The sequence below is a fragment of the Xanthomonas boreopolis genome, from assembly GCF_046529185.1.
GTDB lineage: Bacteria > Pseudomonadota > Gammaproteobacteria > Xanthomonadales > Xanthomonadaceae > Pseudomonas_S > Pseudomonas_S boreopolis.
Genome location: NZ_CP097162.1, coordinates 509,066 through 620,210 on the forward strand (window position 1 = coordinate 509,066; position 111,145 = coordinate 620,210).

A 111,145-nucleotide genomic window follows, 5' to 3' on the forward strand; every position below is an offset into this window, starting at 1 on the left:
GCACCAGGGCCAGCGCGGCCAGCACCGCCCACTGCCACGGAGGCGTGCGCCGCTGCACCGCGTTGGTGCGCGCGGCACGCGTGAAGCGCGGTGCCTGTTCCCATGGGGCGGGCGACGACGCGGGCGGGGTCTGCTCGACGGCCGGGACCGGCGCGTCCGCGGGGGACGGGGGCACCTGGGCGCCTGCCGCGGCGGACGCATGCGGCGGCGGGGTGTCCGCATCGCCTGCTTCGGCCTGCGCCTTGGCTTCGGGCGCAGGCGCGGGGCCGCGCAGGAACGTGGCCAGCGAATGCGGAGTCTTCTTCTCGTCGCTCATGCGGGATGCGAAAGAGGGCCCGGGCTGGCTATTCAAGCACGGCCTCAGCCGCGGCGGCGCCCGTCGATGCGCATCCAGTCGCCGTCCTGGGTCGTGCGCAGGTCGTCGAACCAGGCGGCGTAGCGTTCCAGCAATTCGCCTTCCTGGCCGTGCAGGATGCCGGAGAGCGCGATTCTCCCGCCCGGTGCGACGCGCAAGAAGGATGCGAGGGAGCGGCGGGAAGACGTGGGATCGTTCATCGGGACGGCCAGCCAACGGGGATGGTCATTCAACCACACGCAGGCGGGATCGCCCGACTGCCGATGTGTGCCGTGGGGTTGCAAATTCTTGCCAAGTGTTGTCAGTATTGTTAACAGTTAGTGAATCTAACTAGGCCGGCGGGGATTCGACGGCCTTCCTTCCAACTTGATCCAGGGGATTCCATGAACAACCGCAAAAATTGGCGCCGCACGGCGCTCACGATGGCGTTGGCAGGCTGCCTGGCTTCCGTCGCCCAGGCGCAAAGCACCACCGGCAGCATCTACGGCAACGCTCCGGAGGGGGCAGTGGTGGTCGTGACCAGCAGTACGGGGCTGAGCCGCACGATTCCGGTGGATGCAGCTGGCAAGTACTCGATCAGCCAACTGCCGGTGGGGACCTATACCGTCACGGTGAAGCAGGGGGATCAGATCATCGGAACCCGCGAAGGCATCACGTTGCGCGTGGGTTCGGGCACGGATGTTTCCTTTGGCGGCGCGACCACGCTGGATACGGTGAACGTCATTGCCGCCACTGTGCCGACGATTGATGTGACCGCGGTCGATACGCGTACGGTCATCACGGCTGAGCAATTGGAACGCTTGCCGATGCGCCGCAGCGCCGAAGCCATAGCATTGCTGGCTCCTGGTGCGAACCCGGGTGCCGCAGGTTTCTCCGCTCTCGCCAATACGGTGTCTTTCGGTGGCGCGGGCGCTTCGGAAAACGCCTACTACATAAACGGCTTTCTCAGTTCCGATCCACTGTCGAACCTGGGTGGGTTCTCGCTTCCCTATGCTTCAATCGCACAACAGGAAACCTATACCGGCGGTTACAGCGCCAAGTACGGTCGTTCCTCGGGGGGCGTGATCAACCAGATCGGCAAGTCAGGCAGCAATGAACTCCACTTCGGAGGGCAGGTCAATTTCGTCCCGAGGAAGCTGCGCGCCGGTGGCGCCGATACATACTTCCCCAACATCGATCTTCCGGAGGGCTACGAATATACCGATGACTCCCTGCCGGGGACCTTGCGCAGTCGGGGCGACAAGTACGAAACCTGGAACAACACCTACAGCGCCTATGTCAGCGGCCCGCTGATCAAGGACAGGCTCTTTGCCTTCGTTTCGGCCGAGGCTTACTCGTCCAACACCGTGAATCCACCGAATTCGCCGGAGTCGGGTGCGGTTCAACGCAGCACCCGCAGCAACGTTGACGATCCGAAGCTCTACGCCAAGTTGGATTGGCAGATCAACGACAACAATCTGCTCGAATATACCTACATGGCGGAGAAGTACGATGCCGAAGGCTCCTACTACGCCTATGACTGGGACAACGCGGCTATCGGCGAAAAGCTCGAGGGCGTCGTGCCGACCCCGGAAGAGCGGAACAGCGAATTTTCCATCATCAAGTACACCGGGTACCTGACCGACAACCTGACCTTGGGTGCGCAATACGGCCACGGACGCTTCGCGTATCGCCAGATCAACCCGTCGATCGTTGCCGGTGTGCCTTATGTAGTGGCCGCCAATCGCAATCCGGCCTACGGCAGCGCCACTGCGCAGTCCAGCGGCGGTTACCAGGCCAAGGACGCAACCGACTATACCGATGGCGTGCGCCTGGACCTGGAATGGGTCGTGGGCGATCACACGATCACCTTCGGCGTGGACAACATGAAATTCGAGGCCAAGAACGAAGGCACCTCCCAGGTTGCCGACTACTGGTCCTACGGGCGCACCACCGGCAACATCAGCAGCAGTCTGGGCGTTGGCAGCCCGGTGAACGCCGACAATCCGCAGGGCTACTATGCCCGGCAACTGCGTTACTTCAACAACACCAACATGGAGTTGAAGCAGGACGCCTACTACGTCGAGGACCGCTGGCAGGTGACGGACAACGTCCTGCTGTCGCTGGGCCTGCGCAACGACCAGTTCACCAACAAGAACGAACTGGGCGAAACCTACATGGACGCCAAGGACCAGTGGGCGCCTCGCATCGGCGCGGCCTGGGACGTGTTCGGGGATTCGACCCTGAAGGTGTTCGGTAACGCCGGCCGCTATTACCTGGCCATGCCGAACAACGTGGCCATCCGCGGCGCCTCGGCCTCGACCTACACCAGCGAATACTTCACTTACACCGGCATCGACCAGTACGGGGCCCCGACGGGGCTGACGCCGGTGCCGGGCGTCAACGGTGCGGCGGCGCCGGGCGCGGTGTCGTCGAACCTTGAGACCGGCGCTCCGGTGGACGTGGCCTCGTTCGCCCCGACGGACCTGAAGAACATGTACCAGGACGAGTTCATCCTCGGGTTCGAGAAGACGCTGGGCAAGTGGTCGTACGGCGCCAAGCTCACCTACCGCGAGTTGAAGTCGTCCATCGACGATTTCTGCGGCTATGACGACCTGATGGAAGCGGCCGGCCTGGAATACCAGGGGATCGACTGGAAGGTCGGCAAGGTGATCGGCGCCGATGCCAACGGCAACAGGTACCAAGTCTCGTCCTGCTACATGTTCAATCCCGGCGGCAGCAATACCTACAGCTTCGCCCAGATCGACGCCGCAGGCGTTCCCACGGGCGACCGCCTCACGAAGAGGATCAGTTCTGCCGATCTGGGTTTCACGCAGGGCGTCAAGCGCGAATACAAGGCGATCGACCTGTTCCTGGAGCGTCCGTGGGACGGCAAGTGGGAAGCCCGTATCGACTACACCTACAGCAAACTGCAAGGCAACAACGAAGGCCAGGTGAAGTCCGAATTCGGTCAAACCAACATTTCCAAGACCCAGGACTGGGACGTGGCCGAACTCATGGCGTTCTCGGATGGCTATCTGGCCAATGATCGCCGCCACCAGATCAAGATCCGCGGCAGCTATGCCCTGAACGACGAATGGCTGCTCAGTGGCAATGCGCGGATCCTGTCGGGCATGCCGATCAGCTGCCTGGGCTTCTACAACCCGGATGGGAGCATCGATGAGGCTTCTGAGGCGGGCGATCCGGTCGGCTACGGTGCCAGCTACCACACCTGCTTCGGCAAGGTTGCCAAGCCGGGCAGCAAGCGCACTCCGTGGACTCACAACTACGACCTGGGCGTGACCTATAGCCCCGTTGCCTTCGATCACAAGCTCCGCTTGAGCCTGCAGGTGCTGAACCTGCTCAATGAGCGCAAGCCGCTGCAGGTCGATGTGACTTCCGAGGACGATCCCTACACGGTGAGCAACACCTATCTGATGCCGCTTGCCTTCCAGACTCCGCGCTATGTGATGTTCACTGCTTCGGTGGACTTCTAGGTCCGGGTAGGTCGTCAGATGCGGTCGGCCCGTCGAAAGGAGGACCGATCCGGCAATACCTCTCGCCGCCTCGACGCGGCGAGAGTTAAAACGGCCGGGCCACGTTCCCGGAAGCTCTCTCTCGTACTGGTCTGGCCGGGCGACCGGCCGGGCCGATTTGCGAAGCGGTCCGGCGCGCGCCGATGCTGCGCTGCGTGCTTTGCCCAGGAAGCCAGTTCGGCAAAGTGCACGCGTTGTCTCGACCGCGCCCCAGGCCGCTTCGCACTTATTTCAAGTTCCGACACGTTCTGGTCGCTTGTGATGGCGGTTATCGAGGTTGGGGACAGAGAGCGGACGGTTCAGCGGCGCGAGCGGCGGCCACGAATGTCCAGCAAATCGAACAGGCCGGACTTTTGGCGGGGTGTTAGTGTCTCGAACAGGTCCAGCAATTGTCGCTGCTGGTCGTTCAGCGGTCGGTAGCTGGGTGCTGGTTCGGCGACCATCGCAGCCGCGGGCCAAAGATCCGTTCGCCGCGTCCGGTGGCCAGGTATTCGAAGCAAAGCCCGCTGCGTTGGGCCAACCCGATGAGATTCTCGACGGATGGGGCCGTGCCGTCGACCATCTCCCATTGCGCCACGGCACTGCGCGTCACTCCGAGTTCCGCGGCCAGCGCGTCCTGCGTCAGCTCGGTAAGACGGCGTGCCTCACGAATGCGTTCGTACAGCTTGCTCACAGTCCACCCGGAGGGAAAAATCGGGGGGCGAGATATAGCGTCACGTGCGTGACGACTGGTTCGTATTGCTTTCCACGTGGCAATTGAAAGCAATACTGGCTGGGCTCCGCCGGCCCGTGCCGTTATCCCGGCAGAATTATGTATGGCCGGCCTCAGCCGCGGCGGCGCCCGTCGATGCGCATCCAGTCGCCGTCCTGGGTCGTGCGCAGGTCGTCGAACCAGGCGGCGTAGCGTTCCAGCAATTCGCCTTCCTGGCCGTGCAGGATGCCGGAGAGCGCGATTCTCCCGCCCGGTGCGACGCGCGCGGCGAGCGTCTCGGCCAGGGCGTCCAACGCCGAGGCGAGGATGTTGGCGACCACCACCGGGTACGTGCGCACCGGCTCCTGCTCGGGCAGGTGGACCGCGAGGCGGTCGGCCACGGCATTGCGTTCGGCATTGTCGTGACTGGCCAGCAGCGCCTGCGGGTCGTTGTCGATGCCGACCGCCCGGGCGGCGCCGAGCTTCAGCGCGGCCAGCGCGAGGATGCCCGAGCCGCAGCCGAAATCGAGCACGTCGTGGCCCTGCAGCGCGCCTTCGGCGGCGAGCCCGTCGAGCCAGCGCAGGCACAGCGCGGTGGTCGGGTGGGTGCCCGAGCCGAACGCCAGGCCGGGATCCAGGCGCACCACCGCGGCGTCGCCGGTGCGCGCCTCGTCGGGCAGCTCGTGGTTCCACGGCACGATGAAGGTGCGCTCGCCGAACCGCATCGGCTGGAACTGGTCCAGCCAGGCGCGTTCCCAATCCTCGTCCTCGACCTGGCGGAAGGACGCCTGGCTCCAGTCCAGGCCGGGATCGAACGCCTCCAGCGCGGCCAGCAGCACCAGCGCGTCGGTATCGGCGGGAAACAGCGCGGTGAGCACCAGCGAGTGCCACAGCGGGGTCTCGCCGACGCCCGGTTCCAGGATCGCGCGCTCGTTGCTGGTATCGGCATCGGCATCCAGCAGGGTCACCGCCAGCGCACCGACGTCTTCCAGCGCGTTCTCGAAGCGCGGCTGGGTGGCTTCCGTGCAGTGCAGGGTCAGTTCGAGGAACGGCATGGCGGTTCTGCGCAGCGAGGGGGTGCACATCCTACTAGAGCGCGTCATCGGCTTTTCATGCGCGCGCGGCCGTGGCCATGCCGGGCGGAGCAGGTGCCGCCGCACCGGGGCGGCGGGCGACCGGGGCGTGCTGCGGACGGCCCGCGGCACCGGCGGCCGGGCATGGCCCGTCACGGCCGGCGGCGGGAACCTGCGCTAGACTGCGCCCCATCGCCGCGGCAGAGGATTCGAGGCCGCGGCGCCTTGCGACCCGTTCCGATGCCGATCATCCGTGCCCGCAACCTGTGGCTGTTGCTCGCGCCTGCCGTGCTCGCGGCGGCGTGGTGGCAGCATGGCGCGTCGCGCCCGGGCGACCTGGCCGCCGCCGTCGGCGGCGAGGTGGCGACGAGCGGCCATGCGCGCTTCCCCGCGCCTGCGCGCGAGCCGGTGCGGCCCGAGCCGCGCCGGGAGACCTCCGTCCCCACCGGCCTGCCGCTCGACCAGCGCGCCGGCCTGGAGCAGGACGCGGACCTGTACGGCTATGCCCAGCAGCTCGCCGCCAGGATCGCCGATGGCGATGCCGACGCCGGCTGGATGCTGAGCCGCGTATACGACTACTGTGCCGGCTACGCGCTCGATCCGGCCGGTTATCTTTCGGACAGCGAGTGGATCGCCCACCAGGGCTCGGCCGGGATGAACGCGATGGTGGGCGCCAGGGCGCGCCTGGCCGCGCGCTGCGCCGGTTTCACGCCCCAGGACGGGCTGTCGGCGCAGCAGGTGCTGGCCCAGCGGGTCCAGGCGGCGCGGTCCGGCAGCCTGGCCGCGGAGGCCGCGCTGCTGTCGGCCGGTCAGCCTCTGGACAGCTCGGTTGCCTATAAACGCAATCTGGTCGAGCGCGTACTGGCCTCGCGCGACCCGGAGGCGTACCTGGCGCTGTCGCTGGCCATGGGCGCGCGCGCCAGCGGCGACGATGCCTACGAAGGGTTCGTCGCCGGCGACCAGTACGCGGAGCTGGCCTGGCAGGTCGCCGCCTGCCGGCTCGGCCTGGAATGCGGCGCGGATGGCACGTTGATGACGAGCTATTGCGCGATCGCCGGGATCTGTTCGCAGGACAGCCGGCAGGATTTCGAATCTTTTGTTTACGACGCAGCGGTGCCACGGCAAGGGGCGAGCAGAATGGACGAGATGATCACTTCGCTGGTCAAGGGTGAGGGAGTGAGGTCATGAATTACCGACGTTGGCTGTACGGTGCCAAGTTCTGGCTGATGGTGACGCTGTTCGTGGCGTATTCCGCCGCGGCGGTCGGCATCGTCATGATCGATACCGCCGAGCACCGCTATAACGAACTCGCCCAGGTGCGCTTGACCAAGGTCGACAGCGACGAGCAGGTGCGACGCGGCGGCGCGGCGCAGGCGGCGGCGATCTACCGGGCGCAGAGCGGCATGCCGTTCTCGTCGCTGCCGACCGGATCGACCTTCCAGATCGTCTGGCCGGACGGCTCCACCGAGACGATGATGATCGTGGACCCGCGTTCCAAGAACGGCATCGTGCCGGTGCCGGGCAGCCAGCAGAAGGCGGCCGTGGCGCGCTGACCCGCGTCCCGGCGCGGGCATGAAAAAAGGCGGGGGAATCCCCGCCTTTTTCGTGTCCGCGACCGATGGCCTCAGACCAGCGCGATCGACTGGTTCTTGCGCTCGGCCAGGCGCTTTTCCAGGTAGTGGATGTTCTGGCCGCCGGCCTGGAAACCCTTGTCGCGCATGATGCGCTGCTGCAGCGGGATGTTGGTCTTGATGCCGTCCACGACCATCTCGCTCAGCGCCACGCGCATGCGCGCGATCGCGGTCTCGCGGTCCGGGCCGTGCACGATCAGCTTGCCGATCATCGAGTCGTAGTTCGGCGGGACCTTGTAGCCGCTGTAGATGTGCGTGTCCACGCGCACGCCGGGGCCGCCGGGCGGATGGAACGCGGTGATCAGGCCCGGGTTGGGCATGAACGTCTCCGGGTCCTCGGCGTTGATGCGGCACTCGATGGCGTGGCCGCGCAGCACGATGTCGCTCTGCTTGATGCTGAGCTTGTGGCCGGCGGCGATGCGCAGCTGCTCGCAGACCAGGTCGATGCCGGTGATGCGCTCGGTCACCGGGTGCTCCACCTGGATGCGGGTGTTCATCTCGATGAAGTAGAAGCGGCCGTTCTCGAACAGGAACTCGAACGTGCCGGCGCCGCGGTAGCCGATGCGGATGCACGCCTCCACGCAGACCTTGCCGATCTCGTTGCGCAGCTCCTCGGTGATGCCCGGCGCCGGGGCCTCCTCGACCACCTTCTGGTGGCGGCGCTGCATCGAGCAGTCGCGCTCGCCGAGGTGGATCGCGTTGCCCTGGCCGTCGGCCAGCACCTGGATCTCGATGTGGCGCGGGTTCTCCAGGAACTTCTCCATGTAGACCTGGTCGTTGCCGAACGCCGCCTTGGCCTCGCTCTTGGTGGTCTCGATCGCGGTCTTCAGCGCGCTCTCGGTGTGCACCACGCGCATGCCGCGCCCGCCGCCGCCGCCAGCGGCCTTGATGATCACCGGGTAGCCGATCTCGCGGGCGATCTTGGTGTTGGCGACGATGTCGTCGCCGAGCGGGCCGCCCGATCCGGGGACGCAGGGCACGCCGGCGGCCTTCATCGCGCGGATCGCCTCGACCTTGTCGCCCATCAGGCGGATCGTGTCGGCCTTGGGCCCGATGAAGATGAAGCCGGACTGCTCCACGCGCTCGGCGAAGTCGGCGTTCTCCGACAGGAAGCCGTAGCCGGGATGGATCGCCTGCGCATCGGTGACCTCGGCCGCGGCGATCAGCGCCGGGATGTTGAGGTAGCTCTCCGACGAGGGCGCCGGTCCGATGCAGACCGACTCGTCGGCCATGGCGACATGCTTGAGGTTGCGATCGACGGTGGAGTGCACCGCGACCGTGCGGATGCCCAGCGTGTGGCAGGCGCGCAGGATGCGCAGCGCGATTTCGCCGCGGTTGGCGATGACGACTTTATCGAGCATGGGAAGGCCGTGATTCGTGATTCGTGATTGGTGATTCGTCCAAGCGCTCGGCGATACGGGATATCAGCGCGTTCAACTTGGCGAAGGTACGGTCCAAGATTTCCTGCAATTCCGTTGGCGGTACGCCGAACTCCAACCGTGCCGCGATGTGAATCTGTGTGTCGAGTTCCGAGAGTGATCCGCGTGCGATCGAAAGAAAGCGATGCAATTCACCGCGTGACCTGCGCGCTGCGCCCTCAGCGATGTTCGAGGGAACACTGATCGCGGCACGCCGCATCTGCGAGGTGAGGCCGAAACGCTCCTCGGCGGGAAACCTCGCCGAGAATGCATAAATCGCGGCGACCAGGTCCATTGCGTCGTGCCATACCTCCAGACGCTGGTGCGGCCGCTTTTCCGAATCACCAATCACGAATCACGAATCCCGGCTCTTCAGCCGATCACAAACAACGGCTGGTCGAACTCGACCGGCTGGCCGCTCTCGCCGAGGATCGCCACGACGGTGCCGGAGACGTCCGCCTCGATCGGGTTGAACATCTTCATCGCCTCGATGATCGCGAGCGTGTCGCCGGCCTTGACGGTCTGGCCGACGGTGACGAACGGCGGCTTGTCCGGCGCCGGCGAGGCGTAGAACGTGCCGACCATCGGCGCGCGCAGCACGTGCCCGTCGGGCAGGGCGTTGCCGGGCTTGGCGGTGCCGCCGGTGGAGGCCTCGGTCGGCGAGCTCATCGGCATGCTGGCCGGGGCCGGCGCGGCGGCCGGGGCGGCCACGTACTGCGGGGCGGGAGCGGCGGCGACCATGCCGCCCTTCGGCGCGCGCGCCAGGCGGACGCTTTCTTCGCCTTCCTTGATCTCGATCTCGGCGAGATTGGATTCTTCGAGCAGGTCGATCAGTTTCTTGATTTTGCGGAGATCCATGACGGCCTCGTGGTAGGTGCAACGGGAAGCGGCAGCCGGGTGCGCGCGAGCGGCGCGGCGGCTATGCCGGGACGGGAAAACGGGACGGGCGGTTCACGCCTCGCGCCCCAGGCGTGCGATCACGCCGTCCAGCGCCAGCCGGTAGCTGTCGGCGCCGAAGCCGCAGATCACGCCCACCGCCTTGTCGCTGAGGTAGCTGTGGTGGCGGAACGGCTCGCGTGCGTGCGGGTTGGACAGGTGCACCTCGACGAACGGCAGGCCGACGCCGAGCAGGGCGTCGCGCAATGCCACCGAGGTGTGGGTGAATGCGCCGGGATTGATCAGGACGAACGCGGTGCCATCGCCGCGGGCGGCATGGATGCGCTCGACCAGGACGTGCTCGGCATTGGACTGCAGCGCCACCAGCTCGTGGCCGGCCGCGGCGGCCTGGGCGATCATCGCCTGGTCGATCTGCGCCAGCGTGGCATGCCCATAGACCTCCGGCTCGCGGGTGCCGAGCAGGTTGAGGTTGGGGCCGTGGAGCAGCAGCAGGCGAGCCATGCGAAGGGTCGGTTGGAAAGGGCGGGAGTCTGCGCCAAGCCGAGGATGCTGTCCAGATCGGCGAAGTTCATCGCGTTTGAAATGGCTGTTTGAAAAATGCCGGGGCCGGCGCGTTCCGCGACGGCGGGTACGCCGCCTAGCCGGCCCGGGTCCCGGGCGACCCTGCGCCGGGGGTGGGGAGAGCGCCGGGCGGTTCGTGCAGCGCGTCCAGGTCGCGCAGGAAGCCGGCGATGAGGGTACGGCTGGCGCCGAGCGCGTGCAGCTTCGCGTCCAGGTCGGCGAGGGCGCGGGTGAGCGCTTCGTGGATCTCGTCGCAGGCCTCGAACAGCGCGCCGGCGTCCGCGCGCATGCAGGGCAGCAGCACGCGGATCGTCTCGATCTTCAGTCCCGAGGCGCTGAGCTGGCGGATGCGCCGCGCCGCCAGCAGTTCCTGCTCGCCGTAGTCGCGGTAGCCGGTTGAGGTGCGCGCCGGCTGCAGCAGTCCGGCCTGCTCGTAGTAGCGCAGCATGCGTTCGCTCAGGCCGCTGCGGCGGGCGAGTTCGCCGATCTTCATGGGGGAACCTCGGGCTTGACCTTGACAGTGCTGTCAGAGTCTAGCCTCCGCGTCCCGATCCTGGCTGGAGTTCTTCCCCATGCAACCGACGCGCGACATCTTCCCGGACGACCCCGCCGCCGGCGCGGTCCTGCACGACGACCGCCCCGCGACCGCGGCGGACCTGGCGCCGCTGGCGTTCGCCGGCTATGCGCACTTCACCGCGATGCAGGTCCGGGACGGCCGCGTGCGCGGCCTGGACCTGCACCTGCAGCGCCTGCGCGAGGCCTCGCAGGCGATGTTCGGCCGCGCCATTCCCGACGAACGGGTGCGCTCGCGGATGCGCGAGGCGTTGGCGCGCTCGGCGCCGGACGCGTCGCTGACCGCGACGGTGTACTCGCGGACCGGCGAGTTCAGCGCGGCCGACGGCGGCGAACTCGGGATGCTGGTGCGCACCGGCGCGGCGGCTCGACCGCCGGCCGGGCCGCTGGCGCTGATGGCGGTGACGCACCAGCGCGCGCTGGCGCGCTACAAGCACGTCGGCGAGGTCGCCAAGACCTGGTACCTGCGCGAGGCGGTCGCCCGGGGATTCGACGATGCCGCCTTCGTCGACCCGGCCGGGCACGTGGCCGAGGCCACGATCTGGAACCTGGCGTTCTGGGACGGCAAGGAAGTGGTCTGGCCGATCGCCGACGTGTTGCCGGGCATCGCCATGGGCATCGCCCGGCGGCAACTGCGGCGCCTGGGCGTGCCGCAGCGCGAGCAGGCGCTTGCATTGGACGATCTGGCCGGGTTGTCGGCGGTGGTGATGAACTCCTGGTCGCCGGGCGTGGCGGTGTCGCGCATCGGCGAAGTGGTATTGCCGCCGGCGCCGGAGTTCGTGCGGCTGCTGCACGAGGCCCATGCCAACGAGCCGTTGCGCTCGCCCTGAGCCCCCACCCGGGACTACCTATGCCGCCAGCGATTCGGCGAGGGCGCGCAGCCGCTCGCGGTACTGGTCCAGGTCGTGCAGGGGGCGAGTGGCGACGCCGCTGTCGATCGCGGCCTGCGCCACCGCCGCCGGCAGCTCGACCAGCAGCTCGGTGTCGAGCGGGTGCGGGATCAGGCGGTCCGGGCCGAACAGGCTGCGGCCTTCGGCGTCGACGTGCTCGCGCGCCAGTCGCGCCAGCGCGTTCACGCAGGCCACCTTCATCGCCGTGTTGATCTGGCTGGCGCCGACGTCCAATGCGCCCCGGAACAGGTAGGGGAAGCACAGCACGTTGTTGATCTGGTTGGGGAAATCCGAGCGGCCGGTGCCGACCAGGGCGTCCGGCCGCACCGCGCGCGCGTCGTCGGGCAGGATTTCCGGATACGGGTTGGCCAGCGCCAGCACGATCGGCGAGGCCGCCATGGTCTTGAGCATGTCCGGCGTCAGCGTGCCCGGGCCGGACAGGCCCAGGAAGATGTCGGCGCCTTCCAGCGCCTCGGCCAGGGTGCGCTTGTCGGTGTCGCGCGCGTAGGCCGCCTTGCTCGGGTCCAGGTTCTGGCGGCCGCTGTGGATCACGCCGGAACGGTCCACCGCCAGCACGTTGCCGCGCTTCAGGCCCAGCGAGACCAGCATGTCCACGCAGGCGACGCCGGCCGCGCCCATGCCGCACACCACCAGCGTCGCGTCCTCGATCGCCTTGCCGACGATGTGCAGCGCGTTGCTGACCGCCGCGCCGACCACGATCGCGGTGCCGTGCTGGTCGTCGTGGAACACCGGGATCTTCATGCGCTCGCGCAGCGCGCGCTCGATCGCGAAGCATTCCGGCGCCTTGATGTCCTCCAGGTTGATGCCGCCGAAGGTCGGCTCCATCGCCGCGACGATCTCGACCAGCTTGTCCGGATCGTTGGCGTCCAGTTCGATGTCGAACGCGTCCACGCCGGCGAAGCGCTTGAACAGCACGCTCTTGCCTTCCATCACCGGCTTGCCGGCCAGCGGGCCGATGTTGCCCAGGCCGAGCACGGCGGTGCCGTTGGTGACGACGGCGACGAGGTTGCCGCGCGCGGTCAGCGCGTGCGCGCGGCCGGGATCGTCGACGATGGCCTCGCAGGCGTAGCCGACGCCGGGCGAATAGGCCAGGGCGAGGTCGTCCTGGGTCGCCACGCGCTTGGTCACGCGGACCTCGATCTTCCCGGGGCGGGAGAACTCGTGGTAGTCGAGCGCGGCCTGGCGCTGGTCGGGCGTGGTGCGGGAAGCGGTCGATGGACTGTCGGAGGACATGGAGGGTTCGCGTGGGAGGGGAAGTCGTCGTGCGGTAGGGCGAAGGCCCGCGCTCAGCGCGCGGCGCGCAGCAGCGCGTCCTCGACCACCGCTTCGGTCAGCACGGTCGGCAGCACGGTCGGCGGCGTGCCGGGGCCGTAGACCACGTACAGCGGCACGCCGACCGCCTGGTGCTGTTCGAGGAAGGCGCTGATCTGCGGGTCGACGTTGGTCCAGTCGCCCTTCATGTAGACCGCGTCGACCCGGCGCAGGGTGTCGCGGAACGCGGCGCTGCTCAGCACGTTCTTCTCGTTGGCCTTGCAGGTCACGCACCAGTCGGCGGTCATGTTGACGAACACCACGCGGTTGTCCGCGCGCAGGCGGTCCAGCAGCTGCGGCGAGTAGGCGACCTCGCCGGCCTCGGCGGCGGCGACCGGCGCGTGCAGGCGGGTCACCCCCCACACCGGCACCAGCGCCAGCAGCAGCATCAGCGTGGACAGCGCCATGCCGAGCCGGCGGCTCTGCCAGCGGCTGCGCTCGAACCACCACAGTCCCAGCGCCAGCAGCGTGGCGCCGACCAGCACCAGCGCGATCGCATCCACGCCGCGCTGCTTGCCGAGCACCCACAGCAGCCAGATCGCGGTGAGGTACATCGGGAACGCGAGCACCTGCTTGAGCGTTTCCATCCACGCGCCGGGCGTGGGCAGGCGCCGCGCCAGCGACGGCACGAAGCCGATCAGCAGGAACGGCAGCGCCAGGCCGAGGCCGAGCGCCAGGAACACCAGCATCGCCAGCAGCGGCGGGGCGGTGAACGCATAGGCCAGCGCCGAGCCCATGAACGGCGCGATGCACGGGCTGGCGACCACGCAGGCCAGCACGCCGGTGAAGAAATCGCCGACCGGGCCGCGCCGCGACGCCAGCGACTGGCCGATGCCGCCGAGGTTGCCGCCGAGCGTGAACACGCCGGTCAGGCTCAGGCCGACCGCGAACATCAGGTAGGCCAGCGCGGCGACGAACCACGGCTGCTGCAGCTGGAAACCCCAGCCGGCCGCCTGCCCGGCCGCGCGCAGGCCGATCACCAGCGCGCCGATCACCGCGAACGACAGCAGCACGCCCAGCGAGTACCAGAGCGCGTGGCTGCGCGCGCGCGCGCGGCTCTCGCCGCTGTGCGCCAGTCCGAGCACCTTCAGCGACAGGATCGGCAGCACGCACGGCATCAGGTTGAGCACCAGCCCGCCCAGCAGCGCCAGCACCAGCACCGCGACCAGGTTGCGCTCGGCATGCGGGGGCAGGCTGCGCCCGGCATTGCCGGCGGAGGCATCCGGCGGCGGCGGGGCCGGCGCCTTGTCCGTGGCGGCGCCGGCGCCGGACAGCGGCGGGATCGGCAGCGGCGCGGCGGTGGCCTGGTCCGGCGGCGAGAGCTTGCCGGCCGGCAGCGCCAGCTTCACCCGGCGCGTCATCGGCGGATAGCAGATGCCGTCGGTCTGGCAGCCCTGGAAGGTCGCCACCAGGGTGATGTCGGCCGCGTCGGTGCGGTCGCGCAGCAGCGGCAGCGCGACCTCGGCCTGGTCGAAGTACACCACCACGTCGCCGAAGTGCTCGTCGCGGTGCGGCTTGCCCGGCGGCCACTGCGGCGCGCCGGTGCGGATGCCGGCCACGCCTTCCAGCGCCAGCGAGGTGCGGTCGCGGTAGAGGTAGTAGCCCGGCGCCGGGGTGAAGCGCAGCAGCAGCGTGTTGCCGTCGCCGGCGATCGCCTCGAACTCGAACGCCTGCTCGGCCGGCAGCGGCAGCGCCTCCACGCCGGCGAGGTTGGCGACGCCGGCACCGGGCAGGCGCGAGGCCAGCGGCGACGGCGCGGTGTTGCCCGCGCTGGGCAGGGTGCCGGAGGGCAGCGCGGCGGCCGCGCCCGGCCCCGGCAGCCTGACCTCCAGGCGGCGCTTCTGCGGCGGATAGCACACGCCGGCATCGGCGCAGCCCTGGTAGCGCACCTCCAGCTGCAGCGCGTCGACGCCGTCGGCGGCCGCGCCGGTGAGCACCGCGGTCACCTCGTCGCGATAGGTCTCCACCTCGCCGAAGAACTCGTCGTGCTTCTTGTGCCCGTCCGGCAACTGCAACGGGTTCTGCTTGAACCCGGGGATCTCGCCCACGCCCATGCGATGGCGGTACAGGTAATAGCCCGGCGCGATCTTCCAGTGCAGCTCGACCCGGCCCGGCGCGGTGGCCCGGGCGCTGAGTTCGAAGGCCTGGTCCACCGGCAGCAGGTCCTTCTCGGAGAAGGCCAGCGCGGACAGCGGCAGCAGCATGAACGCGCACAGCGTGGCGAAGCGGCGCAACAGGGTCATCGGGACATTCATTTCCTGCGGGTCTCGTCGTCGATCCACGCCAGGTACGCCGGCAGCCCGTCCTCGGCGCGCAGGGCGATCGCTTCGGGCAGCTCGTACGGATGCAGCGCCTGCAGGCGCTCGATGGCCGCCTGCAGGCGGGTGGCGGTGGTCTTGATCAGCAATTGGACTTCCTCGCCCCGTTCGATCCGGTCCTGCCAGCGGTAGGTCGAGCGCGCGCCGGGCAGCTGCGTCACGCACGCGGCCAGCCGCTCGGATACCAGCGCATGCGCGATGCGCTCGGCGCTGGCGGCGTCCGGGCAGGTGCTGAGCAGGACGAGAACTTCGCACGGGGAAGGCGTGCGGCGCTCTTGCGAGGGGCTCGCAGCCGGGGAGGTGGAGGGCGGGGAAGGCATGGGTCCGCGAGTGTACCGGCTCGCTGCGCGCGGGGCAGCCGAGCGCGGGCCCGTTGCAGTTGGAACATTCCTTTCGCGTCCCGGGCCGAGGCGTGCGCCCGCAGCGCGGATTCGCGCGGGACGCGGGCCCGTGAGGCGAACGGCGCACGCTCGCCCGGCCCCCCACGCTGGGGAGGGGCCTTCGTTTTCGACGCCGCGGTCAGTTCGGCAACTGGCAACTGGCCGGCCTGGCCGAGGTGAACAGCGCCGCGGTGCCCCACTCGGGATGGTCGATGAAGGGATTGCGGTTGCCCTGGGCGCCGTGGATCACCTCGTTGCGGGCGCGCTCGGCGGTGTCCGGCGGGTCGGCCTGGTGCCAGGCCGGTCGGGCCCGCCGGGCCGAGGCCGCCGCGACGGATCGGGCGCTCCGCTGCGATCCGGCGTTTTTTTGTCCGCCGCCCCCCTTGAAAGGCATTCGGCCGGCTCCATGTCAGGCCAGTCCCGATCCGTCGGGTTTTGTCGTGCGTGATGCTGGCACTCGACATGCGCGAGTGCTAACATCACCAGCCTTTTCCAGACCAATCAATCACTTAAGAGGTCTTTCAATGAGCATCAAGCCGCTTCACGACCGCGTGGTAGTCAAGCCGATCGAAGCCGACGAGATTTCCGCCGGCGGCATCGTGATCCCGGATTCGGCCAAGGAAAAGTCCACCAAGGGTGAAGTCGTCGCCGTCGGCGCCGGCAAGCCGCTCGACAACGGCAACGTCCGTGCCCCGGCCGTCAAGGTCGGCGACAAGGTGATCTACGGCCAGTACGCCGGCAGCACCTACAAGGCCGAAGGCGTCGAGTACAAGGTCCTGCGCGAAGACGACATCCTCGCCGTCGTCGGCTGAGTCTGTATTGCGAGTCCCTCGCAGAGGCGCGGCACATCCGTGTGCCGGGATTCAAAAAGGCGAGTCCCTCGCAAGAGCACGGCACATCCTTGTGCCGGGTTTGAAAGGCGAGTCCCTCGCAAGAACGCTGCCTTCTCTTTCCAAAAACACGAACACTTACTGAGGTAACAGCACATGGCTGCCAAGGATATTCGTTTCGGTGAAGACGCTCGTACGCGCATGGTGCGCGGCGTCAACGTGCTCGCCAACGCCGTCAAGGCGACCCTCGGCCCGAAGGGCCGCAACGTCGTGCTCGAGAAGAGCTTCGGCGCCCCGACCATCACCAAGGACGGCGTCTCCGTCGCCAAGGAAATCGAACTGGCCGACAAGTTCGAGAACATGGGCGCGCAGATGGTCAAGGAAGTCGCTTCCAAGACCAACGACAACGCCGGCGACGGCACCACCACCGCCACCGTGCTGGCCCAGGCGCTGATCCGCGAGGGCGCCAAGGCCGTGGCCGCCGGCATGAACCCGATGGACCTCAAGCGCGGCATCGACAAGGCGGTCACCGCCGCCGTCGCCGAGCTGAAGAACATCTCCAAGCCGACCGCCGACGACAAGGCCATCGCCCAGGTCGGCACCATCTCGGCCAACTCGGACGAGTCGATCGGCAACATCATCGCCGAAGCGATGAAGAAGGTCGGCAAGGAAGGCGTGATCACCGTCGAGGAAGGCTCGGGCCTGGAGAACGAGCTGGACGTGGTCGAGGGCATGCAGTTCGACCGCGGCTACCTGTCGCCGTACTTCATCAACAACCAGCAGAGCCAGTCGGCCGACCTGGACGACCCGTTCATCCTGCTGCACGACAAGAAGATCTCCAACGTGCGTGACCTGCTGCCCGTCCTCGAGGGCGTGGCCAAGGCCGGCAAGCCGCTGCTGATCGTCGCCGAGGAAGTCGAGGGCGAGGCCCTGGCGACCCTGGTGGTCAACACCATCCGCGGCATCGTCAAGGTCGTGGCCGTCAAGGCCCCGGGCTTCGGCGACCGTCGCAAGGCGATGCTGGAAGACATGGCCGTGCTGACCGGCGGCACCGTGATCTCCGAGGAAGTCGGCCTGTCGCTGGAGAAGGCCACGATCAAGGACCTGGGCCGCGCCAAGAAGGTGCAGGTCTCCAAGGAGAACACCACGATCATCGACGGCGCCGGCGACACCGCCGCCATCGAGGCCCGCGTCAAGCAGATCAAGACCCAGATCGAGGACACCTCCTCCGACTACGACCGCGAGAAGCTGCAGGAGCGCGTGGCCAAGCTGGCCGGCGGCGTGGCGGTGATCAAGGTCGGTGCCGCGACCGAGGTCGAGATGAAGGAGAAGAAGGCGCGCGTCGAAGACGCCCTGCACGCCACCCGTGCGGCCGTCGAGGAAGGCGTGGTCCCGGGCGGCGGCGTCGCCCTGGTGCGCGCGCTGGCCGCGATCAGCGAGCTGAAGGGCGCCAACGAAGACCAGACCCACGGCATCCAGATCGCCCTGCGCGCGATGGAAGCCCCGCTGCGCGAGATCGTCGCCAACGCCGGCGAGGAGCCCTCGGTCATCCTGAACAAGGTGAAGGAAGGCAAGGGCAACTTCGGCTACAACGCCGCCACCGGCGAGTTCGGCGACATGGTCGAGTTCGGCATCCTGGACCCGACCAAGGTGACCCGTTCGGCCCTGCAGAACGCCGCTTCGATCGCCGGCCTGATGATCACCACCGAAGCGATGGTGGCCGAGGCTCCGAAGAAGGACGAGCCGGCGCTGCCGGCCGGCGGTGGCATGGGCGGCATGGGCGGCATGGACTTCTGATCCGCCGCGGCCCACAGGCTGCATGCTGTACGGAAAACCCCGCCGCGAGGCGGGGTTTTCTTTTGCCCTGTCCGCGCCCGGCCGCGGGCCGGAACCGCCGGTCCGCCTGCGTCCGGCACGGCTGCGTCCGGGGGAGCCCGCACCACCTGCCAGCCGATGCGGACGGCGCGCTTGCCCGGGTGCGTCGCGGCCGGTCTGCCCACGCGCGCAAATCCGCGGCGTGCGCTGCATCCAGGTTTGCACGGATGCGCATGACATTCCGTTGACAACGATATCAGCGCGGACCTAGGTTCGGCCCGGGGAGCGCGGCTCGCGCAGCGGGCCAGGGGAGGCGACGCCGGCAGGCGCGCTTGCGCGACCGCGACCATATCCGCCGGCCTCGCCGGTTCTTCCGCAGGGGAACCACCCATGAAGTGCCGTAGCCACCGCCTTGCCCTCGGCGTAGCCTTCGCCATCGCCGTCCATGCCAGCGCTGTGCAGGCGCAGAGCGGCGATGCATCCGGGTCCGCCACCGACCTGGATGCCGTGACCGTCACCGGCTCGCGCATCAAGCGCGCCGAAGTCGAAGGCGCGCAGCCGGTGCTGGCGATCAGCGCCGAGCAGATCCAGCAACAGGGTTTCGCCACCGTCTACGACGCGCTGGCGAGCATGAACCAGCAGGGCTCGGTGGAGGCCGACACCCAGTGGGGCTCGCACACCCCGAACGCCTCGCCGATCAACCTGCGCGACCTTGGCCCGGGCCGCACGCTGCTGCTGGTCAACGGCCATCGCGTGGCCGACTACCCGCTGCCGTACGGCGGCGAGAGCAACTTCGCCAACTACAGCAACATCCCGTCGGCGGCGGTGGAGCGCATCGAGATCCTCACCGGCGGTGCCTCGGCGATCTACGGTTCGGACGCGGTCGCCGGCGTGATCAACGTGATCCTCAAGAAGAATTACCAGGGCGACCAGGTGCGCCTGCGCGGCGGCACCTCGACCGAAGGCGGGCGCAACGCCTTCGACGGTTCCTGGACCGGCGGCCGCACCGGCGACAACTGGAGCCTGACCTACGCCTTGCAGGGCACCCGCCGCGATCCGCTGACCGGGCGCGACCGCCCGCAGATGGACGACCAGGAGGACATGGCCTATTCGAACTGGACCGCGCAGAACCGCAAGTACGGCTTCAATCCGTTCACCGGACTGAGCCTGGTCGATGCCGACAACTCCCAGCGGCTGTCGATGCCGTCCGGCACCTGCGAACGCTTCGGCGGCGAGTTCATCGATGCGCAGCGCCTGAGCTACGACCAGAACAGCGGCGTACTGACCAACTACGGCAGCTACTGCGGCATGGCCCACGACTACCAGGACTGGCTGCTCAGCAGCGGCGGCGAGAACTATTCCGGTTATCTCTACGGCACCTGGAAGTTCAGCGAGAACACCGAGGCCTGGGCCACGCTGTCGGTGAACAAGAGCACCGGCTACTGGACCTACGACCCGCCCTACGTCTACCTCGGGCCGTTCCACGATGCCGGCAGCGACCGCTCGCTGTACGCGATCCGCCAGCTCACCCGCCGCGAAGCCGGCGGCTTCGAAGGCCTGGCGAACTACAACAAGGAACTGTCCTGGGACCTGAGCGCGGGCCTGAAGGGCGTATGGGCCGACCGCTTCGACTGGGAGTTCAGCGTCGGCCGTTCGCGCTACACCGTGGACGAGTACATCCGCACCGTCGATCTGCAGAAGGCCACCGACTGGTTCCTGGGCCCGCAACTCGGCACCACCGCCGACGGCACGCCGATCCACGACGTCGACGAGGACCGCTGGTACGCACCGCTGACCTCGGCGCAATACGGCGACCTGGTCGCCAAGTCGCACAACGCGGCCGATTCCTGGGTCAACCAGGCCAGCTTCACGCTCAGCGGCGAACTGCTGCAGGGCTGGGCCGGGCCGATCCGCTTCGCCACCGTGGCGGAGCTGGCCAAGCAGGGCTACCGGCTCAGGCCCGATCCCTGCGCCAACGAGTGCTACTACGTCGACGTGGTCGACAGCGGCGGCGGCGAACGCCTGCGTTCCTCGGCCGGGCTCGAACTGCAGGTCCCGCTGCTGGCGAGCCTGACCGCCAGCCTGGCCGGCCGCTACGACCGCTACGGTTCGTACAAGTCGTACGCCACCGACCTGGCCACCGACATCGGCAGGCAGAGCGACACCACCTGGAGCGCCGGCCTGGAGTGGCGCCCGGTCGATTCGCTGCTGTTGCGCAGTACCCTGGCGACCAGCTTCCGTGCGCCGGACATGCACTACGTGCTCGGCGAGCCCAGCTCGACCAGCCAGACCGTGATCGACCAGTACCGCTGCATTTCCTCAGGCGCCTACCTCACCGGCACCTGCAACGACGAGAACGACGACATCTACTACACCATCGACGTGAACCGCCGCGGCACGCCGGACCTCAAGTCCGAGCACGGACGTTCGTTCACCGCGGGCTTCGTCTGGGACATCGCGCAGGGCCTGTCGCTGACCGCCGACTACTACAAGATCCGCCTCGAGGACATGATCAAGGACCTCGACCGCGACGAGATCCTCAGCGCCGAGGCCGGCTGCCGCACCGGCACGACCACGAGCGGCGGCGCCTGGACCAATCCCGGCGGCGCCGAATACTGCAACACCATCGTCTCGCGCGTGATCCGCGATGCCGACGGCCGGATCGTCGGCATCGAGCGCGGCCCCATCAACCTGGCGCAGGCCGAGACCTCGGGCGTGGACGTCTCGCTGAAGTACCGGCTCGACACCGCGGCCTGGGGCAACTGGCAGTTCTCGCTCGACTACAACAACCTGATCTCCTACTACGAGCAGATCTACCGCACCGACGAGAACAAGAACAAGCGCGACGAGAAGGTGCGCAGCAAGGTGCGCGCGAGCGCGCACTGGGAGAACGGCGGCCCGTGGGATTTCACCGTCTACGCCAAGCGCTTCGGCTCCACGCGCGCGGTCAACTGGGGCACCTGCCGCCGCTTCGACGACGGCTACCAGCCGGCGGCCGGCGACGATTGCCTGGTCACCGACAGCGCCAGCTCGCACTACGGCGAGTCGACCTCGCACTACTACGGCCGGGTCGGGCCGGCGTGGTACTGGAACCTCAGCGGCGGCTACCGCATCACCCCGCGCATGAAGGTCAATTTCTACGTCAACAACGTGTTCAACAACGTGGGCTACAAGCACAAGGAGGCGTACTACGGCTACGCGTTCTTCAACACCACGCTGTTCGACTCGATCGGGCGTGAAATCGCGGCGGAATACGTGTTCGATTTCTGAACGAAGACCCCTGTGGGAGCGGCTTCAGCCGGAGTTTTTATGCAGATCCCTCTGCAACAGCCTGCGCATCCGTGTGCAGGGGTTCAAATGGGAAAGCTCCATCGCGGCTGAAGCCGCTCCCACAAAGGCCGCTCCTGCAGGCAGGCTGCGGCCTTCGTTGCCGATGAAACAGTGGCAATGGCGAAAAAGCCGTGCTATCAATACATCCCATGAACGCAAGCCGTGCCCGCTTTTACTTTTGGTACTACTTTCCGAAGCCGCTGGCGGAGGAAGGATTGCGCTCACCCTGAAGAAAGAAGCTTCAGACGCATCCCGAAAGCCGCCAGCGCAACTGGCGGCTTTTTTGTTGCCGCCATCGCCCTGGGGCACACCGCCAAACCTCACCGAGCCAGACGCCATGCCCCCACATACCGATGACCTCCGCATCCGCAAGATCGAACCGCTGACGCCGCCGGCGCAGCTGCTGTCCCTGCTGCCCTGCGACGAGCGCGCCTCGCAGACCGTGTCCGCCTCGCGCGCGGCGCTGCACGAGATCCTGCACGGCCGCGACGACCGCCTGGCCGTGGTGATCGGCCCGTGCTCGATCCACGACCCGGTCGCGGCGATGGAGTACGCCCAGCGCCTGCGCCCGCTGCGCGAAACGCTCGGCGACGCGCTGGAGATCGTGATGCGCGTGTACTTCGAGAAGCCGCGCACCACCATCGGCTGGAAGGGCCTGATCAACGATCCCGACCTCGACGGCAGCTTCCAGATCAACAAGGGCCTGCGCCTCGCGCGCGGCCTGCTGCGCGACATCAACCACCTCGGCCTGCCGGCCGGCGTGGAGTTCCTCGACATCATCTCGCCGCAGTACATCGCCGACCTGGTGGCCTGGGGCGCGATCGGCGCGCGCACCACCGAGAGCCAGGTGCACCGCGAGATGGCCTCCGGGCTGTCGTGCCCGGTCGGCTTCAAGAACGGCACCGGCGGCGACGTGAAGATCTCGGTGGACGCGGTGGGCGCGGCCTCGCACCCGCACCATTTCCTGGCCGTGACCAAGGACGGGCAGACCGCGGTCGCGGCCACCGAGGGCAACCCGGACTGCCACGTGATCCTGCGCGGCGGCAAGCAGCCGAACTACGATGCCGACAGCGTCGCCGCGGCCGCGCAGGTACTGCAGAAGAACGGGCTGCCGGCGCGGCTGATGATCGATGCCAGCCACGCCAACAGCGGCAAGAACCCGGACAACCAGCCCAAGGTGGTCGAGGACATCGCCCGGCAGCTGGAGCAGGGCCAGGACGCGATCATCGGCGTGATGGTGGAAAGCCACCTGGTCGGCGGCCGCCAGGACCTGGTCCCCGGCTGTGCGCTGACCTACGGCCAGAGCATCACCGACGGCTGCATCGACTGGGACACCTCGGTGCAGGTGCTGGAACGGCTGGCCGAAGCGGTGCGCGCCCGCCGCCGCCGCGCGCTGTCCGCTGCGGCCTGAGCCGGCGCCAAGGGCCGGGCAGGGGGTCCCTGCCCGGCGCGGACACGGCCGTCCGGTCCGGCGCGGCGGGAGGCGGAGAGAGTGGACCCGTCATCGCCGGACGGGATCGATGCTGCGCCCCGCATGTGGCCGCGCTTTGCCGGCCGGTGGGCGGCGCCGGCATCCGGTGCCGCTCAGTGCGGATCGTCGCGATAGACGAACTTGGGCATCTCCCAGCCGAACCGCAGTGCCGCCAGCCGCAACAGGAAGCCGCCGCCGAGGCAGGCCAGGGTGGTCGTGGCCTCGGGCAGGCCGGCCGCCAGCAACAGCAGGTAGGCCGCGCCGGTCAGCAGCGCCACTCCCGCGTACAGCTCGCGCTGGAAGATCAGCGGCACCTCGTTGCAGAGCACGTCGCGCAGCACGCCGCCGAACGCGCCGGTGAGCAGGCCGGCGATCACCACGATCGCAGGGTGGTGGCCGGCCCCGCGCGCGATCGCGCAGCCGATCAGGGTGAAGGCGACCAGCCCGAGCCCGTCCAGGACCAGGAAGGTGCGGCGGAAATGGTGCATCCAGCGCGCCAGCCAGGTCGCCACCAGCGCCGCGCCGATGGTGAAGCCGAGGTATTCGGGATGGCGCACCCAGCCCAGCGGATAGTGGCCCAGCACCACGTCGCGCAGCGAGCCGCCGCCGAGCGCTGTGACGCAGGCGATGATGACCACGCCGAACAGGTCCATGCGCCGGCGCCCGGCGGCGAGCGCGCCGGTCATGGCTTCGGCGCTGATGGCGATGAGGTAGATGATCTGCAGCAACATGCGAAAGGCTCCGGTCGGGGCGTGGACCGGCGCACGCGCGAACGCGCCATGGCGGCCATGGCGCGTTCGGGTGACCGGTTGCCGCTCCCGCTGTCCTTTTGCCTGAGAGTTCGGCGGCGTGGCCGCGTGCCCCTTCGGCGGGCCATCGAAGGCCTCTCTCCAGATCGGCTGTGGGTGGACGCAGTGGATGCCGGCGGGGGCCGGCGGGCCTGAGCGATTATGGGAGCCTGCGCCTTCGGCGGGAGCCTGGCGGCTCCGCTCTCCTGCGTTCCAGGCGAATTGTAGGCGCCCGCCGCCGCCTGCGGAACCGGCGCGCGTTCAGCCGCGCATCGTGCCGGTGTCGAGCCAGCGCTGGTGCCAGGACAGCGCCTCCGGCAACAGGTGCGGCGTGTGCTTGCCGTAGCTGCCGCGGCAGGCGCGGTCGAAGTAGTCCTGCAACGCGTCGCGGTAGTCCGGGTGCGCGCAGCGGTCGATCACCACCTGCGCGCGGCGCCTCGGCGGCAGCCCGCGCAGGTCGGCCAGGCCCTGCTCGGTGACGACGATCGACACGTCATGCTCGGTGTGGTCGACGTGGCTGACCATCGGCACGATCGCCGAGATGGTGCCGTTCTTGGCGGTGGACGGGCTCAGGAAGGTCGACAGGAACCCGTTGCGGGCGAAGTCGCCCGAGCCTCCGATGCCGTTCATGATCCGCGAGCCCATGACGTGGGTGGAGTTGACGTTGCCGTACAGGTCGGCCTCGATCATGCCGTTCATGCCGATGCAGCCCAGGCGCCGCACCAGCTCGGGATGGTTGGAGATCTCCTGCGTGCGCATGACGATGCGCTCGCGGTAGAAGTCGATGTCGCGCTTGAACGCCTCGTTCGCCTCCGGGCTCAGCGCGAAGCCGGTGCACGAGGCATAGCGCAGCACGCCGGACTTGAGCAGGGCGAGCATGCCGTCCTGGATGACCTCGGTGAACGCCTCCAGGTCGCGGAAGCCGCTCTCGGCCAGGCCGGCCAGCACCGCGTTGGGGATGTTGCCCACGCCAGACTGCAGCGGCAGCAGGTTGGCCGGCAGCCGGCCCTTGGCGACCTCGTGCTTGAGGAACTCGATCAGGTGCCCGGCGATCCGCCGGCTGGTCTCGTCGGCCGGCGTGAACGGGCTGTTGCGGTCCGGGCCGTGCGTGCGCACCACCGCGACGATCTTGTCCGGGTCGCAGCGCAAGGTGGCCTGGCCGATGCGGTCGTCGCCGCGCACCAGGGGGATCGGCTTGCGGTGCGGCGGCAGCGCGGTGCCGTAGTAGATGTCGTGCATCCCCTCGATCGCGGCGGGCTGCCAGCTGTTGACCTCGACGATCACCTTCCTGGCCAGGTCCAGCCAGGTCTTGTTGTTGCCGACCGAGGTCGAAGGCACCAGCGTGCCGTCCTCGCGGATCGCCGCGGCCTCCACCACCGCGGTGTCGATCTCGCCGTAGAAGCCGAACCACACGTGCTGGGCGACGTGGCTGAGGTGGATGTCGATGTAGTCCAGCGTGCCGGCGTTGATGCGGTTGCGCGCGTCCGGGTCGCTCTGGAACGGCATCCTCATCGCGATGCCCTCGGCCTTGGCCAGCGCGCCGTCCAGCTCCGGCGCGGTCGAGGCGCCGGTCATCAGCTTGATCTGGAACGCCTGCCCGGCCTGGTGCGCCGCCTCGATCCGCCGTGCCAGCGCCATCGGCACCGCCTTGGGGTAGCCCGAACCGGTGAAGCCGCTCATGGCGACGGTTTCGCCAGGCTGGATCAACGCGGCGGCGGCTTCGGCGGAGACGATGCGATCACGCAGGCGCGGATCGAGGATGCGTTCGTCGGACATGGCGACAGCGGAAAACGTGGGGGTGGCCATTATCGCCCCCGCATCGCGCGTGCAGGCTTCTACCTTCGTGGAATGGCGATGCGTCCGGCGATGTGGCCGATGGTCTGCGCTCCGCGCCTTCGGCGCGCGGCAGGCATCGATCCCGTCATCGCGCTCTCCGTGGGCGCATCGCGTCGAAGGACATCGAGCTGCATGCACGCGGCGATGCGCGCACGCGATTGGCGCGTGCAACGGATCGCGTGCACGTGTGCTTCCGCCATGGATTGCCGGTGCGGCAAAGCGATGTGCAGGCGTCGCGGCTGCGCCGCGTTCGGCGCCTCGCGAGCGTTGGGTGCATCGCCACCGGATGCGGCGGTCCCGCACGCGTCCGGCGGCAGGCGCCGGGAAGGCGCCAAAGGCCGGCCAAATGTACCGGCCGGTATTGTTTTGCACTGCAGCGTGCATCCCGAAATTTTTGTGCGCACTATGGCCCCCGCATCCCGACGTGGGGGAGGGAGCAAGGCCCGCTGGCAGTTCGCTGCAAGCGGGCTTTTTATTGCCCGTTCGTTGCCTGCTAGGCCTGCACTGTGGGCCTGGCCTCGCGGCCGCGGAGTGAAGGACGCGTGCCGGCACCGCTTCGTCTCGGCGGCCCGCGCAGATTGCTGAAGTTTTCAGCACCGAGGCCCGTGGCCGCCCGGTGGTCGCATCAGTCCGGCCCGCGCCAGCACGTCGCTGTGCGGATGCGGCCCTGTATCGGCCGGGATGGCCCGCATGGATGTCAGAATCCGCGCATGCCGTTCGAAACCGATTCCCTGCAAACCCTCGTCGATCGCCACTGCGCCCGCATCCGCCAGGCCGCCGCCGAATGGCCCGCGCGCGCGGGCTTCGACGACGACCTGGCCCGCGTCGTGCTCGCCAGCGATTTCGTCGCCGATACGCTGGCCAGGCAGCCCGCATTGCTGGCGCACTTCGCCGGTCCCGATCCGGCGCCGTTGCCGCTGCCCGCGCTCGATCCCGAACAACCCGCGCAATGGCAGGCGCAGTTGCGCCGCCATCGCACCGCCGAATCGGCGCGGCTGGCCTGGCGCGACGTGCTCGGGCTGGACACGGTCGAGGCCACGCTGGCCGGCGCCACGCGCCTGGCCGAGGACTGCCTGCAACTGGCGCTGGCCGCGCTGGAGCGGCAATTCGCGCAGCGCCATGGCCATGTCGTCGCCGCCGACGGCAGCGTGCAGCGGCTGGTGGTGTTCGGGCTCGGCAAGCTCGGCGGCGGCGAACTGAACTTCTCCTCGGACGTCGACCTGGTCTACGCCTATCCGCAAGGCGGCGAGTCCGACGGCGCGCGCCCGCTGGCCGCGGAGGAATACTTCGCCCGGCTGGGCCAGCAACTGGCGCGCCTGCTCGACGAAACCACGGTGGATGGGTTCTGCCACCGCGTGGACCTGCGCCTGCGCCCGTTCGGCAGCGCCGGGCGCGTGGCGCTGTCGTTCGCCGCGATGGACCAGTACTTCCAGCGCGAGGGCCGCGACTGGGAGCGCTATGCCTGGATCAAGGCGCGCGCAGTGGCCGGCGACGTCGAGGCCGGCGAGGCGTGGCTGCAGGCGCTGCGCCCGTTCGTCTACCGCCGTTACCTCGATTTCACCGCGCTCGACGGCCTGCGCGAGATGAAGGCGGCGATCACCGCCGAGGTCGCGCGCCACGACCGGCTCGACGACATCAAGCGCGGGCCCGGCGGCATCCGCGAGATCGAGTTCCTGGTGCAGGCCTTGCAGCTGATCCGCGGCGGGCGCGAGCCGGCGTTGCGCGAGCGGCGCCTGCTGCCGGCGTTGGCGGCCTTGGTCGCGCTGGGCCAGGTCGAGCCGGCCGAGGGCGAGGCGCTGGCCGGGGCCTACCGCTTCCTGCGGCGCGTGGAGAACCGCCTGCAGATGCTGCGCGACGCGCAGACGCATGCCTTGCCGGTGGACGCGCTGGATCGCGAACGCATCGCACGCGGCCTGGGATTCGCGGGCTGGGACGCGCTGTTCGCGGCGTTGCAGGCGCAGCGCGACCGGGTGGCGGCGGAGTTCGCCGAGCTGCTGGCGCCGCGCCGCCGTTCCGCGGCACCCGATGCGCTGGCGATCTACTGGCGCGGCCTGGCGCAGGCCGGCGATGCCGCGCAGCTGCAGGCGCTCGGCTTCGCCGATGCCGCCGGCGCGGACCAGTCGCTGCGCGACTTCGCGCAGTCGCAAGGCGTGCGCGCGCTGTCCGACGCCGCGCGCACGCGCCTGGACCGGGTGATGCCGGCGCTGCTCGGCGCCGTGGCGCACTCGGCGCAACCCGATGCCGCGTTGCGGCGCGTGCTCGGCCTGCTGCAAGCGGTGCTGCGCCGGACCAGCTACCTGGCCCTGCTCGACGAGCAGCCCACCGCGCTGGCCCGGCTGGTCGACGTGCTCTCGCGCAGCGCGTTGCTGTCCGAGCGCCTGGCGGCCTATCCGCTGCTGCTCGACGAACTGCTCGATACGCGCATCTCCGGGCCGATACCCGGGGCGCAGGCCATCCACGCACTGTGCGCGGAAACGCTCGCCATCGACGATCCCGAGGCGGCTTTGCGCGAACTCAACGAGCGCCGGCTCGCGCTCAGCTTCCGCATCGCATTGGCCACGCTCGACGGCCGCCAGCCGGGCCTGGACAGCACGCGCCAGCTGGCGTGGCTGGCCGATGCGGTGGTCGCCACGGTGCTGGCGATGGCGCGGCGCCAACTGGTCGAGATGCACGGCGAGGTGCCGGGCGGCGCGTTCGCGATCCTCGGCTACGGCAGCCTGGGCGGCAGCGAACTGGGTTTCGGCTCGGACCTGGACCTGGTGTTCCTGTACGACCACGCGGCCGGCGTCGAGGCCTCCGACGGCGCGCGCCCGTTGGAGACCGGCCGCTGGTTCGCGCGCCTGGCGCAGAAGGTGATGGCGCTGCTCGGCGCCGAGACCGGCGCCGGCCGCCTGTACGACATCGACGTGCGGCTGCGCCCGGACGGCGGCAAGGGCGCGTTGGTGTCCTCGCTGGCCAGCTATCGCGAGTACCAGCGCGAGCGGGCATGGACGTGGGAACACCAGGCGCTGGTGCGCGCGCGCGGCGTCGCCGGCGACCCTGCGTTGCTGGCGGCGTTCGAGCAGGCGCGCGGCGACATCCTGGCGCGCGTGCGCGAGCCCGGCGCGCTGCGCGGGGACGTGGTGAAGATGCGCGGGCGCATGCGCGCCGAGCTGGACCGCAGCGACGCGGCGCGCTTCGATCTCAAGCAGGGCGCGGGAGGATTGGTCGACCTGGAGTTCGTGCTGCAGGCCGGCGTCCTGCTGGAAGCGCACCGCCACGCCGGGCTGCTCGAACCGCGCGATACGCCGGCCTTGATCGACGCGCTCGCCGCCGCCGGCTGGCTGCCGGCAGAGCGCGCCGCGGCGCTGCACGCCGCGCACGCCGCACTGCTCGATGCGGGCCTGGCCTGCACGCTGGACCGGCGCCCGCGCCTGACCGCGCCCACGGTGGCGATCGCGCAGGCGCGCAGGACGATCGCCGGCATCGCGCAGGCACAGGACCTGCCGTTTCCGGCCGGCAAGGACTGAGCAGTACCTGCACAATCGGACATGCCGAATGCAGGGGCGGCTTTTGTGGGAGCGGCTTCAGCCGCGACGGGGCTTTCCCTTTGAATCCGCGCACATGGATGTGCGCTGCTCTTGCGAGGGATTCGCGCAAAAGCCCCGTCGCGGCTGAAGCCGCTCCCACAAAGGCCGCTCCTACGGCAGCGGAGGCGCCGATGCGCGCCGGCGCAGCAGCGCGCGGAACGGCGCGAGCAGGAACAGGCCCATGCCCAGCTTCACCATCAGGTCGCCGGTGGCCCAGCTGATCCACGGCAGGCCGGCGCCTGCGAAGGCGATCGACCAGAAGATCGCCGTGTCAAGCGTCGCGCTGCACAGCGTGGACACCGCCGGCGCACGCCACCAGTTGCCCGCGCGCAGGCGATGGAACACCGCGATGTCGAGCAGCTGCGAGCAGATGAAGGCGCTGCACGACGCGGCGGCGATGCGCGGCGTCGCCGCCCAGATCGACAGCACCACGGCGACCACGAAGCCGAACCAGGCCACGCGGCGCGCGACGCGCGGGCCGAAGCGCAGGTTGATCACGTCGCTGACGAGGAATGCGGCGGGATAGGTGAAGGCGCCCCAGGTCAGCCAGTCGTTGATCGGGTACTGCACGAGCACGTTCGACAGCAGCACCACGGCGCCCATCGCGAGGATCGCGAGCAGCAGGGCGCGGATGGTGGGCGAGGCGAAGGTGGGAGTGGGGCCGGGGGGCATGGTGCGGGGAGGGGGGGAAGGGCGCGGATTATCGCTGTTGGGGTGGGTGGGGGCCAGCGACGTCCATGCTGTACGCCCTGTTCGCGCGATCTCGCTATCGCCGCCCCGCGAAAGCGGGGGCGAAGAGCCTCTGCTGGCGAGCCGCGGGCTCACGCGGTACTGAGCGCCACCGGGCTATGCCCGATGGCCGGGGATCGAAGATCCAGGGACTTCGACTTTGCTTCTGGCTTTCAGGGCATTTGGCAATAAAGGCGAAGCTTTCGCCTGGCGGCGAGTTACCTTTCTTTGCTTGTGCACGTGCGCCGCACGGCAAAGCCGCCTGAGGGCGCGGCACAAGGATGTGCCGCGTAAAGAAAAGTAGCCCGAGGAAGCGCTCGCAGCAGCCGAGCGGCTGATCAAGCACCCCCGCCTGCGCGCCCGCAGTTGCGCTGCGAGTCCGCGGAGCCAATGGAATTTTCGGACGCGATTCGACCGCTGCGCGGTCGAGCCCGGGGCATTCGCCGGGCGGCGAATGCCCGCCCGCCGAGACGAGGCAGTGCTTCGCCTTTTTCCGGCGAGCCCATGTGCGCCGCCCTTCGGGTGTTTCCCCATGTCTCCGCCATTAAGAAGGACGCGCACCGCAGTGACACGCGTAGGCCGTAGAGGTTGGCGCGCCGCTGCGCGAGGAAGCGTTGTCCAATCCAGAGCAATAGCAGTTACTGCGCATGTGACCCGTCCAGGGAAAACCACCGGCAGCCGGTCATCGATTCCGTCCCAAGAGCACCGCTTCCCTGCCCGCAACTACCCCAGCAATCTTTCCCGCACCAGCGCCGCGATGCGGGCGGTTTCGCGCAGGGGGATGCGTTCGCCGGTGTCCAGCAGCGTTTCCAGCGGGGCGAGCCGGTCGCGCGCTTGCAAGGCCTCGATCAGGTTGCGCAGGCGTCCTTGCGCGCGTCCGGCGAAGGCCACGGCGACCGGGGCCTTCGTGGCGCAGGCTTCCGACAGCAGGTTGCTGGAATCGGCGGTGCATGCGATCGCGTCGGCCCAGCCGAGCAGGCCGGGGTAGGGGTTGGGGCCGTCGTCCTCGTTGCGCCAGAGCACGCCCGGCAGGTCGCGCAGCCGGGCCTGCAGGGCCAGGGCGACATCCGGCGGGGTGCGGCGCGAGATCGTCGCCAGCACGCTGCCGCCGGCGCGGAGCAGGGCGTGCAGCGTGTCCAGCAGCGCGGCCAGGTCGGCGACCGTCCACGGCACCTGCCGGGTCGGTCCGCCGACCAGCAGGGCCACGCGCGGGCCGGGCAGGGCGCCGAGGGCGGGGAAGGCGGCGCGGCCGGCCGCGAGCCAGGGGTCGTCCACCGGATGCAGGCTGCCGAGCAGGGTCAGTACGTTGCCGCCGCGCAGCGCGTCGTGTTCCGGTACCACCACCAGGTCCCAGTGGCGCGGGGCCAGGCGCGGGTCCAGGATCTGCACTGCCTGGCTGCCGCGGGCCCGGAGCAGCCGGGTCGCCAGCGCTGCCTGGCGGCCGCAGCCGATCGCGATCGCCGGCGGAGCCTGCAATCGCCCGGCGAAGCCCGGCCCGAACGCAGCCCGGTCGCCGGGCAGGCGCCGCGGCGCGCACCAGCGCCAGGGCGCGCGCGGGGCCAGCTCGACCGCGTCCCAGGCCGCGGGCCGCAGCGCGGCCGCCAGCGCCGCGGCCTGGCGGGCGTTGCCGGCGCGTCCGTCGCTGACCGCCCAGCAGGCGTCCGATCGTTTCACATCCGACATAGATTTGTTGCAGCCATGGGCGTGTGTGATGGCAATCTTGCCACTCTACACTGCCCCTTCTTTGCGGACGGCACAGGCCTTCCGCACCCGATACACGAGGAGACTTCATGTCGGACGTGCTCGACGCCGCCGCGCTGGACCAGTTGTTCCGTACCGCCCGTACCCAGAACGCCTTTCTCGACAAGCCGGTCGAGGACAGCCAGCTGCATGCGTTGTACGAGCTGCTGAAGTGGGGGCCGACCTCGGCCAACATGACCCCCGCGCGCTTCGTCTTCGTGAAGTCGAGGGAAGCCAAGCAGAAGCTGGCGCCGGCGCTGTCGGAGGGCAACTACGCCAAGACCATGGCGGCGCCGGTGACGGTGATCGTCGGCTACGACCAGGATTTCCACGAGAAGCTGCCGTACCTGTTCCCGCACGCCGATGCGAAGAGCTGGTTCGACGGTCCGCGCGAACAGCGCTACGAGGCCGCGCTGCGCAACGGCTCCCTGCAGGGCGCCTACCTGATCCTGGCCGCGCGCGCGCTCGGCCTGGATGCCGGGCCGATGTCCGGCTTCGACAACGCCAAGGTCGATGCCGCGTTCTTCGCCGGCACGGCGATCAAGTCCAACTTCCTCGTCAACCTCGGCTATGGTGATCCGGCCGGTGTCTACCCGCGCCTGCCGCGCCTGGGTTTCGACGAGGCTGCCCGCATCGAGTGATGCGGGCGCCTTCGCGGTTCCTCGTCCATCCGTAGTCCCCCGTTCCTCGCTTCCCACCCTTTCCGGAGAACCACCTGCATGAACACCGCGCAGAAGCTGTTGCTCCCGCTGGCCCTGACCCTGGCCATCGCCGCCTGCTCCAAGCCGGCCGACCAGGCCGCCGCCCCGGCCCAGGACGCGCCTGCCGCCGCCGAGGCCGCCGCGCCGGCCACCGCCCCGGCCGCGGACGCCGCCGCGGCAGCGCCTGCCGCCGAGGCGATCAAGGCGGTCTCGGGCACCTACGCGCTCGATCCGACCCACACCGACGTGCTGGTGCAGTGGAGCCACTTCGGCTTCTCCAAGCCCAGCGCGCATTTCGGCATCAGCGAGGGCAAGCTGGTCTACGACGCCGACGACGTGAGCAAGTCCAGCGTCGAGGTCACCCTGCCGCTGAGCGCGCTCGACAGCTTCGTGCCCAAGCTGGACGAGCACCTGAAGGGTGCGGACTTCTTCGATGCGGCCAAGTTCCCGAACGCCACCTTCAAGAGCACGCAGGTGGAGTCGGCCGGGCCGAACAAGCTGCGCGTCACCGGCGACCTGACCGTCAAGGACCAGACCAAGCCGGTCGTGCTGGACGTGACGCTGAACGGCGCCGGCGAGCATCCGATGCTGAAGAAGCAGGCGATCGGTTTCAGCGCCACCGGCACGATCAAGCGCACCGATTTCGGCGTGGGCAATTACGCGCCGAACGTGAGCGACGATGTGCAGTTGAGCATCACGACGGAGGGTGCGCTCGCGGATGCGGCGGCTCCGGCGGCGGAAGAGAAGAAGTAAGCGTCGCTGCTGTTCTTTTGCGATGTGAGAAGGCCCGCCGTTTGGCGGGCCTTCTTCGTTCATGGGGTGGTGTTATTCGGGAAGGTGTGGAGGCGTGGAGGTGTGTGAGATGTAGTCCACGTAATCTCACCGTTTCACGCCATCTCTCTATCGTCATTCCCGCGAAGGTGGGAAGCGCTGTTCAGCAGCCGAACGGCTGATCATCCAGGGACATTGCTTTTGGTTCTTTGGGCCTTTGGCAATAAAGGCCAAAGCTTTCGCCTTTGGCGAGTCACTTTTCTTTGCTTGTGCACGCGCGCCGCAGGAGCGGCGCCGCACGGCGAAGCCGGCCCGAAGGGTGCGGCACAGGGATGTGCCGCGTAAAGAAAGGTAACCCAAAGAAGCGCTTCACAGCAGCCGAAGCGCTTCACAACAGCCGAATGGCTGGTCATGGCTGATCAAGCACACCCCGCCTTCGCGCCCGCAGCTGCGCTGCGGGTCCGCGGAGCCAATGGGATTTTCGGACGCGACCTCCTGTCGCGGCCGAAAACGGCGCACTCGTCCGCTACGCGGCCGAGTCCGGGGCATTCGCCGCGCGGCGAATGCCCGCCCGCCGGGGCGAAGCAGTGCTTCGCCTTTTCCGGCGAGCCCCTGTGCGCCGCCCTTCGGGTGTTTCCCATTGTCTCCGCCGCTTCGGAGGGGCCGCGCCGCAGTGACATTCGTAGGCCATGGAGGTTGGCGCGCCGCCGCGCGAGGAGGCGTTACCCAATCCAAAGCAAAATCACGAGCAACAGCAACAGCAACAGCAACAGCTGCAATTGCAGTTGTTGCCTTAGCTGCAGCCGTCACGCCCGCATCAATCCCTCCACCGTGTCCCGCGCAGGCGGGGGAGAACGCCACTGCTTGCGAGCAGGCCGCGACGGAGGTTTGCCGATAACGCCCATCGCAGTTTATGCCGCTCCTGCAAGGGCCTCGCTCGCTCAGCCTTCTTCCTCGTCCGGTCCAGCCTTCCAATAGCCAGTGGCGCGGATCGAGTGCGGGTCCACCCGCAGGTGGCCTTCGACAAACTTGCGCATCATGCGCGTGCGCCGGGATTCGGTGGCGATCCAGTAGAAGGTGTCGCCGTCGTCCGGCTCGAAATCGCGCAGGACGTCCTCGAGCAAGGTGCTGGTGGCGGCGTCCACGCCGTTGCGCTCCAGCCAGTGGATGCGTACGTCGGCGGCGCTCGCCAGATCCTGGCGCTCGCCAGCGTCGGCGATCTCGATGAAGACCTGGGCCTGCATGCCCTCCTGCATCTCCTCCAGCCAGCGGCCGATCGCCGGCAGCGCGGTCTCGTCGCCGATCAGGACGTACTGGTCGTAGTCGCCGGCGACGACGAACGAGCCGCGCGGGCCGGCGATCGTCAGGGTGTCGCCGGGCCGGGCGCTGGCGGCCCACCCGGAAGCGACGCCGTCGCCGTGCAGCACGAAGTCCAGCGCCAGCTCGCCGGCCCCGGCGTCGTGGTGGCGCGGGGTGTAGTCGCGCATCGGCGAGGGCGCCACGCCCTCGGGCAGGCGCGGGCCCTGCGGCGTCATCGTCGGCACGACGATCTCGCCGTCGGCGTTGGGGAAGAACAGCTTGATGTGATCGTCCGGCGCGGCGCTGTGGAAGCCCTGCAGCTGCTCGCCGCCGAGCACGATGCGGCGCATGTGCGGGGTGACCTGCTCGGTGCGCAGCACCTGCAGGTCGCGGCGCCGGATCTCGTGGCGCACCAGCCGGTTGTCGTGGGTCGTCATGGTGTTTCCTGGGGGAGAACGGTGCCGGCGGCATGCGCCATCGGCACCAGGTGGTAGCCGAGGCGCGCGGCCTGTTCGGCCAGTGCCGCCACGGCGGTGGAACCCGGCAGGCTGGCGTCGGCTGGCAAGGCGGGGAGGGAAGGAGGGGACACGGCCAGGCGCCAGCGCAGGCGGCCGTGCGGCGTCGCCGACACGCTCGCCAGCGCGAGCCGTTCCAGGTCGCGGAGGGCGCGGTAGACGGTGCCCAGGCCGATCCGGGCCTCGTGGTCGCGCAGGCGCCGATGGAGCCACATCGCATCGACCGGCTGCGCTTGCGAGGCCAACGCCTGCAGCACCGCCAGGCGCGGCCGGGTGACGCGCAGGCCGGCCTCCGCCAGCAGGGCGCGCAGGGCCGGCTCGTTCATCGCGGTTCGTCCATGCCGTCGGCGGCCTGGTCGAGCAGGGCCGCCACGCGCGCGATCTCGGCTTCGTCCCAGCGCCCGTGGCGGGCGATCAGGCCGCGCTTGATCCGGCGCAGCGCATCGCGCACCGGCGCCGGCAGGTTGGCCTTGGCGATCTCGCGCGCGCTGCGATGGGTGCGCATCAGCGCGGCCTCGATCGCCTCGCGCTCGGCCTCGGCCTGGGTGCGGCCGGCCGCGGTGATCGCGTAGCGCTTGCGGCCGTCCTCGCTGTCGGCCTCGATCCAGCCATGGCGCTCCATCTGCGCCAGGGTCGGATAGACCGCGCCGGGGCTGGGCGTGTAGACGCCGGCGAACATTTCGGCGATCAGCCGGATCAGCTCGTAGCCGTGGCGCGGCTGCTGCTCGATCAGCGCCAGCAGCAGCAGGCGCAGGTCGCCGTGGGCGAGGGCGCGGCCGCCGCGCATGCGCGCATGCGCCTGGCGGTGCGCGTGCAACAGGCCGGAGAGGAGCTTGGGCGGGCGCATTTCGATATGTCGTATCGGGTGCCTGGACGATATATCGAAATCGGCGATGCCGACAACCGCGCGGCGGTCCCGCCGGCCCCGGCCGTTCAGCCGCCAGTCTTGCTGCACTGCGGCTGGACATCGTCGCGTCGATATAATTATGTTGTGATTACATCAACATCATGATGTCGGAGCGGGCATGAGCCGAACCTGGGACACCCTGGCCGAGAGCCGTCGCCAACGCCTGCAGCGGGCCGCGCCGCTGGCGCGTGGCGGCCACCGTGTCGCCGCCGCCGATGCGGTGGCGCTGCTGGAGGCCGTGATCGAGCCGGGCGACCGGGTCTGCCTGGAGGGCAACAACCAGAAGCAGGCCGACTTCCTCGCCCAGTGCCTGACCCAGGTCGACCCGGCGCGCGTGCACGATCTGCACCTGGTGCAGTCGGTGCTGTCGCTGCCGGCGCACCTGGACGTGTTCGAGCGCGGCATCGGCAAGCGCCTGGACTTCTCCTTCTCCGGGCCGCAGGGCGCGCGGCTGGCGACGCTGGTGGCGCAGGGCGCGATCGAGATCGGCGCGATCCACACCTACCTGGAGCTGTTCGGCCGCTACTTCATCGACCTCACCCCGCGCGTGGCGCTGGTCGCCGCGCAGGCCGCCGACCGCCACGGCAACCTCTACACCGGCCCGAACACCGAGGACACGCCGGTGATCGTCGAGGCCACCGCATTCAAGGGCGGCATCGTGATCGCGCAGGTCAACGAGGTGGTGGACGCGCTGCCGCGCGTGGACATCCCGGCCGACTGGGTCGACTTCGTGGTGCCGGCGCCGCGCCCGCACTACATCGAGCCGCTGTTCACCCGCGACCCGGCGCAGATCTCCGAGATCCAGGTGCTGATGGCGATGATGGCGATCAAGGGCATCTACGCCGAGTACGGCGTGGACCGGCTCAACCACGGCATCGGCTTCGACACCGCGGCGATCGAGCTGCTGCTGCCGACCTACGCCGAGTCGCTGGGCCTGAGGGGCAAGATCTGCCGGCACTGGGCGCTTAATCCGCACCCGGCGCTGATCCCGGCGATCGAGAGCGGTTTCGTCGAATCGGTGCACTCGTTCGGGTCCGAGCTCGGCATGGAGCGCTACATCGCCGCGCGCCCGGACGTGTTCTTCACCGGCGCCGACGGCTCGATGCGCTCCAACCGCGCGTTCTCGCAGACCGCCGGCCTGTACGCCTGCGACATGTTCATCGGCTCCACGCTGCAGATCGACCTGCAGGGCAACAGCTCCACCGCCACGCGCGACCGCATCGCCGGTTTCGGTGGCGCGCCCAACATGGGCTCGGACGCGCGCGGCCGCCGCCACGCCAGCGAGGCCTGGCTCAAGGCCGGGCGCGAGGCGGCGCGCCCGGGCGAGATGCCGCGCGGGCGCAAGCTGGTGGTGCAGATGGTGGAGACCTTCCGCGAGCACATGGCGCCGGCCTTCGTCGAGCGCCTCGATGCCTGGGACCTGGCCGAGCGCGCGCAGATGCCGCTGCCGCCGGTGATGATCTACGGCGACGACGTCACCCACGTGCTCACCGAGGAAGGCATCGCCAACCTGCTGCTGTGCCGCACGCCGGAGGAGCGCGAACAGGCGATCCGCGGCGTGGCCGGTTACACCGCGGTCGGCCTCGGCCGCGACCGGCGCATGGTCGAGGACCTGCGCGACCGCGGCGTGATCCGGCGCCCGGAAGACCTGGGCATCCGCACTCGCGACGCCACCCGCGACCTGCTCGCCGCGCGCACGGTCAAGGACCTGGTGCGCTGGTCCGGCGGGCTGTACGCGCCGCCGCAACGTTTCCGCAACTGGTGAGGGCCTGCCGATGGAGACCCTGAACTACCGTTTCGACGGCCGCGTCCCGGCCAAGGCCGCGCGCGACCATGCGCTGGTCGGCGTGGTCGCCTCCGGCAACCTGGAAGTGCTGATCGAGACCGCGCCGCTGGAGGGCGCGATGGAGATCGCGATCGTCACCGCCGCGCGCGGCTTCGGCGCGATCTGGCAGGCGGTGCTCGACGACTTCGCCGCCCGCCACCCGCTGCGCGACGTGCGCATCAGCATCAACGACGTCGGCGCCACCCCCGCGGTGGTCAGCCTGCGCCTGGACCAGGCGGTGGAAGCGCTGCGGGAGGGCGAGGCATGAATTGCCTGGGTTATGCGGGAGGAAATCGGGTCCCGGTCGTTACCGGAGCAGGCGAGCGCACCGCTGCGTGTTTGTTCTATGTAGGAGGGACCTCAGTCCCGACCGCTTCCGGAGCCGGTGAGCACACCACTTCGCCTGTCGCGACTGAAGTCGCTCCCACAGGGGGGCGTGCGCCGGGACGCGTGGCTGTCTTGCTTTCTGTGGGAGGGATTTCAATCCCGACTGTTTCCGGAGGCGGTGAGCGCACCGCTTCGCCTGTCGCGACTGAAGTCGCTCCCACAGGGGTTCGTGCGCCGGAACGCGCAACTGTCTTGCTTTCTGTGGGAGGGATTTCAATCCCGACTGTCTCCGAAGCCGGTGAGCGCGCCGCTTCGCCTGTCGCGACTGAAGTCGCTCCCACAGGAGTTCGTGCGCCGGGGCGCATGGCTGGCTTGCATTCTGTGGGAGGGATTTCAGTCCCGACTGTCTCCGAAGTCGGCCAGCGCATCGCTTCGCCTGTCGCGACTGAAATCGCTCCCACAGGGGTTCCTGCACCGGGATGCATGGCTGGCTTGCTTTCTGTGGGAGGGATTTCAATCCCGACTGTTTCCGAAGCCGATGAGCGCATCGCTTCGCCTGTCGCGACTGAAGTCGCTCCCACAGGGGTTCGTGCGCCGGGACGCGCAGCTGTCTTGCTTTCTGTGGGAGGGATTTCAATCCCGACTGTCTCCGAAGCCGGTGAGCGCGCCGCTTCGCCTGTCGCGACTGAAGTCGCTCCCACAGGGGTTCGTGCGCTGGGACGCATGGCTGTCTTGCTTTCTGTGGGAGGGATTTCAATCCCGACTGTTTCCGGAGCCGGCCAGCGCATCGCTTCGCCTGTCGCGACTGAAGTCGCTCCCACAGGGGTTCGTGCGCCGGGACGCATGGCTGTCTTGCTTTCTGTAGGAGGGACTTCAGTCCCGACTGTCTCCGAAGCCGGCCAGCGCACCGCTTCGTTTGTCGCGACTGAAGTCGCTCCCACAGGGGTTCGTGCGCCGGGACGCATGGCTGGCTTGCATTCTGTGGGAGGGACTTCAGTCCCGACTGTTTCCGGAGCCGGCCAGCGCATCGCTTCGCCTGTCGCGACTGAAGTCGCTCCCACAGGGACTCCTGCGCCGGGACGCGCAGCTGTCTTGCTTTCTGTGGGAGGGATTTCAATCCCGACTGTCTCCGAAGCCGGTGAGCGCACCGCTTCGCCTGTCGCCGCGACCGAAGTCGCTCCCGCGAGGACGCTCGCAGCCGGAACCGCATTCCCAAGGGCCGCCGCGCCCGCTCGATGGAGTCGCGCATGAGCACGATCCCCGCCACCCAGCGCAGTTTCTACGAGGCCGACGCGCGCGAGCGCATCGCCGGCCTGCTCGACGCGGGCAGCTTCCGCGAGTTCGTCGGCCCGCGCCGGCGCCTGTCCAGCCCGCACCTGGCGCAACTCGACCAGCCCGGCGCGTTCGACGACGGCATCGTGGTCGGCGAAGGCCGGTTGCGCGGCCACGCGGTGCTGGTCGCCGCGCAGCAGGGCGAGTTCCTCGGCGGCGGCGTCGGCGAGGTGCACGGCGCCAAGCTGGTCGGCCTGCTGCGGCGCGCGATCGCCGTGCGGCCGGCCGCGGTGCTGCTGCTGCTCGATACCGGTGGCGTGCGCCTGCACGAGGCCAACGCCGGCCTGATCGCGATCTCCGAGATCATCCGCGCCGTGCTCGACGTGCGCGCCGCCGGCGTCCCGGTGCTGGCGCTGGTCGGCAGCGGCAACGGCGCGTTCGGCGGCATGGGCATCGTCGCGCGCTGCTGCAGCGCGGTGCTGATGTCCGAGGAAGGGCGGTTGTCGTTGTCCGGCCCGGAAGTGATCGAGACCGTGCGCGGCGTGGAGGAATTCGACGCGCGCGACCGCGCGCTGGTGTGGCGCGTGACCGGCGGCAAGCACCGCTACCTGCTCGGCGAGGCCGCCGTGCTGGTGCCCGACCGCATCGACGCCTTCGCGCAGGCCGCGCTCGACGTGCTCGGCCAGTTGCGCGCGCCCGAGTCGGACGAGCAGGCGCTGGCCGCGCTCGAAGGCGAGCACGCGCGGCTGGCGCTGCGCATCGGGGCCTTCGGCGATTGCCGCGACGGCGTCGAGGTCTGGGACCGCCTGGGCATCGACGAGCCGCAGCGCCTGCCGCTGCTGGATATCGCCGACTTCCTCGCCGCCACCAGCGACCGGAGGGCGTCATGGTACTGAACGAGCTGCTCGACCGCCTGTTCCCGCACGGGCACCGCATCGCCGTGCGCGACGGCGTCATCACCGGCAGCGCCCGCACCGATGCCGGCGAGGTCACCGTGATCGGCACCACCGACCGGCTGGAAGTCGGCGTCGACCATGCGCTGGCGTTGGCCGCGCACGTGCTCGCCAGCACCCGCGCGCATCCGCGGCGCCCGATCGTGATGCTCGCCGACACCGCCGGCCAGCGCCTGTCGCGGCGCGACGAACTGCTCGGCATCAACGGCTACTTCGCGCACCTGGCCAAGTGCCTGGACCTGGCGCGCCGCCGCGGCGCGCGGCTGGTCACGCTGGTGCATGGCGAGGCGGTCAGCGGCGGCTTCCTTTCGTTCGGCCTGATGGCCGATCGCATCCACGCGCTGGCCGATGCGCAGGTGCGGGTGATGGACCTACGCGCGATGGCGCGCGTGACCAAGCAGCCGCTGGAGAAACTGCAGGCGCTGAGCCAGGCCTCGCCGGTATTCGCGCCGGGCGTGGCCAACTACGTGGCGATGGGCGCGGTCGAGTCGCTGTGGGAGGGCGACCTGGCCCGGGCGTTGCTCGATGCCCTGGCCGCGCCGGTGCATGGCGACGAGCGCAGCGTGCGCGGCGCCGAGCGCGGCGGGCGCACCCTGGCGCGCGACGTCGCCGATGCCGTGGCCGCGGGCGAGGCCTGACATGCCGCTGCCGCGCCACACGCTGGTCTGGCTCGACCCGCACGGCGCCTGGCAGGCGCTGGCGCCAGGCGCGCAGGCGGAGCTGCACGACTGGTTCGCGCAGGGCCGGCCGGCGATCGTGGCGCGCCGCGACGAAGCGGCCGGCGACAACGAGTTGTGCCTGGGCGTGCCGCTGCCGCCGGCCTCGGGCAAGCGCCGGCTTGCGCTGCGCGCCGAGGGGCCCGCGGTGCGTCGCCACACCCCGCCGTATGCGCTCGCCGACGTGATCGCGCATGCGCCCGGCGGTTGGCGCGGCGCTCTCGAGGCCCTGGAGCATGCCGCGGCCGCGCGTGGCCTGGCGCCGCGCGTGTTCGGCAGCTTCGCCTGGCAGGCGCTGACCGGCCTGGACTACGTCGGCCCGGGCTCGGACATCGATTTGCTGTGGGCCGTGGACGATGCCCGCCGCGCGAACGCAGTCGTCGCGCTGCTGCAGCGCTGGGAAACCGCGCAGGGCCGCCGCGCCGACGGCGAGCTGGTGCGCGGCGACGGCAGCGCGGCGAACTGGCGCGAGTACGCCTCCGGCGCCGCGCAGGTACTGGTCAAGCGCCACGACGGTTGCGCCTTGCAGTCGCGCGAGGCGTTCTTCGCCCAACGGAGCGCGGCATGAGACCCGCCGCTGCCCTCGCCACCCCGCCATCGCCACCGGCCTCGCCGCTGGCGCGCCGGCTCGGGCGGCTGGCGGTGGCGGCGCTGCATGCCGAGCTGGCGCTGGCGCCCAAGCCGGGCCTGGTGACGCCGTTCGACCGCGGCAGCCACGACGACATGGATGCCGCCACCTTCCTGCGCAGCCTGTTCGCGCTACGCGGCTACTTCGTCGCCATCGCCGAGGCCGGCCGCCGCGATGCGCCTTTCGCCACGCTGCGTGCGCTCGGCCTCGAGGCCGAGGCGGCGATGCAGCGCGCCACCGGCGGCATCAACACGCACCGCGGCGCGATCTTCAGCCTCGGCCTGCTGGTCGCACAGGCCGCGCGCCTGCGCGCGCTGCACGGGCGCACACCGCGCGCGGCGCAGGTGTGCCATGCCGTCGCCGGCTGGCGCGCCGACCTGCTCGACGCGCCGCTGGACCCGCGCAGCCATGGCCAGCGGATGCGCCGCGCGCACGGCGTGGCCGGCGTGCGCGAGCAGGCCGCGGCCGGCTACCCGATCCTGCGCGAGGTCGCCGTGCCGGCATTGCGTGCCGCCCTGGGCGATGGCATCCCGCGCGAGGCGGCATTGGCGCAGACCTTGATGACGCTGGTCGCCCGCGTGCAGGACCTCAACCTGCTGCATCGCGGCGGCCGCGACGGCCTGCGCCTGGCGCAGCGGCTGGCGCGCGGATTCCTGGCCGAGGGCGGCGTCCATCGCGCCGACTGGCGCGCGCGGCTGGACGCCATCGGCACCCGGTTCGTCGCGCACCGGCTCAGCCCCGGCGGCAGCGCCGACCTGCTCGCCTGCGCCGCGTTCCTGCTCGCCCAGGAGGATGCATGAGCCTGGCATTGCTGTGCCCGGGGCAGGGCGGCCAGCACCCGCGCATGTTCGAGCGCGTGCTCGCCGCGCCGGCCGCCGCGCCGCTGTTGCGGGCGGCAAGGAAAACGCTCGGCCGCTCGCCGCAGGCGCTCGCCGGCGACGAGGAGCGCTATCGCAACGCCATCGCCCAACCGCTGGTCTGCGCGGCGGCGCTGGCGCACTGGCGCGCGTTGCGGCCACTGCTGCCGGCGCCCGGGCTGGCATTGGGCTACAGCGTCGGCGAGCTCGCCGCGCATGCCATCGCCGGCAGTTTCGACGACGCCACCTGCCTGCAGCTGGCCGCGCGCCGCGCCGCGCTGATGGATGCGGCCAGCCCCGCGGATGCGGGGCTGCTCGCGGTGGTGGGCCTGCCGCGTAGCGCGCTGGAAACGCTGCTGCACCGGTACCAGGCCGCGCTGGCGATCGACAACGGCGAGGACCACGCTGTGCTCGGCGGGCCGCGCCAGGCGCTCGATGCGTTGGCCGCCGAGGCGCGCGCGCAGGGCGCGCGTGCCTGCCCGCTGCCGGTGTCGGTACCGGCGCACACGCCGTGGCTGCGCGCCGCCGCGGATGGCTTCGCGCAGGAACTGGACCAGGCGGCGCTGCGCGCGCCCGCGCTCGCCGTGCTGGCGGGCATCGATGCGCAGCCGGCGCGCACGCCCGCGCGCGTGCGCGACACGCTGGCGGCGCAGATCGCCACCACGGTGCGCTGGCGGCAGGCGATGGCGCAGGCGCTGGAACGCGGCGCCACGGTGTTCCTCGAACTCGGGCCGGGCAGCGCGCTGGCGCGGATGGCGCGCGAGCTGGCGCCGCAGGCCGAGGCGCGTTCGGTGGAGGACTTCCAGACGCTGGAGGGCGTCGCGGAATGGGTGCAGCGCGCCTGCGCGCGCGCTGCGGATTCCGGCGTTTCGTAGGTAGGAGCGGTATCGCGTTGGAGCGGCCCCGGCTGCGATGGGACTTTCCCTCGAGCCCCCTCGCAGCCGGATGCCGCTCCGCCAACAACCCAAGCAACCCCGGAATGGCGGGTGGCCATTCGCAAGCGAATCAGGTGTCTCGGGAGGGCGCATGAGTCCGCAAGTCATCACGATCATCGGCCTGGTGATCATGTTCGTCGTATCCACGGCTTTGCCGATCAACATGGGCGCCGTGGCGTTCGCGCTGGCCTTCCTCATCGGCGGGATCTGGCTGGACATGGACGGCAAGGCCGTCCTGTCCGGCTTCCCCGGCGACCTGTTCCTGACCCTGGTCGGCATCACCTACCTGTTCGCGATCGCGCAGAAGAACGGCACGATCGACCTGCTCGTGCACTGGGCGGTACGCGCGGTGCGCGGGCGCATCGTCGCCATCCCCTGGGTGATGTTCGTGGTGACCGCGGTGCTCACCGCATTCGGCGCGCTCGGCCCGGCCGCGGTGGCGATCATCGGCCCGGTCGCGCTGCGCTTCGCCAAGCAGTACCGGATCAACCCGCTGATGATGGGCCTGCTGGTGATCCACGGCGCGCAGGCCGGCGGCTTCTCGCCGATCAGCGTGTACGGCGGCATCACCAACAAGGTGGTCGAAAAGGCCGGGCTGGAAGTCACCGAGATGGCGGTGTTCCTGACCAGCCTCGGCTTCAACCTGATGATGGCGCTGATCTGCTTCTTCGCCTTCGGCGGCATCGCGCTGCTGCGCCGGCGCGAGGAACCGGTGGCCGCCGTCGGCGTCAACGGCAACGGCGAGCCGCAGGCGTCCAAGCGCGCGTTCGCGATCGAGGGCCACGGCGCCACCGTCAGCGCCGGCCAGGGCCTGCTCTCGCACGACGCCTCCGAGCTGGCCGCGGTCACCCTCACCCGCGACCGCGCCATCACCCTGGTCGGCCTGCTCGGCCTGGGCGTGGCCGCGCTGGTCTACAACCTCAACGTCGGCCTGGTCTCGATCACCGTCGCGGTGGCGCTGGCGCTGTTGTCGCCGTCGGCGCAGAAGGGTGCGGTCGAGGGCATCAGCTGGTCCACCGTGCTGCTGATCAGCGGCGTGGTCACCTACGTCGCGGTGCTGGAGAAGGCCGGCGCGGTGGACTTCATCGGCAACGGCGTGTCGGAGATCGGCATCCCGCTGCTGGGCGCGCTGCTGGTCTGCTACGTCGGCGGCATCGTCTCCGCGTTCGCGTCCTCGGCCGCGGTACTCGGCGCCACCATCCCGCTGGCGGTGCCGTTCCTGCTGCAAGGCCATCTCGGCGCGGCCGGCGTGATCTGCGCGCTGGCGATCTCCTCCACCATCGTCGACGTCAGCCCGTTCTCCACCAACGGCGCGCTGGTGGTGGCCTCGGCGGCCAAGGACGAGCGCGAGGCGCTGTTCCGCCGCTTCCTGGTCTACAGCGGCCTGGTGGTGGCGCTGGGGCCGCTGGCGGCCTGGCTGGTGTTCGTGGTGCCGGGCTGGATGTAGGCCCGGCGGCATGCAAGGCCGCGCCGATCCGTGCACGCCCTCGGGCCCTGCGCCCGAGGGCTGGATCGAAGCGCCATCGGGCGCGGCTCGCCGCCGCGGCCACGCCCGCGGATGCCGGTCGGTGCCGGGATGACGGTTCCATGACGGTACCGCACTAGAATGCCGCATCTCCCGCTCCCGCCCGCACCGTCACGATGACGCTCGCTCCCGCTCCACGCACCGGCAAGAAGCGCGTGCCGCTCTACGAAGAAGTGGCCGAGCGCCTGCGCCAGAAGATCTACGACTACGAACTGCCGCCGGGCGAATGGATCGACGAGCCGGCGCTGGCCGAAGAACTGGGCATCAGCCGCACGCCGCTGCGCGAGAGCCTCAAGCTGCTCGCCGCCGAAGGCCTGGTGCAGATCGACGCCGGGCGCGGCAGCCGCGTCACCCGGCTGTCGCTGGAGGACCTCAACCAGCTGTTCCCGGTGATGGCGATGCTGGAAGGCCGCTGCGCGTACGAGGCGGTGCGCCGCATCGACGAGGCCGGCCTGGCGAAGCTGGAACAGCTGCACGCCGCGATGGAAGCCGCCGCCGGGCGCGGCGACCTGGCCGAGTACTACCGCAACAACTACGTCATCCACGAGACCGTGCAGGAGTACGCCGGCAACCCGTGGCTGATCCGGGTCACCCACGACCTGCACCGCATCCTCAAGATGCACCGCGGCCGCCAGTTGCTCACCCCGGGGCGCATGGCGCAATCGCTGGCCGAGCACCGCGAACTGATGGAGTGCTTCCGCCGGCGCGACGCGGAAGCCGCCGAGCGCACCATGAACCGCCACCTGCTCAGCCAGGGCCAGGCGCTGGCCGCCTACGTCGCCAGCGGCGGCATGCTCAACGTGCCGGCGCCGCTGCCGCGCTCGGGCGGGATCTGACCCGAGGCCGCCCGCGCGATGCCGAGCGGGCGGCCGCTCGCGCCAGTGGCTACGCTTGGCATCGAGGGAACCTGGACGGGCCCGGGATCCACACGAATTCGACACGGAGTGCCATCGCCATGAATCCGGCTCCACCCGATGTTCCCGTCCCGCCGCAGGCGACCCTCGAGTGGCGGGGCCCGTTCGCGAACAGCGAGGTCAACCAGCTGCATGCCGAGTGCTTCGGGCATCGGCTGCTCGAGGACGACTGGTGGAGCCAGGTCAATCGCTTCAGCCTGGGCTGGGTCTGCCTGCGCCAGTCGGCGGAGCTGGTCGGGTTCGTCAACGTCGCCTGGGACGGAGGCGTCCACGCGTTCGTGCTGGACACGATGGTGACGGCGTCATCGAGGCGGCAGGGTCTTGCGACCGCCCTGGTAAGGGAGGCGGTCGAGCGCGCGAAGGAAGCCGGCTGCGAGTGGCTGCACGTCGACTTCGATCCCCACCTGCGCGCATTCTACTTCGGCGCTTGCGGCTTCAAGCCGACCGATGCCGGCGTGATCCAGCTCGCCTAGGTCGCCTGCCGGAACGGGCCGCTGGCGGAGGATCGAGCGCAAGCACAGGGCGGCCGCATCGGCGGCGATTCGCCCGACCGCGCATGCCCGGCCGATCGCAACCGCAATGCCGCAGTGCACCATTTCGATCGCGAATGGCGGCCATTCCGCGAGCGAATCGAAGGCAGCAAAATCGCTGCATTTTCTGCTCCATACGCCGCCGTAGCCCTCGTTGCGGGCGAGGCGTGGGGTTACACTTCGGAGTTCGAGAAATCTTTGCTGGCGCACACACGCGTGCGCACTGGGAGCGCTGCTAATGAATTGGTTGAACGAAGTACTGCAGAACGATCCGAACCCGCTCGAGACCCAGGAGTGGCTCGAATCGCTCAAGGCGGTCATCGATGTCGAGGGCCCGGAGCGCGCTCACCAACTGCTGGAAGGCATGGTCGAGCAGACCCGCCGCGCCGGCGCCTACCTGCCGTTCTCGCCGACCACCGAGTACGTCAACACCATCAGCCCGCAGAACGAGGCCAAGAGCCCGGGCGACGCCGCGCTGGAATGGCGCATCCGCTCGATCATCCGCTGGAACGCGATGGCCACCGTCGTGCGCGCCAACCGCAAGCCCGGCGACCTCGGCGGCCACATCGCCTCGTTCGCGTCCTCGGCCACGCTGTACGACGTCGGCTTCAACCACTTCTGGCGCGCCCCGAGCGATAACCACCCGGGCGACCTGCTCTACATCCAGGGCCACAGCGCCCCGGGCATCTACGCGCGCGCCTTCCTGGAAGGCCGCATCAGCGAGAGCCAGCTCGACAACTTCCGCATGGAAGTGGACGGGCAGGGCATCTCCTCCTACCCGCACCCGTGGCTGATGCCCGAGTTCTGGCAGACCCCGACCGTGTCGATGGGCCTGGGCCCGCTCGGCGCGATCTACCAGGCGCAGTTCATGAAGTACCTGGAGCACCGCGGCCTGATCGAGAAGTCCGACCGCAAGGTGTGGTGCTTCATCGGCGACGGCGAGAGCGACGAGCCGGAGACCCTGGGCGCCATCGCCCTGGCCGGCCGCGAGGGCCTGGACAACCTGATCTTCGTCGTCAACTGCAACCTGCAGCGCCTGGACGGCCCGGTGCGCGGCAACGGCAAGATCATCCAGGAACTGGAAGGCGTGTTCCGCGGCGGCGGCTGGAACGTCATCAAGCTGCTGTGGGGCTCGTACTGGGATCCGCTCCTGGCCAAGGACACCAACGGCGTGCTCAAGAAGCTGATGATGGAGACCGTCGACGGCGAGTACCAGAACTGCAAGGCCTTCGGCGGCGCGTACACGCGCGAGCACTTCTTCGGCAAGTACCCGGAGACGCGCGAGATGGTCGCCAACCTGAGCGACGACGACATCTGGCGCCTCAACCGCGGCGGCCACGACCCGCACAAGGTCTACGCGGCCTACCACCAGGCCGTCAACACCAAGGGCATGCCCACCGTGATCCTGGCCAAGACGGTCAAGGGCTACGGCATGGGCTCGGCTGGCGAGTCGCTCAACCCGACCCACCAGACCAAGAAGCTCGACGACGAGGCGGTCAAGCACTTCCGCGACCGCTTCAACATCCCGGTGAGCGACAAGCAGCTGGCCGAGGCCGAGCAGATCCCGTTCTACCACCCCGGCGAGGACTCGCCCGAGGTCCAGTACATGAAGGAGCGCCGCGCCGCGCTCGGCGGCTTCCTGCCGCAGCGCCGCACCAAGGCCAGCAAGTCCTTCGCCGTGCCGGGCCTGGACAAGTACGAGCGCCTGCTCAAGGACAGCGGCGAGCGCACCTACTCCACCACCATGGCGTTCGTGCAGAGCCTCAACATCGCCCTGCGCGACAAGGAGATCGGCCCGCGCATCGTGCCGATCGTGGCCGACGAGGCCCGCACCTTCGGCATGGAGGGCATGTTCCGCCAGATCGGCATCTACGCCCCGTTCGGCCAGAAGTACAAGCCGGTCGACGCCGACCAGCTGATGTACTACCGCGAGGACCAGAGCGGCCAGGTGCTGCAGCAGGGCATCAGCGAGCCGGGCGCCATCGCCTCGTGGATGGCCGCCGGCACCAGCTACTCGGTGTCCGACGTGCCGATGCTGCCGTTCTACATCTACTACTCCATGTTCGGCTTCCAGCGCGTGGGCGACATCGCCTGGCAGGCCGCCGACATGCGCACCCGCGGCTTCCTGCTCGGCGGCACCGCCGGGCGCACCACGCTCAACGGCGAGGGCCTGCAGCACGAGGACGGCCACAGCCACCTGCTGGCCGGCGCCATCCCCAACTGCCGCAGCTACGACCCCACCTTCGGCTACGAAGTCACCGTCATCCTGCAGCACGGCATGAAGGCGATGATGGAAGAGCAGAAGGACGAGTACTACTACATCACCCTGATGAACGAGAACTATGCCCATCCGGAAATGCCGGCCGGGTCGGAGGAGGGCATCATCAAGGGCATGTACCTGCTCAAGGACGCCGGCAAGCCCAAGAAGGGCGAGCTGCGCGTGCAGCTGCTGGGCAGCGGCACCATCCTGCGCGAGGCCATCGCCGCGGCCGAACTGCTGGACAAGGACTTCGGTGTCACCGCCGACATCTGGTCCTGCCCCAGCTTCAACGAGCTGCGCAAGGACGGCTTCGACGCCGAGCGCTGGAACCGCATGCACCCGGAAGCCGAGCCGCGCAAGGCCTACGTCACCCAGCTGCTGGAAGGCCGCCAGGGCCCGGCGATCGCCGCCACCGACTACGTGCGCCTGTTCGCCGACCAGATCCGCAGCTTCGTGCCGATGAGCTACACCGTGCTGGGCACCGACGGCTTCGGCCGCAGCGACACCCGCGCCAACCTGCGCCGCTTCTTCGAGGTCGACCGCTACTACATCGCCCACGCGGCGATCGCGGCCCTGGCGAAGGAGGGCAAGATGACCGGCAAGGACGTAGCCCGGGCGATCAAGCAGTACAAGCTAGACGCGGACAAGCCGAATCCGATTTCCGTCTGACAACGTGATCGCCCCAATCCACCATTTACGTGGCGGTGTCTCAAAGGAGAAGTCTAATGACGAATCAATCGGCCGCGTCCGGTAAGGCGCAGGACATCGCCTTAGATCTTCTCGAACTTGATGAGGCAAACCCTCGGTTTGGTGACGCCACAGGCAAGGCCCCTAGCCAGCGGCAGGTGCTGGACAAGATCGTCGAGGAGTTTGGCGTTGACGACCTTTTGAGCTCAATGTCTGTTAATGGCTACTTCAGTGCTGAGCCCATCGTTGTCCGGCAGCGCGAGGGCAGCTCGAAGTATGTGGTTGTTGAGGGAAATAGGCGTGTCGCCGCGTGCTTGATGCTAACTGGTGATCCTCGTTCAGAGAATCAGGCGCAGCGAGCCCAGCATTACATCGATGTATGGCAAGCGCATGGTAGGCCGAAACTCGACCCTGTGCCGGCAATTGTGTTTGCGCCCGGAGTACTGCAAAAGAACTTGCTTTCGTATCTCGGCGTGCGTCACATCGCGTCAGCTAAAAGTTGGGACTCATATGCGAAAGCAGCATGGGTCGCGAGAGTAATTAGCGAGAACGCGCTCACCGTTCGCGAAGTCGCGACGATGATTGGTGATCAGCATCGGACCATCGAGCGCTTATTGCAAGGCTACTACGTAGCTCAGCAATTGATTAACAGTGGTGAGTTTAGGCCCGAGGACAGTGTGCGCAAGGGCCGTGGTAGTGTCAGTGCGTATCCCTTCTCATGGGTATATACCATTCTAGGGTACTCGGCTGCCAGGAAGTTTCTAGGCATTGAATCCGAAACTGACGTAGCGAAGCCCGCGCCGATTGAAGCCTCTAACTTGCGGAAAGGTGGGGTGCTCATGCGCGCGATGTTTGGCGACAGTAGGGCTGGGCGTAACGCTGCAGTAGCTGATTCGCGTCAGTTAGGTACCCTTGCTTCAATATTAGTAAACCCCGAAAAGCTTGCGCTTCTTGAGAAAGGGAAATCAGTAGATGAGATCGAACAGATAAGTCAGCCGACAGAAGACCAGCTTCGGAACGGTTTGGCTACGCTAAGGGAAACACTTTCTCAGCTTGTCGCCCGCCTTGAAGAGACGCCGATCTCCGCAGCCACAGCGGAGACCTTCCTTGAGCCGGCGGCCCGCGTAAGGAATCTAGCTGCGGGGCTAGACGCAAAGCTGAAAGGTATAGCTGGAGTGCTCTGAAATGCCGACTGCATACGAGGACCGGTATGCCGCCCAGGCTGCTTCTACTAACACGGACCAAACTGAATGGGATGCGTTACGGCAGATGAGTGTCGTAATAGATGCAGGAGTTCGAGATGACACTATCTCCGGGGCACTCGACGAGGTTGACGTCGGAGACGCTAGCGAGGACGGCCCATCTGGTAGGGCAGCATGGGTGGAGGCGGATTTACGCCTCGATAGCCAAGTCGGCGGCATTCGAGAGGAGATCGAGCGGCGCATTGTACTCCTAGGCAGCGCGTACCCTTTCGAGTTGTCTGGGCAACGGCTCGTATATCGCGCCAGCCGGTCAGGCTTCTACGAGTTCTGCTTAGCTATCTGCCGGGCACGGACAATTACCACGAAACCTTATACTCAGCTTCCGAGGAACTTTGAGCGTCTAACGGCGAAGCTGCTGGAGGCGTACATGGGTGCGGACGCGGAATCACTGCACGTTGGTTGGCCTCGAGACAACTCTGTCGGTCGTACGTTCAAAGCAGCCATGAAGCACTTGGAGCGCCAGCCTTATGAGTGGATCTGGTCGCCAGAAACCGGAAAGCCGGAAGACCCGCCTACCAGATACGCGAAAGACGAAGGCATCGACTTTGTAGTCCAAAAGAAGTTGCTCGACGAACGCGCCGGGCGGCTCTATATCTTGGGGCAGTGCGCTTGCGGCGACGAATGGCCAACCAAATGGTCGGAATTGACGCAGGATCGACTTAATAAGTGGTTCCGTACGGTGACGCTTGTCCCATTTGTCCGAGCATTCGTCACTCCCTATTTGTTAACCGACGAAATGCTGCGAGAGGCTACCAGTCAAGCTGGCCTGGTCTTTGACCGGGCGCGCTTAGCAAAAATCGCGGAACTGCACCTAGGTGAATCGCAAATATCTGAACTCGCCAGACATACGCAGCCTATGGCTCAGCTGGTGGTAGCAGCTTAGGTGCGGATCACCAAATATCGGGAAGTGCGGAAGCAACAGCTCGAAATAGCGGCGGCGGCACAGCGTTGCCAACGACTTTGTAGCGGGTATGCATTCCGCAGCTTTCTGGGAACACCATCTCTCCCGAAAAGCCTTGGAGGCGCGCTGCTTCACGGTAACTGAAGCGACGAGCGGGTCCGTCGTGCTCGAACTCAAACTTGTCCTTGCCTGCGCTCAGCAGGCGCGGACTGGTCGGGTGTAGTGGCATGTGGCGAGCACGACTGACAATGGTCTTAGAGAGTTCATCCCAGTCGCGGCGCCGGTTGCGAGACATGTAATACCAGTGGAACGGCTCGGTGTTGAACTCTCCTTCCGGCCACTCCGGTAGCCCAGCGAGCGCGTCGCGAATAGTCACATATGGCTTCGGTGCTTGCGGGCCATGAGAAGGGGGTGGGAATGTGTAGTTGACACCCAGGTCGGAACGAATTCCGACGATGATGACTCGATGACGCTCTTGTGCTACGCCGAACTCAGCAGCATTCAAAAGCTTTGAGATAACTCGGTAGCCTGCTGCTCGAAAGTTTCGTAGCTGCATTGTGAAAAGCGATCTATTGTCCTGCCGCATGAGACCAGAGACGTTCTCAACAATGAAAGCCTTCGGCCGTATTGCCCGTAGCGCACGACCAAACTCTTTGAAGAGGTAGTTGATATCCCGCTCCACTTCGCGAGCACCGCCTTGGCTATAGCCTTGGCATGGATAGCAGCCAACTAGCAGGTCAGCTTTGGGGAAGCTCTCGATCTGTTCTATGCTACATACGCGATAGTCCGTCTCGGGCAAGTTAGCTTTGTACACCTCGGCTGCGTACGCCAGGACGTCGTTCGCCATCAATACGTCAAAGCCCGCTTCGATCAGGCCAGTATCAGAGCCGCCACATCCGGTGAACAGAGAGACTGCGGTAGGCATGGAGCATGGAGCATGGGCTTAGGGGTCGAGGTAAAGGATAGGCACTAGAGGCTAGGTCGTACAGAGAAATTTTCCCGCGACGTGTTCGGCGTAGCTACCCGAGAAGGAACGCGCCTAGCTTCTCCCGGAGAGTGCTAAGGTCGCGAGTTTCGCACTCCCAGACTTCAAGAACTTTCCATCCTCGGTGTGCAAGTTCCGATCTGACCGCAAAGTCGCGGGCTCGATTCCGCTCAATTTTTGGCGTCCAGTACGCGGTGTTGGACTTTGGCTGGTGCGCTACCTCGCAGCGATGACCATGCCAGAAGCACCCATGAACCATGATCACCTTCTTGTGCTTTGGGAGTACTACATCGGGGTTCCCAGGAAGGTCTTTTTGGTGCAGCCGAAATCGGAAGCCCATACGATGAACCGCAGAGCGTACCACAAGCTCCGGGCGCGTATCTTTGCCCCTGATGCGGCGCATATTATGCGACCTTGCTTCTTTCGATATGCGGTCAGCCATCACCAGCACCATTAGGCACAAGCCGTGAGACTTTAAAGGGTAAGATTGTTCAGAGAATATGCGCGCGAAGGCAACCAGGCGACTGATGAACTTCTCAGTGAAGAAAACGAATTCTTCTGTCAGCGTCTGTGTTTGGTGCGCCCCTTGAACTCCTTAATCAACTGTGCAAGCTCGTCATCTTCGGCGTAGAAGTACGCTACCGGCAGGTTGAGGACCTCGGCGAGCCGCTGCAGGGTCTGCAGGTCGGGCTGGTGCACGCCGGTCTCGTATCGGTTCACGCGCGTGCTGGCAACGAACTCGTCCAATCCGGCCTGTATCCCCAGGGCCCGCTGAGAGATGCCATGAGCCTCCCGCGCCTCGCGCAGCCTCCGGCTGTAGACAGGCAGCGACTTCTTGTCAGTCACGCTTGCATGTATCCCGAACTTCTACAGGGGAAGATTCCGGGGAAATGCTCAGCCGCGATACTACGTTTAACGTAGTTTTCGGCCCCGCTGTCGCTTCTTCTTTTTGATCTTGGCGAGCGCCTGACTCGGCTTGTCTTTGCGGCCGAAGTCGACGATGAGCTGCGCAAGCTCGTCGTCTTCGGCATAGAAGTAGGCCAGCGGTAGCCCTAGAGCCCGTGCCAGCAGTTGCTGCATGCCCAGCTTTGGCTGGTTGACGCCGTTCTCGTAACGGTTGATGCGGGGGCTCGCTGCGAACTCATCCAGCCCCACTGCTACGCCCAAGTCGCGCTGCGAAATGTCGTGGGCCTCCCGCGCTTCGCGCAGGCGGTGCCCGTAAACGGAAGCCTGTCGTTTTTCAGCCATGTGTGCACACCCGGAACTCCGATGTCCGGAAGCTTCCGGATGGGCACTTGACCCCGATACTACGTTAAACGTAGTGTACGGATGGCTACGTTTAACGTAGTGATCGATCTTTTTTCCTGTGCTTTCGGCTGGGGCTAGCGCCGGAAGTGGCTAGGGATGAGGCGATACCTGAGCACCTGAGGCCGGTGGCACCAGCGAGGGGAATCCAGAGTGCGGCCGAGCTGCGACGGGTGCAGCGCCAGTCAAGGGGAAAAACAAAGGACACCGCATGAAGACAAGCACTCTACGTAACGCCGTATCCATTGCTCTTGTTGCTGTGGCCACCGGCACAGCCGGCCTGGCCTCGGCCCAGGAGGCCGCCTCGGACACCGAGCCGAGGGAAAGCGCCAAGCCAGAAGACCGCACTGTTCCTGCGCATCCGCCGACGACCACGTCGGCGGCAGAGCCGGCGCCGACGGAGCTGGGCACGATCACGGTCACCGGCACCCGCATCCGCGGCGGCACGACGCCATCGCCGGTGGTCACGATCGGCAGCGAGCGCATCCGGGAGGAGGGCTTTGCCGACCTGGGCGAGGTCGTCCGCAGCCTGCCGCAGAACTTCGGCGGGGGACAGAACCCCGGCGTGGCCGTGGGCGCCACGCTGGGCGTGGGCGGACTCGCCAACCAGAACTTCACCGGTGGCTCGTCGCTGAACCTGCGCGGCCTGGGCCCGGACGCGACCCTGACGCTGCTCAACGGCAGGCGCCTGGCTTATGGCGGGGTGGTGCATGCGGTCGACATCGGCGCCATACCGGTGGAGGCCGTCGACCGGGTGGAGATCGTCCCGGACGGCGCCTCGGCCATCTACGGTTCGGACGCGGTGGGCGGCGTGGGCAACGTCGTCCTGAAGCGCGACTACCAGGGCGTGGCCGTGGGCCTGCGGTACGGCGGCGCGACCGAGGGCGGGCTGGCGACGCGGGAGTACAGCCTGACGGCGGGCACGACCTGGCCGGGCGGCGGCGCGATCGCCGCCTACAAGGACGTGTCCACCGATCCGGTCTATGCGCGCCAACGCAGCTATACGGACCACATGTTCGACCCCAATACGCTGTACCCGGGGAGCGACTTCCGCAGCGCGCTGCTCAGCCTGCACCATGCGGTCGCCGATTCGGTCGAGTTCCGGATCGATGCGCTCCATGCCAGGCGCAAGCAGGAGATCTATCAATGGAACACCGGTCTCCGGCCCGTCTACAACACGCTGACCCCGGAGACGAAGACGTCCTTCGTGGCGCCCGGCCTGGAGTTCTCGCTGCCGGGGGAATGGACGCTGTCCGTGGGCGGGAGCTGGGGCAGGGACGAGCACCTCCAGGACCAGTACCAGGTGGCTGTCGCCACCGGGGCACGCACGGCGCTGCTGATGGAGTGCTACTGCAACGAAGCCACTTCCTATGAGGCGGGGGGCGAGGGGCCGCTGTTCGAGACGCCAGGCGGCCTTGCGCGCCTGGCCGCCGGTGTGGGTGGACGCAGGAACGAGCTTGTCCGCCGGGATCCGCTCGGAACCAATCAGCAGCAGGCGTTCCGCGGCAGCCAGCAGAGCCGGTTCGCGTATGCGGAGTTGAGTCTTCCGCTGATGGATCCGGGTCCGGGCAACCGCCGCCTGGAACTGACCGCCGCGGTGCGCGGCGAGGACGACGACGATTTCGGGCGCGTCACCACGCCCAAGCTCGGCCTGGTCTACGGGCCCAATGGTGACGTCACGTTCAGGTATTCCTGGGGCAAGTCGTTCAAGGCACCGACCCTGCTTCAGCTGCATCTGCCCCGGTCCGCGGCGGTGCGCCCCGTGGCCTTCTATGGCGGCCAAGGGTACGACCCCGGCGCCACGGTACTGCACCGTGCGGGCGGGAATCCGGACCTCAAGGCGGAACGGGCCTCTACACGGACCGTGTCGCTGGCGTTCCACCCCAGGTCGCTGCCCGGCCTGGAGGGCGAGGTGACGTGGTTCGACATCGACTACACGGACCGTGTCGTGCAGCCGATCACGGATTATGGGCGCGCCTTGCTCATCCCCGGATACGCGGAGTTCTTCGACTACGCGCCGACCGCGCAGCGCGTGGAGGAGGTCGTCGCTTCGGCCGACGCCTTCTACGACTACGTGGGCGGGTTCGATCCCCGCAACGTGGCGGCCATCCTGTACGCGCAGTACGTGAACGCGGCGCGGCAGCGCATCAGGGGCGTGGACCTGTCGGCGTCGTACCGGTTCGATGCCGGTCCCGGGCGCATGACGGTAAGGGGTGCGGCAAGCTGGCTGGACAGCACGCAGCAAAACTCCGCCGCGCAGCCCGCCTACGACGTGGCGGGCACCATCTTCAATCCGGCGCGGGTGAACGGCCGGCTCGGCGTGGTGTGGGACGTGAACGGGTGGTCGGCGTCGCTGTTTTCCAACTACACCAGCGGCGTCGAGGATCCTGTCGCCCGCGAGAAGACGGCGTCGTTCACCACGTTCGATGCCACGGTGCGCTACGCCACTGAGGGCCGGGGCTTCCTGTCCGGGGTGGAGATCGCGCTTTCGGCGCAGAACCTCCTCGACCGCCATCCGCCGCTCTACGCGGCGACCACGCTCGACCGACCGCCCTACGACTCCACCAACTACTCGGCGATCGGGCGATTCCTCAGCCTGGCGGTGACCAAGCAATGGTGACAATGCGCGCAAGCCCCTGGCCTGCCGTGTGGGCCGGCGCGCTGGCCTTGCTCGTCCACGTGCCGGACGCGCGTTCGGCCACCTTGCGCCAGCTGGTGGAGGTGGTCGACTTCACCGGGCTTTCCGTCTCGCCGGACGGGCGCCTGGTGGCGTTCCGCACGGAGCAGGCGTCCGTCGACCGGAACACCTACGACACCGTCTGGTATGTGCAGCCGGTCGACGGCTCGTCGCCGCCTCGGCGTCTTGGGGAGGCGGGCGCGCCCCTGCGGGATGGCGGCGCAATGAGCCGGAACGAGCCCGCGCTGTGGTCGCCGGACGGAAAGTGGATCTTCTACCGCGCGGTGCTGGACGGGCGGGTGGACATCTGGCGGGCGGCCGTGGACGGGTCGCGCACCGGGCGCGTCACGCGCGATCCGGCGAACGTGCGCAGGTTCTCGCTGGACGACGGCGGGGCTGCGCTGCTCTACGGCGTGGGCGCGACACGCGAGGCTGTGGTGGAGGCGGAACTGGAGGAGTACGACCGCGGCGTGCATATCGACCGGACCGTTCCCCTCGGGGACCCCCTGTTCCGGTCCGGCCATCACGAGGGGCGGCTGGCCACGCAGCGCCTCGTGGACAACGAACTGGTGCGCTTCCCGTTGCTGTCGCAGGTGCCGGAGCGCTGGAAGTCGGTCGACCTGGCGACGGGCGAGACGATCGAGCTTGCCGCCGGCCGTGTCCCAGCGGGTGCGGTGGCCCCTGCCGATGTTCCGCAGGACCTTGGCCGTGTCCTGCAGGTGGCGGAAGAAGGCAGTAGCGGGCGCATCGCGTTCCTGGCGCGCGCGGATGGACCGGACGGCGCCGTCGGACAGATCAGGCTGGCGATGCTGCCGGGGCGGGGGGCTCGGCGGCCGGTGGTATGTGCCGCGGCGCCGTGCGTTGGCGGGAAGATCACGGCCATTGCGTGGCGGCCTGGAAGCGACGAGGTCGTCTTTGCGGTGACCGACGACGCCCTGGGCCAGTCGCTCTTCCGCTGGAACGTCGTCAGCGGCAACGTCCAGCCGGTGCTCGCCTCGCGTGGTCACCTGGGCGGGGGAGGGCGTTGGGACCCGGGGCCGTGCGCTGTTTCCTCCGAGGCGTTGGTCTGCGTGGCCGCGGAGGCCGATCGCCCGCCCAGGCTGGAACGCATCGGCCTGGAATCGGGAGAGCGCAGGGTGCTGTTCGACCCGAATGCGGCACTGGCCCACGACATGGCCACGTCCGCAACCGTGCGTCCGGTCGAGTGGGCGGATGCGCAGGGCCGCAGGTACACGGGCCAGTTCTATCCTGCGGCGGCGGGTGGCACCGTGCCTCCCCCGTTGTTCGTCGTGTACTACCGGTGCGCGGGCTTCGTCCGCGGTGGCATGGGCGACGAGTGGCCGCTTGCCACCTTGGCCAGGGCCGGCATCGCCGCGCTGTGCATCAACGCCGCTCCGCCGGCGGAGGATGCGATCGAGCGCTACGAGCAGGGACGGGCCGCCATCGAGGGGGCGGTGGCGTACCTGGCGTCGCGCGGCGAGGTCGACCCGGCACGCGTCGGGATCGGCGGGCTGAGCATGGGGGCCGAAGTCGCCCTGTGGACCGCGATGAACTCGCGTGTGGCACGCGCGATATCGATCGGTACTCCGGTGGTCTCTCCGCAGATGCGGCTGTTGTTGAGCCCGTGGGAGCAGGTGCACTTCTCGAGGCTCCGCCGCCATTGGCAGCTCGGCGCGGTGGACGAAACGCCGGAGCGCTGGCGGACCCTGTCGCCGGCCTTCGATGTCGAGCGCGTACGGGTGCCCGTGCTGATGCAGATGTCGGAGCAGGAATACAGGGGCTCTTTCGACTACACGATTCCGTTGATCGGGATGCGACGGGCCGACGTCTACGCCTTTCCCCACGAGCCGCACCAGAAGTACCAGCCCCGGCACAAGCTGGCGGTATACCAGCGCAACCTGGACTGGTTCCGGTTCTGGCTGCTCGGTGCCGAGGACGGCGATCCCGCCAAGGCCGGGCAGTACGCCCGCTGGCGGGAAATGCGGCAGCACGCGCCTGGCGCGGACTAGCGATGCACCGGCCCGCCAGGCGGCGACTGCTGGCCGACCCAGTTCTCGAGGGCGCACAGCTGGAATAACCGCATGAACGCATTGTCGCCCCGCGGCATCTCGCCCTTGGCGAGCGCGCGCAGCTTGTCGCCATCCAGGAGGCCATGCGCTTCCAGTTGGCCGTGGAGGAGAAACGCGAGCATCCCCGCCAACTCCCGCCGGTACAAGGCGCCGAGATAGGCGGTGAAGGTGCCCTTGCTCTTCCTGGCGAGGATCCTGGCCGGAAGGACGTGCGCGAAGCCGAGCCTGGCGACGGCGCGGTTCTGTCCGCCATGGAACCACATCCAGCTGGGTACCCTCAGGCACGCCTCGACGACGGGCTGTGACAGCAACGGCATCCTCAGCCGCCGCACCAGCGCACGGGGGCAACTGTCGCGGAAGAACTGCGTGGCGCTGAGTTCGAGGACGCGCTGCCGGTCGCCGGGAAGGAACCTTGCCGGTGGAGACAGCCAAGGATGAGGTTCGGGCTCCGGAACGCGCGCGCGCGGAGGCAAGAAGCTGCGGTCGATGCCATAGGGCTCGCCCTGGGTCCGGAGTTTCCGCAAGGTCAGGCGAGCGGCCTTCCAGTAGGTGCACTGGTGGAATGCCGAGATGTCCCGGACGGCCCGGATGCCGGCCACCAACCCCGCACCCAGGAAGGCATCGGCGGCGGGTGCGGCGTTCATGAGATAGCCGAAGACGGTGTCGCCTCCGCCGCCTGTGAAGTGGCTGTCGACGCTCTCGCGGTCCGCGATAGCCTGCATGGTGCGGTCGACCGCGTACTGAAGCGGCCCGATCACCGGCGTGACGATATCCGGCGGGAGCGGGAACCGGTATGGCGCATCGCCGTAGCGAAGCTCCTGCGCCTGCAGTCCGACGCCGAGCATGCCGGCGACCAAGCCGGCATACTCCCGTTCGTCCGCGCCTGGGACGGGCGTGGTGAGCGTCAGGCAGGTCACACGTGCGCGGGATTCCCGGAGGCAGGCGCCGACGATCGACGAATCCAGCCCTCCGGACAGTTCGAGCAGGACGGATCCGTCCTGCTCGGCCCAGGCATGGACGACGGTCTCGATCGCATCGCGGACGGACGATGCCGCTTCGTGCGGGTACGCGGGACGGCTGCCCGCGTCGACGAACTCCCACGGGTTCCAGTCCAGGCTGGCGCGGGCGGTGCCGTCGTGCAGGTGGATCGTGCACCCGGGAAGCAGTTCCCTGATGCCCGCCAGGCACGTGCGGGCGGTTTTCAGGCCGGGGTACGCCAGCTGGTGAGCGACTTGCTCGAAATCGACGCGTCTCCGGCAGAGACCGAGCCGCTCCGCAAGCGTGATATGCGACGTCAGGAATCCCGTGCCTTCTTCCAGCGAGTAGACGCACTGCAGGTCGCAGGCGGGCGACGGGCTGCGGGTGATGCCGACGGACCGGGGATCATTCGCCTCAGGAAGGATCAGGATGTAGTCGCCCCAGCAGTTCTTCAGGATGTGGCGGCGGAGCGCGGCAGCAGAAGAAGCGGCGGGTAGCTGGCTCGCATGCCGAATGGCGGTGCCGCTGCGGGTGTGGAGATCGCCGACGACGATACCGCCACCCGGCAGGTGAAGCGTGGGAGTTTCGCCCGATGTGTATACCGCGAAGGTCGCGGAGGTGGAGCGCAGCTGCATGTCGGCGCCTTGCAGGACAGTGTTTAGCTCCATCGGGTCGGGTCCGCCGGATGGGCGGTCTGCGTCCGCCATGACGAGGTAGGCGCGGGCCATCAGACCACCCGGATGACGGCGTAGGACCGCGTGTTTCCCAAGGTGTCGTTCAGGACCAGACCGCCGGATTGAGCCCAGCAGTGAGCGGAGAACGGGTCGCGGGTGACACCGAAGACGATGTGGGCTTGCAGGTGCCTGCGTGCGAGGAAGGTCACCATGGCGATCGAATCCGGGAGGCAGCAGGTCTCGATGGGGACCAGCCTGCGCACCTGCAGAAATGCTTGGGCATGCCGCACCAAGGCATCGTCGTCGGTCGTAGTCGTGCGCGTGGCTGCGTGGCGCCGGAATGCGGCCAAGCCGTCCAGGATCGATTGCAGCCGCTGGGTTCCCAGGCGGTGCTTGGTCCTGAAGACCGTGGCGAGCACCTCGACGGCCATGCGCGGTCCGCAGGATGCGGAGGGGAAGGGCTGCTCCAGTGCGCTGGCTTCGGCAGACGGGACCACGGTGCCGGTCGAGATTGGATCCGGCGGGCCCTCCGCCAGGATGTTGCGATCCACCAGGCGCTTGGCGGCATCAGGAGTGGGGCGTTCGATGTATGAGATGAAGGCGCGTTCCGTATCGCCCGAAAGCCGGAAGTACCTGTCGGCCGCGGTATCGAGGAACAGCGGATGGCCATCGATGAGGCAATACGACAGGCCGTCGCGCAAGCGGTAAGGGCGCATATGCGTTGTCTCCGGACGGAAAGTCGAGGCGCACCTTGCGGTGCGCCTCGCTGCCGGTCATTCGGCAATTCCGACCCCGGTCACGAACCCGAGGATCTCGTTGCCAGGCTCGCCGGCGCCCTTGGTTTCCACGCTGGCCGTGCCGAGCACGACGACGTCTTCCTGCGGGTTGGTACGGGTGTTCTCGTTCGCGTTCATCGCTGTCTCCTACGTTTGCGCCATGGACCTCATGGCGGATGCAGCGTAGGAGGCAGGATTTTTGATTTTCAAATGATTATTGCGTTGCAATCCGATGATTATTTCCAGGTGTGACCGCGGTCATGCGGGAACGGAGGCAGGTTTGCGCTACTGGCCAGGCGGCGATGGCGTCGGCGGCTGCTTCATTTCGTCCTGGGTGACGACGGGGCCGCCGAAGACATAGCGGCCGCGCCTGCAGGCATTGGTCGTCGTCCAACTGCAGGCCGCCCAGCATCAGGTTGGAGACGAATTCGCCGGGGCGGTCGCCGCGGCGGACCGCGTGTGGCTCGGCAGGCTACCGGCCGCGGCAGGAGCGGGCGGAGGCGAATCGGTCGATCATGCCGGCAAGAGGATGGCGGCTGCGATCGCCGCCAGTAGCGGACTCGGTTGGCTCATGCCTTCCTCGTGGGAATCAGGAGCTGTGGACGGCATCGGCCGGGAATGGCAGCCCGGCAGGGCGCGCCGCGCTGTCGGATTTTTTCTCTTCGTGGGGCAGGAGAATTCTGACTCGTCTTCGTGGATTCGACAGGACGGGCCGCCGTCAGTGGAGCCGGTCGCGGCTCTCGTTCAGCCTGGCCACGATGCAGGGCACCCGTTCCTTGCGCCGTTCGTGGTAGTCGCGCAGCGCGACTCGCAGGGCCGGGATGTTCCTTTCCTGCCAGTGCCGCTGCAGCTCCGACAATTCCTCGCAGGCGTGATCGATCAATCCCCGCTTGGCCCGGCGGATCGGTGCCAGCCGGTCGTTGGCCTGCCTCACGGCATGGTGCAGGGACCGGTGGCCGGTGGCGCGGGCGATCGCGTCGAACAGTTGCCAGGTGTGCTTCACCAAGTCGTCGGCGGCGGATGCGGGCTCCGCCTTGCCGGTGGCCCACCCCGCCGCGGCGAAGCCGAGATCGCAGGCCATCAGCATCAGGCGCTGCATCCAGTCGTACAGGTCGCGCAGGGCGATCTCGGTGGGCAGCGGGACGTGCAGCCCGCTGCGGCCATGATCGGCGACCTGGCCCTCGCCGACCAGGCGGTAAAGGGCGAACCGCACGGGCGTGGGGCTGGTCTTGAACTCGGCCGCGAGCATGGCCGGATCGATCCGCTGCCCGGGCAGGTAACGCCCCGACTGCAGGGCGCGCCTGATCTGCCCGTACAGCAGCGCGCTCTTGGAGTGGATCGCATTCATCGCAAAACTCCTTGTCTGCGTATGACGGTCTCCCCAGGGCAGGATGTTACAAGGATCGGATAGCGGAACGAAGATGCGGGTGCGCGCATTCGGTAGCGTTGCGGTTTGTGCTATCAGGCGGTTGGCGGGGGACGTTCGGCCGCATGCCCGGCGCGGACGCCGGCCGCACGAGTACATTGCCCCCATGCGAACCAGAATCTTCGGTCGCACCGGCCGTTCCGTAGAGAAATCGGCTCTGGAAGGCTCCATCGACCGCAGCCTGCGTAACCTGGAGGCCGACACGCTCGACCTGGTGCAGCTGCATTGCCCGCCGACCGACCTGTAGCGATGGGTCTTGGCTTCGACCATCGCGCGGAAGGCGTCATGACCAAGGGCGCGCTGCTGTTGGAGGTGGATGCGGATGTCAGCCAGCAATTCGCCGGGGAGGGCTTCATCGAGCAAGGCGCGATATGCGCTGGATCGTTCGACTGGGTCGTTGCCAAGGGCAAGCCGGGATGGATGGGGCGTCAACGCCGAGTGCGCACGCTGCATCATCTTCTCGACTCTTCCGGCCTCTGGTGGCGTGGCGAGTAGATGTACGTGATTGTTCATCAGCACGTAGGCATGCAGTTGGCACCCGGTGGCAAGCATGGCGTCATGCAGCAGGTGCAAGTAGCGAACGCGGTCGCCATCATCAAGAAAGCAGGGCAGCCGGTTATTGCCCCGATGAATGATGTGCTGCGAGATGCCGGGAAGATCGATGCGCGGGAGTCGAGCCATGCCGACAAGCGTGACGGAAGAGCGCCATTCCCGGCATCGAGTAGCACCGCCACATCTGATCGGAAGTCGACGCGTTACGTCGTAGGAAGTCAACCTGTCCCGTTAGTCTCCCAGAGAAGGGCGGATCCTAAGGCCTTGCTGGAGGAAAAGTTGGTGGCGGCCTCTGAGTTAGCGGGGAGGAAACTTGCTCATTTTAGAGCGGAGATCGGGAGAAGGAAGTCCTTAGTCGCATCTGGAATAAGTGAATTTTCGCCTCTGCGCATGCACGAATCGTTTAGGATCTTCGAGCGGGAGTTGATTGATGTCCTGCGGACATCGCAATGGGGGTAGGGGATGCTTGAATAAAAGGGGTAAGTTCACTTCTGGTAGTAAGTCAACTGGTCCATTCCTCCAAAGAACGGGAATCGTGGTGTTGGGACACAATAACTGGCAACTGATCAACATCGACGCGTTTGTCGAGGAAATCGGCGACGACGTCGCCGATGGTGCGACGTTGGATCTCTTCGTTGCCTGTCTGTCGTTCAAGAACTTCGATGATATCGAGAAGCGTCATCCGTTCCTTATCGAATGCGTCACCTACGACCCTATCTCGTGGGGCAAGCTGGTCGCGGCTGCCGCCCAGCGCTTCTCCATCATGGATCCACCAGAGCAGATCCTCGTCTATCTACAGACGGATCACTGCGGGTGTGTACGCACATATCGATACCGTGGCCGGGAACCCTTTGTCGAGGACGTGCATCGGTGGGTACGCCTGCCTGGGCATAGTGAGTTCTACGCCGGGCTCGACACCGAGGCCACGCGCCACGTGTTCGATGCTTGGCATGAATGGGCGGAAAAGACCAATGTCGAGGCCACAGCTCTGTCTGAGGGGCGACTCGATGCCACCACCGTCGCACGGTCGGTGGTGCTCTCAGGATTGGGTGGATGTATCGCTTGTGCGAGCCCGGCGGTGGCCAATGCCCGCACCACACTCGGCAACGGCACCCACGAAGCGACGTTGGTCCATGTGCCGCTTTGCGCCGCTCACATGCGTGCGGCGCAGGCCGAACCCAATCTGCTCACCTATCTGGCATCCGTCTTCTCACTCTCGCTTAATCTCCCGCCGCAGGTGTACCGAGGCGAACACATCCCTGACACGTTGATCCCGCAGATCCACACGTTGGTCGCGCAGGCGCTCGGTGGGACGGCGGGTGAGGCGAGCAAAAGAGACAACGGCTGGAACCTTCGGATCGAGATGCAGGATGGTTGGCGCTGGGTGCTGCGGTTCCGCTCGCTGGGCGACTATGCGTACGTGCTTAAGCACCAGGATAGTAAAAAGGCGGTGTACCGCGCCGATTCGGCGCCGCATCACCCCGATCTCCCTTTTGCACCAGATCACGAGCATTCCAGACCAGATCGGAAGGGCGATGTATGTTCACCTAGCTTCCTTTATGGCAATCCGCTGTTTGACTTTGAGCGTCTGCGCCAGGTCTACGAACAGCACGTGCAGCGCTCAGCAAACCATCAGTAGTCGCTTCCACAATAGAATGCGGTGTAGTGGTGGATGTGAGGGATGGGAAACCGGGCCAGGTTCACGTCCCTGTGGAAAAGAGATCAGGCCCACTTCCTATCATGGTGCGGTGTGGGCTAACGGGGTCAGGTTCACTTACGAAGCAGGAGTGGTGGGTTTACGAGGTCGATGCGCTGGGCCTGACGCCAGCGAAGCGATGGGTTTTGGCTTCAACCATCGCGCGGAAGACGTCATGGCCGAGGGCGCGTTGCTGTTGGAACTAGATGTCGGTCAGGGCTTCAAGAAGTCAACCTGACCCCGTTACTCCTTGCCCCGATGAATGATGTGCTGCGAGATGCCGGGAAGATCGATGCGCGGGAGTCGAGCCATGCCGACAAGCGTGACGGAAGAGCGCCATTGCCGGCATCGAGTAGCGCCGCCACATCTGATCGGAAGTCGGCGCGTTACGTCGTAGGAAGCCAACCTGACCCCGTTAGTCCACGCTGATCGTCCACCCTGGCCGGGATCGGCGGCGCAACTGGACCGGCGATCCGCAGCCGGGCAAAGGGTCGCGGACGGGGCCATTCCGTAAGCTTCCCCGATCCGCAGACACCCCATAAGTAGAACTTTCTGGCATGTTTTCCCCAGCCAGGAGGTTCCATGAAGAAGTCCCGTTTCACCGAGACCCAGATCGTCTCGATCCTCAAGCAGGCCGACGCCGGCGTGCCGGTCAAGGACATCTGCCGGCAGGCCGGCATCAGCGTTCCGACCTACTACAAGTGGAAGTCGAAGTACGGCGGCCTGGAGGCCTCCGAGCTGCGGCGTGTCAAGGACCTGGAAGCGGAGAACGCCAGGCTCAAGCGGATGTACGCCGAGCTGGCGCTCGACAACGCCGCGATGAAGGATCTGATCGCAAAAAAACTGTAGGGCCGGAGCAGAAGCGCGAGGCCGTGCGGTACCTGGTCGAGGTGCACACGCGGCCCCTGAGCCGGTCCTGTGATTGCGTTGGGTTGTCGCGGGCAGCGTGGTACCAGCCGCCGGTGCACTGGACGGTACGGGATGCCGAGATCATCGCGGCCCTGGCCGAGGTGGTCGAGAATCGCCCGAGCCGCGGCTTCTGGAAGTGTTGCAAGGTCCTGCGCCGTGCGCGTCCGGACTGGAACCACAAGCGAATCTACCGAGTGTACAAGGCGATGAAGCTCAATCTGCGCCGCAAGGCCAAGCAGCGGCTGCCCAAGCGCGAACGCGTACCGCTCTACGTTCCCCTGCTGCCCGATGCCGTCTGGTCAGCGGATTTCATGGCCGACGCGCTGGCGTGTGGCCGCCGCTTCCGGACCTTCAACGTGGTCGACGACTTCAACCGCGAGGCGCTGCACATCGAGGTCGACACCTCGATCTCGTCCACGCGCCTGGTCCGCATCTTCGAGCAGCTCAAGCGCGACCACGGCCTGCCGCAGGTCCTGCGTACCGACAACGGCCCGGAGTTCCTGGGCGAGGCCTTCGTGCAGTGGGCCAAGCTCAACGGCATGGCCATCCGGTACATCCAGCCCGGCAAGCCCAACCAGAACGCCTACATCGAACGCTTCAATCGGACCTTCCGCGAGGAGGTCCTGGACCAGCACCTGTTCACCCGCCTCGACGACGTGCGCGAGGCCGCGTACTGGTGGATGCTCGAGTACAACGAGGAGCGTCCCCACGATTCGCTCGGCGATCTGACCCCGGCCGAGTACCGCCAACGCGTCGCCGGAAGTTCTGCTTTTGAAATGCCTGCTTGACGGGGAAGCTTACGATTCCTCCTTGCCGTCTCGCCATGGCGCGCCGCAACAAGCCCGGCCAGAAAAAAATTTCCGGCCACCTGTCGATCTCCGCCATCCTCAACCGTCGTACCTAGTGAAAGCCGGCAATCCCGGCCCTAACCGAGGAGAACGACATGAAAGTGATGGTCATCGTCAAGGCCGATGCCGATAGCGAAGCCGGCGTCATGCCTTCGCAACAGTTGCTGGCGGAGATGGGCAACTACAACGAGGCCCTGTCCAAGGCCGGCATCCTGCTGGCCGGGGAGGGGCTGCACCCGAGCCGCCGCGGGGCGCGGGTGCGCTTCGACGGCAAGCAGCGCAGCGTGATCGACGGCCCGTTCGCCCAGACCAAGGAACTGGTCGCCGGGTTCTGGCTGTGGCAGGTGCGCTCGCTGGAGGAGGCGGTGGAGTGGCTGAAGCGCGCCCCGTTCGACGGCGGCGCCGAGGTCGAGATCCGCCCGGTGTTCGAGGCCGAGGATTTCGGCGAGGCCTTCACCCCGGAACTGCGCGAGCAGGAACAACGCGTGTTCGCCGAAGCCGCCGCCCGCGCCAACGCCGCCCACTGACCACGACTGCCGGAGATACCACGATGAAGCTGATTCCTTACCTGATGTTCGCCGACAGCCAGTGCCGCGAGGCCTTCGACTTCTACGCCCGGGTGCTGCGCGGCGAGATCCTGTCGGTGGTGGGCTACGGCGACATGCCGCCGATGGAAGGCGCGCCGCCGATGCCCGAGGAGATGAAATCGCAGGTCGCCAACATCCACCTGCTGGCCGAGGGCGCGGAGCTGATGGGCGCCGACAACGCCGCCGGCATATGCGGCGGGGAGGCGGTGGCCGGGGTCGACAACACCACGGTCAACATCGACGTGGCCAGCATCGAGGAGGCCGAGCGCATCTTCGCCGAGCTGTCCGCGGGCGGGAAGGTCGTGGCGCCGATCGGCGAGACCTTCTGGGCGCAGCGCTGGGGCATGCTGGTCGACCGCTACGGCAAGCCGTGGATGGTGAACTGCATGAAGCCCACCGCCTGACGCGCCCACACGACAAGGAGAGGCGACATGCGAAAGCTCAGGATCTTCGAACACATCTCGCTGGACGGCGTGATCCAGCACTCCGCCGACGAAGACGGTTTCCCCTACGCCGACTGGACCCTGCCGTACCGCACCCCCGAAGGACGCGACGCGCTCACCGCCGTGCAGGGCCCGCGCTTCGACCTGCTGCTCGGCCGGCGCACCTACGACATCTGGTCGGGCTACTGGCCCAAGGCGCCAAGCAGCCCGCTGTCGGACGGGCTCAATGCGGCCAGGAAGTACGTGGCCACCCACCGCCCGGAAAGCCTGCAGTGGGGCCCGTTCGAAGCCCTCGGGCCGGACGTCGTCGCCGGCGTGCGCCGGATCAAGTCGCAGGACGGGCCGGATCTGGTGCTCTGGGGCAGCTCCACGCTGACCTCGACGCTGCTCGAGCACGGGCTCGTGGACGACGTGGTGCTGGCGGTCTACCCGGTGCTGCTGGGCACGGGCAAGCGCCTCTTCGCCGAGGGCACGCCGCCACGGGCGTTCGAGCGGATCGATACGACAACCACGCCCTCCGGGCTCGCCATCACCACCTACAAGGTCGCCGGGCCGTTGAAGGCCGCCTGAGGCCCACCCCGTCGCCAGGACCCAACAAGGAGCAAACACATGAGCAAGCCAGCGAAGAACACCATTTGCCTGTGGTACGACGACGATGCGGAAGGCGCGGCGCGCTTCTATGCCGAGACCTTCCCCGACTCGTCGGTGGGCGCGATCCACCACGCGCCGGCGGACCATCCGTCGGGCAAGGAGGGCAAGGTGCTGACCGTCGAGTTCACGGTGATGGGCATCCCGTGCGTGGGCCTCAACGGCGGCCCCGCGTTCGCGCAGAGCGAGGCGTTCTCGTTCCAGGTCGCCACCGCCGACCAGGCCGAGACGGACCGCTACTGGAACGCGATCGTCGGCAACGGCGGCCAGGAAAGCCATTGCGGATGGTGCAAGGACAAGTGGGGCGTGTCGTGGCAGATCACCCCGGTCGCCCTGCTCGACGCCTTCACCGGCCCGGACCGCGCCGCCGCCAAGCGCGCGTTCGACGCGATGATGCAGATGCGGAAGATCGACGTCGCCACGATCGAAGCGGCCGTCCGCGGCTGAGCCCCGTACACCCCGAATCCCCAGCCAACCGGCCGTTCGCGGCCGGCCGGACCCACACGCCCAGGAGCCTCACCATGCCCACCCAGATCTTCGTCAACCTGCCGGTCGCCGACCTGGAAAAGTCGAAAGCCTTCTACACGTCGCTCGGCTACAGCATCAACCCGACGTTCACCAACGAGAACGCGGCCTGCGTGGTGGTCAGCGACATCATCCACGTGATGCTGCTGGTCCGCCCGTTCTTCCAGGGTTTCACCAAGAAAGCCGTCGCCGACGCGCACAAGGAACTGCAGACCCTGGTCGCGCTGTCCGCGCCCGACCGCGCCGCGGTCGATGCGCTCCTGGACAAGGCGCTGGCCGCCGGCGGCAAGGAGCCGGGCGAGCCGCAGGACTACGGCTTCATGTACCAGCGCAGCTTCGAGGACCTGGACGGGCACACCTGGGAAATCGCCTACATGAACGAGGCCGAGTTCCCCGGCGCCTGAAGCGTGGCGCTGCCGCGCAGCCCAAGCTGCGCGGCCGGACCGTCAGAGCTTCATGTCGATGCCCACGTAGAGCTGCCTGCCGGCCGCCGGCGAGAACATCGGCTGCGCCTGGGCCTGGAAGAAGGTGTCGTACCAGACATAGGCGTACTCGCGGCCGGTGGCGTTCTTCACCTGCAGGTCGAGGCTCCACGCGGGGCTGATCCGGTAACGGGCGCTCAGGTCCAGCACGGCAAAGCCGCCGTACTTGCCGGCCACGTTCCTCTCTTCCGGGTAGTAATCGCCCTGCGCGCGGCCCTGCAGGCCCAGCTTCAGCGCCTCGGTGGCCTGGAAGTCCAGGCCGATGTTGCTGATGTAGCGCGGCACGGCGGCCACCTCGTTGCCTTCCAGCGACTCGACGCCAAGGCGGCCATCGTGCTCGATCTTGGCTTCCTGGTAGGCGTGCGACGCCCACGCCGTCCAGCGCTCGCCCAGGTGGGCGGTGATCTGCGCGTCCACGCCGCGGCGCCGGGTCTTGCCCAACTGCACCGTGGTGCCGGTGGCGGGCATGTTGGAGATCTCGTTCTCGGCATCCTGCTGCCAGATCGCCAGGCGCGCCTGCGCGCCCCGGAACGGGCTGAACTTGATGCCCAGTTCCATGCCGGTGTTGGTGGAAGGGCTCATCGCGCCTTGCCCGGGTGTCAGGTAGGCCGGGGCGGTGCCGCCGGTCAGGACCTGCGCGGTGCGCCCCCAGTTGGCGTAGACGTTGGCGCCGGGCGCCAGGGCGTACACCACGCTCAGCTTGGGCTGGTCGATGTTGCCGTAGCGCTGCAGCCGGCCGGTGCTGCCGTCCACCAGGCGGGTATCGCCGTCGTAGCGGTCGATGCGGTAGGCCGGCACGATCTTCAACGCCTCGATCGGCTGGTAGATGGCCTGCACGTAGGCGCCCCAGTTGTCCAAGGTGTGCCGCTCGTCGTTCTGGACCCTGGCCGGGGTGGTCCAGAAGTCGGTCGGCTCGGAATAGCTGAAGCGCAAGCGCTGGTAGCGGTTGTCCTGCTGCTCGTAGTTGAAGCCGCCTTCCAGGGTGAGCACGTCGCTGGCGTTCCAGGTCAGGACGCCCAGCATGCCTGCCTGCCGCTCGTCCCATATGCGGCGCTGCCGCGGGGCATTGCCGGTCGGCAGGTCGCTGAAGGTGATGCGGCGGTCGTCCTCGTACCGGTTGTAGTACAGCTTGGTGCCGAAGTAGAGAGCGTCGGCCAGCTTCAAATCGACGCTCGCGGTGAACTGGCGCATGTCGCGATCGTCGCCGTCGTTGCGGTTGCGCAGCTCCGAAGCGCGCCGGTCGGCCTTCATCTCCGCCGCCGTCATGAAGCCGGGCTCCTCGGCTTCGTTGTGGTAGGCGCGCGCCGTCAGGCCCACGCGCAGGCCATCGTCTTCCAGGCTCCCATGGAACCATTTGCCGCCGATGCCGTACTTCTTCGAGGCGTCGTTGGCCCGGTAGCCGTTCGAATCCTGGTAGCCGAGGAAGTAGTTCTGCGCGATATCGTTGCCCTCGCGCCCGATCGCCAACTGCGCGCTGCGGGTGTCGTAGCTGCCGTAGCCCAGGCGCGCATCGGTGTAGTTGCCGCCCTGGCGGGTCCCGAAATTGACGTTGCCGCCGATGTTGTGCAACCCGTAGCGCGGGTCGTTGGTGCCGCGCACCACCTCGATGTAGCTGATCTCCAGCGGGAACAGCATGTCGATGAAGCGCTGGTTGCCGCTGTTGACGTTGCTGGGGATGCCGTCGATCAGCGTCTTGATGGCGTTGAGGTAGCCCTCGCCGTTGAACGCGCGGAAGCTGACCTTGCCGGACTCCGCGCCCTGCCGGGTTTCGGTCAGCTGGATGCCGGGCATCTGGCCCAGCAGTTCCCAGCTCTGCGACACGTTCTTGTCCTCGATCTGGTCGGCCCCCAGCACGTCGACCGAGGTCAGCACCTGGTGCGCGGTGAGCTGCCCGTCGGCGTGCTGGTGCACATCGACCTTGCCCAGGGTCAGGGCGGAATCGCCCGACTGGGCGTAGGCCTGCGTGGACAGGCAGACGGCCGCGATCGCGGCCGCCAGAGTGCGGATTTTCATGGGCATGCAGGTAGGGAGGGGAACAGCGGACAGCGACGGCCCAGGCCGTCGATTGGTTATAACGTAACATTTGATTGGCCTTGCGACCATCCCCTGTGCTCTATCGCATTGCGTAGAGCCCGGGGGCGCCAAGCCATCGTGCAGACGTTCGAACGGCGCCTCCGATGACCTCTACAATTCCCCGAAGGGTTGAAGGCAGTGAGCTTGCGTGCGGAGGAGCTCGTTGCTGCGGATTCTTCGACAGGACTAAGTGGACCCGGTTGAGCGCTCCATCCAGCCCAGAGGCAGTGCCACCTTTCCTCGCCTCTACCAGCTCGCGCTCTTCCACCGGTGCGATCGCCCTTGGCGGGTTGTACAGTGACGCTCCTTTCCTGTGCCAGGTGCTCCCATGAGCCGGACGACGTTTTCCTTGATCCTGGCTGCCATCGTGGCCGGTCCGTTGCTTTCCGGATGTTCGCCGTCCCAGCCGGCTGCAACCGACGCAAATGCGGCCGCGGTGGGGCCGACGGCGCGGCAGGCGGACCACCCTGATGTGTTCCATTTCAAGATCGGTGCGCTTGATGCCGTTGCACTGAAGGATGGGGACATCGAGGTTCCCAACGATGGCAAGACCTTCGGCGTCGGTCGGCCCGTCGAGGACGTGGCGGCCCTGCTGGCCTCGGCGAACCTCCCGACCGATTCGCTGCGCCTGAGCATCCAGCCGCTGCTGGTCCGCAACGGGACGCAGGTGCTGTTGTTCGATACTGGAGCGGGGAACGCGTCCTTTACGCGAGCCGGCCGCCTGCCGGCTTCGCTGCGCGATGCGGGCGTGGATCCGTCCCAGGTCTCCGATATCTTCCTCTCGCACCGGCACCCGGACCATACGGGCGGGTTGCTGACGCGCGAAGGTGCGCTGGCCTTCCCCAATGCCCGCATCCACCTCTCGGCGCAGGAATGGGAGGCGCTGAAGCGCGATGGCGATACCGCGCTCGTTGCCGCAATCGCGCCGAAAGTCGTGGCCTTCCAGCCCGGCTCGGAGGTGCTGCCGGGCGTGGTCACCTCGGTGGCCGTCGAAGGGCACACGCCCGGGCACAGTGCGTACGAGATCGCATCGGGTGGCGAGCGCTTGCTCTATCTCGGAGACACGGCTCACCACTACGTGATTTCCGTGCAGCGGCCGGAATGGACCGTGGAGTACGACGAGAATGCGCCGCAGGCGCAGGCGAGCCGGCGCGCGCTGCTGCAACGCGTTGCCGAGGGCAACGTGCGCATCTACGCAGTGCACTTCCCCTTTCCCGGGTTGGGGCGGATCAAGGCCAGGGACAGCAGCTTCGTATGGGTTCCCGAGGGTGGGGAGCTGGGCGACTGACCTGGCATGACCGGGACGGTTCATCTCCCCCGCGGGAGAGGGCGGCAAACCGACCTCGGTTTGCCACTGCGAAGCGCATCCGAGTTGGATCGTGGCGTTGAAGGCGCCATGGCGAATCAAGCCAACAGACTCGGCTGGCATCGTCCACTGTGCCTTTCAGCGCCCAGACGGCGAGGTCTTGCAATTCCGGTCAAATGCCTGAGTCGAGGGTCCGATTGGCAAGCGTCTTGGCAAGACTCCAGCGCGGCATCAGCTTCTTGAGAAGGAATCCTGATTTCACCCTCCGCATCCAAGTATGGGCGGAACTGGTCAATGAGTGAGGTGCCCGCGCGACCGGACCCTGATCGCCCTGCTGCGCTGAAGAGGAAAGAAGGCTGCCGGAAGGCAGCCTTCTTCCTTGCGCGGTGCGGGGCCGCACGGGGCGGTGGTTTAAGGCGTCCGCTTCACACCCAACTGCAAATCCAGCCAATCCAGCACCCGCTGCTGCACGTCGCGCCCGTGCTCGCGCTCGAAGAACCAGTGCGGGCCGCGCGGATACGTCACCATCTCCACCGGCGTGCCGTTGAACTTCAGCGCTCGGTAGAACATCTCGCCCTGCGAGAGCGGCACGCGCTTGTCCTGCTCGCCGTGCAGAATCAGTACCGGCACCTTCACCCGGTCGACGTAGCGGATGGGCGAGTGCGCGTCGTAGGCGGCGCGGTTCGCCAGCGGGTCGCCGAAATAGCCCGGCAGGTAGTCCGGCGTGTCGGTGGTCAGTGCCATCGCGCCGATGTCGATCACCCCCGCGCCGACGATGGCGGTCTTGAAGCGGTCACTGTGCGTCACCGCCCACGCGGACAGGTAGCCGCCATAGCTCCAGCCGCCGATCGCCAGGCGCTGCGGGTCGATCACGCCTTCGCGTTCCAGCAGGTCCACGCCGTCAAGGATGTCCTGGAAATCCGCGCCGCCCCAATCGTTGCGCGCCATTTCGGCGAACGCGGGGCCGCCGCCCTCCGACCCGCGCGGGTTGGGCAGGAATACCGCGTAGCCGTGCGTGGCGAGCAGCTGCGCCCAGTCGTGCCAGGAGCCGAGCCAGCCGGACCACCATGCCCACGCGGGCCCACCGTGGCCCTGCACCAGCGTGGGCAGCGGCGTGCCGGGGGTCCAATCGGGCGGGGTGACCAGCAGGCCGGTGATGCGCAGGCCATCGCGCGAGGAGGTCCATTCCAGCTCGCGCACCCGCCCGTGTGCCCAGCGCGCGACTTCCGGGTGCGTGTCGGTGCGAACGGCGAGCTTGCCCCCCTCCAGCGTCCAGACCTCGGCAGGCTGGTCGTCGCGTATGCCGAGGTACGCGCTGCGCCCGTTGCGCGCGGTGGTGAACGACTGGAACGGGATCTGCGGCCGCGCCACTTGGCGCGCGCGGCCCGTGGCCGCGTCCAGCCGCAGGAAGCTGCCACGCACGCCGCGTTGGCCTTGGCCGATGAGCGTACGCGCGTCCTGCCAGCGTGCCAGCCACAGCGTGCCGTCCCAGTCCGCGCCGAGCACGGTGCGGCGGCCGCTGGCGATGTCGTGCACGGTGATCTCGGCGGTCATGCCGTGGTCGCCCAGGTGGCCGTACACCAGGCGCGTGCCGTCCGGCGACCACTGCAGCGGATGCGCCGAGGCGCGCGCTTCGAGCACCTGGCCGAGCGCGCCGCTGCCGGCGTCCACCAGCACCACGCGCGAGCGGTACCAGTAATCGTTGAGCGTGGTGCCGTCGGAGACGCGCAGCGCCAGCACGCGCCCGTCCGGCGACCACGCCAGGTCGTGCACCTGCAGGCCCGGCGCGGTGAGCGCGCGCGTATCGCCGCTGCGCAGGTCGCGCACCCACGCGCGCGAGAACCGCGTGGGGTGATCGACGCGCACCGCGTCGTCCTTGGCGTCGGCCGCGCGCTGGGCGTCGGCGTCCACGCCGTCGGTGGCCAGGTAGGCGATGCGCGTGCCGTCGTGCGAGACCTCGAAGGCGCTGACATCGTGCGCGGAGCGGGTGATCGGCATCGCCGCATCGCCCTGCGCATCCACGCGCCACACCTGCGTGCCGGCCAGCGCGGGCGTCTGCACCGAACCGGGCAGCGCACGGTTGGAGAGGAAATCCAGGTGCCGTCCATCGGCCGTCCAGCGCGGATGTTCCTCGCTGGCGCGCTCCGGCGCGGGCAGCTCGCGCGCGGCGGCGGGGCCGGTCGCGGGCACGCGCCAGATACGGCTGCGCGGCGGCCTGCCCCGCGGCTGCGGCGTGCCGACCGTATAGGCGATCCAGCGGCCGTCGCGGTCGATCTGCGGATCGCCGACGCTGCGCAGCGCCATGATCTTCTCTGGTGTCGGCCGCTCCGCCGCGGTCTGCGCGGCGGAGGCGCCCGGCCAGAGCAGGGCCAACGGTAGGCAGGCGGCGAGCAGCCGGTGCAGCGTCGAGGTCATGCGGCGTGTCCTGGCAGGGAGGAAGGGGAAAGATGATCGCGTACCCAGGCCGCGCCGCGAGCCACGGCCTCGCGCGCCTGATCGGAAACCGCCATCGCCTCGATGAAGCTGTGCGGCGCGCCGGCGTACACCTGCGTGCGCACCACCCCGCCGGCGTCGGCCAGTGCCTGGGCCATCCGGGCATTCTGTTCGGCCAGCACGTCGCGATCGCCCCACAGCATCATCGCCGGCGGCAGATCGTGCAGCCGCGCCAGCAAGGGGGCGGAGAACGGCCCGGCCACCCGCGCCGCATCGGGACCGAGGTAGGCCTCCCAGAACTCGTCCATCTCCGCGCCGCTTAGCATGTCCTCGGCGGTGCCGAGCGTGCGCCGCGCGTGATCGGACAGCGCCGGTGTCCAGGCGCCGTAGTTCAGCAGCAGCGCATGGATGCGCGAGAGCTCGCCCTGCTCGCGCAAGCGCAGCGCGGCGGCGACAGCGAGGTTGGCACCGGCCGAATCGCCTCCCAGCGCCAGCCGCGCGGGATCGATCCCGAACGCGGCGCCGTGTTCGCGCAACCACGCCAGCGCGGCCACCGCCTGGTCCAGCGCGGCGGGGTAGGGATGCTCGGGCGCGAGGCTGTAGTCGATGGCCACCACCGGCAGCCGCGTCGCGTCGGCGTATTCGCGCAACAGCCGGTCATGCGTATCCAGCCCGAATAGGCACCAGCCGCCGCCGTGCAGGTACACCAGCGCCGGCGAAGGCGAGGGCGCGGCGGCCTGCGGATGCAGGATGCGCAGGCCGAACTCGCCGTGCGTGGACGGCAGGCGCAGGTCGGCCACCTCGCGCATCCGCGGGCCGCCTTCGCGCCAGGGCGCGCGTGCCTGCGCGGCGATGACGCGGCGCTGCGGCCAGCCGGGCTGCCCATCGCCCCGCAGGCGCGCGCCTTCGCGGCAGACCTCCTCGATGAAGCGGCGGATCTGCGGGTCCAGCGCGTCCAGGCTGCGGCTCATGCGTCGTCCCCGGCGAAATCGCGCATCCACGCCACCAGCGCATCCTCGCCGCCGGCCTGCAGGCCGAGCAGCAGCTGGGCGAAATCGTGGCGTGCCTCGTCCTGGCCGAGCTTGAAGGTCGCGCGGACCTCGCGCACGACGCCGCGCAGCGCGGTAACGCCGGCCGCCAGCCGCGCATAGCGCTCGCCCATCTCCGCCAGCGACCAGGCATGCGCGCGCCCGGCTTCCATCTGCGTGACCAGCGCATCGAGTTCGGCCTGGATGTCGGCCGCGTCCTCGCTCACCGCCACGTCCAGCTCGAACACCGCGGCGGCGTAGTTCCAGCTCGGCGCCTGGGTGCGGTCGTCCAGCCAGCTCGGCGAAACGTAGGCATGCGGTCCCATCACCAGCGCCTGCGCGCGGCCGTCGCGGCGCAGCCGCGCCACGTGCGGGTTGCGCCGCGCGAGATGGCCGCGCAGGGCCACCAACCGCCCCTGGGCATCGCATTCGGCGCGCAGTGGCAGCGGGGTGAACGCGGCATCCTCGCCGCCGGCCGAGACCAGCCAGGCGAAGGGTTGGGCGGCCAGCAGGCGCAGGAGGTCGTCCTGGCTGCGCGCGGCATAGCGGCTGTCGCGGGCGTGTCCCATCAGTGCGGCTCCTTCAAAGTGGTGGCCACCGAATGCGCGGGCCAGCGATGGCCCCACGGCGCGGCCTGTTCGAGTTCGGCGGCCAGCTGCAGCAGCAGCGGCTCCTGCCCGCGGTCGGCGGCGAACTGCACGCCCACCGGCAGCACGCCGGCCTGGCCCAGCGGCAGCGAGATCGCCGGCGTGCCGGCTAGGTTCTGCAGCGGGGTGTAGCTCATCCAGTGGAACATGGCCGGCATCAGCGCGTCGAAATCGCGATCCGGGGCCAGTTCGCCCAGCCTCGGCGGCGGCGTGCGCAGCGTCGGCGTCAGCACGACGTCGTGGCGCTGGTGGAAGGCGGTGAACGCCGGCGGGAGCGCGGCCAGCACCGCATAGGCCTGCTCCAGCTCGGCCACCCCGCAGTGGCGGCGGTGGTGGTCCGCCAGCCCGTGCGTCCACGGTTCCAGCGCGTCGGCGGCGAAGGCATCGCCGCCCTGCGCAGCGGCCAGCTCCACCGCATCCAGGCCCAGACGGGACCACAGCGTGTACAGCGCCTGCCAGACATCGGCGCCGGGCAGCGGATACGTCGTGCTTTCGACCTGGTGCCCGAGCGAGGCGCACAGGTCCGCGGCCACTTCCAGCACGCGGGCCACCGCCGGATCGGGCGCCAGGCCGGGCAGCGAATCGGCCACCACGCCGATGCGCAGCCGCCTGGGCGCGCGCGCCAGGCCGGCAAGGTCGATGCCGGCGTCCGGATGCGCGGTGGCGAAGGCCCAGGCGGTATCGCGCACGCTGCGCGACATCAGGCTGTCGGCGACAATCAGGTCTTCGATGGCATGCCGCCCGCGCACCGGCACCGTGGCGCCGCGTCCGGGCTTGAGGCCGACCACGCCGCAGGCCGAGGCCGGAATACGGATCGAGCCCGCGCCATCGCTGCCATGCGCCAGCGGCACGATGCCGGCCGCCAGCGCCGCCCCCGCGCCGCCGCTGGAGCCGCCCGGCGAATGCGCCGGCGACCACGGGTTGCGCGTCACCGGGCCGAGCAGCGGTTCGGTGGAGCCCATCAGGCCGAACTCGGGCATCGTGCTCTTGCCGATCGCCACCAGCCCGCTCGCGTCGAAGCGCTGCACGAACGGCGAGGCGTCCGCGGCCGGCGCGTTGCTGCGCGAGCGAGAGCCGCCGCGCGTAGGCATGCCGGGATAGCGCAGCGAATCCTTCGGCAGCCACGGCACGCCGGCCATCGGTGCATCGCGGTCCACGGCGTCGGCGCGGGCCAGCGCGGCGGCGGCGTCGGCGTGGCACAGCGCGCCGAGCGCGGGGTCCAGGTGGCGTGCGCGCACGAGCGCCGCGGCGGTCAGTTCGCGCGGCGAAAGCTCGCCGCGGCGCACCAGCGCCCGTTGATCGTGCGCGTCCAGGCGACCCAGCTGCAGCGCCTGGGCCAGGGGAAAGTCGAGCGGGGTCATGCGTGGGAATCCTGCACTTGCCGGCGCGCGCGGCGCTGGCCGTAGACGAGATAGATCAGCGCGCCGACGGCGATGTAGCCGAGCAGCAGGCTGGCGGGCAGCAGGTCGCCGCGGCGCACCTGCGCGTACATGTCGCCCAGCACCGGCGCCATCATCGCCACGCACATCGCGATGCCCAGCGTGGGCACCACGCCGATCCAGGCGCGGCCGATCCACACCCCGCCCAGCGGCACGCGGAAGCCGCCGCGCAGCGCCGGGCGCGTGGAGCGCAGCCACATCACCGCGATGCACACCACGATGAACGCCGAGGCGATGCCCAGGCAGATCAGGTCGCCAAGGACGCCGATGGGCAGCAGCGCGGCGAGCAACGCGCTCGCGCTGCCGAAGGCGACGCTGGCCAGCCATGGCGTGCCCAGCCGGGGATGCACACGGGTGAAGAACGCCGGCAGCAGGCCGTCGCGCGCGATGCTCAGGCTGATGCGCGATGCGCCATACGCGTTGGCCAGCAGCACCGAGCCCAGCCCGGTTAGCGCGCCGATCTTGATCACGCCGGCAAAGCCCGGCCAGCCGATGCGGTCCACCGCCAGCGCCACCGGGTCGGACACGCCGAGCTCGCGGAACGGCACCAGCCCGGTGAGCACCGCGCCGGCGGCGATGTACAGCACCGTGCACACCACCAGCGAGCCGAGGATGCCCAGCGGCACGTCGCGGCGCGGTTGGCGCGCCTCGGCGGCGGCCATCGAGACGGTTTCGAAACCGAGGTAGGCGAAGAACAGCATCGCTGCCGCGCGCAGCACGCCTGGCCAGCCATACGCGAAGCCGCCTTCGTTGGCGGGGAGGAATGGTTGCCAGTTCGCCGCATCGACGAACTGCGCGCCCACCGCGACGAATGCCAGCAGCACCGCGATCTTGGTCAGTACCAGCACCAGGTTGGCCAGCGCGGAGCGGCCCACGCCGGCGATCTGGATGGCCGCGGCGGCCAGCACCGCCAGCGCGGCCACCACGTTGATGCCCCCGCTGAAGGCCAGCGCCGTGTGCCCGTCCTGTTGCGTGGCGGTGACGCTGGACGTGGCCAGCCACATCGGCACCCGCACGTGCAGGTCGCCGAGCAGGCTGGTGAGATAGCCGGAGAACCCGGCCGCCACGGCGGCGGCGGCGAGCAGGTATTCGAGGATCACCATCCATGCCAGCGCCCACGCCGCGCCCTCGCCGAGGGTGACCTGGCAATACGAGTACGCCGAGCCGGACACCGGGATCACCGACGACAGTTCCGCATAGCACAGCCCGGTGAACCCGCAGGCCATTGCCGCCAGCACGAAGGACAGCATCACTGCCGGCCCGGCGAAGTGGGCCGCCGCCGCGCCGGTCACCACGTAGATGCCGGCGCCCAGGATATTGGCGATGCCCAGCACCATCAGGCTGCCCGCGCCCAGGCGCCGGTGCAGGCCGGCGCGCTCGCCATCGGCCACCACCGCCTCCAGCGGCTTGCGGCGCAGCGCGAGCTGCCAGCGGCCGATCTCGCGTGCCTTCACGAAGACCCTCCCGTCCATCGTGTCAGTAGCGCCAGTGGACGGTCACGCCGTAGGTGCGCGGCCGCACCAGGCCTTCGCCGATGCCGTTGGTCTCCGACACGCTGCGGGTGATGCCGCGCTTGTCGGTGAGGTTGCTGCCGAACAGCGTCACGTCCGTGGTGCCGAAGGTCATCCGGTAGCGCAGGTCGAACAGGTTGTAGTTGCCCTGGCGATTGGGCGTGATGCCCGGCACGGCCGAGTTGAGGTCGCTGATGCCACTGCCCACGTACTGGTGCGCGAGCGTCAGCGTCGGCTGGTAGATGGCATCGAAGTGGTAGCTCAGCAGGTTGCTCACCGTCCAGTCGGCCGAACCCGGCAGCTGCGCGCCGGCCGGCGCGGTGCCGTAGTAGAGGATGAACAGGTCCTCGTCCAGGCGCGCGTGCTGCCAGGTGGCGGTGGCCTGCCATTCGAAGGCATCCACCGGGCGCCAGGTGGCGGCGAACTCCACGCCGCGGCTGTACGCCTTGCCGCCGTTGCTGGCGTAGTTGTAGAAGTCCGGTGTCTGCAGGCGCAGCTGGATGTCCTTCCAGTCCACGTAGAACAGCGTGGCATCGAGCAGCAGGCGGCCGTCGGCCCAGCCGGTGCGCGTGCCCAGTTCGTAGTTGACCAGGCTGTCGCTTCTGGAGCCCGAGGGCACCGGGTAGGCGCTCAGGCCGGCCGTGTTCGGTTCGCCGAAGCGGAAGCCTTCGGAGACCAGGCCGTAGAACATCACGTCCGGGGTGGCCTGCCAGGTCAGTGCGACCTTGGGGTTGAAGCCGTCTTCCTTGGTTTGCTGCGTGGTGACGATGGGCTCGCCCGGATAGGTCGAGAAGCCCACCTGCGTCGAGGTGGTGCGCACCTTGTTGCGGAACAGGCGCCCGCCCACGGTGAGCTTCCACTGTTCGTTGAAGTGGAAGCTGGCCTCGCCGAACAGCGCCGCTTCCGAGCCGGTGAGGTGGGTGAAAAAGCTGTTGAAGATTTCGCCATCCGGGGCGATCACCGTACCGCTGCCGGGCCCGAACAGGGCGGACTGGTCGAACGCGGCGGCCGCGCCCTGCGCGCCGATCTGCTCGTAGAGGTCCTTGTCCGAATCGAAGTACATGCCGCCGATCAGCCAGTCCACCCGGCCGCCCGGCTTGGACGACAGGCGCAGCTCGATGCTCTTGCCGCGGCTCTCGCCGCCGGAGTCGATGTACAGCGGCGAGGTCAGGTCCAGGTCGAGATCGGCGTTGTAGGCGCCGCGGATGGGCGTGTAGTCGAAACGCCAGTCCTGCTGCTTCTTCTGGTAGGCGAGCAGGGCGGTGAGGTCGGCAAAGCCCAGGTCCTGGTCCAGGCGCAGGCTGTGCACGGCGATCTTGGTGCGGGTGAACTCCGGCAGCGCGGTGTCGCGCTGCAGGTCGCCCAGGCCGGCGATCTGGTAGCTGTTGTCGTCGTTGTCGATGTTCTGCAGCAGGCTCAGCCAGGTCAGCGTGGTGGCATCGCCGGGCGTGAGCACGATGGACAGGCGGCCGCCGTCGAGCTGGGTGTCGTTGGCGCCCTTGCGGCCGGTGCCGATGTTGTCCAGGAAGCCAGGATCCTCCCGATACTGCGCCACCGCGCGCACGGCGAGCAGGTCTTCCTTGATTGGCACGTTGACCATCGCCTTGGCGCTGTAGCCCACATCGGCGTTCTTGGTCTGGCTGACGGTCGCCTCGGCGGCGGCGTCGAACGCGCTGCTGTCGGCCACGTTGGCGACGTAGTTCACCGCGCCGCCCATCGAGGCCGAGCCGAACAACGTGCCCTGCGGGCCGCGCAGCACCTCCACGCGGTTGAGGTCGAAGGCGTCCACGTCGGGGATGGCGATGGTCCAGCCCGGCTCGGTCAGCGGCACTTCGTTGAGGAAGTAGCCGGTGGTCGGCTGGCCCTGCACGTTGCCCGAGCTGGTGGCGATGCCGCGCATCACCACGTGCGATACGCCGGGCTGGTAGTTGTTGAACACCACGCCCGGGGTGCGCTGAATGTAATCGGCCAGCGACTGCGCGCCGATGTCCTGCAGTTGCTGGTCGGTGACGGCCGAGGCGGAGCCGGCGATCTCGCGCACCGATTCCTTCAGCTTGCCGGCGGTGACCACGACGGTATCGAGCGTCCGGGCGGCGTCCTCGCCGGAGGCGTCGGGCGCGGGGGCCTGCGCCCAGGCAGGCGCGGCGGCGGTGGCCAGGCCCAGGCAACAACCCAGACGGATGGCGCGGGCGAGTTTGCGAACGTGGAGCTGCGACGGCATGGCACGGTCCCCTGGTAGCGATGGAAGCGGCCGCCGGTGCATCCCCACTGGCGGCCCGCATGGCGTTGGACCGAGTGAAAGTGAAAACCGCCACCGCTGTCCAGCAGAATCGGCGGGGCCCGCGCTATGGCCAGGCCCATGATTCTGCTAGGGTTATTCCGCAAGGAACCGAAGATATGGTCGGTATCACGGGCAAATAACGCAGAATCTGCGGGCCGTGCCGGCAAATAGCGAACAACCTGCGGCGCCCGCCGCCTCCGGAGCCCCATGACCGCCAAGCCCCTCGACCGCACCGACCTGAAGATCCTGGACGTGCTGCAGCAGGACGCGCGCATCACCAACCAGGCGCTGGCCGAACGCGTGGCGCTTTCGCCCAGCGCCTGCCTGGCGCGCGTGCGCACGCTGGAGGCGCGCGGCTTGATCCGCGGCTATCGCGCGCACGTGGCGGTGGACCGCATCCGCTCGGTCACGGTCGTGCTGGCGCAGGTGACCTTCAAGCAGCACGCGCTGGAAGAGTTCACCGAGTTCGACCGCCGCATCCTGGCGATGCCCGAAGTGGTGGAGGCCAGCCGAATCTCCGGTGCGTTCGACTACCTGCTGCGCGTGGTGGTGAACGACGTGCACCACTGGAAGGACATCGCGCGCCTGCTGCTGGCCGGCGACTACGGCGTGGAGCGCATTGTCTCGCAGTTCCTGATGGACGAGGTCAAGCCGTTCAGCGGCTACCCGCTGGTGGATGCCTCCGCGCGGCAGCCGCCTTCGCGCGGTTGAGCGCGCTCCACCTTGTTTGGACGGCGCCGCGTTGCATGATGCATCGACCGCGGCGGTGTTGGGCATGCACGGGCATGCCACGCCGCAAGCGGTATCTCTTCCTCATGAGGTGCATGCCATGACCGACCGCATCGAAGCGGGCCAGCTGGTGTTCGTGGCCGATGGCGAGATCGGCGTGGCCGGCGTGCGCGAAGTGCGCCCGCACGAATCCACCTTCGTGATCAACGTGCAGAACGGCGGCGACTTCGTGCTGCCGCAGAGCGCGGTCACGGACGTGCATTCGGGCAAGGTGATCCTGGCCGTGGACCAGTTGCCCGAAGAGGTGCGCGCCGCGCTGCGCCACCCGCACGCGGCGGAGATCCGCAATTCCAGCTACGCCGCTACCGACCCGGCCGAAGGCGCGCTGAAGGATTGAGTTTCGCGCCCGCGCGCCGCGCGGGGGCGAGCACCTGGAGAGGCCGCAGGCCACGTGTTCGCGCACGTGGCTTCGTTGCGTGGAAGTTCCGCCCCGCCCGCGTGATGGCGTTACAACGCGCCTAAAAAAAGCCCGCCGGTGGCGGGGCTTTTCGTGCGGCTGGGCGTCCTGGATCAGGAAGCCATCTTCAGCGCGTGCTTGCGGTTGCGCATGACGTCGTGGCACTCGCGCGCGCTCGGCAGCAGGGCCTGCACCTCGGCGCGCACGGCCGGCGGGGCGTCGGTGTCGCTCAGGGTGTCCTGGAAGGCGTGCAGCAGGCGGTCTTCCGACTGCTCCAGCTCGGCCACATAGCCGTAATCGGTGTCGCCCAGCATGGCACGCACGCGGCCGTACATCTGCTGCATCGAGCCCACCATCGTGCCGTGCTCGGCCGGCTTGCCGCCCGCTGCCGCCACCGTGGCGCTGAGGCGGTCACGATGTGAGTAACGGAGTCAGGTTCACTTACTTGGCGGGGGGTATTGATCCGCGGCCGGACGTTGAGGTTCGCCCGTTACTCACGCAGCGATAACATTGAGGCCTATCAGTAGACGATCGAGCGCTGCGAATCCTGCGGGATGCATCTTCACGTTCCATCCATGTATTCCAACTCCAGCTGAAAGCCGCTCGTTGCTTCGGCGAAAAGGCCGCTATATTCCAGCTTCCCCAGACGAAGGAGGGAGTGGAATGTTCCTGACCAAGCAGCACCTGAAGATGGCACGTACGTTCGGCGTGGCGATCGTCATTACCGCGGGCCTTGGCGCCTGCGCCACCTACAAAGAGGAGTTCGCAACGATCAACTCGCGCCTCGACCAGCTCGACACCAGGGTGCAGGGCGCGGCCCAGAGCGCCGAGTCCGCCAACCAGTCGGCGCAGCAGGCCAACCAACGTCTGGACCAGATCGAGGGCCGCGTGCAGCAGCTCGAAAAGGCGCCCCGCCGCACCCCGCGCGGCTAATCGCCTTGCAGCGTTCGCAATGAACGCCTGAATGGGGACGCCGGTGGCCTTCGCCGGCCACCGGCGTCCTGCAATCGAGTCGTCTTCATTCCAAGGAACCGTCCCATTCGCACGTATTCATATCTTGCAAGCCGGGCCGTCCATGCCGCGCTGGCAATGGCGCTGGCGTCCGCAAGCATCGGCGTGGCCAGCGCCAAGGATGCCGTCGCGCCACCGGTCGCCGCCGTCGACGAGCTTCCGCAAGGCCAGGACGTGTCCGACACGGTGATCGAACTCGCGGGTTGGGTGGTCGCGACCAAGGACAGCCAGGGCTATCCGTTCGCGGTCATGGACAAGGCCGCCGCGCAGATCCTGGTGTTCGGCGGTGATGGCCGGCTCCGCGGTGCGGCTCCCGCGCTTTTCGGCTCGGCGACCGGCGACCATACGGCTCCCGGCGTCGCCGGCCTTGCGCTTCGCGAGATCCCGGGCCGGGACCGCACGACGCCCGCGGGCCGCTTCGTGGGCGGTTTCGGTCCGTCGATCGACGCCGGGCGCGTGCTGTGGGTGGACTACGATTCCGCGGTCTCCATCCATCCTACCGCGACCGGCGTTCCGGCCGAGCGGCGCGCCGAGCGCCTTGCATCGCCCGAGCCGGAGGACAACCGCGTCACGCACGGCTGCATCAACGTTTCGCCCGATTTCTACGAGCGCATCGTTCGTCCCACGTTCGAGCAGGGCGGGGTGTTCTACATCTTGCCGGAGAAGATGCCGATAGCGGAGGTCTTCCCGGAGTTCGCGCAAAGCCGCGCGACGGCGCAACACAAGGACGAAAAAGGCGCGCGACACGCGCGCAAGTGAAGACGGCCCGGGCGCGCCGCCGTGGCTCTGCCGGCAGCGCGGTGGATAAACGGCGCCGCCCCGGCCGCTTCCGCTGGCGCACAGCACTGTGCCGCGCCTTCCCTCGCTTCCGACCGTGGCGAACATCGCCGGCCCCGCCATCGAGAGGCAGGGCCGCGGCGGCCGCTCAGGCCTGCGGTGCGCTCTTCAGGCGGTCGGTGGCCAGCTTGGCGATCTGCCAGAACACCGAAGGGTTTGCCGTTGCCCGGGCGGAGAGCATCGCGCCGTGGATCGAGGCCATGAACGTCGCGGCGTCCGCCGAAGGCGACTCGGCCAGCTGCACGACGCCCTTCGCCGCGCCTTCTTCCAGGGTCGAGGCGAGCCAGGCCTGGAGTTCATGGAAGTGGCCCGCGACCTCGTCGGCCACCTCGGCGGGAATGGCCGGCAGCTCCGCCGCGAGCAGCGCGCAGATGCAGATGGGGGGATTCGAGGCCTGGATGCAGTCGGCCCAGTAACGGCTGTAGGCGACCAGCCGTTCGTGGGGATCGGCGATCGACTGTTGCAGGGACTGCAGCCCCTGGCGTATCGCCTCCCGGTGGAGGGCGACCGTGGCCTTGACCAGGTCCGCCTTGGCCGGGAAGTGGTGGTGGATGCTGGCCTTGCGGACGTCCACCCGTTCGGCGATGTCCGCATAGCTGAAGCTGTTGTAGCCACCCACGGCAAGCAGTTCGTTCGCTTGCCGGATGATCTCCCGCGCCTTCGGCGAGTACTGGGGCTGGGATGTTGCTGGTGAAGACATCGAGGGGCTACCTGGTCGCGTGGGTGTTGTGCTTATACAGCGCTCGCAGCTGCAGCGGGATGCCCACGACCAGCGCCACGAGGAGCGCGCCCTGGACGCCCAGCAGCAGCGGATCCTTCATGTCCTTCACCAGCGGATCGCCGACCGGGAGCCTGCGCAGGCTCTCGCTCACGGTGGGCACCATCAGCAGAAACACGGTGACGCTGAGCGAGATCGTTTGAAGGTACGTCCACAAGCGTGCCGCCGGGCGCCGTAGCGCGATGCCATAGCCGGCCAGGAGAAACGCCAGCGTGATCGTGGCGACGATCGAGCTCGCCGGTTGGTGTGCGATCGGATACACCGTCAGCACGCCCAGCAGCATGAACCAGAAATAGGCGTTTCCGGCCCTGGTCGCGGCGGCGATGCGCCCGTGCTTGACCAGCATGTACGCGGCCAGCGGGATCGCCGGGAGGCTCCCGAGGGTATGCAGCCAGCCGATTGGTGAGATGCCCATGGAGAAGGTTCCGCTCGAGTAGGTGGCGCAAATCTACCTACCAGTAGGTAGACAAGTCAACGACGGACCTGCGTGGCCGGCGCCGTCCGTTCAGCGGGCCACTTCTTCCAGCCCGCCAAAACGCCGTCCCGGACGGATTTTCGTAGGATAGGGTCGCTGCCAATCACGGGGGGAGGACGACATGCACATGCTGCTGGTGATCCTCGGCGGGCTGGTCCTGCTGGGCGTGTTCGGGCTGTTCGGCTGGCTTTGGGGCGGCAATGCCGCCGGGGTGGCGGTGGCGGCCAAGGCCTTCGTGCCGGTGTGGCTGGTGCTTGCCGTCGCCAACCTGTGGGTGGGCGTCCACCATGCCGGTTACAGCGTCCGCGAAGAGCTTCCGATCCTGGTGGTCGTCTTCCTGGTGCCGGCCGCGGTCGCCGCCGTGGTCGTCTGGAGCCTGTCGCGCGCATGAGCGGCTCCACGTCCGGATCGCCGTCCGCCGGCCACCATCCGCTGCTGCGCCGCCGCGATGGCCACCATGCCCGGGTCGGTTACGAAGAGCTTTTCTTCGACCTGGTCTACGTCTTCGCCGTCACCCAGCTCAGCCACCAGCTGCTGCACCACCTGAGCCCGGCGGGCGTCCTGGAGGCGCTCGTCCTGTGGTTCGCGGTATGGCTCGGCTGGCAGTACACCTGCTGGGTCACCAACTGGTTCGATCCGGAAACCCCGCGCATCCGCGGCCTGCTGTTCGCCACCATGCTGCTGGGGCTGGCGATGGCCGCCAGCATCCCCCAGGCCTTCGGCGACCGGGGCCTGGTATTCGCCGGCTGCTATGCCGCGATGCAGGTGGGGCGCACGGCGTTCATCGTGCTGCAGCTGCCGTCCTCCCATCCGCTGTCGCCGAACTACCGGCGCATGCTCGGCTGGGTGTCCATCTCGGCCGTGTTCTGGATCGCCGGCGGGCTGGCCGAGCACGGCATGCGGATCGCGTTGTGGGGCATCGCGGTGCTGTGCGAATACGTCTCGCCCATGTTCGGTTTCGCGTTGCCGGGGCTGGGGCGGTCGCGGACGCGCGAATGGACCATCGAGGGCGGCCATCTGGCCGAACGCTGCCAGTTGTTCGTGATCGTCGCGCTGGGCGAGACCTTGCTCGCCAGCGGCGCGGTGCTGGCGGACGCACCGGCCTGGGACGGCGGGATCGTGCTCGCGCTGCTGGCGACCTTCGTCGGCACGCTTGCGCTGTGGTGGTTGTACTTCGGTACGTCCAGCAAGGACGCGACCGCCGCCATCGTCCACTCCGACGACCCCGGGCGCATGGGCGCGTACTTCCACTACATCCACGCCATCCTGGTGGCGGGCGTGATCGCCTCGGCGGTCGGCAACGACGTGGTGATGGCGCATCCGTACGGCCGCCCGGACCTCGCGCAGGTCGCGGTGCTGATCGCCGGCCCGGCGATCTACCTGCTCGGCAGCGCCGTGTACAAGAAGGTCGTGTACGGCACGGTGCCGCGATCGCACGTGGTCGGCGCCGTGGCGTTGCTGGCGTCGGCGCCGCTCGCCCCGGCGACCAACCTGCTGGTCATGGGTTGGCTGACGCTCGCCATCATGCTGGCGGTGGCCGCGTGGGAGCTGCGCGTGCGTCGCGGCCGGCCGGCGTGAGCCGCCGGCCGGGCGTGTCGGCGCTCCGGGCCACGGCAATCACTACTCCGCGATGGCTTCGTCGCCCGACTGGTTGCCGATGGGCCGTGGAGGTGCGGGTGCCCGTGGCGGCGCGGATTCCGGGACGGGGGACGCTTTCCGGTCCGTTCATGCCGGCGACGGTAGGGTGCGCGTGACCTGGACGGAGACCTGCAATGAAGCTTCTTTCGATAGCCGGCGCGTTGACGCTCGCCTTCTCCGGTGCCGCCGGCGCCGACGAGCGTTGGCAGGATGGCCGCGAAGCGGACAAGGAGCGCGCGGAGGCCTGGCGCGAGTACGAGAAGGACCGCCGCGAGGCGATGCGCGAGTCGGAGAAGGATCGGCGCGAGGCCGAGCGGGAATACTGGAAGGACTGTCGCGAGGCCGAACGCGAGTACGAGAAGGATCGCCGGGAAGCGATGAAGGCGCGGGCCAAGGCCGAGCGGCGCTGGGTGCGCGGCGAGCATATCCCGCGCGAGTACCTGGTGGAGCGCTACTACGTCCGCGATTACCGTGCGTACGACCTGGCGCCGCCGCCGCCCGGCTATACCTGGGTGCGCCCGGATCCCCGCGACGACGAGTACTACATGGTCCAACTCGCCACCGGCGTGATCGCGCAGATCCTGGGGCAATAGCTCCCGGCCGTATGCTCGGAGGGCCGTGCGCTTCGATGGCGGGCGCGTGGCTATCCGGCGCCGTCCGGATGCCGCTCGCGACAACGCCGGCAGGTGCCGGCCACTTCCAGCGCGTGCGTGGCCGGGGTGAATCCGGCGATGTGCGCGCCGGCGATCAGCTCGCTGCGCAACGCCGGGCCTTCCAGCGTCGCCACGCCGGCGCATCGCTCGCAGACGAGGAAGGTGCAGCTCCAGGCCGGGCCCGGCGAGCACAGCATGAAGGCATTGATGGTGTTGAGCTTCACCGCCCAGCCTTGGGCCTGCAGGAACTCCAGGGCGCGATAGACGGCGGCGGGGCCGGCCTTGGGATGCGACCGGCGGATGCTGTCGAGCAGGGCGTAGGCCTTCAGCGGCTCGTCGGCTTCGGCCAGCAACCGGAGCACGCGCAGGCGCGATGCGGTGAGCTTGAGCCCGCGCCGCTGGCAGTGTTGCTGGACGGCCAGGATCCGCTGTTGCGCGCGCGCCGAGGGCGCGCGGCTTTCCAGGTGCGGGCTGGGTTGGGGCAGGGCGTGGATCATGCGTGCATGGGCCGCGGCCGTCCAAGGCTCAGGTGGGTTCGGCCACGACCACGTAGTCGTGCCCGTGCCGCAATCCGCCAAGCCGTTGCGACAGGGCCAGCGCACGCGCCTGCAAATCGGCCACGTGGCGCAGCAGCTCCACCGCCAGGCGGCGGTCGGCCAGCTTGCCGGTGGCTTGGCTGCACATCGCCAGCTGGCTGTGGATGAAGCGCGGGCCGTAGGTGATCGGAACCAACTCGGCATCGACCACGCGGAAGCCGGCCGCTTCCAGGCTGCGCAGCGTCCAGTCCAGCGGGTACTCGCGGTACGGGCTGTCGGCGGACAGCAGCAGGCAGGCATCGCGCAGGCGGCCGATCTCGTTGATCGTCCGCCCGGCGTCGTCGTCCGGCCGGCCGTGGATGTACGGTTGCAGGCCGATCACGTACAGCCGCGTGGCCACCAGCGGGCGCAGGCGCGCGAATAGCCGGTCCTGCCAGTACGGCGCGAAGCCCTCGATGGCACCCAGCAGGTAGTCGGCCAGCACCACGTCGAAGCGCTCGCCGGCCAGCAACGCCGGGTCCATCCAGTTGCCCACGAGCAGCGCGTCCTGTTCGCGCGGCGGCCGCTCCATCGCCTGCCGGGTCTTTTCCAGCATCTGCGGGGCGCCGGTCACCGCGGTCCAGCGGTCGCAATCCAATGCCTGCAGCCAGCGCATGGAGGCCGGCCCGGTGCCGGCATCCAGCACCGAGCCCCACGGCCGGTGGCCGTGGAGCCGGGCGACGCGTTCGTACAAGGTCACCGGGCGCTGCCTCAGAACGCGTAGCTGAAGCCGACGGTCACGTTGCGGCCGGGCAGTGGGACGGTGCTGGCCAGGAACGAGGCGTGGTTCCACACCTGCTCGTCGAGCAGGTTGCTGCCGCGCACGAACACCCGGCTGTTGCCGTACGGCAGGCGGTAGGACACGGCCAGGTTGAGCATGTCGTAGGCCGGCGATTCCACTTCGTAGTCGGCGATGTGGGTCTGGCGGTTGACCCGGTACAGCTCCAGTTCGCCCTCGAACGCGCCCATGGCCAGGTTGGCGCGGCCGCCGAAGCGCGCCGCCGGGATGCGCGGCACGTCGCCGCCGCCGTGGGCGAAGCGCGCGCGGGTGCGGTCGCCGAACACGGTGACCGACAGGTGGTCGTTGAGCTGCAGGCCCAGTTCGGCCTCGATGCCGCGGAATTCGGCGTCGGCCTGGGTGTACTTGATCAGCCGGAAGGCTTCGTACTGGTCCAGCGTGCGCGCGTAGATGTAGTCGTCCACGTCGTTGGCGAATGCGCCCAGGCTGAACGTCACCGGGCCTTCGGTCTTGCGCAGCATCAGCTCGGCGTTCCTGGAGGTCTCCTTGGCATAGCCGGCGTCGTTGGCCGCGCCGCCGCAGGTCAGCGCGCTCGGCAACAGGCCGCATTCGTAGGTGTTGGTGGCCATGTGGATGCCGCGGGCGTAAAGCTCCTGCGCGTGCGGCAGGCGCTGCGAGCGCGACAGCGAGAAGGTCAGCGACAGGTCCGGGCGGAACGACCAGATCGCCGCGCCGGAGAACGAGCTGGCGGTATCGTCGAACTTGGGCCGGTTGCGCGCGTCGTTGAGCGGCTGGTGCACCAGCCATTCGTGGCGGCCGCCCAGTTCGAAGTGCCATCGGTCGTTCAGTTCGAAGTGCTCGACCAGGAACACGCCGGTGGAGCGGGTGTCCACGGTGGGCAGGAACGCTTCCACGCCGGTGGCGCTGAAGGTGGTGTCGGCGTGCTGCACGCCGAACACGCCGGTCCAGCGGCCGATCGGCACGTGTTCCAGCTCCACGCGGCTGTCGTAGCCCTTGTTGCGGAAGGTGGTGGTGACCTCTTCGCCGTCCACCTCGTCGTGGCTGTAGTCGGTATGGTTGGCACGGAAGCGGATGCGGCCGATGCCCGGGAACGGATCGGCATATTCGCCGCGCAGGTCGATGCGCTTGCTGGTCAGGTTGATCGCCGCCACGTGCTCGTGGTCATGGTCGTGTTCGTGCGAGTGGTCGTGGCCCTCTTCGGCGGCATGGTCGTGCGAGCCGCAGTGCAGCGCGCTGCCGTGCGGGTGGCAGCCTTCGTACTCGTGGCTGTGGCCGGGCAGCCCGTAATGGTCGTCGCGGTAGGAGTAGGCCAGGCCGACGTAGCCCTTGTCGGTGACCCAGCTGGCGCCGACGCTGCCGTTCTTCGAGCGGCTGAAGGTGGCGTCCACGCGCGATTCGTCCAGGTCCGGGACACGGTAGTCGTCCGCGTCCTTGTACGAGCCTTCGGCATGCAGCACGAGGTGGTCGCCGAGCTGGCCGGTGATGGCACCGGCGGCCACGCGCTCGTCGGCCACCGAGTTGCCCCGCAGCAGCAGGCGTCCCCCCAGGCCGTTGTCTGGAAGGCGGCCGGGGATCTTGTTATCCAGCACGTTGACCACGCCGCCGATGGCACCGCCGCCGTACAGCAGGGTGGCCGGACCGCGCAGCACTTCGATGCGCTCGCCCAGCAGCGGGTCCACGGTGACGGCGTGGTCGGGCGAGATGTCCGAGGCATCGAGCACGGCCGAGCTGTCGGAGAGCACCTTCACCCGCGGCGCGGTCTGGCCGCGGATCATCGGGCGGCCCGCGCCGGCGCCGAAGGTGTCGGCCCGCACGCCGGGCAGGCCGTCGAGCACTTCGCCCAGGGTACCGCCGCCCTGCTCGATCTTCTCGGCACCGATCACGCTGACCGGCGAGGCGATCTTGTTGGCAGCCTCCTGCATGCCAGTGACCTGGATCGTGTCCAGCGTGGCCGGCGGGGGCGTGGCGGTTTCGGCGTGCGCGCGCTGCGCGATCAGGCCGGTGGCGAGCAGCGCGACGGCGATGCTGGCGGAGAGGGAGGTACGGGAAGTCGTCATGCGGTTTCCATGGCTATCAGTGACGCCGGCAGCGGCGAGAGAGGGGCCGACGACGGGCGGCCTGCCGGCCTATTCCGTCGGGTATAAAATGTTATAACATTGCAATACGTGGGATGCCAAGGCATTTGCTGCAACATCGCGGCGCGGAGCCGCTGGCGCCCGGGTGCCGGCGTGGCTGGCAAAAAAAGACAGGCCGGGAGGCAACGCGTGTGCAGCGGCCATGGGTTCCGGCGATCCGCCGGCGGCGAACCGCGGGCCGGCGGGAGCGGTTGATCTACTGCAGGCGCTCGCAGCGATCGACCAGCGTGGCCACGATGCGCGGCACCAGCTGCTTGCGGCGTTCGTGGTAGTCGCGCAGGGCGGATTTCAGGGCGGGCATGTCGCGCTGCCGCCAATACCGGTTCAGTTCCGAGATTTCCTCGTGCGCATGGCCGATCAGGTCCTGCTTGGCGCGGCGTACCGGCGCCAGCTTGTCGTTGGCCTGCTTGACCGCCTGGTGCAACGAGCGGTGCGCCGTGGCGCGGGCGATCGCGTCGAACAGCTTCCACGTCAACTTGGCCACGTCGTGCTCCGCCGGCGCCGGCTCCAACCTCCCGGCCTCCGTGCTGGGCGCGACGCCGATGTCGCAGGCCATCAGCAGCAGGCGCTGCATCCAGTCGTAAAGGTCGCGCAACGCGACCTCGCCGAGCAGCGGCACGTGCAATCCGCCGCGCGCATGGTCGGAGACCAGGCCTTCGCCGACCAGGCGATACAACGCGAACCGCACGGGCGTGGCGCTGGTGTCGAACTCGCGGCCAGCCTGGCCGGGTCGATCCGCTGTCCGGGCGCGTAGCGTCCCGATTGCAATGCGCGCCTGAGCTGCCCGTACAGGAATGCACTCTTGGAGTGGATCGCGTTCATCGCCGAACTCCTCCCTGTCGTGACAGCCTCCTGAGCCGGATGGTAAGGGAACTGTCACATGGGCGGTGGCGACGGAGTTCGCAGTTGGGGACGATGCTGGCGGCGCGCGCCGGCAGGCCGTGCGAAGGGCGCGGCACGCAGCGGAATGCGTATTCATCGCCGCATGCGAGAAGAACCCACGCCCAGGCTTGGCACCTATGGGCGCCAAGTCCGCCGCGATGGGCTTACGATTCGCCTCGGCAAGCTCCGCGCCCGCCGGATGCACCCAGCCTCATCGCCTCGTCCACGACCGCATCGCCTCCATCGAAGGAATCTCGCATGAAGACCATCAAGCATTTCGCCCGGCGCCTGGCCATCGCGCTGGTGGCCGGCCTCGCGCTGCCCGTCATGACCGCTTCCGCGGCGCTGCCGCGGGGCGCGACCGCGCCGGAGTTCAGCCTGCAGGCGGCGCTGGCCGGCAAGCCGACCACGTTCGACCTCAAGCAGGCGCTCAAGCGCGGGCCGGTGGTGCTGTACTTCTTCCCGGCCGCCTTCACTGCGGGCTGCACGATCGAGGCGCACCGCTTCGCCGAGGCGACGCCGGAGTTCGAGAAGCTGGGCGCGACCGTCGTGGGCGTCACGGCCGGCAACCTGGACCGCGTGGAGGAATTCTCCAGCGCCGAGTGCCGGGACAAGTTCGCCGTCGCCGCCGATCCGGGCGCGAAGGTGGCGGCGAAGTTCGACGCGACCATGCAGGCCGACGGCAAGACCTTGTCCAACCGCACCTCGTTCGTCATCGCGCCGGACGGCAAGATCCTGCTCAGCTACACGGACCGCAATCCGGAGAAGCACGTGCAGATGACGATGGACGCGGTGAAGGCGTACAAGGCCGGCAAGTAGGGCCGGGATCGAATGCGAGAACGTTGGCGGAAGGCCATGTACCGGCCTTCTTCCGCGATGCCACGGTCCGGTCCGTTCCTGGAGGCGAAACAGGACGAGAGCCATGTGTTCCTGTGCGCCCCGCCGGCTGGATGCGCACCAGTAGCCCATCCGGCGGGTCGCAGCCGGGGATGACATCGCATTGACGTATGCTCGGGACTCACCTGGAGCATCGTCATGTCTTTCCAGATCAGCATCTACGACAGAAACGGGCATGGCCTGCGCCTTCCTCATGGCTGGTGGATCGACCTGGATCGCGTGCTGCCCGCCTTGGTCAACGATGCGATGCGCATCGATCTCCCCGCGTCTTCGCTGACCGAGCACCCCAGGCTGGACCCGGAAATCCTCGAGGCCCTCCATCGCCGCATCGAAGGTGCGCAATGGCTAAGGTAGCTCGCTTGCCGCCGCCGGGCGTTCGCTGGCTGACGTTCCGCCTGCACAACGGCCAGTCCATCGGTCCTGCGAAATTGCAGGCGGTCTGGTCGGACGCCGCCGAGACGAACGATTGTTCGGTCCGCAGGGAACATGTGGAAGGCGCGGGCTATGTTTATGCGCTTTATGCGCCAAGCGGGTTGCGCCTGCCGCGGCGCGCGGAGCTGCGGATGAGGGCGCTCCTCGAAAGCGCGGGCTACGTCTTCACGATGGCGGCGTTGGCAGGCCGGGCGCCCGATTGAGCGCCGCTTCCGTCCTTGGGACGGCGATGGGAACGCAGGATCGATGGCCCGGCGCCGCCGGGAGCGAGGCGAGCGAGCTGGGTCGTGCCGCTCCACCATCCGCGCGGGCCGTCGCCGCCGTAGTGATAACCTGCGCCTCTCGCACCAGGGCTCCGCCATGACCATCGAATCCCCATCCGACCTCGAGGGCCTGCAGCGCATCGGCCGCCTCGTCGCGCAGGTGCGCGAGGCGATGCTGGCGGCGGCCGTGCCCGGCATGACCACCGCGGAGCTGGATGCGATCGGCGAACGCATGCTGGCCGAGGCCGGGGCGCGGTCGGCACCGCGCCTGGCCTACGGGTTCCCGGGCGCCACCTGCATCAGCGTCAACGAGGAGGCCGCGCACGGCGTCCCGGGCGCGCGCGTGCTGCGCGCCGGCGACGTGCTGAACGTGGACGTCTCCGCGGAACTGGATGGCTACTACGCCGACACCGGCGGCACGCGCGTGCTGCCGCCCGCCTCGGCGCGCGACACCCGCCTGTGCCATGCCACGCGCGCGGCCCTGGCCAGCGCCCTGCAGGTGGCGCGCGCCGGCCAGCCGATCAACCGCATCGGTGCGGCGATCGAGGCGACCGCACGCCGGTTCGGCTTCCGCGTGATCGAGAACCTGGGCAGCCATGGCGTGGGCCGCGCGCTGCACGAGCAGCCCGACCATATCGCCGGCTACTACGACCCGGCCGATACGCGCGTGCTGCACGAAGGCCTGGTCATCACCATCGAGCCGTTCCTCTCCACGCGGAGCCGGATGGTGGAGGAAGCCGGGGATGGCTGGACGCTGGTGGGCACGAAGGGGAACCGCTCGGCCCAGTACGAGCACACGCTGGTGATCACCCGCGGCGAGCCGATCGTGCTGACGCTGCACTGAGCCGTCGCAGGCAAGCGCGACGACGCTGCGATCGAACGAGCGGTGGCTGCATGCGGCGATACGCCGCATGCAGTGCCCTGGCGCATGTCGCCCGATAGGCCGGCCTCAACGCATGCCGGGCGTCGTGCTGCTCTGCGCCTCGATCAATCCCCTGCGATCCCGCGCTTCTCCGCCGCGGCGGCAACCTCGCCGACGAGGTGGCATGCGGGCGTGTGAGGCCCGAGATCGATGCTCCGGAAGAAGCAGGCGGTGAGCGCGTCGTCGCGGAAGTAGGCTTCCAGCGCGTGTTCGCTGCCATGGCGGAACAAGCCGGCCAACAGGGTGAAGTTGGTGCGGTGCCGCGATTGCTGCTCCAGCAGGAAGCCAGGATCGCTGCCCAGGCTGGTGTCGCCCCAGAACTCGCTGCTGAGGATGGACTTGGACGTGGCGAAATCCCTGGGGTTCACGCCTGCGAGGAAGAGCGTGGGGTGCGTCGCCAATGCCTGGTCGAGGGCGTCGTGCAGGTGGCCTGCGCCGATGGCGGGCGCGAATGCGGCGATGCCGATCGTGCGGATCCTGGGATTGGCGAGGGCGCGGTTCTGGTCGGTCGTAGCGGGCTTGACGATGCCCGGGTCGTAGAGCGGGTCGGCCAGCGCCGCCAGCGCGACCGCGGCACCGCGGGAGTGCGTCACGAAGCGGAGGTCGACGTCGTGCCGGATGCTGTTGAGCAAGGGACGCAGGCCGTACTGCCCCGCAAGGTTGGAATAGGTCAGCGCATCGGGCCAGAAGCTGGCATAGCCGGCCTTGTCCAGGGCTTTGTCGCTGCGCAGTGCGAGGCCGTCCCAGAAAACCTCCAGGTAGGCGGTCCTGGCCGCGTCGCGGACGATCCGCTTGCGGATGGCTTCGTAGGCGGTGCGTGCCTCGCCGTAGTCGTTGTTGAAGCCGTGGATGAGCACGACCAGCATGTCGGTGCCGCGCAGGGCCTGGTCGAGGGCTTGTTCCGCATCGCGTTGCGCCTGTCCGCGCACGCCGGCGTAGGGCTTGTGCCCCTCGCGATCGCGCAGGTCCTTCAGGCGCAGCGGCCCGCCGAACCTCGATTGGAAGCGGCTGGGCTTGAACGCGGACCAGTCGATCGCGGACGTGTCGCGTGGATAGATGTCGCCATCCTGGTCGTAGGCGACCCTGACGGTGCGCGCCGGCGCATCGGCGTAGGCCGCATCGGGTTTGACGTGCCGGCCCGCGCAGGCGGCCAGCACGGGAAGCGACGCGAGGAAAGCCAGGTTTCTTGCAGCTTCAAGCAGGCGCGCGGACGCACCCGTCGTGCGGATGGCATGCATGTCGGATCCCCTGTCCAGTGATTGGATGTCGCCAGGCGGTAGGCGCCGATGGGCGACAGGCGAACGATGAGCCGGGCGTGCGCGCTGCGCAAGCGCGGGGAAAAACGACAGGGAACGCGCTACCTGGTTCCGCCCGATGACCTCCTCGCCCGCAGGGCGGGTAGATCAGGGCTGCTGCCGGGCGACCCGCCGCTCTATCAGGTTGCGCGCTATCGGGCTGGGGATCGTCACGCCGTGCCACCGCATCTCGCTGACCCGGAGCGTCGCCGTCGCCGTGGCCAGCACCTTGCCGGCAGGATCGAGCAGGCGCCGCACGGATCAGGCGGTCGGCCTGGCGCCCGCGCCCAGGTGCCGGTCGGCATGGCGGGCCTGGCGCAGCCGCCGCGCATGGGCGGCGAGCAGGTCGCCGCGGGTGAGGATGCCGACCATCGCGTGCGGCGCGTTGCGGGCGACGACGACGAGCCGGCCCACGTCGGCCTCCACCATGTGGTCGGCGGCCTCGCGCAGCGAATGGTCCTCGCGCACGGCCAGCAGGGGGCGGCGCAGCATCGCGCCGATGCGGGTGTCCGCGTCCCACTGCGGATCGAGCAGGTCGCGGCGGGTGACGACGCCGAGCGCATGGCCGGCATCGTCCACCACCGGGAAGCCCTGGTGCTTGAACGCGGCCTGGCCCGAGCCGAGCCGGCTGCGCACGTCCTGCAGGCGCTCGTCGTGGCGCAGGACCACCACGTCGCGGCTGCAGGCTTCGCCGGCGGCGATCTGGTCCAGGTAGTCGGCCGCGTACTCGCTGGGCACGCGCACGCCGCGGCGGGCGATCTTCTCGGTCATGATGGTGTGGCGCATCGCCAGGCCGGAGACCAGGTAGTCGGCCGCGCAGGCGCCGAGCAGCGGCAGCAGCGCGTGCGGTTGCTGGGTGGTCTCGAAGGCGAACATCACCGAGGTGAGGAAGGCGCGCGAGGCGCCGGCGAACAGCGCCGCCATGCACACCAGCGCGGCCATGTGCGGGTCGACGTGCAGCCACGGCGCCCAGGCCGCCAGGCCAGCGCCGAGCACGCCGCCGAGCGCGCTGCCGATGGTGAACAGCGGGGCCAGGGTGCCGCCGGAGGTGCCGCTGCCGAGCGCGATCGACCACGACAGCAGCTTGGCCACGCACAGCGCCAGCAGCGTGGCCACGCCGATCCGGCCGGCGATCGCGCCGGCGATGTTGTCGTAGCCCACGCCGAGCGTGAGCGGCATGAACCAGCCGACCAGGCCGACCACCAGGCCGCCGATCGCCGGCCACCACATCCAGTGGACCGGCAGTTTCTCGAAGCCGTCCTCGATCGCGTAGGCGAGCTTGGTGATGCCCACGCCGGCGATGCCGGCGACCAGGCCGAGCATGAGATAGGCGGCGAGCGCCGGTACGTCCGGCGCGGCCAATGCCGGCACCGCGAACATCGGCGCGCCGCCTTCCAGCGCGAGGTGCGCGCCGGCGCCGACCGCCGCCGCCAGCGCCACCGGGATCAGCGAGCGCGCGCGCCATTCGAACAGCAGCAGTTCGATCGCCAGCAGCACCGCCGCGAGCGGCGCGGCGAACACCGCCGCGGTGCCGGCCGCGGCACCGGCGGCGAGCAGCGTCTTGCGCTCGTCGGCGGTGACCCGCAGCAGTTGCCCGAACAGCGAACCGAGCGCGCCGCCGGTGGCGATGATCGGTCCTTCCGCGCCGAACGGGCCGCCGGTGCCGATCGCCACGGCCGAGGACACCGGCTTGAGCCAGATCATCCGCGGCGGGATGCGGCTCTCGTTGAGCAGCACCTGTTCCATCGCCTCGGGGATGCCGTGCCCGCGGATCGCGCGCGATCCCCAGCGCGCCATCGCGCCGACCACGAGGCCGCCGACCACCGGCACCAGGATCACCCAGGCGCCGAGGTGGTGCCCGGTCGGGCTGGCGAATTCCAGGCTCCAGCGGCCGTGGAAGGCGAGGTTGGTGACCAGGCCGGTCAGCGACGCGAGCAGGCGCGCCGCCAGCGCCACCAGCACGGCCACGGCCAGGGCCAGGCCGCAGATCCGCAACACGCGGCGATCCAGCGGCGCGAAGCGGCGCGGCATGTGCGCGGCGGCGAGCGAGGGCGCGAGCGAAGGCGCCGGCGACAGCGGCGCAGGGGGCGTCTGGGCAGGGGGCATCGGCGTGCCTTGCGCGTGAGTGGGCGTGGGAGGCGGGCAAGGTTACGCGGATGCCGCCGCAGTGGCTGGCTCGAAAATGAACGGGTGGACGGGGGCCGGGGTACCGGAGGCGGGTTGAGCGGATCGGCATATCGAGCGAGCGTTGCCGGCGTGTCCGCCGCGGACGCGGATGGCACAGTAGCGCCGTCCTGTCTTCGCCGACGCATCGCATGAGGCTCCTGCAACCCGTCGATCCGCCCCGGGGCGGCGAACGTGCTCCCGCGCGGTCGATGCCGGCGCGGCGTTCCCCGGGCGCTTCCGATGCGGGGCCGCGCGCGCTGCGGGTGCGGCCCGGCGTCGGCGCGGCCGGATGCATCGTGCAGCGCTCCGACCTGACCTCGCACCGCATCGTGGTCGACCAGGCCACGCTGATCCTGGTCGAGGACGGGTGCAAGCGCATCCGCTGGTCCGGCGGGGAATGCATCGCGCATCCCGGCGACGCGTTGTCGCTGCAGGCCGGGGAGGTGGTGGACATCGCCAACACGCCGGGCCGCAGCGGCAGCTATCGCGCCTTGTGGCTGATGTGGTCCGCGCAACGGCTCGCCGCCTCCGGTGCCGCGCGTCCCGACGCGGGCCCGCGCGTGGCGACGCACGCGGCGCTGGGGGAGTCGTTCCTCGACGCGTTCCACCGCGCGTTCGGCGCGCTGGGCGATGACCGCGTGCCGGCCGCGATCGCCATCCATCGTCTCGAGGAGGTGCTGCTCTGGCTCGGCGAGCGCGGGTTCCACTTCGCGCCGCCGCGGCCGGCATCGATCGGCCAGCAGGTACGCCGGCTGCTGGCGGCCGATCCGGCCACCGGATGGTCGGTGGACCGCGTGGCGCGCCTGCTGGCGACCAGCGCGCCGACCTTGCGCAGGCGCCTGGCGGAGGAGGGCGTCGGCTTCCGCGGCCTGGTGCAGGACGTGCGCATGTCGCATGCGCTGGCGCTGCTGCAGAACACCGACCTGCCGGTGCTGCATGTCGCGCTCGCGGTCGGCTACGACTCCGCCTCGCGGTTCTCGGCCCGGTTCCGCGCGCGTTTCGGCTACCTGCCCAGCGACGTGCGCGGCGAAGGCCGCCGGCCCCGCGCCTGATCCCCGATCCGATCCCATGCGGCCCGGCGTCCCGCGACGCGGGGCGGCGATGTCCATTCGTCCACGAGGAACACCGATGCTCAGGATCCACCATCTCGGCCGCTCGCAATCCGAGCGGATCGTCTGGCTCTGCGAGGAGCTGGCCATTCCCTACGAACTGGCGAGGTACGCGCGCGACCCGGTCACGCGCATGGCGCCGCCGGAGCTGAAGGCGGTGCATCCGCTGGGCACCGCGCCGGTCGTCGAGGTCGACGGCCTGATGCTGGCCGAGTCCGGCGCCATCGTCGACTACCTGCTGGACCGCTTCGGCGAGGGACGCCTGCGGCATGGACCCGGCCATTCCGGGTACGCCGCGTACCTGTACTGGTTCCACTTCGCCAACGGCACGCTCCAGCCGGCGATGCTGCGTGCGCTCACCGTCGGCCGCTGCGGGCTGGCCCCGGAACATCCGGTCCCGGCGGCGGTGCAAGCGCGGCTGCACGGGATCCTCGCGCACGTCGACGCGCGCCTGGCGCACAGCGACCACCTGGCAGGCGAGGACTTCACCGCGGCCGACGTCATGAGCGTGTTCCCGCTGTCCACGATGCGCCTGTTCATGCCGGTGGACTTGGGGCCCTATCCCGGCATCCGCGCCTACCTGGCGCGCATCGGCGCGCGCCCGGCCTACCGACGGGCGATGCGGAAGGGCGATCCGGACCTGGTGCCGCTGCTGGAGTGAGCCGCATCGCGACGCTCGTGCATGCCGCCGGGAATGCTGCGGACCGGACCGCTACCATGGCACGGTTCCGCCCCGATCCCCGCTCAAGGAAGAACCATGCACGGCATCCTGAAGTACGTCCTGGCACTGATCGCCACGGCCATGTGGGTGGTGGCCGCGTCCTGGGGATGGTTCCAACGGGCGTGCCATGCCGTGGAGGCCGGCGAAGCGCTGGGTTGGGCCGTGCTGAACCTCGTGCTGGGCCCGTTGGTCTACCCGCCCTTGCTCCTGCTCTGGGCGGTGGTCCTGCTCCTGCCGTTCGGCGCGTTGCGGCTGGAGGCCCGAATCGCCGCGCGCGCCGCCGGCCTGTGGCTCTGTGCGCTCGTCCTGGCGTTCCCGGCGGGATACCTGGTGGCGAAGGTGCTGGACGTGCACCAGCGTTGCGGCTTCGGGTTCTGACCGGTCCTGCCTTCTACGCGCCGGCCTGGAGGTCCAGCGGGCCGACGTATTGCAGCGCGTCCGAGCGCGCCATGTCGTTGGGATTCGTGCCGGGCTGGTCCTGCGGCACCTCCATGCCCTTGCCACGGTAGAACTCGACCCAGTACGCCGGGATCCGGCCGGTCTGCGGGTTCTTGAAGTTCATCGGCTGTAGCGCGAACACGTGGCGCGCGCGGAACGCGCGTTCGATGAAGTCCGAGCAGTAGTAGCTGTCCTCGTCCTGCACGTAGGTGAAGTTGTAGGGCTTGCCGAGCATGCGCCGCGCCTGCGCGATCGCATCGGGGATGGCGTCGCGGTAGGCAGGTTCGAGCCGGTAGACGTGCACCTGCCGGTGCTTGGCCCGGGCCTCGCCGAGGAATTCGTCCAACGGCTGCTCGCGGGAGCCTTGCTCGTCGGCATGCAGCACCACGGCGACGGCATCGCGGTGCGCGACCAGGGCGACGTGGTCGAAGCTGGGCGATCCGGCCTTGGCGGTGGACTCGTCGATGGCGCCGCTCAGCCCGGTGCTGCCGGCGGTGACGAACAGCAGGTCGCCATCGTCCAGCCGCAATGCCCAGGCCGACGGGGCGAACGCGGTGGTGGTCAGCAGGGAGATCAGCAGCAGGAATGCGCGCATCGACGTCATGGGGGCGGGACGGAGCGGGACATTATCGCCGGTGGGCCCGCCGCCTGGCGGAAGCGGGCGGCGACCCGCCGTCCCCGCCTGCACGGGGACGGCCGATGCGCGGCGGCGAAGCGGATCAGGCGTTGATGCCGCCGTCGAGCGCGTAGGAGGCGCCGTTGGCGTAGCGGCCTTCCTCGCTGGCGAGCCAGGCCACCAGGCCGGCGATGTTGCTGCCCTCGCCATAGCGCGGGATCGGCATCTGCGCGCGCAGGACATCCGCGCGCGGGCCGTCTGCCGGGTTCATGTCGGTATCGGTCGGGCCCGGATGCACCAGGTTGACGGTGATGCCGCGCGCGCCGAGGTCGCGCGCCAGCCCGCGGGTGAGCCCGTCCAGCGCGGACTTGCTGGCCGCGTACACCGCGATGCCCGGGCGGCCGGCGCGGGCGGCGAGGCAGCTGCCGATGTTGACGATGCGGCCGCTTTCGCGCATGTGCGGCAGCACCGCCTGGGTCGCGACGAACACCGCGCGCAGGTTGACCGCCATGGTGCGGTCGAAATCCTCCAGCGCGAACCCGGCGACGTCGCCGGCGACCAGGACCCCGGCGTTGTTGACCAGGATGTCGATGCGGCCGAGGTCGGCGGCGGCGCGGTCGATGGCGGAGCGCAACGCCGCGGCATCGGCGCTGTCGGCCCGGTAGGCGCGGCCGCGGCGCCCGAGCTTCTCGATCCCGGCGACCACTTCGGCGGCCTTGGCTTCCGAGCTCGCATAGGTGATCGCCACGTCGGCGCCTTTCTGCGCCAGCCGCAGCGCGATCGCCGCACCGATGCCGCGGGATGCGCCGGTGACCAGCGCGGTCTTGCCTGTGAGTGTATCCATGGGCCTATTTATGTATTGATCGATATATAATTAAGGCAGGCTTGACCGCGGCCGTCAACCGCCTTATGTAGCAATCGGTAAATAAAGCAGGAGCTTCCCATGGCCGGACGCGGCCGCCCGCGCCAATTCGATCGCGACCAGGCATTGCACAGGGCGATGGACCTGTTCCGCGAGCGCGGCTACGACGCGGCCTCGCTGGGCGAGCTGACCCAGGCCATGGGCATCAATCCCCCCAGCCTGTATGCCGCCTTCGGCTGCAAGGAGGCGCTGTTCCGCGAGGCGGTCGACCTCTACCTGGCCACGGTGGGCGTGCATACCGTGCGCGCCCTGCAGGAGCCCGCCACCGCCCGCGAGGCCATCGACGCGATGCTGCGCGACAACGTCCGGGCCTTCACCGCGACCCAGCCGGCGAAAGGCTGCCTGGTCGTCCTCGGCGCCCCGCACCGCACCGCCGAGAACGGCGCGGTGTTCGACGAACTGTCCGCGCTCCGCGAACGCATGCAGAAGCGGATCCGCGACCGCCTCAAGCGCGGCATCGCCGAAGGCGACGTGCCGGCCGGCGCCGACGTGGCCGCGGTCGCCGCCTACTACGCCACGGTCCTGAACGGCCTGTCGCTGCAGGTACGCGACGGCGCCCCGCGCAAGCGCCTGATGTCGGTGGTGGATTGCGCGATGGCGAGTTGGGATTGCCTGGTGGGGCAAGGCCGGGCCTAGCCGGCGTCGATCGCGGCCGAGGGCACGTGGCTTGGCCACGTCCTCGGCCTGGCGGATATGCGATCGATCGGCACGAACCTGGCCGCGGCCTTTCAGGCAGCGACCGGCTCCCGGTCGAGCGCCGCGTCGAGGGGCACCTCGCCGAGGAAGCCTCCAGTGCTCGTGGCCGGGCGCTGGTCCTCGATCGCGTGTGCGAACGCTACGGCCGGATCCGCCTCGAGCTTGTCGTACAGCCGCTGCAGGTTGGGGAACTCGCGGCGGTCGATGGCCTGGTGGTACTCGTTCCAGCGGGCGATGCCGATGAAGTAGGCATCCGCCAGGGTGCGCTGCTGGCCGAGCAGCCACGGGCGGTCCCCAAGCATCGCCGACAGGTCGGCGTGGGCCTTGCGCACGCGGCTGCGGCCGAACTCGACCAGCACCTGCTTCTCCATGCCCTCGCTCCCGTGCTCGAGCGCATGCCAGAGCGGGACGTAGGCGCCGAAGAACGTGGTGTTGAGGAAGGCCAGCGCCTGGTTGAGGCGGTCGAAATCGCGCGTGCCCTGGGCGAAGCCCAGCCCCTGGTCCACACCGCGCGCGCCGATGTGGTTGAGGATCGCCATGCTTTCGCTGAGGAAGTCGCCGCCGGCGGTGCGCAAGGTGGGCGTCTCGCCGACGGGATTGATGCGGCGATAGGCTTCGGCGGTCACCATTTCGGGCATTTCGATGCGGCACAGCCGGTACGGCTGGCCCAGCCATTCCAATGCCACGATGGAACCGAAGGAACAGCCCGAGGGCACGCCGTAGAACAGGATCGGGGTCATCACGAAACTCCTTTGGGGTTGGACGAAGGCGGTCATGCCGCCTGTCCGAAAGCGTAGGTGTGTGGACCTTGGGCGTGTAGCTGGCAGAATCTGGACTCATCGTCCACATGCAGAGACTTTGGAGGTGGGGTGCTCAACCTCAACGACCTGACCTATTTCGTCGTCGCCGTCGAGCAGGGCGGCTTTGCGGCGGCCTCGCGGCGGCTGGGGCTGCCCAAGTCGACGATCAGCAAGCGCGTGGCGATGCTCGAGGAGGAACTGGGGACGCGCCTGATCCACCGGACCTCGCGCGCGTTCACGCTGACCGAGCTGGGACGCGATTTCTACGAGCACGCGCGCGGTGCGCTCATCGAAGCGGAGGCGGCGGAAGCGGTGGTGCGGCGACGGCAGGCCGAGCCCAGCGGCACGGTGCGCATCACCGCCTCGGTACCGGTCGCGCAGCTCTACCTGGCGCAATGCCTTCCCGCGCTCGCGCTGAAGTTCCCGCGGCTGCAGCTCGACCTCGACGTGAGCGACCGTTTCGCCGACCTGGCGCAGGAAGGCGTGGACCTGGCGATACGCAGCCACTTCGCGCCGCTGCCGGACTCGGCGCTGGTGCAGCGCCGCCTGATGGTGGAAGCGGTCATCCTGGTGGCAGCGCCGGCCTACCTGGACCTGCACGCCACCCCGGCTTACCCCGGGGAGCTGGACCGGCATCGGGCGCTGTTCTCCAGCGGCACGACGGTGGCCTGGGATCTCGCGCACGCTTCGGGAGCGCACGCGCAGGCCCGGCCGCAGGCGGCCATGGTCGCCAACGAATCGTCGCTGCTGTTCGCGGCGGCGGCCGCCGGCCTGGGCATCGCCTGCCTGCCGGAACGGATGTGCAGGGCGTACATCGCCTCCGGGCAGCTCGCGCACGTGCTGCCGGAGTGGACCGCCGGCCAGGTGACGACCACGCTGGTCATGCAGCACCGGCGCGGCTTGCTTCCCGGGGTGCGGGCCGCGGCCGATTTCCTGGTGGAGTATTTCCACGCGCTGCCCTGATGCGCCGCGGGACGAGGACGTGGCGCCCGCCGGCGATAATGGCCATCCGAACGGGGAGAGGAAACCGGATGCGAAATCTTCTGCGGGCATGGCTGTGCGCGGGCGCGCTGGCCTGGAGCGGAGGCGCGCTGGCGCAGGCGCCGGCGGTTCCGCCGAAGGACGTCACCGCCTTCGTGCGCGTCAACGTGTTGCCGATGGATCGCGAGCGCGTGCTGGCCGGGCAGACCGTGCTGGTGGAGGACGGCGTCGTCACCGCGCTCGGGCGCAAGGTGAAGGTGCCCGAAGGCGCGCGGGTGATCGACGGCCACGGCCGGGCGTGGCTGCTGCCGGGGCTGGCGGACATGCACAACCACCTGGACAGCCGCCAGGACATGGCGGTGCTGCTGGGCCTGGGCATCACCACCACGTTGAACATGGGCGAGGCGCGCAACAGCTTCGTCGGGCGCACGCGGCTGGCGATCGCCAACGGCGAGCTGGCCGGGCCGCGCGCGTTCGTGGCCCTGGCCGTGGACGGTTCGCCGCGCTACGGGCACCTGGTGGTGCGCGACGCGGGCGACGCGCAGGCGGTGGTCCGCATCGCGCAGGCCAACGGCTACGACTTCCTGAAGGTCTACAACAATCTTTCGGCGGAAGCGTTCCAGGCGCTGATGGCCGCGGCGAAGAGCGCCGGGCTGCCGGTGGTCGGGCACGGCGTCAGCGCGGTGGGCCTGCGCAAGCAGATCGAGGCCGGGCAGGCGATGGTGGCCCACGCCGAGGAGCTGTTCTACACCTATTTCCCGCAGCCGCCGGAGCACGATCCGAACGCGGCGCCGGATCCGGCGGAAATCCCCGGTGCGATCGCGATGCTGCGCCGCCATGGCACGCCGGTGGTCGCAGACCTGGTGACCTACCAGACCATCGCCGAGCAATGGGGCCGGCCGGACATCGTCGAAGCCTACCTGCGCCGGCCCGAGGCACGCTGGTTGCCGCCGCAATACCGGGTGTCCTGGCCTGCGCAGGGCTATGCGCGCCGCAGCGGCAGCCTGGCCGGCCGGGTCGCGTTCCTGCAGCGGCTGGTGCGCGAGATGCAGCAGGCCGGCATTCCCTTGCTGTCCGGCACCGATGCGCAGGACATCCCGGGGCTGGTGGGCGGCTTCTCCCTGCATGCCAACCTGCGCGCGCTGGAATCGGCCGGCCTGAGCCGCTACCAGGCCCTGGCCACCGCGACGCGCGTGCCTGGCGAATTCGTCCAGCGCCACCATCCCGCCACGCGCCGCTTCGGCGTGGTGGCGCAAGGCGCGCGCGCCGACCTGCTGCTGGTACCGGCCAATCCGCTGGACGACCTTGCGGTGCTGATGCAGCCGCAGGGCGTGATGGCGGATGGCCGCTGGTATCCGGCCGATGTACTGAAGGCGCGGATGGACGAGGTGGCCGAGAGCTATCGCCTGGCGCGGTGACGCGCGAAGGCGACGCGCGGCGGAGCGGAGGTCGCCCGGCGTCCGCGGGCATGCGCATTGCGCCGCAGTAGCGCTGTCATCGCCGCGCCCGCGCGGACGCTGTTGACGGCCCAGACCGCATCGTGTCTGTTTATCGCGGCGGCCACGCCGCCCATCCGACGCCGATGTTCTCGGCGAATCCCACGCAACGACCGATCAATGGAGGAGGGATCCATGAAGTTCGCGGCACTGAAAATGATAGCGCTAACGCGGCTGCTGCCGGCCGCCGTCCTCGCGCTGGGCGCGAGCGCCGGCGCGAACGCGCAGCAGGTCTGCAACAACCAGACCGGCACGCACAACGGCTACTTCTATTCGTTCTGGAAGGACGGAGGTTCGGCCTGCGTCACGCTGGGCAACGACGGCAACTACAGCACCACCTACAATCTCGGCGGCAACTACAACCTGGTGACCGGCAAGGGCTGGGCCACCGGCAGCAGCACGCGCCGCGTGGGCTACAACGCCGGCGTGTTCAATCCCGGTTCCAACAGCTACCTCACCCTCTACGGGTGGACCACCAATCCGCTGATCGAGTACTACGTGGTGGACAACTGGGGCGGCTTCACGCCCCCGGGCGGCGGTACCTTCATGGGCACCGTCAACAGCGACGGCGGCACCTACAACGTCTACCGCACGCAACGCGTCAACGCGCCGTCGATCATCGGCAACGCGACCTTCTACCAGTACTGGAGCGTGCGCACGTCCAAGCGCCCGACCGGCACCAACAACACGATCACCTTCGCCAACCACGTCAATGCGTGGGCCAGCTTCGGCATGAACCTGGGCACCCACAACTACCAGATCATGGCGACCGAGGGCTTTGGCGCCAACGGCAGTTCCAACGTCACGGTGTGGCAGCAGTAGGCGGTCTCACGGGAGGCCGGGCCGTTGCCGGCCTCCCGGTCCTCATTCCGGATCGTCGCGGTAGGGGATGTCCAGTTCGCGGGCGAGCAGGGCGAACTGGGCCAGGCGCCGTTCGATGAAGCGCAGCCGGCATCGCAGGAAATCCTCTTCCCAGGAAGGCTCGTCCGGCGCGCGGGCACCGCAGTTGGCATCGGTGACCTTGAGCCATTGCCGCTGTTCCGCGCGCACGCGGGCGATGTCGGCGTCGCGATCGCCCAGCTGGCCGACGATGGCCTGGTAGTCCTCGTTGAGCAGTCCGTCCTGCAGGGCGAACAGGCGCCGCAGGGGATGATGGACGTCCAGCGTCCCCGCCTGCCAGGCCACGGCCTCGGAACGTCCGGCTTCGCCGCCGTTGTGGTAGCCGAAATTCTCGACGTCCACGTGCACCCGGGTGACCGGCTCGTTCGCGAAGGGAGTGCGGTAGACGAGCAGCACGTAGCTGTCGGCCACGCCGCTGTAGAGGATCCTGCTGCCTTGCGGGGCGATGTCCCGGCCGTTCTCGTCGATCGCGAAGCCGAAGCAGCCGCGCCGGCTCTGGTTGGCATCCTGGCCCGCGCCGCCGTCCCGGCAAGCCTGCGGCGGCGGCATCCAGCCGTCCGCGCCCGGTTCGGCCGGGTCGGGGGAGGCCTCGTCATGGATGTGCAGCAGGAGCGCGGCCTTGTCGCCCTGGCGCGCCTGGTCGAGCACCACCACCGAGAGCGTGCTTTCCGCATGGGCGCTGGCCGAGGCGGCGAGCAGGGCGAAGAGGAAGAATTTCGATGCGGGCATGGCGTCCTTGCTGCCGGGACACGAGAGGTTCGTCGGACGGAGTTCCTCCACGGAACGCCGTGGCCGGAATCATAGCCTCGCGCGGTGGCGCGCCGCATGTCGTGGCGGCTCGATGCCGCCACCAGTCGCGCCGGCTGCCGGAATGCGGCAACGGCGCTCGCCGCCGCGTCCCTGCTGCCTGTCAATCGACGACGGCAGCGACCGTCCTGGCGCCGACGCGACGGCGTTCGGCGCCCATGTCGGACAGCGGCCGCACCTCGATGCTGCCGTAGCGGATCCAGGGGAACTCGTGGGCGATGCGGACCGCCTCGTCCATGTCCGCGGCTTCGATCAGGTTGAACCCGGCCAGGAATTCCTTGGTCTCGGCGAAGGGGCCGTCCAGCACGGCGCTGCGGCCGCCGCGCACGCGCACGGTGCGGGCAACGGCCGGCGGCTCCAGCTTCTGGTAGGCCAGCAAGGTGCCCTGGGCGCGCAGTTCCTCGGCATGGTCCAGGCAGCCGCGCATCAAGGTGTCGTATTCGGCGGCGGGCAGGGCGGCGAGCAGTTCGGGGTCGGGATAGACCAGCAGCAGGAATTGCATGATGGGCCGGGGGAATGCGGGTGGGCGGACATCCTCGCACAGGGGACGGTTGCAGGATGGTGCGGTGCGGCGAAAAAATTTTCGCCGCGCTTGTCGATTCCGGCCTTGCCCGTTCGTCGTATTGGATGAAGAGGGCCTTCCGCCCGCCAGAAAACGTCCGCGCGAACGTCGCGCCGATGCGGCAACCGACAACCCAAGGAGACGACGATGAACCCGATGTCCCGCCTGATGTTCCAGGGGCGATGCCCCGAGACGAAGCCGTCCCCGGCCGGTGGCCAGGGAGGTGCGGCATGAGCGGCACCGTTCGCCTGCACCGGGTGCTGCCCGCACCGGCGGAGCGGATCTACCGGGCCTTCCTCGACCCCGACGCGATGGCCAAGTGGCTGCCGCCGCACGGCTTCACCGGCAAGGTCCACGAGATCGACGCCCGGGTCGGCGGCCGCTACCGGATGTCGTTCACCAACTTCGGCACCGGGACCACGCATTCCTTCGGGGGCGAGTACCTGGAGCTGGTGCCCGGCCAGCGCATCGTCCATACCGATGCGTTCGACGATACGGGCCTGCCCGGCACGATGCGGACCACGATCGAGTTCAGGCCGGTACCGGTCGGCACCGAGCTGAACATCGTGCAGGAAGGCATCCCGGACGCGATCCCGGTCGAGGCCTGCTACCTGGGCTGGCAGGAGTCGCTGCAACTGCTCGCGCAGCTGGTGGTGCCGGAGATTCCCGACGACGCCTGACCCGCGCCATCGGCCAATTGAACCTGTGAGGAGAACCGCAATGAGCTACGTGGACGGATTCGTGGTACCGGTACCGGCGGCGAAGCTGGACGAGTACAAGAAGCTGGCGCGGCTGGCCAAGAAGGTCTGGCTGGAGCATGGCGCGCTGGGGTACATGGAAAGCGTGGCCGACGATGCGCCGGTCGGGAAGCTGACTTCCTTCCCCAGGTCGGTCAAGTTGAAGGACGACGAGGTGGTGGTGTTCTCGTACATCCTCTACAAGTCGCGCGCGCACCGCGACAAGGTCAACAAGCTGGCGATGGCCGACAAGCGCCTGGCCGGGATGGACATGAAAAGCATGCCGTTCGACGGCAAGCGCATGATCTGGGGCGGGTTCAAGGTATTCGTGCAGGCGTGAGCCCGGCTTGCATCCGCCGCGGCGCGGTGCTGTGATCCGCGCCGATGACACGATCCGATCTCCGCACCACCCTCGACACCCTGTGGCGCATGGAAGCGCCGAAGCTGGTCGCACGCCTGGCGCGGATCAGCGGCGACGTCGGCCTGGCCGAGGAACTCGCCCAGGAGGCCTTCGCCACCGCGCTGGAACGGTGGCCGCAGGACGGGGTCCCGGACAATCCCGCGGCATGGTTGATGACGGCGGCGAAGAACCGCGCCATCGACCAGGTGCGCCAGCGCAGGTTGCATGCGAGCAAGCACGCCGAGCTGGCGCTCGAACTGGAAGGCGAGTCATCCATGCGCGACGATCCCGCCAGCGATGCAGGGCTGGAAGACGACATCGGCGACGACCTGCTGCGGCTGGTGTTCGTGACCTGCCATCCGGTGCTGCCCGCCGAGGCGCGCGTGGCGCTGGCCCTGCGCCTGTTGTGCGGGTTGAGCACGCAGGAGATCGCGCGGGCCTTCCTGCAGGCCGAACCGACCATCGCCCAGCGCATCGTGCGGGCCAAGAAGACCTTGGCGCAGAAGCAGGTGCCGTTCGAGGTGCCGCGCAAGGACCAGCTCGAGGAACGCCTGGATTCCGTGCTGGAAGTCGTCTACCTGGTGTTCAACGAAGGCTATTCGGCCAGCGCCGGCGAGGACTGGATGCGGCCGGCGCTGTGCGAGGAGGCCTTGCGGCTGGGGCGCGTGCTGGCCGGGTTGATGCCGGGCGAACCGGAGGTGTGGGGGCTGCTGGCCTTGATGGAACTGCAGGCCTCGCGCAGCCGCGCCCGCAACGACGGCCAGGGCGGCATCGTGCTGCTCGACGCGCAGGACCGCGCGCGCTGGGACAGGCTGCAGATCGCGCGCGGGCTGCAGGCGCTGCAACGCGCGCAGCGGCTGGGCGGCGGCGACGGTTTCTACGTGCTGCAGGCGGCGATCGCGGCCTGCCATGCGCAGGCGCTGCAGGCCGCGGATACCGACTGGTCGCGCATCGCCGCGCTGTATGCGCGCCTGGCCGCGACCGCGCCCTCGCCGGTGGTCGAGCTCAATCGTGCCGTGGCGGTCAGCCGCGCCGACGGCGCCGCCACCGCGTTGCCGTTGGTCGAGGCACTGCTGGAGGATCCGCGGGTGCGGGACTATCCGCAGCTGCCGGCGCTGCATGGCGACCTGCTGGAAAAACTCGGCCGCCATGCCGAGGCCAGGGCGGCGTTCGAGCGCGCCGCGGGGTTGACCGGCAATGCGCGCGAGCGCGAGCACATGCAGGCGCGGG

101 protein-coding genes, 6 pseudogenes and 1 riboswitch (2 of these 108 cut by a window edge) are annotated in these 111,145 nt (G+C 68.7%); of the genes and pseudogenes, 57 read left to right on the forward strand and 50 right to left on the reverse strand.

Annotation, left to right across the window (positions count from 1 at the left end):
- On the reverse strand, nt 1–316 hold the 5' portion of the coding sequence (locus M3M27_RS02280) for a DUF3426 domain-containing protein (protein WP_434027011.1). 419 nt of this gene lie to the left of the window's left edge; the window shows 316 of its 735 coding nt (coding positions 1–316); the start codon lies at nt 314–316; the stop codon falls past the left edge of the window.
- Nucleotides 317–360: 44 nt separating this feature from the next.
- A pseudogene (locus M3M27_RS02285) lies at nt 361–510 on the reverse strand (50S ribosomal protein L11 methyltransferase); the annotation flags it as partial.
- Nucleotides 511–738: 228 nt separating this feature from the next.
- On the opposite strand from M3M27_RS02285, the gene M3M27_RS02290 reads away from it, so the two are divergent.
- Entirely contained in the window at nt 739–3,831 is a 3,093-nt protein-coding gene (locus M3M27_RS02290) for a TonB-dependent receptor (RefSeq protein WP_434027012.1), read from the forward strand.
- Nucleotides 3,832–4,169: 338 nt separating this feature from the next.
- Here M3M27_RS02290 and M3M27_RS02295 read toward each other — a convergent pair.
- Together M3M27_RS02295 and prmA are read right to left on the reverse strand one after the other, a co-directional pair.
- Nucleotides 4,170–4,543: pseudogene (locus M3M27_RS02295) on the reverse strand (helix-turn-helix transcriptional regulator).
- Nucleotides 4,544–4,695: 152 nt separating this feature from the next.
- Nucleotides 4,696–5,616, reverse strand: coding sequence for a 50S ribosomal protein L11 methyltransferase (prmA, locus tag M3M27_RS02300; RefSeq protein ID WP_140725580.1), 921 nt, complete (start codon nt 5,614–5,616; stop codon nt 4,696–4,698).
- Nucleotides 5,617–5,874: 258 nt separating this feature from the next.
- Between prmA and M3M27_RS02305 the strand changes: the two genes are divergently transcribed.
- The gene (locus tag M3M27_RS02305; protein ID WP_434027013.1) at nt 5,875–6,822 is read left to right on the forward strand and encodes a hypothetical protein; all 948 of its coding nucleotides are present in this window, start codon (nt 5,875–5,877) and stop codon (nt 6,820–6,822) included.
- On the forward strand, nt 6,819–7,187 hold the full coding sequence (locus M3M27_RS02310; RefSeq protein WP_140725586.1) for a hypothetical protein: 369 nt from the start codon (nt 6,819–6,821) through the stop codon (nt 7,185–7,187). Before M3M27_RS02305 ends, M3M27_RS02310 begins: the two co-directional genes overlap by 4 nt.
- A gap of 71 nt (nt 7,188–7,258) precedes the next feature.
- Here M3M27_RS02310 and accC read toward each other — a convergent pair whose 3' ends face one another.
- The 5 genes from accC to M3M27_RS02335 form a co-directional block, all read right to left on the reverse strand.
- Nucleotides 7,259–8,626 carry an acetyl-CoA carboxylase biotin carboxylase subunit gene (gene accC, locus M3M27_RS02315; protein WP_140725590.1) on the reverse strand — a complete coding sequence of 456 codons (1,368 nt, stop codon included), beginning with the start codon at nt 8,624–8,626 and terminating at the stop codon, nt 7,259–7,261.
- Nucleotides 8,616–8,978: a four helix bundle protein gene (locus M3M27_RS02320; protein WP_434027014.1), complete on the reverse strand. Its 363-nt coding sequence runs from the start codon at nt 8,976–8,978 to the stop codon at nt 8,616–8,618. The genes accC and M3M27_RS02320 overlap by 11 nt, the downstream gene beginning before the upstream one ends.
- Before the next feature lie 77 nt (nt 8,979–9,055).
- A complete protein-coding gene (gene accB / locus M3M27_RS02325; RefSeq protein ID WP_140725593.1) occupies nt 9,056–9,541 on the reverse strand; it encodes an acetyl-CoA carboxylase biotin carboxyl carrier protein in 486 nt (161 codons plus the stop codon).
- A gap of 93 nt (nt 9,542–9,634) precedes the next feature.
- Nucleotides 9,635–10,081, reverse strand: coding sequence for a type II 3-dehydroquinate dehydratase (aroQ, locus tag M3M27_RS02330; protein ID WP_140725596.1), 447 nt, complete (start codon nt 10,079–10,081; stop codon nt 9,635–9,637).
- Between the two features lie 136 nt (nt 10,082–10,217).
- Nucleotides 10,218–10,634: a MerR family transcriptional regulator gene (locus tag M3M27_RS02335; protein WP_434027015.1), complete on the reverse strand. Its 417-nt coding sequence runs from the start codon at nt 10,632–10,634 to the stop codon at nt 10,218–10,220.
- Between the two features lie 79 nt (nt 10,635–10,713).
- Between M3M27_RS02335 and M3M27_RS02340 the strand changes: the two genes are divergently transcribed.
- On the forward strand, nt 10,714–11,544 hold the full coding sequence (locus M3M27_RS02340; protein WP_434027016.1) for an aminotransferase class IV family protein: 831 nt from the start codon (nt 10,714–10,716) through the stop codon (nt 11,542–11,544).
- Nucleotides 11,545–11,592: 48 nt separating this feature from the next.
- On the opposite strand, the pseudogene M3M27_RS02345 reads toward M3M27_RS02340, so the two are convergent.
- The 4 genes and pseudogenes from M3M27_RS02345 to M3M27_RS02360 form a co-directional block, all read right to left on the reverse strand.
- Nucleotides 11,593–12,858 (reverse strand): annotated as a pseudogene (locus M3M27_RS02345) (malic enzyme-like NAD(P)-binding protein); the annotation flags it as partial.
- A 53-nt stretch (nt 12,859–12,911) separates the two neighbouring features.
- Nucleotides 12,912–15,179 carry a protein-disulfide reductase DsbD family protein gene (locus M3M27_RS02350; protein WP_434027017.1) on the reverse strand — a complete coding sequence of 756 codons (2,268 nt, stop codon included), beginning with the start codon at nt 15,177–15,179 and terminating at the stop codon, nt 12,912–12,914.
- 8 nt (nt 15,180–15,187) lie between these two features.
- Nucleotides 15,188–15,574 carry a divalent-cation tolerance protein CutA gene (cutA, locus tag M3M27_RS02355; RefSeq protein WP_434027018.1) on the reverse strand — a complete coding sequence of 129 codons (387 nt, stop codon included), beginning with the start codon at nt 15,572–15,574 and terminating at the stop codon, nt 15,188–15,190.
- Nucleotides 15,575–15,773: 199 nt separating this feature from the next.
- Nucleotides 15,774–15,935 (reverse strand): annotated as a pseudogene (locus M3M27_RS02360) (endonuclease); the annotation flags it as partial.
- A gap of 223 nt (nt 15,936–16,158) precedes the next feature.
- Between M3M27_RS02360 and M3M27_RS02365 the strand changes: the two are divergent.
- The 4 genes from M3M27_RS02365 to M3M27_RS02380 all read left to right on the forward strand — a co-directional run bounded on the left by M3M27_RS02365 (nt 16,159) and on the right by M3M27_RS02380 (nt 23,020).
- Nucleotides 16,159–16,446, forward strand: coding sequence for a co-chaperone GroES (locus M3M27_RS02365; RefSeq protein WP_140725624.1), 288 nt, complete (start codon nt 16,159–16,161; stop codon nt 16,444–16,446).
- Between the two features lie 174 nt (nt 16,447–16,620).
- Complete coding sequence (groL, locus tag M3M27_RS02370) at nt 16,621–18,261, forward strand: chaperonin GroEL (RefSeq protein ID WP_140725627.1); 1,641 nt, start codon at nt 16,621–16,623, stop codon at nt 18,259–18,261.
- 408 nt (nt 18,262–18,669) lie between these two features.
- Nucleotides 18,670–21,549 (forward strand): TonB-dependent receptor plug domain-containing protein, encoded by a 2,880-nt coding sequence (locus M3M27_RS02375; protein ID WP_434027019.1) that lies wholly within the window; start codon nt 18,670–18,672, stop codon nt 21,547–21,549.
- 397 nt (nt 21,550–21,946) lie between these two features.
- Nucleotides 21,947–23,020 (forward strand): 3-deoxy-7-phosphoheptulonate synthase, encoded by a 1,074-nt coding sequence (locus M3M27_RS02380; RefSeq protein ID WP_434027020.1) that lies wholly within the window; start codon nt 21,947–21,949, stop codon nt 23,018–23,020.
- Between the two features lie 173 nt (nt 23,021–23,193).
- Here the strand turns inward: M3M27_RS02380 and M3M27_RS02385 are convergent, their stop codons facing one another.
- The gene (locus M3M27_RS02385; protein ID WP_140725637.1) at nt 23,194–23,811 is read right to left on the reverse strand and encodes a trimeric intracellular cation channel family protein; all 618 of its coding nucleotides are present in this window, start codon (nt 23,809–23,811) and stop codon (nt 23,194–23,196) included.
- 82 nt (nt 23,812–23,893) lie between these two features.
- A riboswitch (glycine riboswitch) is annotated at nt 23,894–23,984 on the reverse strand.
- A gap of 145 nt (nt 23,985–24,129) precedes the next feature.
- Nucleotides 24,130–25,644, reverse strand: coding sequence for an acetyl-CoA hydrolase/transferase family protein (locus M3M27_RS02390; RefSeq protein WP_140725640.1), 1,515 nt, complete (start codon nt 25,642–25,644; stop codon nt 24,130–24,132).
- Between the two features lie 770 nt (nt 25,645–26,414).
- On the opposite strand from M3M27_RS02390, the gene glnE reads away from it, so the two are divergent.
- Nucleotides 26,415–29,213 (forward strand): bifunctional [glutamate--ammonia ligase]-adenylyl-L-tyrosine phosphorylase/[glutamate--ammonia-ligase] adenylyltransferase, encoded by a 2,799-nt coding sequence (gene glnE, locus M3M27_RS02395; RefSeq protein ID WP_434027021.1) that lies wholly within the window; start codon nt 26,415–26,417, stop codon nt 29,211–29,213.
- Nucleotides 29,214–29,384: 171 nt separating this feature from the next.
- Here glnE and M3M27_RS02400 read toward each other — a convergent pair whose 3' ends face one another.
- Both M3M27_RS02400 and M3M27_RS02405 read right to left on the reverse strand, forming a co-directional pair.
- Entirely contained in the window at nt 29,385–29,945 is a 561-nt protein-coding gene (locus M3M27_RS02400) for a queuosine precursor transporter (RefSeq protein ID WP_434027022.1), read from the reverse strand.
- 780 nt (nt 29,946–30,725) lie between these two features.
- Nucleotides 30,726–31,676: a mitochondrial fission ELM1 family protein gene (locus M3M27_RS02405; RefSeq protein ID WP_434027023.1), complete on the reverse strand. Its 951-nt coding sequence runs from the start codon at nt 31,674–31,676 to the stop codon at nt 30,726–30,728.
- Nucleotides 31,677–31,792: 116 nt separating this feature from the next.
- On the opposite strand from M3M27_RS02405, the gene M3M27_RS02410 reads away from it, so the two are divergent.
- On the forward strand, nt 31,793–32,383 hold the full coding sequence (locus tag M3M27_RS02410; protein ID WP_140725653.1) for a malonic semialdehyde reductase: 591 nt from the start codon (nt 31,793–31,795) through the stop codon (nt 32,381–32,383).
- 78 nt (nt 32,384–32,461) lie between these two features.
- The gene (locus tag M3M27_RS02415) at nt 32,462–33,196 is read left to right on the forward strand and encodes a YceI family protein (protein WP_434027024.1); all 735 of its coding nucleotides are present in this window, start codon (nt 32,462–32,464) and stop codon (nt 33,194–33,196) included.
- 959 nt (nt 33,197–34,155) lie between these two features.
- Here M3M27_RS02415 and M3M27_RS02420 read toward each other — a convergent pair.
- From M3M27_RS02420 to M3M27_RS02430, 3 genes are read right to left on the reverse strand one after another with little or no spacing between them, the layout of a single operon-like run.
- Nucleotides 34,156–34,950: a siderophore-interacting protein gene (locus M3M27_RS02420; protein WP_434027025.1), complete on the reverse strand. Its 795-nt coding sequence runs from the start codon at nt 34,948–34,950 to the stop codon at nt 34,156–34,158.
- Nucleotides 34,947–35,354: a Fur family transcriptional regulator gene (locus tag M3M27_RS02425; RefSeq protein WP_434027027.1), complete on the reverse strand. Its 408-nt coding sequence runs from the start codon at nt 35,352–35,354 to the stop codon at nt 34,947–34,949. The genes M3M27_RS02420 and M3M27_RS02425 overlap by 4 nt, the downstream gene beginning before the upstream one ends.
- The gene (locus tag M3M27_RS02430; RefSeq protein ID WP_434027028.1) at nt 35,351–35,875 is read right to left on the reverse strand and encodes a PadR family transcriptional regulator; all 525 of its coding nucleotides are present in this window, start codon (nt 35,873–35,875) and stop codon (nt 35,351–35,353) included. The genes M3M27_RS02425 and M3M27_RS02430 overlap by 4 nt, the downstream gene beginning before the upstream one ends.
- A gap of 178 nt (nt 35,876–36,053) precedes the next feature.
- Here M3M27_RS02430 and mdcA point away from each other — a divergent pair, with 178 nt between their 5' ends.
- The 13 genes from mdcA (at nt 36,054) to M3M27_RS02495 (ending at nt 51,509) form a co-directional block, all read left to right on the forward strand.
- Nucleotides 36,054–37,700 carry a malonate decarboxylase subunit alpha gene (gene mdcA, locus M3M27_RS02435; RefSeq protein ID WP_434027029.1) on the forward strand — a complete coding sequence of 549 codons (1,647 nt, stop codon included), beginning with the start codon at nt 36,054–36,056 and terminating at the stop codon, nt 37,698–37,700.
- 10 nt (nt 37,701–37,710) lie between these two features.
- The gene (gene mdcC / locus M3M27_RS02440) at nt 37,711–38,028 is read left to right on the forward strand and encodes a malonate decarboxylase acyl carrier protein (RefSeq protein ID WP_434027030.1); all 318 of its coding nucleotides are present in this window, start codon (nt 37,711–37,713) and stop codon (nt 38,026–38,028) included.
- A gap of 1,306 nt (nt 38,029–39,334) precedes the next feature.
- Nucleotides 39,335–40,255 carry a biotin-independent malonate decarboxylase subunit beta gene (locus M3M27_RS02445; RefSeq protein ID WP_434027031.1) on the forward strand — a complete coding sequence of 307 codons (921 nt, stop codon included), beginning with the start codon at nt 39,335–39,337 and terminating at the stop codon, nt 40,253–40,255.
- On the forward strand, nt 40,246–40,950 hold the full coding sequence (gene mdcE, locus M3M27_RS02450; RefSeq protein WP_140725676.1) for a biotin-independent malonate decarboxylase subunit gamma: 705 nt from the start codon (nt 40,246–40,248) through the stop codon (nt 40,948–40,950). Before M3M27_RS02445 ends, mdcE begins: the two co-directional genes overlap by 10 nt.
- Nucleotide 40,951: 1 nt before the next feature.
- Nucleotides 40,952–41,596 (forward strand): malonate decarboxylase holo-[acyl-carrier-protein] synthase, encoded by a 645-nt coding sequence (gene mdcG, locus M3M27_RS02455; RefSeq protein ID WP_434027032.1) that lies wholly within the window; start codon nt 40,952–40,954, stop codon nt 41,594–41,596.
- The gene (mdcB, locus tag M3M27_RS02460) at nt 41,593–42,456 is read left to right on the forward strand and encodes a triphosphoribosyl-dephospho-CoA synthase MdcB (protein WP_434027033.1); all 864 of its coding nucleotides are present in this window, start codon (nt 41,593–41,595) and stop codon (nt 42,454–42,456) included. The genes mdcG and mdcB overlap by 4 nt, the downstream gene beginning before the upstream one ends.
- On the forward strand, nt 42,453–43,388 hold the full coding sequence (gene mdcH, locus M3M27_RS02465) for a malonate decarboxylase subunit epsilon (protein WP_434027034.1): 936 nt from the start codon (nt 42,453–42,455) through the stop codon (nt 43,386–43,388). The genes mdcB and mdcH overlap by 4 nt, the downstream gene beginning before the upstream one ends.
- A gap of 151 nt (nt 43,389–43,539) precedes the next feature.
- Nucleotides 43,540–44,895, forward strand: a complete 1,356-nt coding sequence (locus M3M27_RS02470; RefSeq protein WP_140725688.1) for an SLC13 family permease — start codon at nt 43,540–43,542, stop codon at nt 44,893–44,895.
- Nucleotides 44,896–45,089: 194 nt separating this feature from the next.
- Entirely contained in the window at nt 45,090–45,809 is a 720-nt protein-coding gene (locus tag M3M27_RS02475; protein ID WP_140725691.1) for a GntR family transcriptional regulator, read from the forward strand.
- A gap of 119 nt (nt 45,810–45,928) precedes the next feature.
- Nucleotides 45,929–46,360 (forward strand): GNAT family N-acetyltransferase, encoded by a 432-nt coding sequence (locus tag M3M27_RS02480; RefSeq protein WP_434027035.1) that lies wholly within the window; start codon nt 45,929–45,931, stop codon nt 46,358–46,360.
- Nucleotides 46,361–46,655: 295 nt separating this feature from the next.
- Nucleotides 46,656–49,346 carry a pyruvate dehydrogenase (acetyl-transferring), homodimeric type gene (gene aceE, locus M3M27_RS02485; protein WP_434027036.1) on the forward strand — a complete coding sequence of 897 codons (2,691 nt, stop codon included), beginning with the start codon at nt 46,656–46,658 and terminating at the stop codon, nt 49,344–49,346.
- A gap of 56 nt (nt 49,347–49,402) precedes the next feature.
- Nucleotides 49,403–50,548, forward strand: a complete 1,146-nt coding sequence (locus M3M27_RS02490) for a ParB N-terminal domain-containing protein (protein ID WP_434027037.1) — start codon at nt 49,403–49,405, stop codon at nt 50,546–50,548.
- A 1-nt stretch (nt 50,549) separates the two neighbouring features.
- Nucleotides 50,550–51,509: a hypothetical protein gene (locus M3M27_RS02495; RefSeq protein WP_434027038.1), complete on the forward strand. Its 960-nt coding sequence runs from the start codon at nt 50,550–50,552 to the stop codon at nt 51,507–51,509.
- A 7-nt stretch (nt 51,510–51,516) separates the two neighbouring features.
- Here the strand turns inward: M3M27_RS02495 and M3M27_RS02500 are convergent, their stop codons facing one another.
- The 4 genes from M3M27_RS02500 to M3M27_RS02515 form a co-directional block, all read right to left on the reverse strand.
- Nucleotides 51,517–52,452 (reverse strand): DNA cytosine methyltransferase, encoded by a 936-nt coding sequence (locus tag M3M27_RS02500; RefSeq protein ID WP_434027039.1) that lies wholly within the window; start codon nt 52,450–52,452, stop codon nt 51,517–51,519.
- Nucleotides 52,453–52,546: 94 nt separating this feature from the next.
- Nucleotides 52,547–52,966, reverse strand: coding sequence for a very short patch repair endonuclease (locus M3M27_RS02505; protein WP_434027040.1), 420 nt, complete (start codon nt 52,964–52,966; stop codon nt 52,547–52,549).
- A 107-nt stretch (nt 52,967–53,073) separates the two neighbouring features.
- On the reverse strand, nt 53,074–53,358 hold the full coding sequence (locus M3M27_RS02510) for a helix-turn-helix domain-containing protein (protein ID WP_434027041.1): 285 nt from the start codon (nt 53,356–53,358) through the stop codon (nt 53,074–53,076).
- 66 nt (nt 53,359–53,424) lie between these two features.
- Nucleotides 53,425–53,760, reverse strand: coding sequence for a helix-turn-helix domain-containing protein (locus tag M3M27_RS02515; RefSeq protein ID WP_434027042.1), 336 nt, complete (start codon nt 53,758–53,760; stop codon nt 53,425–53,427).
- 268 nt (nt 53,761–54,028) lie between these two features.
- Here M3M27_RS02515 and M3M27_RS02520 point away from each other — a divergent pair, with 268 nt between their 5' ends.
- Both M3M27_RS02520 and M3M27_RS02525 read left to right on the forward strand, forming a co-directional pair.
- Nucleotides 54,029–56,437 (forward strand): TonB-dependent receptor plug domain-containing protein, encoded by a 2,409-nt coding sequence (locus M3M27_RS02520; RefSeq protein WP_434027043.1) that lies wholly within the window; start codon nt 54,029–54,031, stop codon nt 56,435–56,437.
- A gap of 2 nt (nt 56,438–56,439) precedes the next feature.
- On the forward strand, nt 56,440–58,503 hold the full coding sequence (locus M3M27_RS02525; RefSeq protein WP_434027044.1) for an Atxe2 family lasso peptide isopeptidase: 2,064 nt from the start codon (nt 56,440–56,442) through the stop codon (nt 58,501–58,503).
- Here the strand turns inward: M3M27_RS02525 and M3M27_RS02530 are convergent.
- The 4 genes from M3M27_RS02530 to M3M27_RS02545 all read right to left on the reverse strand — a co-directional run bounded on the left by M3M27_RS02530 (nt 58,500) and on the right by M3M27_RS02545 (nt 62,339).
- Nucleotides 58,500–60,269 carry an asparagine synthase-related protein gene (locus M3M27_RS02530; protein WP_434027045.1) on the reverse strand — a complete coding sequence of 590 codons (1,770 nt, stop codon included), beginning with the start codon at nt 60,267–60,269 and terminating at the stop codon, nt 58,500–58,502. The genes M3M27_RS02525 and M3M27_RS02530 overlap by 4 nt on opposite strands.
- Nucleotides 60,269–60,931: a lasso peptide biosynthesis B2 protein gene (locus M3M27_RS02535; RefSeq protein ID WP_434027046.1), complete on the reverse strand. Its 663-nt coding sequence runs from the start codon at nt 60,929–60,931 to the stop codon at nt 60,269–60,271. The genes M3M27_RS02530 and M3M27_RS02535 overlap by 1 nt, the downstream gene beginning before the upstream one ends.
- A 57-nt stretch (nt 60,932–60,988) precedes the next feature.
- Nucleotides 60,989–61,129: a benenodin family lasso peptide gene (locus M3M27_RS02540; RefSeq protein ID WP_434027047.1), complete on the reverse strand. Its 141-nt coding sequence runs from the start codon at nt 61,127–61,129 to the stop codon at nt 60,989–60,991.
- 580 nt (nt 61,130–61,709) lie between these two features.
- Nucleotides 61,710–62,339: a GntR family transcriptional regulator gene (locus M3M27_RS02545; protein WP_434027940.1), complete on the reverse strand. Its 630-nt coding sequence runs from the start codon at nt 62,337–62,339 to the stop codon at nt 61,710–61,712.
- Nucleotides 62,340–62,523: 184 nt separating this feature from the next.
- Here M3M27_RS02545 and M3M27_RS02550 point away from each other — a divergent pair, with 184 nt between their 5' ends.
- Both M3M27_RS02550 and M3M27_RS02555 read left to right on the forward strand, forming a co-directional pair.
- Nucleotides 62,524–62,664: an aldo/keto reductase gene (locus M3M27_RS02550; RefSeq protein WP_434028066.1), complete on the forward strand. Its 141-nt coding sequence runs from the start codon at nt 62,524–62,526 to the stop codon at nt 62,662–62,664.
- A gap of 38 nt (nt 62,665–62,702) precedes the next feature.
- Complete coding sequence (locus tag M3M27_RS02555) at nt 62,703–62,912, forward strand: hypothetical protein (protein WP_434027941.1); 210 nt, start codon at nt 62,703–62,705, stop codon at nt 62,910–62,912.
- Between the two features lie 3 nt (nt 62,913–62,915).
- Here M3M27_RS02555 and M3M27_RS02560 read toward each other — a convergent pair.
- Nucleotides 62,916–63,098 (reverse strand): annotated as a pseudogene (locus M3M27_RS02560) (transposase); the annotation flags it as partial.
- 406 nt (nt 63,099–63,504) lie between these two features.
- Between M3M27_RS02560 and M3M27_RS02565 the strand changes: the two are divergent.
- The 7 genes from M3M27_RS02565 (at nt 63,505) to M3M27_RS02595 (ending at nt 69,029) form a co-directional block, all read left to right on the forward strand.
- Nucleotides 63,505–64,608, forward strand: a complete 1,104-nt coding sequence (locus tag M3M27_RS02565; RefSeq protein ID WP_434027048.1) for a toxin-antitoxin system TumE family protein — start codon at nt 63,505–63,507, stop codon at nt 64,606–64,608.
- Nucleotides 64,609–65,247: 639 nt separating this feature from the next.
- Nucleotides 65,248–66,362, forward strand: a protein-coding gene (locus M3M27_RS02570) for an IS3 family transposase (protein WP_434025722.1) whose coding sequence is annotated in 2 segments (ribosomal slippage) — nt 65,248–65,500 and nt 65,500–66,362 — 1,116 coding nt in all. Because the reading frame shifts where the segments join, the coding sequence is not laid out codon by codon here.
- 155 nt (nt 66,363–66,517) lie between these two features.
- Nucleotides 66,518–66,949 (forward strand): YciI family protein, encoded by a 432-nt coding sequence (locus M3M27_RS02575; protein ID WP_434027049.1) that lies wholly within the window; start codon nt 66,518–66,520, stop codon nt 66,947–66,949.
- A 23-nt stretch (nt 66,950–66,972) separates the two neighbouring features.
- Nucleotides 66,973–67,413, forward strand: coding sequence for a VOC family protein (locus M3M27_RS02580; protein ID WP_434027051.1), 441 nt, complete (start codon nt 66,973–66,975; stop codon nt 67,411–67,413).
- A 27-nt stretch (nt 67,414–67,440) separates the two neighbouring features.
- A complete protein-coding gene (locus M3M27_RS02585; protein WP_434027052.1) occupies nt 67,441–68,022 on the forward strand; it encodes a dihydrofolate reductase family protein in 582 nt (193 codons plus the stop codon).
- Nucleotides 68,023–68,061: 39 nt separating this feature from the next.
- Nucleotides 68,062–68,547 (forward strand): VOC family protein, encoded by a 486-nt coding sequence (locus M3M27_RS02590; RefSeq protein ID WP_140725730.1) that lies wholly within the window; start codon nt 68,062–68,064, stop codon nt 68,545–68,547.
- 74 nt (nt 68,548–68,621) lie between these two features.
- Nucleotides 68,622–69,029, forward strand: coding sequence for a VOC family protein (locus M3M27_RS02595; protein ID WP_434027053.1), 408 nt, complete (start codon nt 68,622–68,624; stop codon nt 69,027–69,029).
- A gap of 42 nt (nt 69,030–69,071) precedes the next feature.
- Here M3M27_RS02595 and M3M27_RS02600 read toward each other — a convergent pair whose 3' ends face one another.
- Nucleotides 69,072–71,120 (reverse strand): TonB-dependent receptor, encoded by a 2,049-nt coding sequence (locus tag M3M27_RS02600; protein ID WP_434027054.1) that lies wholly within the window; start codon nt 71,118–71,120, stop codon nt 69,072–69,074.
- Nucleotides 71,121–71,508: 388 nt separating this feature from the next.
- On the opposite strand from M3M27_RS02600, the gene M3M27_RS02605 reads away from it, so the two are divergent.
- Nucleotides 71,509–72,468, forward strand: a complete 960-nt coding sequence (locus M3M27_RS02605) for an MBL fold metallo-hydrolase (RefSeq protein WP_434027055.1) — start codon at nt 71,509–71,511, stop codon at nt 72,466–72,468.
- Between the two features lie 429 nt (nt 72,469–72,897).
- Here M3M27_RS02605 and M3M27_RS02610 read toward each other — a convergent pair whose 3' ends face one another.
- From M3M27_RS02610 to M3M27_RS02635, 6 genes are read right to left on the reverse strand one after another with little or no spacing between them, the layout of a single operon-like run.
- A complete protein-coding gene (locus M3M27_RS02610) occupies nt 72,898–74,901 on the reverse strand; it encodes a S9 family peptidase (RefSeq protein WP_434027056.1) in 2,004 nt (667 codons plus the stop codon).
- Nucleotides 74,898–75,890, reverse strand: a complete 993-nt coding sequence (locus M3M27_RS02615; protein ID WP_434027057.1) for an alpha/beta hydrolase — start codon at nt 75,888–75,890, stop codon at nt 74,898–74,900. Before M3M27_RS02615 ends, M3M27_RS02610 begins: the two co-directional genes overlap by 4 nt.
- A complete protein-coding gene (locus M3M27_RS02620) occupies nt 75,887–76,516 on the reverse strand; it encodes an FMN-binding negative transcriptional regulator (RefSeq protein WP_434027058.1) in 630 nt (209 codons plus the stop codon). Before M3M27_RS02620 ends, M3M27_RS02615 begins: the two co-directional genes overlap by 4 nt.
- On the reverse strand, nt 76,516–77,955 hold the full coding sequence (locus tag M3M27_RS02625; protein ID WP_434027060.1) for an amidase family protein: 1,440 nt from the start codon (nt 77,953–77,955) through the stop codon (nt 76,516–76,518). Before M3M27_RS02625 ends, M3M27_RS02620 begins: the two co-directional genes overlap by 1 nt.
- Entirely contained in the window at nt 77,952–79,487 is a 1,536-nt protein-coding gene (locus M3M27_RS02630) for an amino acid permease (protein ID WP_434027061.1), read from the reverse strand. The genes M3M27_RS02625 and M3M27_RS02630 overlap by 4 nt, the downstream gene beginning before the upstream one ends.
- Before the next feature lie 22 nt (nt 79,488–79,509).
- On the reverse strand, nt 79,510–81,765 hold the full coding sequence (locus M3M27_RS02635) for a TonB-dependent receptor (protein ID WP_434027062.1): 2,256 nt from the start codon (nt 81,763–81,765) through the stop codon (nt 79,510–79,512).
- A gap of 267 nt (nt 81,766–82,032) precedes the next feature.
- Here M3M27_RS02635 and M3M27_RS02640 point away from each other — a divergent pair, with 267 nt between their 5' ends.
- Both M3M27_RS02640 and M3M27_RS02645 read left to right on the forward strand, forming a co-directional pair.
- Nucleotides 82,033–82,536 (forward strand): Lrp/AsnC family transcriptional regulator, encoded by a 504-nt coding sequence (locus tag M3M27_RS02640; protein WP_434027063.1) that lies wholly within the window; start codon nt 82,033–82,035, stop codon nt 82,534–82,536.
- Between the two features lie 118 nt (nt 82,537–82,654).
- Nucleotides 82,655–82,951, forward strand: coding sequence for a hypothetical protein (locus tag M3M27_RS02645; protein ID WP_434027064.1), 297 nt, complete (start codon nt 82,655–82,657; stop codon nt 82,949–82,951).
- Nucleotides 82,952–83,124: 173 nt separating this feature from the next.
- On the opposite strand, the pseudogene M3M27_RS02650 reads toward M3M27_RS02645, so the two are convergent.
- Nucleotides 83,125–83,418: pseudogene (locus M3M27_RS02650) on the reverse strand (PA2169 family four-helix-bundle protein); the annotation flags it as partial.
- A gap of 256 nt (nt 83,419–83,674) precedes the next feature.
- Here M3M27_RS02650 and M3M27_RS02655 point away from each other — a divergent pair.
- Both M3M27_RS02655 and M3M27_RS02660 read left to right on the forward strand, forming a co-directional pair.
- Nucleotides 83,675–83,944, forward strand: coding sequence for a hypothetical protein (locus M3M27_RS02655; RefSeq protein ID WP_140725822.1), 270 nt, complete (start codon nt 83,675–83,677; stop codon nt 83,942–83,944).
- 156 nt (nt 83,945–84,100) lie between these two features.
- The gene (locus M3M27_RS02660; protein ID WP_434027065.1) at nt 84,101–84,781 is read left to right on the forward strand and encodes a hypothetical protein; all 681 of its coding nucleotides are present in this window, start codon (nt 84,101–84,103) and stop codon (nt 84,779–84,781) included.
- A gap of 166 nt (nt 84,782–84,947) precedes the next feature.
- On the opposite strand, the gene M3M27_RS02665 is transcribed toward M3M27_RS02660, so the two are convergent.
- Both M3M27_RS02665 and M3M27_RS02670 read right to left on the reverse strand, forming a co-directional pair.
- Nucleotides 84,948–85,559 (reverse strand): TetR/AcrR family transcriptional regulator, encoded by a 612-nt coding sequence (locus M3M27_RS02665; protein ID WP_434027066.1) that lies wholly within the window; start codon nt 85,557–85,559, stop codon nt 84,948–84,950.
- Between the two features lie 7 nt (nt 85,560–85,566).
- Nucleotides 85,567–86,052 carry a hypothetical protein gene (locus M3M27_RS02670; RefSeq protein WP_434027067.1) on the reverse strand — a complete coding sequence of 162 codons (486 nt, stop codon included), beginning with the start codon at nt 86,050–86,052 and terminating at the stop codon, nt 85,567–85,569.
- A 181-nt stretch (nt 86,053–86,233) separates the two neighbouring features.
- Here M3M27_RS02670 and M3M27_RS02675 point away from each other — a divergent pair, with 181 nt between their 5' ends.
- From M3M27_RS02675 to M3M27_RS02685, 3 genes are all read left to right on the forward strand, one after another.
- Complete coding sequence (locus M3M27_RS02675) at nt 86,234–86,503, forward strand: hypothetical protein (protein WP_140725836.1); 270 nt, start codon at nt 86,234–86,236, stop codon at nt 86,501–86,503.
- Complete coding sequence (locus M3M27_RS02680; protein WP_434027068.1) at nt 86,500–87,690, forward strand: low temperature requirement protein A; 1,191 nt, start codon at nt 86,500–86,502, stop codon at nt 87,688–87,690. The genes M3M27_RS02675 and M3M27_RS02680 overlap by 4 nt, the downstream gene beginning before the upstream one ends.
- A gap of 194 nt (nt 87,691–87,884) precedes the next feature.
- The gene (locus M3M27_RS02685; RefSeq protein WP_434027069.1) at nt 87,885–88,343 is read left to right on the forward strand and encodes an RcnB family protein; all 459 of its coding nucleotides are present in this window, start codon (nt 87,885–87,887) and stop codon (nt 88,341–88,343) included.
- Nucleotides 88,344–88,393: 50 nt separating this feature from the next.
- Here M3M27_RS02685 and M3M27_RS02690 read toward each other — a convergent pair whose 3' ends face one another.
- From M3M27_RS02690 to M3M27_RS02705, 4 genes are all read right to left on the reverse strand, one after another.
- Entirely contained in the window at nt 88,394–88,900 is a 507-nt protein-coding gene (locus tag M3M27_RS02690; RefSeq protein ID WP_434027070.1) for a Fur family transcriptional regulator, read from the reverse strand.
- 28 nt (nt 88,901–88,928) lie between these two features.
- Nucleotides 88,929–89,678 (reverse strand): class I SAM-dependent methyltransferase, encoded by a 750-nt coding sequence (locus tag M3M27_RS02695; RefSeq protein WP_434027071.1) that lies wholly within the window; start codon nt 89,676–89,678, stop codon nt 88,929–88,931.
- 11 nt (nt 89,679–89,689) lie between these two features.
- A complete protein-coding gene (locus tag M3M27_RS02700; protein ID WP_434027072.1) occupies nt 89,690–91,795 on the reverse strand; it encodes a TonB-dependent receptor domain-containing protein in 2,106 nt (701 codons plus the stop codon).
- A gap of 274 nt (nt 91,796–92,069) precedes the next feature.
- Nucleotides 92,070–92,561 carry a GntR family transcriptional regulator gene (locus tag M3M27_RS02705; RefSeq protein ID WP_434027073.1) on the reverse strand — a complete coding sequence of 164 codons (492 nt, stop codon included), beginning with the start codon at nt 92,559–92,561 and terminating at the stop codon, nt 92,070–92,072.
- 452 nt (nt 92,562–93,013) lie between these two features.
- Between M3M27_RS02705 and M3M27_RS02710 the strand changes: the two genes are divergently transcribed.
- The 4 genes from M3M27_RS02710 to map all read left to right on the forward strand — a co-directional run bounded on the left by M3M27_RS02710 (nt 93,014) and on the right by map (nt 95,191).
- A complete protein-coding gene (locus M3M27_RS02710) occupies nt 93,014–93,574 on the forward strand; it encodes a peroxiredoxin (protein ID WP_434027074.1) in 561 nt (186 codons plus the stop codon).
- A 216-nt stretch (nt 93,575–93,790) separates the two neighbouring features.
- Complete coding sequence (locus tag M3M27_RS02715) at nt 93,791–94,006, forward strand: hypothetical protein (RefSeq protein ID WP_140725854.1); 216 nt, start codon at nt 93,791–93,793, stop codon at nt 94,004–94,006.
- Entirely contained in the window at nt 93,994–94,287 is a 294-nt protein-coding gene (locus M3M27_RS02720; protein ID WP_140725857.1) for a hypothetical protein, read from the forward strand. Before M3M27_RS02715 ends, M3M27_RS02720 begins: the two co-directional genes overlap by 13 nt.
- Before the next feature lie 157 nt (nt 94,288–94,444).
- Entirely contained in the window at nt 94,445–95,191 is a 747-nt protein-coding gene (gene map, locus M3M27_RS02725; protein ID WP_434027075.1) for a type I methionyl aminopeptidase, read from the forward strand.
- A 143-nt stretch (nt 95,192–95,334) separates the two neighbouring features.
- Here map and M3M27_RS02730 read toward each other — a convergent pair whose 3' ends face one another.
- Together M3M27_RS02730 and M3M27_RS02735 are read right to left on the reverse strand one after the other, a co-directional pair.
- On the reverse strand, nt 95,335–96,507 hold the full coding sequence (locus M3M27_RS02730) for a hypothetical protein (protein WP_434027076.1): 1,173 nt from the start codon (nt 96,505–96,507) through the stop codon (nt 95,335–95,337).
- A gap of 318 nt (nt 96,508–96,825) precedes the next feature.
- A complete protein-coding gene (locus M3M27_RS02735; RefSeq protein WP_434027077.1) occupies nt 96,826–98,670 on the reverse strand; it encodes a chloride channel protein in 1,845 nt (614 codons plus the stop codon).
- Between the two features lie 356 nt (nt 98,671–99,026).
- On the opposite strand from M3M27_RS02735, the gene M3M27_RS02740 reads away from it, so the two are divergent.
- The 3 genes from M3M27_RS02740 to M3M27_RS02750 all read left to right on the forward strand — a co-directional run bounded on the left by M3M27_RS02740 (nt 99,027) and on the right by M3M27_RS02750 (nt 100,938).
- Nucleotides 99,027–99,782 carry a helix-turn-helix transcriptional regulator gene (locus M3M27_RS02740; RefSeq protein ID WP_434027078.1) on the forward strand — a complete coding sequence of 252 codons (756 nt, stop codon included), beginning with the start codon at nt 99,027–99,029 and terminating at the stop codon, nt 99,780–99,782.
- 76 nt (nt 99,783–99,858) lie between these two features.
- Complete coding sequence (locus tag M3M27_RS02745) at nt 99,859–100,500, forward strand: glutathione S-transferase family protein (protein ID WP_434027079.1); 642 nt, start codon at nt 99,859–99,861, stop codon at nt 100,498–100,500.
- A 96-nt stretch (nt 100,501–100,596) separates the two neighbouring features.
- On the forward strand, nt 100,597–100,938 hold the full coding sequence (locus M3M27_RS02750) for a hypothetical protein (RefSeq protein ID WP_434027080.1): 342 nt from the start codon (nt 100,597–100,599) through the stop codon (nt 100,936–100,938).
- Between the two features lie 13 nt (nt 100,939–100,951).
- Here the strand turns inward: M3M27_RS02750 and M3M27_RS02755 are convergent, their stop codons facing one another.
- Nucleotides 100,952–101,593 (reverse strand): YiiX/YebB-like N1pC/P60 family cysteine hydrolase, encoded by a 642-nt coding sequence (locus tag M3M27_RS02755; RefSeq protein WP_140725879.1) that lies wholly within the window; start codon nt 101,591–101,593, stop codon nt 100,952–100,954.
- Nucleotides 101,594–101,717: 124 nt separating this feature from the next.
- The gene (locus M3M27_RS02760) at nt 101,718–102,458 is read right to left on the reverse strand and encodes a 3-oxoacyl-ACP reductase family protein (RefSeq protein WP_434027081.1); all 741 of its coding nucleotides are present in this window, start codon (nt 102,456–102,458) and stop codon (nt 101,718–101,720) included.
- A gap of 99 nt (nt 102,459–102,557) precedes the next feature.
- Between M3M27_RS02760 and M3M27_RS02765 the strand changes: the two genes are divergently transcribed.
- Nucleotides 102,558–103,172 (forward strand): TetR/AcrR family transcriptional regulator, encoded by a 615-nt coding sequence (locus M3M27_RS02765; RefSeq protein ID WP_434027082.1) that lies wholly within the window; start codon nt 102,558–102,560, stop codon nt 103,170–103,172.
- Nucleotides 103,173–103,264: 92 nt separating this feature from the next.
- On the opposite strand, the gene M3M27_RS02770 is transcribed toward M3M27_RS02765, so the two are convergent.
- The gene (locus M3M27_RS02770) at nt 103,265–103,972 is read right to left on the reverse strand and encodes a glutathione S-transferase family protein (protein WP_434027083.1); all 708 of its coding nucleotides are present in this window, start codon (nt 103,970–103,972) and stop codon (nt 103,265–103,267) included.
- Nucleotides 103,973–104,101: 129 nt separating this feature from the next.
- Here M3M27_RS02770 and M3M27_RS02775 point away from each other — a divergent pair, with 129 nt between their 5' ends.
- The 3 genes from M3M27_RS02775 to M3M27_RS02785 all read left to right on the forward strand — a co-directional run bounded on the left by M3M27_RS02775 (nt 104,102) and on the right by M3M27_RS02785 (nt 107,331).
- Nucleotides 104,102–104,995 (forward strand): LysR substrate-binding domain-containing protein, encoded by an 894-nt coding sequence (locus M3M27_RS02775; protein WP_434027084.1) that lies wholly within the window; start codon nt 104,102–104,104, stop codon nt 104,993–104,995.
- Nucleotides 104,996–105,063: 68 nt separating this feature from the next.
- The gene (locus tag M3M27_RS02780) at nt 105,064–106,431 is read left to right on the forward strand and encodes an amidohydrolase family protein (protein ID WP_434027085.1); all 1,368 of its coding nucleotides are present in this window, start codon (nt 105,064–105,066) and stop codon (nt 106,429–106,431) included.
- Nucleotides 106,432–106,665: 234 nt separating this feature from the next.
- Nucleotides 106,666–107,331 carry a glycoside hydrolase family 11 protein gene (locus M3M27_RS02785; RefSeq protein ID WP_140725901.1) on the forward strand — a complete coding sequence of 222 codons (666 nt, stop codon included), beginning with the start codon at nt 106,666–106,668 and terminating at the stop codon, nt 107,329–107,331.
- 42 nt (nt 107,332–107,373) lie between these two features.
- Here the strand turns inward: M3M27_RS02785 and M3M27_RS02790 are convergent, their stop codons facing one another.
- Nucleotides 107,374–108,138, reverse strand: coding sequence for a lysozyme inhibitor LprI family protein (locus M3M27_RS02790; RefSeq protein WP_434027086.1), 765 nt, complete (start codon nt 108,136–108,138; stop codon nt 107,374–107,376).
- Between the two features lie 181 nt (nt 108,139–108,319).
- Entirely contained in the window at nt 108,320–108,718 is a 399-nt protein-coding gene (locus M3M27_RS02795) for a YciI family protein (protein WP_140725907.1), read from the reverse strand.
- 290 nt (nt 108,719–109,008) lie between these two features.
- On the opposite strand from M3M27_RS02795, the gene M3M27_RS02800 reads away from it, so the two are divergent.
- The 3 genes in view from M3M27_RS02800 to M3M27_RS02810 are tightly spaced (at most 44 nt apart) and all read left to right on the forward strand, a layout consistent with a single transcriptional unit that may run on beyond the window.
- Nucleotides 109,009–109,458, forward strand: coding sequence for an SRPBCC family protein (locus M3M27_RS02800; RefSeq protein WP_434027087.1), 450 nt, complete (start codon nt 109,009–109,011; stop codon nt 109,456–109,458).
- A 40-nt stretch (nt 109,459–109,498) separates the two neighbouring features.
- Entirely contained in the window at nt 109,499–109,855 is a 357-nt protein-coding gene (locus M3M27_RS02805; protein WP_434027088.1) for a DUF1428 domain-containing protein, read from the forward strand.
- Between the two features lie 44 nt (nt 109,856–109,899).
- Nucleotides 109,900–111,145: the 5' portion of an RNA polymerase sigma factor gene (locus M3M27_RS02810; RefSeq protein ID WP_434027089.1), read on the forward strand. Its footprint extends 20 nt past the window's final position; only the first 1,246 of its 1,266 coding nucleotides appear in the window; its start codon is at nt 109,900–109,902; the stop codon falls past the right edge of the window.

Bases quoted from the DNA above. Each gene is read 5' to 3' on its own strand.
- M3M27_RS02290 (WP_434027012.1), top strand. From the start codon at position 739: ATGAACAACCGCAAAAATTGGCGCCGCACGGCGCTCACGATGGCGTTG.
- prmA (WP_140725580.1), bottom strand. From the start codon at position 5,616: ATGCCGTTCCTCGAACTGACCCTGCACTGCACGGAAGCCACCCAGCCG.
- M3M27_RS02305 (WP_434027013.1), top strand. From the start codon at position 5,875: ATGCCGATCATCCGTGCCCGCAACCTGTGGCTGTTGCTCGCGCCTGCC.
- M3M27_RS02310 (WP_140725586.1), top strand. From the start codon at position 6,819: ATGAATTACCGACGTTGGCTGTACGGTGCCAAGTTCTGGCTGATGGTG.
- accC (WP_140725590.1), bottom strand. From the start codon at position 8,626: ATGCTCGATAAAGTCGTCATCGCCAACCGCGGCGAAATCGCGCTGCGC.
- M3M27_RS02320 (WP_434027014.1), bottom strand. From the start codon at position 8,978: ATGGACCTGGTCGCCGCGATTTATGCATTCTCGGCGAGGTTTCCCGCC.
- accB (WP_140725593.1), bottom strand. From the start codon at position 9,541: ATGGATCTCCGCAAAATCAAGAAACTGATCGACCTGCTCGAAGAATCC.
- aroQ (WP_140725596.1), bottom strand. From the start codon at position 10,081: ATGGCTCGCCTGCTGCTGCTCCACGGCCCCAACCTCAACCTGCTCGGC.
- M3M27_RS02335 (WP_434027015.1), bottom strand. From the start codon at position 10,634: ATGAAGATCGGCGAACTCGCCCGCCGCAGCGGCCTGAGCGAACGCATG.
- M3M27_RS02340 (WP_434027016.1), top strand. From the start codon at position 10,714: ATGCAACCGACGCGCGACATCTTCCCGGACGACCCCGCCGCCGGCGCG.
- M3M27_RS02350 (WP_434027017.1), bottom strand. From the start codon at position 15,179: ATGACCCTGTTGCGCCGCTTCGCCACGCTGTGCGCGTTCATGCTGCTG.
- cutA (WP_434027018.1), bottom strand. From the start codon at position 15,574: ATGCCTTCCCCGCCCTCCACCTCCCCGGCTGCGAGCCCCTCGCAAGAG.
- M3M27_RS02365 (WP_140725624.1), top strand. From the start codon at position 16,159: ATGAGCATCAAGCCGCTTCACGACCGCGTGGTAGTCAAGCCGATCGAA.
- groL (WP_140725627.1), top strand. From the start codon at position 16,621: ATGGCTGCCAAGGATATTCGTTTCGGTGAAGACGCTCGTACGCGCATG.
- M3M27_RS02375 (WP_434027019.1), top strand. From the start codon at position 18,670: ATGAAGTGCCGTAGCCACCGCCTTGCCCTCGGCGTAGCCTTCGCCATC.
- M3M27_RS02380 (WP_434027020.1), top strand. From the start codon at position 21,947: ATGCCCCCACATACCGATGACCTCCGCATCCGCAAGATCGAACCGCTG.
- M3M27_RS02385 (WP_140725637.1), bottom strand. From the start codon at position 23,811: ATGTTGCTGCAGATCATCTACCTCATCGCCATCAGCGCCGAAGCCATG.
- M3M27_RS02390 (WP_140725640.1), bottom strand. From the start codon at position 25,644: ATGTCCGACGAACGCATCCTCGATCCGCGCCTGCGTGATCGCATCGTC.
- glnE (WP_434027021.1), top strand. From the start codon at position 26,415: ATGCCGTTCGAAACCGATTCCCTGCAAACCCTCGTCGATCGCCACTGC.
- M3M27_RS02400 (WP_434027022.1), bottom strand. From the start codon at position 29,945: ATGCCCCCCGGCCCCACTCCCACCTTCGCCTCGCCCACCATCCGCGCC.
- M3M27_RS02410 (WP_140725653.1), top strand. From the start codon at position 31,793: ATGTCGGACGTGCTCGACGCCGCCGCGCTGGACCAGTTGTTCCGTACC.
- M3M27_RS02415 (WP_434027024.1), top strand. From the start codon at position 32,462: ATGAACACCGCGCAGAAGCTGTTGCTCCCGCTGGCCCTGACCCTGGCC.
- M3M27_RS02420 (WP_434027025.1), bottom strand. From the start codon at position 34,950: ATGACGACCCACGACAACCGGCTGGTGCGCCACGAGATCCGGCGCCGC.
- M3M27_RS02425 (WP_434027027.1), bottom strand. From the start codon at position 35,354: ATGAACGAGCCGGCCCTGCGCGCCCTGCTGGCGGAGGCCGGCCTGCGC.
- M3M27_RS02430 (WP_434027028.1), bottom strand. From the start codon at position 35,875: ATGCGCCCGCCCAAGCTCCTCTCCGGCCTGTTGCACGCGCACCGCCAG.
- mdcA (WP_434027029.1), top strand. From the start codon at position 36,054: ATGAGCCGAACCTGGGACACCCTGGCCGAGAGCCGTCGCCAACGCCTG.
- mdcC (WP_434027030.1), top strand. From the start codon at position 37,711: ATGGAGACCCTGAACTACCGTTTCGACGGCCGCGTCCCGGCCAAGGCC.
- M3M27_RS02445 (WP_434027031.1), top strand. From the start codon at position 39,335: ATGAGCACGATCCCCGCCACCCAGCGCAGTTTCTACGAGGCCGACGCG.
- mdcE (WP_140725676.1), top strand. From the start codon at position 40,246: ATGGTACTGAACGAGCTGCTCGACCGCCTGTTCCCGCACGGGCACCGC.
- mdcG (WP_434027032.1), top strand. From the start codon at position 40,952: ATGCCGCTGCCGCGCCACACGCTGGTCTGGCTCGACCCGCACGGCGCC.
- mdcB (WP_434027033.1), top strand. From the start codon at position 41,593: ATGAGACCCGCCGCTGCCCTCGCCACCCCGCCATCGCCACCGGCCTCG.
- mdcH (WP_434027034.1), top strand. From the start codon at position 42,453: ATGAGCCTGGCATTGCTGTGCCCGGGGCAGGGCGGCCAGCACCCGCGC.
- M3M27_RS02470 (WP_140725688.1), top strand. From the start codon at position 43,540: ATGAGTCCGCAAGTCATCACGATCATCGGCCTGGTGATCATGTTCGTC.
- M3M27_RS02475 (WP_140725691.1), top strand. From the start codon at position 45,090: ATGACGCTCGCTCCCGCTCCACGCACCGGCAAGAAGCGCGTGCCGCTC.
- M3M27_RS02480 (WP_434027035.1), top strand. From the start codon at position 45,929: ATGAATCCGGCTCCACCCGATGTTCCCGTCCCGCCGCAGGCGACCCTC.
- aceE (WP_434027036.1), top strand. From the start codon at position 46,656: ATGAATTGGTTGAACGAAGTACTGCAGAACGATCCGAACCCGCTCGAG.
- M3M27_RS02490 (WP_434027037.1), top strand. From the start codon at position 49,403: ATGACGAATCAATCGGCCGCGTCCGGTAAGGCGCAGGACATCGCCTTA.
- M3M27_RS02495 (WP_434027038.1), top strand. From the start codon at position 50,550: ATGCCGACTGCATACGAGGACCGGTATGCCGCCCAGGCTGCTTCTACT.
- M3M27_RS02500 (WP_434027039.1), bottom strand. From the start codon at position 52,452: ATGCCTACCGCAGTCTCTCTGTTCACCGGATGTGGCGGCTCTGATACT.
- M3M27_RS02505 (WP_434027040.1), bottom strand. From the start codon at position 52,966: ATGGTGCTGGTGATGGCTGACCGCATATCGAAAGAAGCAAGGTCGCAT.
- M3M27_RS02515 (WP_434027042.1), bottom strand. From the start codon at position 53,760: ATGGCTGAAAAACGACAGGCTTCCGTTTACGGGCACCGCCTGCGCGAA.
- M3M27_RS02520 (WP_434027043.1), top strand. From the start codon at position 54,029: ATGAAGACAAGCACTCTACGTAACGCCGTATCCATTGCTCTTGTTGCT.
- M3M27_RS02525 (WP_434027044.1), top strand. From the start codon at position 56,440: ATGCGCGCAAGCCCCTGGCCTGCCGTGTGGGCCGGCGCGCTGGCCTTG.
- M3M27_RS02530 (WP_434027045.1), bottom strand. From the start codon at position 60,269: ATGGCCCGCGCCTACCTCGTCATGGCGGACGCAGACCGCCCATCCGGC.
- M3M27_RS02535 (WP_434027046.1), bottom strand. From the start codon at position 60,931: ATGCGCCCTTACCGCTTGCGCGACGGCCTGTCGTATTGCCTCATCGAT.
- M3M27_RS02540 (WP_434027047.1), bottom strand. From the start codon at position 61,129: ATGAACGCGAACGAGAACACCCGTACCAACCCGCAGGAAGACGTCGTC.
- M3M27_RS02545 (WP_434027940.1), bottom strand. From the start codon at position 62,339: ATGAATGCGATCCACTCCAAGAGCGCGCTGCTGTACGGGCAGATCAGG.
- M3M27_RS02550 (WP_434028066.1), top strand. From the start codon at position 62,524: ATGCGAACCAGAATCTTCGGTCGCACCGGCCGTTCCGTAGAGAAATCG.
- M3M27_RS02555 (WP_434027941.1), top strand. From the start codon at position 62,703: ATGACCAAGGGCGCGCTGCTGTTGGAGGTGGATGCGGATGTCAGCCAG.
- M3M27_RS02575 (WP_434027049.1), top strand. From the start codon at position 66,518: ATGAAAGTGATGGTCATCGTCAAGGCCGATGCCGATAGCGAAGCCGGC.
- M3M27_RS02580 (WP_434027051.1), top strand. From the start codon at position 66,973: ATGAAGCTGATTCCTTACCTGATGTTCGCCGACAGCCAGTGCCGCGAG.
- M3M27_RS02585 (WP_434027052.1), top strand. From the start codon at position 67,441: ATGCGAAAGCTCAGGATCTTCGAACACATCTCGCTGGACGGCGTGATC.
- M3M27_RS02590 (WP_140725730.1), top strand. From the start codon at position 68,062: ATGAGCAAGCCAGCGAAGAACACCATTTGCCTGTGGTACGACGACGAT.
- M3M27_RS02595 (WP_434027053.1), top strand. From the start codon at position 68,622: ATGCCCACCCAGATCTTCGTCAACCTGCCGGTCGCCGACCTGGAAAAG.
- M3M27_RS02600 (WP_434027054.1), bottom strand. From the start codon at position 71,120: ATGAAAATCCGCACTCTGGCGGCCGCGATCGCGGCCGTCTGCCTGTCC.
- M3M27_RS02605 (WP_434027055.1), top strand. From the start codon at position 71,509: ATGAGCCGGACGACGTTTTCCTTGATCCTGGCTGCCATCGTGGCCGGT.
- M3M27_RS02610 (WP_434027056.1), bottom strand. From the start codon at position 74,901: ATGACCTCGACGCTGCACCGGCTGCTCGCCGCCTGCCTACCGTTGGCC.
- M3M27_RS02615 (WP_434027057.1), bottom strand. From the start codon at position 75,890: ATGAGCCGCAGCCTGGACGCGCTGGACCCGCAGATCCGCCGCTTCATC.
- M3M27_RS02620 (WP_434027058.1), bottom strand. From the start codon at position 76,516: ATGGGACACGCCCGCGACAGCCGCTATGCCGCGCGCAGCCAGGACGAC.
- M3M27_RS02625 (WP_434027060.1), bottom strand. From the start codon at position 77,955: ATGACCCCGCTCGACTTTCCCCTGGCCCAGGCGCTGCAGCTGGGTCGC.
- M3M27_RS02635 (WP_434027062.1), bottom strand. From the start codon at position 81,765: ATGCCGTCGCAGCTCCACGTTCGCAAACTCGCCCGCGCCATCCGTCTG.
- M3M27_RS02640 (WP_434027063.1), top strand. From the start codon at position 82,033: ATGACCGCCAAGCCCCTCGACCGCACCGACCTGAAGATCCTGGACGTG.
- M3M27_RS02645 (WP_434027064.1), top strand. From the start codon at position 82,655: ATGACCGACCGCATCGAAGCGGGCCAGCTGGTGTTCGTGGCCGATGGC.
- M3M27_RS02655 (WP_140725822.1), top strand. From the start codon at position 83,675: ATGTTCCTGACCAAGCAGCACCTGAAGATGGCACGTACGTTCGGCGTG.
- M3M27_RS02660 (WP_434027065.1), top strand. From the start codon at position 84,101: ATGGCGCTGGCGTCCGCAAGCATCGGCGTGGCCAGCGCCAAGGATGCC.
- M3M27_RS02665 (WP_434027066.1), bottom strand. From the start codon at position 85,559: ATGTCTTCACCAGCAACATCCCAGCCCCAGTACTCGCCGAAGGCGCGG.
- M3M27_RS02670 (WP_434027067.1), bottom strand. From the start codon at position 86,052: ATGGGCATCTCACCAATCGGCTGGCTGCATACCCTCGGGAGCCTCCCG.
- M3M27_RS02675 (WP_140725836.1), top strand. From the start codon at position 86,234: ATGCACATGCTGCTGGTGATCCTCGGCGGGCTGGTCCTGCTGGGCGTG.
- M3M27_RS02680 (WP_434027068.1), top strand. From the start codon at position 86,500: ATGAGCGGCTCCACGTCCGGATCGCCGTCCGCCGGCCACCATCCGCTG.
- M3M27_RS02685 (WP_434027069.1), top strand. From the start codon at position 87,885: ATGAAGCTTCTTTCGATAGCCGGCGCGTTGACGCTCGCCTTCTCCGGT.
- M3M27_RS02690 (WP_434027070.1), bottom strand. From the start codon at position 88,900: ATGATCCACGCCCTGCCCCAACCCAGCCCGCACCTGGAAAGCCGCGCG.
- M3M27_RS02700 (WP_434027072.1), bottom strand. From the start codon at position 91,795: ATGACGACTTCCCGTACCTCCCTCTCCGCCAGCATCGCCGTCGCGCTG.
- M3M27_RS02710 (WP_434027074.1), top strand. From the start codon at position 93,014: ATGAAGACCATCAAGCATTTCGCCCGGCGCCTGGCCATCGCGCTGGTG.
- M3M27_RS02715 (WP_140725854.1), top strand. From the start codon at position 93,791: ATGTCTTTCCAGATCAGCATCTACGACAGAAACGGGCATGGCCTGCGC.
- M3M27_RS02720 (WP_140725857.1), top strand. From the start codon at position 93,994: ATGGCTAAGGTAGCTCGCTTGCCGCCGCCGGGCGTTCGCTGGCTGACG.
- map (WP_434027075.1), top strand. From the start codon at position 94,445: ATGACCATCGAATCCCCATCCGACCTCGAGGGCCTGCAGCGCATCGGC.
- M3M27_RS02730 (WP_434027076.1), bottom strand. From the start codon at position 96,507: ATGCATGCCATCCGCACGACGGGTGCGTCCGCGCGCCTGCTTGAAGCT.
- M3M27_RS02735 (WP_434027077.1), bottom strand. From the start codon at position 98,670: ATGCCCCCTGCCCAGACGCCCCCTGCGCCGCTGTCGCCGGCGCCTTCG.
- M3M27_RS02745 (WP_434027079.1), top strand. From the start codon at position 99,859: ATGCTCAGGATCCACCATCTCGGCCGCTCGCAATCCGAGCGGATCGTC.
- M3M27_RS02750 (WP_434027080.1), top strand. From the start codon at position 100,597: ATGCACGGCATCCTGAAGTACGTCCTGGCACTGATCGCCACGGCCATG.
- M3M27_RS02755 (WP_140725879.1), bottom strand. From the start codon at position 101,593: ATGCGCGCATTCCTGCTGCTGATCTCCCTGCTGACCACCACCGCGTTC.
- M3M27_RS02760 (WP_434027081.1), bottom strand. From the start codon at position 102,458: ATGGATACACTCACAGGCAAGACCGCGCTGGTCACCGGCGCATCCCGC.
- M3M27_RS02765 (WP_434027082.1), top strand. From the start codon at position 102,558: ATGGCCGGACGCGGCCGCCCGCGCCAATTCGATCGCGACCAGGCATTG.
- M3M27_RS02770 (WP_434027083.1), bottom strand. From the start codon at position 103,972: ATGACCCCGATCCTGTTCTACGGCGTGCCCTCGGGCTGTTCCTTCGGT.
- M3M27_RS02780 (WP_434027085.1), top strand. From the start codon at position 105,064: ATGCGAAATCTTCTGCGGGCATGGCTGTGCGCGGGCGCGCTGGCCTGG.
- M3M27_RS02785 (WP_140725901.1), top strand. From the start codon at position 106,666: ATGATAGCGCTAACGCGGCTGCTGCCGGCCGCCGTCCTCGCGCTGGGC.
- M3M27_RS02790 (WP_434027086.1), bottom strand. From the start codon at position 108,138: ATGCCCGCATCGAAATTCTTCCTCTTCGCCCTGCTCGCCGCCTCGGCC.
- M3M27_RS02795 (WP_140725907.1), bottom strand. From the start codon at position 108,718: ATGCAATTCCTGCTGCTGGTCTATCCCGACCCCGAACTGCTCGCCGCC.
- M3M27_RS02800 (WP_434027087.1), top strand. From the start codon at position 109,009: ATGAGCGGCACCGTTCGCCTGCACCGGGTGCTGCCCGCACCGGCGGAG.
- M3M27_RS02805 (WP_434027088.1), top strand. From the start codon at position 109,499: ATGAGCTACGTGGACGGATTCGTGGTACCGGTACCGGCGGCGAAGCTG.